The sequence below is a fragment of the Litoribrevibacter euphylliae genome, from assembly GCF_042646085.1.
Lineage (GTDB): Bacteria > Pseudomonadota > Gammaproteobacteria > Pseudomonadales > Litoribrevibacteraceae > Litoribrevibacter > Litoribrevibacter euphylliae.
The window spans coordinates 634,385-747,056 of the sequence record NZ_JBHRSZ010000004.1; the positions used below are offsets into that span (position 1 = coordinate 634,385).

The window sequence follows — 112,672 nt, forward strand, 5'->3', positions numbered from 1 at the left end:
TCTGACATCGTTACTTTAGGAGCAACGCCTTCTTTCAACTCTTGGCCGTTGGCTAACCGTTGAAGTTGAGACGTATTGATAGTGTTTGTCATAAAACCGTCCTTCCGTGAACATTAAATGCGCTGAATTAAATGTAATAAATGAATACTAACCATAACGGCCAGTATGTTTTTAACTTTAGCGTTTCTTATCACCTTTTTGACTGTTTAGTTAATTAGAATCCTGATAAGTTGGACGGATACTAGCCATGGTGCCCAATAACCGATCAGAAAGGGGGCGAAGTAATATTGAATCGTTGTTTTGTAGTAGGTAATTAGTATTAGGTTGTGGCAGATTCTCTGCTTCACATAACTAGAGGACAAGGAGGCTCAAATTGAGTGAGGTTCAACGTTCAGCGCTACCGGATAGCGCATTGTCTAAACACTACGAAGCAAAAGGTGCTTATACCGATTGTTTCTTTCTGGATGTACCTCAGAAGGTCTCGTTTGAAGAATATGTTGAAGCCTTCTACACCACGCCTTTGTTTAAGTTGGAGCGTAAGATTTTGGCTTTGGTGGTTCGAAAGCCTTCGACAGATGGGCAAGCCAAGGCGCTGGCCAAAGGAGAGCGGACCCAGTTCTCGTCGTGGAATGAGGAAGCTCGAGGAGAGAACCAAATTCTGATGAGCGACTTTATGAACAAGACGCGTTCCTGGTTAAAAACTGAGGACATCAGTGATGACCAGCAAACCAAGACCCGGTTGTATTTTGGTTCTGTGGTGGTACCGCCGCAAACAAAGAATGGACCTGGTGAGTTCGGCTTTCTCTTTCATGCAACCACAGGCCTACATGTTGTCTATAGTAAGGCGCTATTAAAGGGGGCTGGTAAGCGGTTAAGCAAAAACTAATATCGAGAAACAGAGACAGCCTTGGAAAAACGCCCGAATGGGCGTTTTTAGTAATGTGATCCTTGGCTCCTTAGGTACTTACTCCTTGAGATGGTGCTTTTTTAGTTTTGCATGCTTTATCTTTAATCCATCTCTGAGGTTCAAACTCATCAGAACCAGATTAGTAAAACCGGCGAAAAGTTCTAATCCTTGTACCAGATAAAAGCTGGTGTCGAAAGTGCCACTGACGGCCAGTGTCTTTAAGTAAATAGCGGCTGGAATTAATATCAGAATGCCATTGGCCGCAATGATAGGAATACGCTTTTTCTTGTTTCCAATTAGCCCTTTGGTGGCTTTCCCCGCTAACTTGTTGCCTGTGATACCCGCTATTGCCATGCAGGGAAGTAGTGGCCAAATTGCATAGAAAATAATTGATTTGACCTGGGTTATCAGTTCTTGATTACCCATGAGTTCAGAGATAGAAGTGCTGAGGAAAAAGCTCAGAATCAGTAGTAACGCCAAGGTAGAGGTGGTGGCATGTATTGTTACGATTTTCTGTCTTGTCATGATTTTCTGTCTTGTCATGATTTTATGCTTAGTCATTGTATTTTGCCCCTACCATAAAGAACGATATCGACGGTGACAGCCGTTGCAGGTGTCTTGAGCTTGCTCCAGACCTGATTCTGCGGCTGTTAACTTCTGCAATTTACTGGCGTGGTGCAGCGATTCAAAGCCAATCAACATCTCGTTTAAGGCGTTTTTGAATTCTTGGTGGTTTTCCCAGATTGATGCCTTGGCCCGGCTGTTTTCGTGACTGCCTGTGACGAAGAGCGTTTCTAGCTGTTGTGTATTTTTAATTAACGTTTCTGATGCGTTTTCAATGTCTTGCCAGTTGGGTGAGTCTTCTTCCAATTCGTCTTCTACCCAGTCGGATTTCTCTTCGATCTCGGAAAACAGGTTTTGTCGAGCTTCAATCTCCTGATTGAACTCCTGGGCATTGAGCTGTGACGATCCTAATACTAGGGCGATTATTAACAGCAATTTATTCATGATTTTTTATCTCCGAAAGTTGAGTTGAATGAAATTTACACTGCAATAGTTGCGTATGCAACTATTGCAGTGTAAATTATTTGTTAAGTTTTGAATCAAAGTTACTTATGGGGGAAGGTATGAAAGTTTGGGATTTACCAACACGGCTCTATCACTGGGTTCAGGCAGTCTTGTTCGTAGGATTACTGGCTAGCGGTTTTTCGAAGGAGGATATGCATAGTGTTCTGGGAATCAGTCTGTTTGTACTGATTGTATGGCGCATCAGTTGGGGATTTGTTGGGAGTGAAACCAGTCGCTTTAGGCAATTTGTAAAATCACCTAAAGCGGTTGTTACCTACCTCAAGGGAGAGGGTTCAACACATGCTGAACACAGCATAGGGCACAACCCTGCGGGTGGTTGGATGGTGGCGCTTATGATTACCGCCTTATTGCTTCAATGCTGTTTGGGGCTTTTGATTTCGGGGTTAATTGATTCCGCTTTGTTACCCGAGCTGTTGATCAGTGACACTACGTTAAGTTGGTTTGAAGATGCCCATTTCTATTTGGCCTACCTTTTGATCGGGTTGGTCTTAGTGCACCTGATGGCGATCGCTTTCTATAAACTCTGCAAGAAACCCTTGGTATGGGCCATGGTTGTTGGGTATCAGAAAGCAAATATCTTGTTTAAGCAAGGCAATGCAGCTAAAGAAGTGGTAATAGCATCCAATACCCGAGCACTTTTGATGCTAGTTGTTTCACTATTCGTTACTATGGCAATTATTGCGCCTTCAATAATGTGAGACTGAATTAAATGAGTGTTGAGTTTGATCGTCAAAGTAGCTTTGGTTGGTTGATTAATGTGATGGCCGGGCAGGCTTCAAAAATGTTTGATACTGAGTTAAAAAAGCATGGATTAACCATAGCGCTCTGGCCAACTCTGATGTGTTTGTGGGAAGAGGAAGGCGTGACTCAGCGGGATATCGCAATCAAATCCAAGGTTGAAAACTCAACCACTACACGAACGTTAGATAAGCTAGAGAAACTTGAATTGGTCGAGCGACGACCTGATCCGGCCAGTCGTAGATCTTTCCGAATCTACCTTACTGAAAAGGGCAAAGCATTGAAGGATACGCTGTTACCCATTCCGGTAGCCGTGAATCAAGAGCTGCTGAGTGTCTTGGATGAGCAAGAGCGAGAGCAATTGATTCATCTGCTGAAAAAAATGGTCAGCTCAGTTCAGCCTACAGGATATAGTAACCAGCACCGAGCAAATTCAACGCCATCGTGATGAAGTCCGTTACAAAGATGAACAACATTGGCATTTTGAATACCTGCCAGACACCACCGCCTTTTCGGTTTTCTAACGCCACCGGGACATTGAAGATGAACTGGGAACCATGGGCGATGCCGAAGATGAACAACAAGAAGGCTTTTTGAGCATCATTCGGAAAGAGATCCAGGTTCAATAACAGCATAATGTTACAAAGAGCAAAGGCGAAGTTCATCCCGCCCAGAAAGCGGCCGGATTCAGCCAATACATCAAATAAGTGATGGCTTCGTTGCTCTCTTGGGGTGACGACTTTTGCAAAGCTACGGTGCTTGATGGAAAAGGTGTGAAAAGCCATCGAAAACCAGATGGCATTGATTATAAGTAAGCCGGTAAACATCATGTTTCACCTCGTCGAGTGGTCTGTCAGTTGTTTTTATTAGCGTTTTTCTTTGTATTTTCTTCTTAGCGTTTCAACACAATGCGATAACGTGCATCCCCACTTTCAAGTCGTTTCATCGCATCATTGATCTGATCAAAACTAAATTCTTCAATGATGGGCTTGATGTCATGACGACCCGCAAAGTCCAGCATGGTGGCGATGGTTGAAGGGCTACCCACCGGGGAGCTTGAAACGGAACGTTGTGCGTCCATCAAACCAAACACACTGATGTCCAGAGGTTCCAGGGTGGCACCCACAAAATGAAGGCGACCTTTCGGGGCCAAGGTGTTGATGTACCGATTCCAGTCGAGCTTTACATCCACTGTTGAGATGATCAGGTCGAATTGTTTGGCCGCTGCTTTAATGGCGTTTTTGTCGGTTGAGTTGATGACGGCATGGGCACCCATTTCCAAGGCTTCTTTTTGTTTCTGCTCAGAAGAGGTAAAGGCGGTGACATGACATCCCCAGGCGTTTAAAAATTGCAGTGCCAAATGACCCAGCCCGCCGATGCCAATTACGGCTACACGATCCGTGGGTTTGATATTGAATTGCACTAGGGGGTTGAATACGGTAATTCCAGCACAGAACAGCGGCCCGGCAATGGCTTTGTCGATATGACTCGGTAAAGCTACGACACTGGTGGCGTCTGCTCGTACTTTGTCAGCAAAGCCTCCATGCCGGCCAACGATGGTACCTGCAGCTTCATCGCAAAGATTATGGTCGCCGGTGTTGCAGCTTCGGCAGTCGTGGCAATAGTCCGAGTGCCAGCCTAAGCCAACTAAATCGCCTTCAGAAAACTGGGTGACTTGATGGCCGACAGCGGAAATCGTGCCGATGACTTCATGCCCTGGAACGAACGGGTAGGAGGTCATTCCCCATTCATTGTTTAACATGCTCAGGTCACTGTGGCAGATGCCGCAGAACTCCACCTTGATCTCTACGTCGTTTGGTCCCAGCTCACCCGGATCGTATTCGAACGGCGTTAATTCACCTGATGGTTCAAAGGCTGCGTAGGCTTTAATCATGAGGGTTCTCCTTGCTTCTTCTGCATGCTCTTGAGCATGTTGGCTGTGATGGGGTTGCCACCAATGGCAAAGTTACCTTCCGGGGATTCATTAAGAATGACCCAGGCATTGGCTTTGATCTTGTTTCCAAGTACATCACCCACGGCATTGGTTAATGCCTGGATGAGTTGCTCTTTTTGCTCTTCTGTTAAGGCATTTTCTACACTGTTGTAGGTTATCACTGGCATGGGTTAATCCTCTTTCTTGGTTTTAGAAACATTGGTCTTTGAAGCGTTTGAGTTCGAAGCGATACCGTTAAGAATTCGGTTTACGGTTCGCCAGTAGAGCGCTCTTACTTCGTCTTCTGAGCGTGGAAGCAGTCCGCCAATATAGAGTGAAAAAAATCCGGTAAAGGAGGCGAGTAGTAGAACGGATACTTCGCCGGGATGATCCTCTTTAAACACGCCTTCTTTGATGCATTCGTGAATACGAGCGCTGTAAAAATCGAAGGAGATTTTCGAGTCTTTTCTTAAATCGTCGTGGTTGGCTAATTCATCTTTGGTGTCGGATTTTACAAAGATCAGCTCAAAGTATTTTGGGTGATCCAAAACAAAATTGAGTGCGTTTTCCAGTGTCTGATGGAATCGTTTTTCCGCCGTTTTTTCTTCTAGTGCTGGCATCAAATAACTTGTGTAGGTTCCAAATCCGGTCTTAATGATCTGATGGAACAAAGCTTCTTTATTGCTGTAGTGACGATAAATTGCAGTCGCTGAAATGCCCACTCTCTGCGCAATGTTTCGCATGGATAAGCCTTTGTAGCCCACCTCCATGTATTGCTCTAGAGCACGTTCCAAAATGATGTCTTTTGTACTGTTCGAAGTGCTGCTTGGGCTGTTATTTAAATTGCTAGCTAAACTGTTATTTGTCGATTCTGAAGTCATGGATAAGAGGCTAAATAATGATTAAGTTAACACATGTTAACTTTGTATTGATAAGAAAGTCAACTGACTGTTTTTTAGTCTCATAATCCTTATCAATCGGAGGGATTAAGGAATTCAATTGGTGAGTTCAGCCTTGCCTATCTATAACTATAAAGGCTTTCAAAAATTCAGATCATGTTGGGGAGAAGACGTTATGTCTGATAGCAATAAGTGCCCATTTTCAGGAGCACACAAGAGCCACACAGCTGGTGGTGGGACAGGTAATAAAGATTGGTGGCCGAATCAGTTGAATCTTAGCATTCTTCATCAGCATTCCAATTTATCGAATCCGATGAAGGGAGCTTTCAACTATGCTGAGGCGTTTAAGAGTCTCGATTTAGACGCTGTCAGACAGGATCTTTATGCGTTGATGACCGATTCTCAAGATTGGTGGCCAGCGGATTACGGCCATTACGGGCCTTTGTTTATTCGAATGGCATGGCACAGCGCCGGAACCTATCGAACGTCGGATGGCCGAGGTGGCGCTTCTACGGGTTCACAGCGATTTGCGCCACTGAACAGTTGGCCTGACAACGGGAACCTGGATAAAGCGCGTCGTCTGTTATGGCCAATCAAACAGAAATATGGCGAGAAACTGTCATGGGCTGATTTGATGATTCTGGCCGGTAACTGTGCATTGGAATCCATGGGCTTTAAGACCTTTGGATTTGGTGGTGGTCGTGAAGATATTTGGGAGCCGGAAGAAGACATCTACTGGGGAGCTGAAGGTGAATGGCTAGCAACCAGTGAGAAAGAGAACAGCCGTTACTCTGGGGATCGTGAACTGGATAATCCACTTGCAGCGGTTCAAATGGGCTTGATTTATGTGAACCCGGAAGGGCCGGATGGTAATCCTGATCCTCTGGCGTCAGCGCAAGACATTCGCGATACCTTTGGTCGAATGGCGATGGACGATTATGAAACCGTGGCGTTGACGGCGGGCGGTCACACCTTTGGTAAGGCGCACGGTGCTGGCGATGCTGCACATGTGGGACCTGAACCAGAAGCAGCGCCATTACAAGAAATGGGCTTGGGCTGGATCAGCAGTCATGCCAGCGGCAAAGGCAGCGATACCATTACCAGTGGCATCGAAGGCGCCTGGACGCCAAACCCTGTGAAGTGGGATACCGGTTACTTTGATGTGTTATTCGGTTACGAATGGGAGCTTTCGAAGAGCCCGGCAGGTGCCCATCAGTGGGTTCCAAAAGGGTTAACTGAAAGTGACATGGCACCAGATGCAGGCGATGCGAGTAAGCGGGTTGGCATTATGATGACCACCGCCGACATGGCGTTAAGAGAAGATCCTGAATTCCGCAAGATTTCTGAGCGCTTCCATAAAAACCCGGACGAGTTTGCGGATGCCTTTGCCCGTGCTTGGTTTAAGTTAACACACCGAGATATGGGGCCAATTGCTCGTTACCTGGGGCCATTGGTGCCAGGGGAAGAGTTGATTTGGCAAGATCCGATTCCTAAGGCAACACAATCTTCGATTGATGACAAAGATGTCGCGGATTTAAAAGCTAAACTGCTAACGTCTGGACTATCCGTGTCTGAGTTGGTGTCGACGGCTTGGGCGTCCGCGTCTACGTTCCGTGGCTCGGATAAACGTGGTGGTGCTAATGGCGCAAGAATCCGTTTGGCACCGCAAAAAGATTGGGAGGTGAATCAACCGCAACAGCTCGCCAAGGTGTTAGGTCAGTTAGAAGCAATTCAAGCTGAGTTCAACCAATCTGGTAGTAAGCAGGTTTCCTTAGCGGATCTGATTGTCTTGGGTGGTTGTGCCGGTATTGAACAAGCGGCGAAAGAAGCCGGTTTCTCAGTGACGGTTCCGTTCACTCCGGGTCGTGCTGACGCGACACAAGAACAAACGGATGTTGAGTCGTTTGACGTGCTTAAACCGATTGCTGATGGCTTTCGAAATTACGTGGCTGACGGCATCGCAATGAGATCAGAAGACTTGCTAGTGGATCGAGCTCAGCTTATGGGGCTATCGGCACCAGAAATGACCGTGCTAATGGGCGGCTTAAAAGCCATCAACATTAATGCGGATCAATCCAATCGTGGTGTGCTAACTAAGCAGCCAGGCGCGTTAAGCAATGACTTCTTCGTGAATGTGTTGGATATCGCGACTGCATGGAAACCTGTCTCTGACAAAGAAGATGTCTTTGAAGGCGTGGATCGTTCCAGCGGTTCAGTGAAGTGGACAGCCACTCGTGTGGATTTGATCTTTGGGTCGAACTCGCAATTAAGAGCATTGGCAGAAGTCTATGCTTCAGATGATGCCAAAGAACGCTTCGTTCAGGACTTTGTTGCCGCCTGGGACAAAGTGATGAATGCAGATCGTTTTGATGTTGCTTAATTTTTATCTGGCTTAGTTTATGTGATTGAGCTTTATATAGTTAAGTAAGCCGTAGCCCCAAAAAAAAGACCAGCCAAATTGGCTGGTCTTTTACGTTCTCAGCGAATGTTACTTAGAATCCACTCGGCCCATGAACTTACGTTCTTCGGTATTGATCTTGATGCGATCACCCGTTGAAATGTGCTCAGGTACTTGAACCGTCAAGCCAGTAGACAGGGTTGCAGGCTTTGTACGTGAGGTTGCAGAAGCACCTTTGATAGATGGGTCGGTTTGCTCGATCACTAAATCTACACTTGGTGGAAGTTCTAGGCCAACAGCAGCGCCATCAACCACAACGATGTAAATTCCTTGCGTCTCTTCAGTAATGAAAAGCACTTCGTCTTCGATGGACGCTTTGTTCAAGTTGTATGGCGTATAGTCTTCATTGTCCATGAATACATATTCTTCACCATCAATGTAAGAGAAACTTGCAGGACGCTTAATGAGATCTGCCAGGTTCAGCATTTCAGAATCTTTGAAGGTTTCGTCAACCTTGCCACCCGTTACAACGTCGTACATACGCATACGATAAATGCTGCCACCTGCGCGGCCTTGTGGTACAGAACGCTCGATGTCTTTAACAATAAGTACACGGCCGTTAAATTCGATGGCCTGATTCTTTTTAATTTCACTTGCCTTCGGCATGGCTACTTTTCCTATACAAGTCTCTTATAGATTGGGGCGTGTGACCCCAGTTAAAAAAGTGCCTAATTTATCATGAAAAGAGGGAGATGAAGAGGCTTGTTTAGAGCTTTCATCGCTATGGCGGAGTGTAGGAGGTATCCATAGCGATGAAAGTGGAGGGAACGGACTATTTGATGTACTTATTGACCAACTCTTGGAATTTTCCGCTGGCTTTTATTTCTTTCAAGCCTTGATTGAAATCCTGGATGATTTGTTGATGTTTAGGGTTTTTCTTGCCTACAGCAATGTGCATGGGTTTGGTCGATAGGGGATTGGTCACAAAGGTAATTTTGCCGAGCATTTCGGGGGCTTCTTTTGCTAGTAATGATTTAGCAACAAGTTCGTCTTCCAATGTGAGATCAATTCGTCCAGCGACTAGCTTTTTAACGTTGGATACTAAATCTTTGGTTTCATGGCGTTTAAAGTTGGTCGCATTTAAAAATTCATCTCCATAGCCATAACCCCTTACGACGCCAATGTTTTTACCTGTGAGGCTGTCCATTCCGTTGTACTGAAAAGAATCCTTGGATCTCATGATGAACTTTATTTCGTTTGATAGGTAATCATCGCTAAAGGCTAGGTATTCGCTTCGCTCTTGAGTAAACCAGGCGGAAGCTAGGACATCATACTGTGCATTCTTAACGCCGTTCAATGCGCGTGCCCAAGGAACGAAATTCATTTTGATCTGGTAGCCCTTTGGCTCCAAAGCTGCTCGAACAATTTCGATGGAAAGCCCTTGTCCAGCGGCATCTTCATCCACAAAGGGCGGCCAAGGATCTTGAGCAATGGTGAGTGTTTGGGCGTGACTGCTTACTGTGAATAGCAAGCAGAATAGGGTAGAAATCAAAGCTCTAATCATCGTAATTACTCCTGATTATTAGTAATGAGATTAGTAGCAATGGTTGGCTTCGCAAGTGTGGTACAGAGTGTTGCTTGAATGGGCAGGAGATAATCGAGTACGTGCCGTTAGGAGAAAGGGGAATAAGAGGAGAAGGGCATAGAAATAAGGGCCACTCAGATCGAGTGACCCTTATACAGTGTTAGAAACCTTCCAAAACAATTTTGCCGCGAGATGTACCCGATTCGAGTATTCTGTGGGCTTCCATCACGTTAGCGGCGTTGATGCTACCGAGGTGTTTAGCCAAGGTGGTTTTGATTTTGCCTTGATCAATCAAAGATGCCACTTGATTTAGCAATTGATGCTGTTTGATTTGATCGTCTGTTTGGAACATAGAGCGGGTGTACATAAACTCCCAATGCAAAGATATGCTTTTTAATTTGAGCTTTCTGACATCCAATTCTTTCGGGTCATCAATTAATGCCAAGCGGCCTTGCGGCTTCAGGCTAGTAATGATTTCATCCAAATGATCATCTGTATTGGTTAATGAAATTACCGTGTCCACTTGATCAATGCCAATGGCGTTTAGTTCTTCACTGAGTGGGTTCCTGTGATTGATGACTTGATCAGCCCCCAGCTCAAGCAGCCATTCTTTGCTTTCATCGCGAGAAGCCGTTGCAATGATGTTCAGTTGAGTCAGCTGTTTTGCTAGCTGAACAAGAATGGAGCCAACACCGCCGGCGGCGCCAACCACTAGAACCGTTTCCTGACTGTCGTCGGAATAGTTCAAACGATCAAACAGAAGTTCCCATGCAGTAATAGCGGTGAGAGGCAAAGCGGCTGCTTCGGCATTGTTGATACTTCTTGGTGCTAAGCCTGCGATACGTTCATCTACTAGATGAAATTCACTGTTGGTACCTGGGCGGGTTAGATCGCCTGCGTAAAACACTTTGTCGCCAGGCCTGAACAATGTGACTTTGTCGCCAATGGCTTCAACCGTCCCGACGGCATCCCAGCCTAAAATCTTGTAGTCGGAGCCTTGAGGCTCTGCGCCCATGCGAACTTTAGTGTCAACCGGGTTCACTGAGATAGCATCTATTTTCACTAATACGTCGTGGCCGGTAGCGCTTGGTTTGTCGACTTCGATATCCAGTAGTGATGTGTCAGTTAATTGTGGGGTAGGGGTTTGGTAGCCAATGGCTTTCATGTCTGAGCTCCTAAAATCGAACAACTAAATAAGATAGGGACAGATTAAATGTAAATTCTATTTTGAAAAATAAGGTATTATTTAACTTACTTTCAAAAAATATTTGATAATTATGAAGTCACTTCAGGATATACGCGTTTTCTTACGGGTTGTGGAGGCGGGAAGTATTTCTCAGGCCGCCAGAGATCTTGATCAAACGCCTGCCGCAGTGAGCGCTGCGGTTAAACGCTTAGAAGCTGAATTGGATTTTCAGCTCTTGGTGCGCTCAACGCGAAGTCTACGATTAACGAATGAAGGGGAGCGCTTTGTTGAATCGGCTCACCAGGCGTTGGATATATTGGAAGCTTCGGTGAATGAAATACATTCGTCGACACAAGAGTTAAGGGGCAAATTGCGAATCTCAATGCCATCGGATCTCGGGCGTAATATTGTACTGCCTTGGATCGATGAATTTATGGATGCCCATCCTCAAGTGCAAATACAGGTGTTTGCGTCTGACACCGTTAGTGATATTTACAGTGAGGCCATTGATCTTACTCTTAGATATGGCTATCTCCCGGATTCAAGTTTGGTTTCTACGGTCTTGCTGCCTGATATTCGGCGAGTATTGTGTGCTTCTCCAATATATATAGAAAAATATGGGGCGCCCAAAGAACCTAAGGAACTGGTTCATCATCAATGCATTAGTTTTATGCGATACGGTCGAGTCTATGATGAGTGGGAATTCCAAAGTCAAACTGAAACGCTTGAAGTGAAAGTGTCGTGTCATCGAGTAACTAATGACAGCGATGTGGTGCGTCGTTGGTTGTTGAATGGCTATGGCATTGCCTATCGTTCCGAGCTGGATTTGGCGAGAGATTTGGAATCCGGCGCGTTAGTCGAACTTTGTTCGGAATGGAATACGACAGTGATTCCGCTCAATATGATGTATGCCGATCGCCGACAGATTACTCCTCTCGTGATGACGTTTCGCGAATTCCTGAAAGAGCGATTAGCGTCAATCGTTTTATCCTAGTCAGTTTATTCTCAGCTATGAGTTATTTACGGCTAGGCGCGGGTCGAAATTTTGTTGCGACATTCAAGATCCGTAAAAACTTGGGGCACTCAAAGTGGCTGGGTGCTTTGCACGCGGCCGCATGTCGAAGGCCATCTCGCATCCGGGTCAGTTCTTTGATTTTTCCATCAAGCTCATCCGCTTTGTCTAACAGCAGTTGTCTATCAATTTCAGGGCCGTTAGGGGTGAACATACTGCCAATCTCATCGAGCGACAGGCCAGCAACTCGGCCAAGAGAGATCAAGGCAAGCTTCTGAATCACACTGGCCGGGAAGAGCCTTCGTAAGCCGTTCCGGCCATGGGATTTAATCAATCCTTTTTCTTCGTAATATCTTAACGCCGAAGCAGGCAAGCCCGTTGCTTTGGAGACCTCGCCAATATCCAACGATTCTTTTTGAACCACAGGTTTCTTTTTATTTAACGCTGTCTTTTGAGTATCGCTATTTAGTTCTGTTGAATTGGGCATAAGGTCTTGACCTAAAGTTGACTTTAAGTCGTATGCTAGGTTTGAACCTGCACAAAAGCAAGGTTCCTTAGTTTTAAATTTGGATGATCCACATAGTTTTATTAGGAGGAACTATGGACGCAAGTTTTTGGTATGAACGATGGGAAAGGAAAGAAATAGCTTTTCATGAAGACGAAGTGAACGACTTTCTGGTCACGCACTTTGCTAGTTTGAACGTGATGCCCGGGGCCAGAGTATTTATCCCCCTATGCGGAAAAACTCGTGACATTGCCTGGTTAATGTCACAAGGCTATCAAGTGGTGGGGGCGGAGCTCAGTGAACTTGCTGTTCAAGAGCTATTTGAAGAGCTAGAGGTCGATCCAGAGATTATCACTCTAGAGAATCACGCTCTCTATCGTGCTGCAGGGATTGATATTTTTGTCGGCGATGTCTTTGCCTTGACGCCTGACATGGTCGGAGAGGTTAATGCTATTTATGACAGGGCGGCACTGGTTGCTTTGCCGTTGGAAACGCGTAAGCGCTATACCCAACTATTGGTGACCTTAACCTCCTGTGCACCTCAGTTAGTGATCTCTTATCAATACGATCAATCGAAATTGGACGGCCCACCATTTTCTATTTCGCAAGAAGAGCTATTTCAACATTACCAAGCGCAGTTTGAAATCAGTCAGCAGGACTTGAAAGCAGTAGAGGGCTGCCTTAAGGGTCAGGTTGAAGCCGTTGAGAGCGTATGGTTGTTGCAGCCAACGTCTTGCTAAAGAGAAAGGGGAACGTTTTATTTAGAAGAGTATTGACAGGCTAGGACGGCTGTCCTATTTTTAGTTTAGGACGTATGTCCTAGCCTGTAAGAAGGCGCTCAATGTTAGTGTCGTTAGGAACTCAGATGAATCAATCTACCCGAGAATTAATTGTCGAACGTGCCGATGAACTCTTTTATCAGCAAGGGTTTGAACACACCTCGTTTGCGCACATCGCGAAAGAAGTAAATATTTCTCGTGGAAACTTTTATCACCACTTCAAAAGCAAGGATCAAATACTGGATGCAGTTATTGATTTGCGACTGGCCAATACCCAATCCATGTTGGATGAGTGGGAATTGGAAGGGGAGACGCCTGATGCTCGCATTCGATGTTTTATCCAAATTTTGATTCGTAACATGGCGAAGATCACTTTGTACGGCTGTCCTGTCGGAACGCTAACCACAGAGTTAGCCAAGCTGAATCATGTGGCTTTGGGTCGAGCCAATGAAGTGTTTACCTTGTTTCGGGGCTGGCTAACACAGCAATTTGAAGCTCAGGGATGTGGCGACCAGTCAGATGAATTGGCTATGCATCTTTTGGCGCGAAGCCAGGGAATCGCGACTTTAGCCAGCGCCTTTCAGGACGAATCGTTTATTCATGATGAAGTAAAGACGCTAAATCAATGGTTGGAACAGCAACTGTCGAATTCATAACCGCTTTATATACACAACTACTTCATATAGATGACCAAGGGAGAGAAAACATGTTTATCGTGATGCTGAAATTTTCAGAGAACAAAGCACAAGCCGGACAATTCATGGACGCTCATAAAGCATGGATCGAACAGGGCATTCAGGATGGCGTGTTTGCATTGGTTGGAAGTTTACCCGACGTGGGTGGCGGTATTCTTGTTCATAATCTTAGCCGTGATGCATTGGAGCAACGCATTAAGGATGACCCGTTTGTGGCGGAAAATGTCGTTACACCGGAAATCATTGAGTTCATTCCAAACAAGGGGGATGAACGTTTTTCGTTTCTAATTGATCAGGGATGAGAAGTCTAAATCACCGAGTTGTTTGAATAGCAGATGAGTTCTGGTTTTAAACATGAGTACCAACATTTTGCTCTTTTACTATCCTTAGATGGTTGCTGTTTGGCGATAAGCTGGTTGCTTATATGTAGTAATCTCTTATTATTGCCAACCACTGAATGGAAGCATCAAAATTAGGCCTCCGTTGAATCCATAATTGGCTTTTCAAGGGCGCTCAATGTTTAATCAAACCTTAACTAGGATGTCTGCTTTGTACTCGGGGTGTGCCCTATCTTTTTTATGCTCACGCATGCTTTTACTTGTCTTAATGTTGGTCTCGTTTGGGGCCAAAGCTGAACTGTCGATTGACCTTAATACACATGGTCAGCATAAGGTGGAAGACAACGCACTATGGTATAAAGTGCCGGAGTTCGCTGACTCACCTGACTATCAAAAATTAATTTCGGCTTATCAACAAAGCGCATTTGCAGAGAGCAATTTGTTAGGAAAACGTGGTGGTTACGTTGCTCGAATACCGCTCAGATCTTCCTTGTCTGAACGCGCATTATGGTATGTTGTCGTCAATGCTAATTTTATTGATAAAGGCATTGCTTATTGGGTACCTGACGACGCCAGTCAACGATCAGTTCTGGCCGAATTTTCTCAGACAAACGATGAAATAACTCCCAGATTGGCTCACTATCAGGCGTTGGCGTTAATAACTGAACCAAAGCAAAGTGGTGAGCTATGGGTTTATCTGGCTTCGGATCAATTTGTTTATTCTACGTCCATCGATATTTTGAATGAGGCTCAGTTTTATCGAAAACAATTGCTGCTGAATCTGATTACCGTTGCGACCGTTACCATGATGCTGGTATTAGCTGCGCTAGCACTGATTGTCTATTTCCGTACTGGCTATGCCGTTACATTGGCTTGTGCCGGGTACATAGGTTTGCACGGTATAGGTTGGGCTGCGGCGGCTGGATTAGTTGAGGATCTTTGGCGTAATCCGCTGGTGAATACGGCTTATGGTGGTATCTTGCTTTTTCCGTTTGCGATTGCGTCTGCCAGCTATTTTACCCGGTTACTATTTGCCTGCGATGACGAGGCTCCAAGGCTTTCTCGGGTATTGAAGGTTTTCTCTTATGCCAGTGTGATGTTAGGGCTTGCTATACCGTTTCTGGCCTTTTATCAGGCGTTTATTGTTTCACATCTTTTGGCGGCGACTTGGGTTCCCATCATGTTGTTTGTTGGGCTGTATATGCTTCGCCTAAGTGACTTTCGGGCTAAGTATTATGTGCTGGGAAGTGGCTTGTATGCCGCGTCATTGGTCTTCTATATCTATTCACATGTAACCGATCAAGCGACAGATTTGTATCCAGAGCTTGTAGTCTTGGTGGCCTTGGCTCTGGATTGTCTATGCATTTTGCTGTCGATGTCTGAGTGGATGAGACAGAAACAAGTTGAGTTTAATCGAAGCTATTACCAAGCGAGAGTTGACCCTCTCACACAAGTAGGTAATCGGTTCTCTTTTAATGAAGCGCTAAAAGCAGCGAAAGCCGAAGTGGTGGTAACCTTTATTGATCTGGATGGCATGAAAACCGTCAATGATCAGATGGGGCATGATACGGGTGATCGCTTGTTGAAAGAGAGTGCTTCCTTATTGAGTGATCATTTAGGAGAGAAAGGGCAGGCTTTTCGAACCGGTGGTGACGAGTTTATTTTGCTGGTTGATCCGGTCAACTTCGCGTCAACAGAAGCCTGTTGTATTTACCTTCAAACTTTGGTCGAAGATGTTGAAGGCTGGCTAAGAGAGAATGGTTGGGAGCAGGTTGGCTTGAGCTTTGGTATGGCCAGCTCTTTCGAAGCAACGTCCATTTCCACCTGTCTCTCGTTGGCTGACCAACGCATGTACGATCATAAACGCAGTAAATCCTGTCGGCGGTTGGGTGCCGTTTCGAAATAGCGTTTTGAAATAGCACTTCGAAAAAACGGCTATCACAGAACTGAGCTAATCGTTTATTTCATCTTATTTTTGGACAAACCTCTGCAATTGGGAATTTATCTGGTTAACGGATTGATTGATTCGTAACGCCAATTGCAGCAATTGTTCCGAGTTGTCGTTTGTTTTCTCGGTGACGTCTTTAATGCTGGCGATACCATCGTTGATCTCATGAGTGATGTCTGCCTGAGTTTCAGCGGCTTGAGAAAGCTGCATATTTTGCTCTTGAATGTTCTCGATGGCGTGACTGACGTTCTCAATCATTTCATTGGTTTCCATCGCTTTTGTTTTGCTCGTGCTTAGGCTTTGCTTGCCTCTGTCTATGGTACTTACTGCATTAATAGCGCCTTGTTGTAGTTGTTCGATCATCTTATTGATTTCTTCTGTCGACTCTTGAGTGCGGCTGGCGAGTGTTCGAACTTCATCAGCAACGACGGCAAAGCCTCGACCTTGTTCACCCGCTCGGGCGGCTTCGATGGCCGCATTCAATGCTAATAAGTTAGTTTGTTCTGCAATGCCACGAATAACATCTAACACACCACCGATGTTTTGGCTGTCGGCTTCCAGGGTTCCAACCACTTCTGCCACTTTTTCCATTTCTTGCGCAAAGTTTTCTACGGCTGATAGGTTTTCCTCTACGGTTCGGTTGCCTTGGCTGGTTTGTTTTTGGGTTTCCGTTGAACTGTTAGCCGTCTCGGCGGCAATGTCTCGCATCTCTTGAGTAGAGTTCGCCATTTCATTCATGGAATGGGCAACCCGCTCTGAAATTTGATGTTGATTCTTGGCATCGTTCTGGGTTTGTTGCGTAATACGTTCCATATCCTCTGTGCTTTTGGTGAGCTCTTCTACTTGTGCATTGATGTCTTTCATGGTCGTAGACAGGCGTTCCATAAAGTGATTAAAGGCGCTGGTGATGTCACCGATTTCATCTTGAGAAGCGCTTTCTAATCGTTGATCAAGATTGCCTTCACCCTCGGCAATGTCCATCAAGGCTACTTTAACTTTACGTAGACGTTCAGAGATGAGTTTTCTGAACATAAAGAACAGCAGTCCGACGGTGCCACCCAATACAATCAGAATAATGACGGCGATCTGGGTGTTGAGACTGGCGGCTTTCGCGAGTTCTTCTTCGATGGGCACCTGGACTTCCAAAATACCTCGAACGTCATTAAGCTTCCAACCGGTTTTTGGGGTGTCTGGGTGCGAGTTATGGCAGTTAACACAGCCTTGTGCCGCCATGGTATCGGCCAGTGCCACACGAACGACTTCTTTGCCCTTGATCATTTCAACCCTTGAAAAACTGAGTTTAGGATCTTGGTTGAGCGTGTCCCAGGCTTCTTTGCCAAAGGCATCCAGTGTTCTGCTCTTCCGGTTTGGAAAAGGATACGGACTATAAAGTTTAAGAGTAATGATGTTGTTATCAGAAAACTCTTTGCTTAAGTCGTGAATAAAGGTCGCAGGTAAAGGAACAATTCCGGCTTGATCCTTGTGTTCGTAATGCGGGCGAATGCCTTCGACAGGAAGTACTTTCTTGATGATGTTCTTGGTGTAGTAACCACGGATGGTCTTGTATTGCTTGACGGTACTTTCTGCGGAAGAAACGGCTGCTGCAATTGCGTGTTCTTTGGTGACTTGCGGAACATAGGTAAACAATACTATGAGTACTACCACCAGTATAAGAACGAGAGGAGAGAATAATCGCGTACTTAACTTACCAAAATAATTCTTGCTCATCCTGAACCACCTTAGTTTGACGAGCTACATCTACGGAAAGTGTAGTTCAACTCACTCGTTTTGCAGGTGATTTGATGTTCTTTATGTAAGACATTTCCTGAAATTTCTGTTGCCAAATTGAAAAAATCTGTGGTTGAGGCTTTAACGCTTGAGTGCTTTATTTAGTTATTAAGTATTGAGATTTAAATTAGATCAGCTAAACCTAGATGTATGAGATGCTTCTGAGGATGTTGTGATGAAGTTAAGATGGGTTTATTTGATTCCTTCCATACTTCTTCTTGTTTTTAGTGTCAGGCTGCATGCGGAATTAATCACTTTCGGTGTCACTGACGATGAGCCGCCGTTAAGTAGTATTTATGATGAAAAAGCGTATGGCTTGATTCCTGACATGATTCGCTTGGTGTTTGATTATTTGCCGGGCTATCGGGTCAAAGCGGAAGCCTACCCGTGGCCAAGAGCTCAGTATTTGGTTGAGCATGGTCAACTGGATGCGTTGTTGACTTATCCGTCCGAAAAACGTCAAAAGTATGCGACGTTCAGTAGTTTTCCTGTCTATCGAATCGATTTTGGTTATCTGATTTTTAGAAAAGATCATCCGAAGCGCGCTTTGATGGAAAGTGCAGAAGAGTTCAGCGATTTAGTATCTTTGACTGTGGTAACTCAAGTTGGGGCAGAGTGGGAGGCAGACAATATTCCAAAGGCGTTACCGCATAAAGAAGTAAAAGACCTCGAGAGCATGATTCATCTGGTTTTGGGTCGTGAAGAAGGTGATTACTTTATTATGCCTCCGGAACAGGCTGTCTATTTAGCTAAGAAATTTGGTTATCAGCATAGGGTGAGTTACGCCCCGGTGCGCTTCATTCCTGATTCATTGATTCCTTTTCATATCGGTATTCGGAAGGATCATCCACATGCCAGGTTATTAGTGAAAGAGATTAACAAGTTGGCGAACAACACTGAGTTTATCAAGAAGAAACAAGCACTGATTGACCGTTATCGAGAATAACAAAGAGAGCCTAAAGAGAAACGTCCAGATGATGAGTACTCACATCTGGACGCTATTATAGAGGCCTTTTCTAAGCCATTAATTCATGCAGCTCGCGCAGAAGTGTTTCTGTTTGATTCCAGCTGATGCAAGCGTCGGTGATAGACAAACCGTAAGTCAGTTGCCCATCTTTATTTGGCCCGTTCATGCCTTGATTTCCAGGTTCTATGAAGCTTTCCAGCATGATGCCTGCAATACCCTGGTTTGCTTGGTGGCCGTTAAGTCCTTTACGTTGTTCAACCACTTTTTGAGCAATCGGAATCTGGCGCTCGTGTTGCTTTTGTGAGTTATCGTGGCTGCAGTCCACAATCACTTTCGGATGCAGTTGATCGCTCTTTGCCGCTTTCTCTAATTGCTCTAACGTAGCCTTGATGCTGGTTTCATCGTAGTTAGTTAGGTTACGACCGCCACGAAGAACAATATGGGTATCCGGGTTTCCTGGGGTGTCCAGCATGGCAATTTGACCGTCCAGATCCATACCTAAGCAATGATGGCTTCGGCTTGAAGAAATCATGGCATTGATTGCGTTTTGGACGGAGCCGTCAGTGCCGTTTTTAATCCCCACAGGCATGCCTAAGTGACTGATCATTTCACGGTGGATTTGTGATTCCGAAGTACGCGCACCAATGGCAGTCCAACTGATCAGATCATCCAGGTACAGCATGGTCATCGGGCTAAGTGCTTCAATAGCAAGAGGTAGACCCATTTCTACCAGATTAAGAAGCAAAGCACGTGAACGGGTTAAACCAAGCTCAATGTTACCGCTGCCATCACGCTCAGGGTCGTAAGCCAGGCCTTTCCAGCCTGTGGTTGTTCTTGGTTTTTCAACGTAGGTGCGCATGACGATCATCAAGCGATCAGAGAGTTGGTCATTCAATGCTTTGAGGCGACGACCGTAGTCGAGGGCAGCTTTTTCATCATGAAGTGAACAAGGGCCGGTGATGACAAGTAACTTATTCGATTCGTTAGGTTTGTTTGAAAGGAGATCGGTGATCTGTTGACGGTGTTTATCAACTTGAAGGGCTAAATGGTCAGAAAGCGGCAGTCGGTGTTTTAACGCTCGGGGCGTTTCCAACGGTCGCACTGCCAGGCTCTTTTGCAGCGGTTGATCTGCGTCGTTGGCCGCATCACTTGAGGTTTCTCTCGCGTGATCGGTGCTTTGACAGGTATCGGTTAAAGCAGAGTCTTGTTTGTTGAGTCGAGTCGTCATTGTGGTTATTCCTTTAGATTTTCATTCTTCCCCAAAACTTTTTAGGCGCTTCTGGTGTTTCAAAAAGTACGTTTTGAATAACCATAAAAAAACCCCGACCAGCTGACTGCTAATCGGGGTTTCTTGGCAGTCGGCTGGAGTTTGCCGGGCTGCCTGTGATTTTTTCTAATCTTAGCGGGTGCCCAGCATTTGGCTAAAGTAATAGCCAAAGAAAAACTCTGAGGAGCACCAATACGCAACAACATTCTTAACGGTCTTTACAGAAGAAATACCTTTCAAAGACACAACAAAAATACCGCGTCCGTTGTTGGCGCGGGTAGCAAGTTTGTTTGAAGTCATTGCATTTAATCTGTTCATTCTTTGGATAATAACCATGTAATTCAGGATTGCAACCTTAGTCTTAAAAATTCATACATCTTTTATCACTTGGCGTAGTATAAAATCACTTATATGAGTGCCATGGTTACATGTAGGCTCTTTCAATCGCGTTTATGGAACCATCTTTTTTGCGCTTAGTAATGACCTGGTTTATACGCTTTAACAGGTCGTCGGAGTAGCAGGGTGACTGCTTGGCAAGAGACAGATGAACTTGGTTGATGCTAAGTGGTTTTTCCAATGCAACGATTTGCCCATCGTAGCCGTAGCGCTTGATTTTTCTTTGAGTGTTTAGGTAGGGGAGAATGATGTAATCCGTTCTTCGGTGGCTAAGCATGGCTAGAATTTGCTCGTGATCTTTGACTTCCTGAATATCCAGTTCGGATTTGTATTGATCAAATGCCTGCCCAAAACTGACACCACTTGGGATTAACCCGTGACGTTCTCTGAGATCAGTGATTTTTGTAAACTTGAACCTTCCTCTTTGATGAGTGTATATCCGCACTTCATCTTGCGAGAAGCTTCTAGTGATTGCCCATTTTTGAGCGCGCTCTTCATTCCAGTAGTTTCCTGCCAGAAGATCCGCTTGGCCACTGTCCATCTTTTGTTCGATACGACGCCAAGGTTGTCCAACCTGAAAATCAATCGAAAGGTGCAAGTCGCTTCCAATCAAACGAACAACATCGTAGGCAATACCAGTTGGATATTTTTCATCAATATGTTCTTGGTCTCCTTTGTTTAGGAAAGCAAAAGGAATCCATTGGTCTGAACCGACCACCGTCAATGTGTCACAGTTTGAGCTCCATGAGTAAGAGCTGAAAAGAGAGACGAATAGAAACGTCGAAAAAAATTTCGGGAATGAATAATCCATCATCCTTGTATCCTGACACTTCAATCAATGCCGCGTTCAAACGTGGACTTGTAAAGGGCGCTAAGAATAAATGGTTTCAATCAAAAAGTATTGAAATATTACAGTTTCAATATTTTACATTGTCCAGTGAATCTTTAGGCTAAACTCGTTTCCCTAGGTAATTTCAGAAATAACGCTATTCAGTTAGGGATAACTATGACCACATTAGTTCTTGGCGCCAATGGACAAACCGGACGATTGGTTGTTGAGGCGCTATTAGAAAGAGATGAAAGTGTTATAGCCGTCGTTCGATCCAAAGAATCTTTGCCTATGGATGTGCTGGATCATGCATTGCTTCATGTTGTTGAAGTCAGCATTACGGACATCACAGAGGCTGAAATCGGTTTTTTGGTTAAAGAAGCGTCGTCGATTGTGTGTTGTCTCGGGCATAACCTAAGCTGGCAAGGTCTTTATGGTGAACCAAGGCGATTGGTCAGAGACAGTGTTAAGCGTATTTGCAGCGAAGTGGAATCGAGAAATCTTAACGGTGTTAAAAAGTTCGTTTTAATGAATTCAACTGGGTGTCGAAACTCAGATTTAAAAGAGCAAGTATCGGTTGCTCAAAAAATCGTAATCGGCCTTCTGAAACTATTATTGCCACCTCACGCGGATAATGAACAAGCTGCGGAGTTTTTACGCAAACAAATAGGTCAGGATAATCAGCAAATCGAATGGGTGGTAGTACGGCCTGATGGTTTGATCGATGAGAATCAAGTGTCCGGATATGAGTTGCACCCATCACCCATTCGAAGTGCTATTTTCGACCCGGGTAAAACCAGCCGAATTAATGTTGCAGACTTTATGGCCGCGTTGATTACAGACGAAACTCTGTGGCAGTCCTGGAAAGGCCAGGCGCCTGTCATCTACAACGAAGGTTGTTGAACTTCGTTGTAGATATTCGTTGTAGAGCTTTGTTGTAGAACTTCGTTATAGGCTCTTACGCATGTGCTGATCTACAGGTGTTTTCGCCTTTAGCCATGTTTCACATTCATATCAATTTCAGCAGAAAAGACTTCGTCGCCATTGGTATCAATTACCGAGACAGGCACACGTATAGTCCCTTCCTGGCTCCAATCAATGTTTGAACCATCTGAGATGGCGGTTAAGTCCGTTTTTGCTTTCTTCTTATATTTCACTTCCATGCCGGCGGGAATCCAACGTGCGCCCTTGGGAATTGAAACGTCCGTCATCATACCGCCCGCCAACTCGGCCATATTGCACATGGCAATCGCGTGAACCGTATTTAAGTGATTGGTCACACGACGGCGTTTCTTAATTGCGATGACACATTTACCTGCACCTAGTTCTTTTACTTCCGGCTTGATGCTTGCGAAATAGGGCGCAGTGAAGCAGATGGCTTTGCTGAATAGGAACTTTCCAAAAGGAAGTTTTGTAAGTTGGTCATAGACTTTCTGTGTTTTCATAGCTTCCTCGGACGAGTATCTCTGGCCTCATTAGTGCCATTCGTGGTTAAGAATCTGGATTATTATATAAATTAGAATATTATTCTAGAATTTAATTCTAATTTATAACTTTGACCCTGTGATATGATTCGCCCAAATTAACTCTGGATGATCAGATGAGTAATCAACAAGTGAAGCAGCATTCCAAGACAGCCGCCAAGAAACGAGACATTTTGAAGAAGGCTTTGGGCTGCTTTAGTACGCATGGTGTGGCTGGTACTACGATTGAGATGATTTGCCAGGAAACCGGTACCAGCGTAGGAAGCCTTTATCATCACTTTGGAAATAAAGAAGCCATTGCCAGCGCTGTGTACATTGAGGGTTTGAATGATTTTGGTAGTTTAGCTGTTCGTTATTTAACAGAACTTGAGGCGAAGCAGTTATCGCTCGAAGAAAAAGCAGAGCAGGCCATTAAAGTTATGGTTTACGCCAATGTGGATTGGATTAGCGAAAACCAAGATTGGGCTCGCTTCATTTTTCAGCATCGACAGGTGGTTCGAGAAGGTAAAGGTGCCGGCGTGCTCAAGGATAACCTGTCCACGTTTTACAAAAAACTAATCGACTACAAACGCCCTATGGTGGACGCTGGTTTACTCAAAGACTGGCCGATTGAGATGTTCAGCGCCTTTATCTCTGGCCCAGTGCATGACTATGCACGTCATTATTTGGCGGGACGTTACTCTGATCTTCTTAGTGACTATCGAGAAGAGCTTGCTGAGGGCGCGTGGCGAGCGCTTAAAGGCTAATGAACAATGGCCACAGATTTAATCTGTGCCCAGGCGTTTGAACCTGGTTTTAGGTTGAGATGATGGAGTGATTTGTTGGTAACTCGGGCTATTAAATAGGAGTCGCCTGCTTTTAGCCGAACCAATGACATTGATGTGCTGGTGCACGCTTGTATGGCCTCGATGGATACCTGGATTCTGTTGAGGATACTCATATCATCATGAGAGCTCAGGGCCAAACTCACGTCTTTAGCCAGTATTCGGATACGAACATTTTGTTGAAGTGCTTCGCCACCATCACACACCCAAACGGTGCCACCATTAAAGGCGACTTTGTTCAGTTGCCATTGTTCATCGCGTTCTATGACTTGGCCTTCAATGACTACGCCTGTGTCATCACCTAATTCGATCGGTAAATCCACACGCGAAAATACTTCGGTTAGGTTTCCTTGGGCGATGACCTTGCCGTTCTCAAGCGTGACGGCATGATCCGCAAGACGTGCTACTTCGTTCATCGAATGACTGACGTACAAGATGGGTATATCAAAACTGGATTTGAGCCGTTCCAGGTAAGGTAGAATTTCCCGCTTACGAGCGAGATCGAGCGATGCCAACGGCTCATCCATCAATAGTATTCTAGGCTGAATTAGTAAGGCTCGGGCAATAGCCACGCGCTGTCTTTCTCCACCGGACAGTTGGGACGGATAGCGTTTTAAAATGGGCTTAATGCCCATAGTTGCAATAACTCGGTCGTACAGTTCTGTTGATGGCGTTTGATCAGCGCGTTTAATGGCGTAGTTGAGGTTACCTTGGGCGGTTAAGTGAGGAAAGAGACTGGCTTCCTGAAACACGTACCCTAACGGGCGTTTGTGTGTCGGCACAAATTGAGAGGCGTTCTGCCAAACGTCCCCATTCACACTAAGCTGGCCTTGATCTGCTCGTTCTAACCCTGCCACGCAACGTAAAAAACTGGTTTTTCCTGACCCAGAATGACCAAAAATCGCGGTAATGCCTGAACCAGGAAGCGTGACATCAACATCCAAACCAAAGCCATGATCTTCAGCCCTTTGGGCTTTTGAAGCACGTTTATTGGAGGTATAACTCAGCTTAAAGGCCGCTTGGATGCTGTTGTTATTCTTGGATTTAAGTGCCAAGGATTCACGTTTCAATGATTCAGGTTTTATTGATTCAAGAGTCAAAACGAGCCTCGCTTACCTAAACATTGAGAAGGTTTGTTTTCGTTGAAACCAATACAAACCCAGTAGGGTTACGAACGAAAAGGCCACCATCAAACCGGATAACGTGTGTGCCTGCGTGTATTCCAATGCTTCCACATGATCATAGATTTGTACCGAAACGACGCGGGTTTCTTCCGGGATATTACCGCCAATCATTAATACCACGCCAAATTCACCCACTGTATGAGCAAAGCCTAAGACGGCAGCGGTGAGAAAGCCCGGTTTTGCCAGTGGCAGGACGACGGTAAAGAAACGATCAATAGGGCCGGCTCGGAGCGTGGCTGCGACTTCGAACGGTCGGTTGCCTAAGGCTTCAATGGCGTTCTGAATGGGCTGAACAACGAAGGGTAAGGAATAAAAGACGGAGGCAACGACTAAGCCCCAAAACGTGAAGGGCAGAGTGCCTAATCCTAAGCTTTGAGTGAACTGACCAATAAAGCCACTCGGCCCCATAGCAATCAACAAATAGAAGCCTAATACGGTGGGAGGAAGCACCAGCGGAAGAGCAACGATGGCTGCTACCGGGCCTTTTAACCAAGATTGGGTTCGCGCTAACCACCAAGCGATAGGGGTTCCTACCACCAATAAAATAAGCGTGACCGTAGTTGCTAGACGCAGTGTTAACCAGAGGGCGGCTATGTCTGCATTAGAGAGTAGGTCAGAGTTAGAAAATAAATCAGCGCCTGAAAAGCTCATAGAGATTTATTGATCCACTTGAAATTGTTGATCCAAAAGTTGCGGTTCATCGACCATGGAATGAGAGGGAGTAGTGTAGCCATAGGATTCAATAATTCGTTTTCCTTCATTCGATTGAACAAAGCTTATCAAGGCTTTGGCGGCTTCGCTACGTTCACCACGTTTTAACAATATCGCGTCTTGTTTAATCGGTGAATAGAAGGATTGAGGCACAATCCAGCTAGAGCCAAGGCTTATCTGGCTTGGTTGTTCCTGTTGATCTTGTCTTAGCTGTGTTTGTTCTAACTGTGCTTGTTTTAGCTCTGCTTGTTTTAATTGGGAAAGCGCTATAAAGCCCAAGTCCGCATTACCGGTGCTCACAAATTGATAGGTTTGGGCAATGTTTTCACCTTGAACCCACTTACTGCGAGTCGACTTCACTAGTTTTAATTGTTCTAGCACCTGTACCGCTGCGGCACCGTAGGGCGCAAGCTTTGGGTTCGCAAAGGCTAATTTATTGAACTTATCGCTGGATAGCACACTGGCACCATCAGTGATCAAATCAGATTTCGAAGACCACAGTGCCAAGGCTCCAATGGCGTAAGTAAAGCGGCTGTTAGGAACACTGAACCCTGCTTTTTTATGAGCGGTTTCAAGAGCAATAGGCTTGGCTTGATCCGCCGAGAAGAATACTTGAAACGGCGCGCCATGCTGAATTTGAGCGAAGATTTTTCCTGATGATCCATAAGACGCAACGACTGAATGGCCAGTGTTCTGTTCAAAGGTTTCAATCAAGGCTTTCATGGCAAAGGTGAAGTTGGATGCGACCGCGATCTTCAGCGTTTCTGGTTCATTCTGTGGTTGTGCCTGGGCTATTTGTGCCTGAACAAGTGTCGTGGAAAGAGCGAAAACACTGGTGAGCAGAAGTCGGAATAAGGTCATTCAAGTTCCAAAAAGGTAGTAAAATCGGCTATCGAAAAGTCGCAATATGATGATCTATAACGGGTATTTGCTCAAGCGGGATGTTGTTCTATTACGGCACTGTTTGTGAGTGTAATAGATGTTGAAAGTCTTCTGGTTGAATCTAATCAGGAGAAGAAGATTGGCTATGGTATTTAATCGGTGAAATAAGTTAGCATTCAAAAGCTGTCTGACCAGACGATTTTGTAGGCAAGGGAGGCCAAAAGATGCAAAAGCTCAATGAATCACTTTGGGTGTTCGAGGGAAGTAACGTATCGTTTTTCACCATGCCGTTTTCGACGCGAATGGTGGTTGTCCAGCTAGCGGACGGTAAGCTTTGGGTACACAGCCCCATCAAATTAACGGATGCGCTTCTTCAGGAAATCCAACAGCTTGGCGAAGTGGGGTATTTGATTGCGCCGAATCATCTGCATCATTTATTCATCGATCAATGGCAAAAAGCCTTTCCAGATGCGCTGACTTACGGAACCGAAGAGGTTGCCAAGAAACGTTCGGATCTTAAGTTCGATGGTGTTCTTGATTCATCCCAAACTGAAAACCTACCTTGGCACAAAGAACTCGATCAGCTGCTATTTACTGGCTCCAGAGCCATGGAAGAGTGTGTTTTCTTTCATAAAGCCTCTAACACCCTGATCGTTACAGATTTAGTCGAAAACTTCCGACCGGATTTCTTTAAACCCTGGCAACGAGTCATTGCCAAAGGTGTCGGAATTCTGCATCCCAATGGCAAAATGCCCATTGATTGGCGGCTCTCATTTCTGTTCAGTAAGGCTGAAGCAAGGCAGCATATTCAGACTATTTTAAGTTGGAAACCAGAGACTTTGATCATGGCGCACGGTGTGATTGTTGAAGAGAATGCGTCTGAATTTCTGAAACGTTCATTTGCCTGGTTAACGCCAATTCTATAATAGTAGCTAGCTTTAGAGTTCATCTATCTAGTCAATTACATGGGAATTCGTAGTGCTAGAACCTCTACTAGCAATACCTCTTATTTATAGATTACTCATTATGCGAGTGTTATGCTTCGCGCCGCCTAATAAATATCAAAATTTGTTAAATGAATGGAAATCATTGTGAATAGCAGTATAAAAAAAATTTCGATTATTATTTTAGCTTTAATTATCACAGGCTGTTCGGTTAGACCTTACTCAAATATCGAAGCTATTAAAACCGATGCAAAATTAGCTGAAGGAATATCCTTACCTTATTCTATTTCAGCTGCTTATTATGCTCCCTCTGAAGAGCTGTCAAGAGTAGATAAAGCTTTAAGAGGTAATCAATATAATGTTCAAGTTGAACTTGTGGAATCAGGCAAAGCCTTTAATAGAGCTCTAGATCTTGTCTTGACTGGCTATTTCAGCAAAGTCGAAAAACTTGCTCCAAAGTCCAAGTTTGACGTGCTTTTTAAATTCAAAAGTAAACCTACTTGGGATCGCATTTGGGGACGCTGTAATGTTGAGCTTGAGACAACTGTTAATGCATGGGACGGTGAGGAATTATTTAGTATATCCACAAAAGGTGCTGTACAAGCAAATTATGAAGAAAACTGTGTAATGAATGCTTATGCAGAAGCGCTTGAGGAGGCAATAATTGAGTTTGTAAACAAAGCTCAGCACCTACGGATTGATAAAACAGAGAAGAAAGAAAGCTTTTTCCAGTCTGGTAACTTTGAAAAGTACTTTTCTGATTTAAAACCAACAAGTACAGGCACTGGCTTTTACGTATCCAAAAACGGAGACCTAATGACCGCTTCTCATGTAGTAAATGAATGTTTCATGCTCAAGGTGAAAGAAGGTGAAGAGGTCTTTCCCGCCACATTATCGAGTGAAAGTAAATTACTTGATGTTGCAATTCTAAAGACTGATAAGCCTAGGAAAGGATTTTTAAATGTTAGATCTTTAGGTAATGACCTTAATATTCTTGGAAATCCTGTAGAGGTTGTTGGGTATCCTCTTTCAGGAATACTATCTGATTCACCCTCGCTCACAGTAGGAAATGTTACTTCTTTGAATGGTTTAAAAGGTTCTAAAAGTATTTTTCAATATTCAGCACCAATCCAGCCTGGTAATAGTGGGGGGCCTGTATATACGCCAGAAGGTGATGTAATTGGAATGGTAACCTCTACTTTGAATCAGAGTATCCTGCTTCAAACTACCGGTAACGTAGCTCAGAATGTGAACTTTGGAATTCGAGGGGAATTCTTAAATAAATTTCTTTCAGTTAATGACAAGAAAATACCAGAAAAAGAAAAGGGGTCTAAGAGAGATGTGCTAACAAATACTGTGCAAGTACTTTGTTATAAATAGAAGGAATAGTCGTATGAAATTTATAAGAGTTTTACTTTTAGCTTTATTTCCAGTGGTTTGTTATTCAGAGGAGGCTAAGTTCCCTCCAGTGTTTTATCAAACAAATGTGCAAGATGAAGCATTTGAAGTCTTGCTTAAACAAGAAAGTAACTTTGAAATGATTGATTCAGAGTCGGTTGGAAGACCTATAGGATTACTGATTGTTGAAAAGAGTAGAAGAAAACAAACTGCAACGGCTTTTTCTTCGGGCCTTATCTCTGCTGTTGCTTTAGGGGTTCTACCTGTTCTGGATGATCGGGAATACGCCATAAGTTACAAGTTATATGCTCAAGGGCAGGAAATTGTTGAGTTTGAATATGGTGTTACTGCAACTGAATTTCGTAATTTTTGGACCATACATAAAACAATAAATAAAGCTGCTGATGCAGAAAATGCCTATAGAAATCAAACGATTAGTATGTTTTTTGATGACTTGACTAAGAGCAAAGAGGCAAACAAATTATTTGAAGAATATAGATATTACTTTAAATAATTCCCAAGATTATTCTTCAGGGTAGAGTTCTAAATATCAAGGAAGATACCAATGCGAACAACATTCTTATTTTTTGTAACTATTTTCACGCTATTTCCAATGGGTTCAATGGCTGCCATCGAAACCTTTGTTCGTGATTACACCTACAACGCGAGTGAGAACGATTCGAAAGTCAGTGCTCGTAAAGCGGCGTTGCAGCAGTTGCAAGTGACGGTGATTCAGGAAGTCGGGGTTCAGGTACGTTCTTCTTTTGAGGTGGAAGATCATGTTTCTAACGATGAGTTATCACGTGATGTTCAAGCGCATTATGGGACTTACGCTAAAGCGCTGACCAAGTCCGTGATACTTGAAGAGAAGTGGAACGGTGAGACCTTTTATATCAAAGCGGAAATCATTGTCGACACCGATCAGGTAGGGCAACAGATTCAACGTATGACCCAGCCGCCGGGTGTTGCAGTGAAAGACCCTTGCGAAGCGAAAGCAGAGCAAGCGTATGACTTGATCAAGAACATGCATCGTAAAGAGAAAGTCGAAGCCTTGGTTGAATTGGCGTTGGACAACCCAATTGATGAGGAATGTCATAGCTGGCAGTTGTCGGCAATGACTCAGTTCCGTCTGGCGGATATGGATGATCCGGAGTATCGCAAGTACATCTTCGAGCAAGCAGAAAAAGAGTCCACCTCTTTCCAAGGGGATTTACTGGTCAATGTGTTGAGATACGCATTACGCATCAAAGCGTTATCCGATGCAGAATGGGATCAAGTGTTGGATATTTTACCGAGCACTGACAAAAGAACCGCTTCAACCGTAACTACCTTATTGATCAATCATACCCGTGATGAAGAGGCCGAAGGCTTATCTCGTTACAGTGCAGAAGTAAACGATCGTAAACAAGATAAAAATGCTTTAGTCGATAAATTAGACCGATTGTTTACCATGGCGAAAAATTACCGTCTAGGGACCGAAGACAAACTGTTGGCCTCTGAATTCGCTCTTCGAGCGCTGTCTTCACTGCCCGCTCATCAACTGGAAGTGGCTTTTTACTATTACCCCAAGATGCAACCGGTGATGGATACGCAAGATCACCAAAAGCTAAGCCGTGTCTTTACCAGCACCTTTAATAAGCGTTTGGATGAGCGCAGTTTGGCCTTGTTGGTCAATTATTTTAAGGATGTGGAAGTCAATCAGCAGGTTTCTCGTTCAATGCATGGGGTGATTCAGCGTTTAGATCGTGAAGCCAAAAAGCCGGAAAATGTGTTCCAGCAGAAAGCCTTGATAGAACTTATGTCGGCAGACAAAGAAAAGATGTCGGCCACGCTTTCTCAAATGCGTACGAATCAGAAAGAAAAGAATTTATGGTTTGTTCGGTTTGATCTCCCTAATTCAGAAGCGTGCAGTGTTGAAGAATGTGCAGCGCAGTTATTCGATTCAAACAAACGCACGCAGCAAGATGCATCAGAATACCTTGCCGCCTATGGTGATCGTGCCAAGTCTGTTGAAGATAAAGTGATTAAGAAGTTAACCCGTGTTCGAGCGCTGACGAAATTTGAAGAGCCGAGATACATCACCTCGAATCTGATTCGAGTGCTGGGTAACATTGGTGCGTCGTCTGATGAGGCGTATCGTTTGATGGTCTGGGGGCTCGACGGAAAAACCAAGCATGTTCAGGAAGCGGCGATTGAGGTGATGACTCAGGTTGGTGCCAAAGCGCTTCCGATGATGAAAGAAGAGTATTCCAAAATCTCTCAAACTGGTCAGCGTCGAATTGTGAATGTAGTGGGGACGTTCAAGACCAAACAGTCGGATGCTCAACTTTTCTTAGCTTCAATTAAGCCTGCCAATGACTACATTCGATTTGCCATTGAAGACGCGCAGATCAGTCTTGTTCCTCAATAATATCCAGCATGTCTTTTAGGGAGTGGGCAAAATTGCCCCTCCCAAATGTCTAAAACCACACTCCGGACGCTCGTCCATTCCCTCTATTTTGTTCCCTCACATAATAATGACTATGAGAGGAACAAGCGTGACGCTAAATATCATTGATTTCGAAACCGCGAAGACGGCCAAAGGCCTGAGAATGACTGCCGTGAGAGGCATCCCCAGCCCTTGGACTGAAGCTGCGAAAGGCATTCTTTGCGTGAAAGGTATTGATTACCACGCCGTCTACCATGATCCGTTCAGCAAAGAAATGGCTGAGTGGGCAGGTTCTGCAAGTGTCCCCGCGATTGTCTATAACGATGAGACGCCCGTTTCTGATTGGCGGGACATTTTGGCGTTAGCTGAGCGGTTAAACCCTGATGTTCCTTTACTGCCTAACGATGAAGCGAGTAAAGGCTTGGTGTTGGAATACGCCAAGCTAATGTGTGGTAAACAAGGTTTGGGTTGGTATTCGAGATTACAGAAAGTCCATAAAGGCTTACTAGGAGAAGAGGGCGGTTATTCAAAGCCCATTGCTCAATACCTGGCTTCAAAATACGGTTATAACGCCGAAGATGCTGATAGCTATACGGACAAAGTCATTGATTTGCTCACTATCTTGTCGACACGTTTGAAGGAACAACAGGCGTCTGGCAAAAAGTTTTACGAGGGAGACACCTTAACCGCCGCGGATATCTACTCTACGACTTTCATAGGGTATTTTAATCCATTGCCTGAAGAGCAATGCCAAATGCTCGAACCTATTCGAAAGGTGTTTGAACAGCAGGATCAAGCGGTGCTTGATGCATTAGATCCTGTTCTTATTGAGCACCGAGACTTCATCTACTCTGAGTTTCTTGAGTTGCCAGTGAGTTTGTAGTCGGTGGTATAAAAGTAGTGAAGGGCTCTATTGCTGAGCCCACTGCTTTAAACCTTTTTGAGTGTCCTCAAGATCTTTCGTTAGGATCTCTTCAACAACAGATTCCCGTGTTGTTTCTTATTAAGCGTAATCGTATTTGCCACCTTTCTCTAACGCCTGTTGATAGGCTGGGCGACTCTGGAAGCGTTTCACGTAATTGACAATGTGTGGGTGTTGCTGGTTAGCAATCCCTCTGGCAACACAGGCTTCTAATGGAAAGCTCATTTGGAAATCCGCACCGGTTAATTGATCGCCTGCAAACCATTCATTCTGAGATAAATGTTGGTTAATAAATTTCAAATGATTATCCAGGTTTGGCCCAATAAAGGTGCTGGTTGCTTTGTCTGCAATGGCTTTGGCGATGGGTCTAACGAAGAACGGCATTGGGCTGGTTTTTACTTTTTCAAAGACCAGTTTCAACAGAAGATAGGGCATCAAGGAGCCTTCCGCGTAATGCATCCAATACAGGTAATTCTGATAGGCCTTCCCTGATTGTTCTGGCAAAAACTGATTGCCGTGTGTTTGTAGAAGATACTCAATGATCGCGCCAGATTCCGCCAGTGTGATCTCTCCATCAACCAAAACGGGTGCTTTACCTAATGGATGCACTTTCTTTAATGAATCAGGAGCAAACATGGTTTTGGGGTCGCGTTCGTATCGAATGATTTCATAAGGTAATCCGATCTCTTCAAGTGCCCAAAGTAGTCGTTGAGAACGAGAGTTATTCAAATGGTGAAGTTTAATCATTATTGGCTTCCTTTTGTTTTTCCGTCTAGGGCGGCTTGGCAGTGCTTATAACGTTTTCAGATTTTTTTATTGGTTTGGTCTTAACTGTTTGGTTCGTTAAGTGTTCATTAGGTTCGATTGAGCAGAACTTCATTAAAAAATCTTGTACGAAAAACTCGTGAGTTTAGATCACTTTCTTTTTTTGCAAACTATGCACGAAAATCCTTATGAAAAGACGACATGGAGCCCTATGGGTGTCGTTTAGTTAGTTTTTTCTCAGTGAATAGGTTGAGAGAATCAAGAGGTTCCTAAATTAATAACAATAAAAATAACCATGCTGTTCTTTTAGATGCACTTTTTAGCGACTGATGTTTCTGAACTAAGCTTTGTCCAGCCTAACGAATCCTTACTGTTATTAAAAAAATAATTAAAAATCGGAAAGGGGCTCAACATGTCAAACCTATACAAAAGAGGCGCACTGCTTCTTATCTTTCTCATTCTCAGTGGTTGTAAACTTTCGGTGAGTACACAAGGGGGAAGAGGGAATGTTACCTCTGAGTCCGGTCTCATTAACTGTGGTGTGCATGGTGGTGATTGTACGGTGGACTACTCTGAATATGCGGGCAGTAAACTCAGCTACACCGAGTATCTTTATGCAGAAGCCGAGCGAGGCTATCGTTTTGAACGTTGGGAAGGTGATTGTTCGGGCAGCGGTACCTGTAGTGTGAAGCTATCGAAAACTTCCGGTGATAAAGCAGTAACTGCAATCTTTGTGGAAGAGCCGCTGTCGGAAGAGAAAGAACTGTTGTCATTCAAATTCTTAAAAGCCGACAACCCGTCACTGCCGTCTGATGTGACTGCGGTGATTGATAACACGCTTCACAAGGCAACCTTGTCAGTACCAAACGGAACCGATCTGACGGCCTTAGTAGCGAACTTTGACATTTCCGGTGTCGATGTGAAAGTGGTCGGGGCCAGCCAAACAAGCTCTGAAACAGTCAATGATTTCTCGGATATCGTGGTTTATACGGTGGTGGCTGAAGACGATTCCACGCAACGTTATGCGATCTATGTTGAGCAAGTCGATTATCAAACCAAGGCCATTACTGATTTCATTCTATCGATGCAAGATAATGATGGCTTTGAGCAAGACGCCGTTGGCACTATCGATGAATCTAACCACCGAATTGAACTTTTGGTTGCTCAAAATACCGATCTTACGTCTTTGATTGCCCAATTCGAAACCACCGGACAAAGTGTCACTGTTAATGGTGTTTCTCAATACAGCGGTGTGACACCAAATAACTACACCTCTGATTTGACCTATCGAGTAACGGCGTACGACAACTCTGTTCAAGACTATGTGGTCAGCGTTAGTGAATCAAATTGCTTAGAGCAACCATGGCAGGGTAATTACACCATCACTTCACAGCAAGATATCACAGCGCTGGAAGGCTACACCTCAGTTACTGGCACCTTGAGAATTGGTAGTTACTCCACGCCGAGTACCGGGTTAACCGAACTTACCGGCTTGGAATGTTTGAATACGGTTGGTGCTTTGAATGTATTGTCCAACCCTGACCTTACTTCACTAAACGGTTTGAACGGCCTGAAAACCATTACGGGTAGTTTGATCATTGACAGCAACACAGCTCTGTCGAGCTTGTCTGATTTATCTCAATTGATTTCTGTATCGAGCATCAGCATCTCTCAAAACGATGTACTTGCTAACTTGTCTGGTTTGGAAAACGTGGCTGAAGTGTTGGAAATTGATTTGTATTCAATGCCTGCGCTTAGCGATGTATCTGCCATTGCTGGTACTAAAGTTCTTAACAAACTAAGACTGCGTTCGTTGTCAGCTTTGACCGCGCTGCCTGCCTTCACTCAGTTGAACAATAGTATGTGGTTGGAAGTCAGCGGAAACAGCAGCTTGCAGTCCTTGGCTGGGTTAGAGCAACTTAGCCAAGCCTCTGTGGTCAGTATTTCAAATAACGATGCCTTAACTGACTTATCCGGTTTGTCCTGTCTAACGTCTGCGACCAGCTTTGGCTTGGTGTCGAATGACAACTTAAGAAACCTAGTCGGTGTTGAACAGCTCAGTGCGGTGACCACATTGACCATTCAGGATCATCAGAATCTGACGTCGTTAGAAGGTTTGTCTGGTCTGAATAGCATCTTTAATGGAATGAGTCTTCTGGATAACAACGCGTTAGCGGATGTGTCTGCCTTATCGAATCTGACCAGTATGTCCGGTAACTTAACAGTACGAGGCAACTCGTCACTGATGAACCTATCCGGTATGGACAACCTGTCTACAGGGCTATCAACGGTAACGATTGATAACAACGACGGCTTGGATAGTCTAGAAGGGCTTTCAGCCGTGCCATCCGCAACTAAGGTGATCATCAAGAACAACCAAATGATGCGCAATCTTCAAGGCTTGAATGGCCTAACGTCTACAAGCCTGCTGCAAGTCGAGAACAATGCGTCGATGCTGAACTTATCTGGTCTGGATTCATTAACGCAAGTGAATGGTCGTGTGGCGTTACTTAATAACGATGCGATGTCTGATACCTCAGGTGCGCCTGTTTTGCAGAGAATTAGTGGCGATTTTGATATTGAACGTAATAATCAGTTGATGAGCATTAATGGCTTCAATCAATTGAACTCTGTAGGCGCGACCACTATTCGTCTCAATAACATATTGACCAACACCGATGGATTCCTAAATGTCACTGAAGTTAGGGGATCGTTAGACGTGAATGGCAATAACCAACTGTTGGATCTGGCTGGATTTACAAACGTTACCAACATCGGCACTAGCTCAAGCCATGATTTGAATATCCGAGGCGGTGCGTTGGATCATCTCGGTCTTCAATCTCTGGAATCTGTATCGGGGGATTTACTTGTCGATAACACGGCGCTGGTGGATCTGGATTTACCTCAGTTGTGTTCAGTGGGGCAAAACTTCCAGGTTACTCAAAATGGAGCCTTGTGTACGAACAAGGTCGAAGAGGTTCGTGATCAAGTGGTTGGCTGTAGCGGAATTGGTGGTACGGTCACTATTACCAGCAATATGACCTGCAATTAAGTGCCTGATTAAATTTTGAAACCCTAACTGCCCCGAAGGTTCGCGCCTTCGGGGCTTTTTTATGTGCTTTTGTTTTATATTCTCCTGTTTCTAAGCGCTGATCGTTGTACAATTGAAGTAATGATTTTTCGATTTGAATTGTGGTGAAGAACGCCAGGTAATTCATTCTCTAAGGGATGAAATGTGTTGCCTGAAAATGTGAGAGGAACTATGCAAGATTACAAAGATTCGATGCTGAATTTTGTGGCTCAATTCGGTAAACATCTGAAGGGTGACGACAAGGACAGTTTACTCCAGCCGGATCGTGAATATTCCATCGATGAACTTGCCAGAGCAACCGGAACCACCAGTCGAAACATTCGAGCTTACCAAGAAAAAGGTATCCTCCCGCCACCCAAGCTTCGTGGCCGTAAAGGCATCTATTCCAACATGCATTATTCCAGACTTCGTCTGATTTCAGATTTGCTGGAACGAGGCTACACCTTATCCACCATTGCGGATCTACTGAACGCGCTTGAAGAAGGGCTAGACCTTAGAGCGTTTGTGGGCGTTGAATCGGCATTAACCAGCCCGTGGACGGACGAGACTCCAGTCGTCATGTCGATCCAAGAACTCTATGCCATGTTCAATAACAAAGTCGAAATGAGTTCGATTAACAAAGTTCTTGAGCTGGATCTGGTTCGTTTCGAAGAAGACATGCAGCACGTTCAGGTTCGTAGTATGAGAACCATGAGAGCAGGTGCAGAATTGGTCTCTGCAGGCATCCCATTTGATGCCTTGCTCGATATTATCCAGATGCTGCGTGGCAACGTTGAGCGGGTAGCAGGGGAGTTAGTGAAGTTAGTCTCCAACCATGTGTTAAAAGATTACGAAAAAGATGTGATCCCGCCGAATGAAGATTTACCGGCACTGGCAGATTTGATCTGGCGACTGCGCCCATTGGCTGAGATGGCCGTACATGCTGAACTGGCTAGAGCGATGGAAAAAGCAGCTAACCACTTCCTAGGTGATCGTCTAGAGACGATCATTAAAGGCATGGAGAAAGAGAAGCAATCTGGTGGGGAAGAGTAATTTATTGCTCGCTAAGAAATTATGGTTTCAAGCAAAATTCTTATCGGTGATGCTGAAATTCAGTTGATGCATGAACCATGTGTTGATCCCGATTCGTATAGACACAAGAATATCTTTATTGAGTCTTCTAGTGCTGAAAACAACACTTTATCAACCATCATTTTTAACGACTATCTAACTATTTATGTGTTCTGGGAGCATTGTTCATCGGGTGTATCCCAGGAAATTTTATATGTTCCTGAAACAGGCGTTTTATTCATAGGATGTGGGAGCATTAGTGCTAGGGTATCAACCCGAGAACAAAAACTTATTGATGTTAATTCAGTCGCTCTTTTTTGGTCGTTTGATAGGCATGAAAATTATGTTTTAGAAACAGGTGAGATCGAGTGTTTTCTATATTCCTTGTCTGGAAATAAAATTGCTAAAGCAGTTGTCGACCCTCCTTATGAAACGTATTTCACTGAAAAAGGTATAAGGTTTGAATCTGATTTTTACGGTAGTACTTGGTTGTACTATTCTGATGAGAATATGTGATTAAACAGTTGTGATTTTATTAAAAAAGCCACCAGATCGGTGGCTTTTTACGTTGTACTCTAGACAGTGAGAATTACGTTTAAGCACTCGCAATCTTAAACGCTGAACATACAACTCTCTGATAGTTCACCGGCAAACAACGCTGCATTAAATCCAACGCTTTTGCATCTGGACCAATCAACACACGACGCTTGTTTTTCTGAACGCCACGAATAATGGTTTCAGCGGCTTTTTCTGAGCTGGTCATGAACAGAGATTCGAATTTGTCTCTCACATTTTCAGCCGACGCAGAACCGGTTAGTTTTTCCACGCTCTCTGCCATTTTGGCGTTCTTGGCGATGTTAGTTTGGATGCCGCCTGGGTGAACGCAGGTAGCTGAGATCAAACCGCCTTCTAAGTCCAGTTCTTGGCGTAGCGATTCAGTGAAGCCACGCACTGCAAACTTAGACATGTTGTATCCGCTCTGAGTTGGCTGAGCAAACAAGCCAAAGACGCTTGAGATGTTGATGATATGACCTTCTTCACCCGTTGTACGCATGTGCGGTAAAAAGGCTTTGGTGCCATAAAGTACGCCATTGACGTTCACGCCCATGATCCATTCGTAATCTTCATAGCTAGTATCTTCAACCGTACCACCCATGGCAACACCCGCGTTGTTGAACACAAGGTGAACTTTCTTGTGGTCTTTCATCACTTGATCGGCCCACTGATGCATGCTGTCTTTGTCGGCAACATCTACTTCTGCAATGGTGACTTTGACGCCGGTTGCTTTCACTTCTTTGGCGGTTTCTTTCAAGCCTGTAAGGTCTCTGTCACTCAGTGCTAAGTTACAACCACGTTGCGCCAGAGAGATGGCCAGTGCTCGGCCAATACCAGATGCTGCGCCTGTGATTGCGGCTACTTTTGAGTTGAAATCTTTCATATCTTTTCTCTTCGTTGTTGGGTCTAGAAACAGCTCCATTGAAGGTTATCTAGACAAGTATTCAGTTTAGTTCGCTATTTATTTTTTATATGGCCGTACTTAAGCCGTTGCGCCTGCCGTGGCTAAGTACTGTGAATGCCGGTTATGTTCTGTGAGACTTTTTGCTGTCGGTTCGTAGTGGCGGATAAAGCGGATGATGCGTTTTAAATCCCGGTTGGCTTCAGGCAGAAACGGCACCATGATCGGCCAGACATGGCAAACGCCTGATCGCGCAAACCATTCCACATCCACGCCCGCTGCAATGGCTCTGTCCTTGGCTTGAAGCGCATCGTGATACAGAATTTCATCTTTACTGGCCATGAACATAATCGGTGGCAGCCCTGTGTAATCACCAAATAATGGCGATGCGTAAGGATGACTCCGATCTTCTTTATTCGGCAGATAAAGGTCGATGATGCGTTTAACTAAGGTGGCCGATAACATGGCATCGGTTGGGCACTGAGCTAACAGCTTTTCTTCCTCAGGAAGCGCGGTTGTTGCAGGGGACAACAACACAGCACACCGTGGGTTAGGCAATTGATTGTCTTTGATCTGAAGTAAGCTTGTTAGTGCCAAGCTGCCACCTGCTGAATCGCCTGCAATCACAATGTTCTTTGGATCTTTATCGAGCCTTAGCAAATAGCGATAGGCTTCCAAACAACGCTCTGTAGCCGCAGGAAAGGGCGCTTCAGGTGCTAACGGATACGTAGCCAGAAAGACCTCGGCTTTAAGCTGTTTCGCCAACCGTGCCGCCAAATTATGGTAAGTCTTGGTAACCCCTCCGACAAAGGCTCCTCCATGAAAATAGAGAATGGTCATTCTCGGGTTATGAACCGAAACGCGTTCGCCTTTAAACTCTGGAAGATCAATTCTTCGTATTTTGACACCACGAGGAATCAAGGGCACCGCAGGGGTGTTATTGAACACAGTTCGCAGGTGTTTAAGCGTTTGATCTTTATTCAAACCATGTCGTTTGATGGTTTTGCGTGACACCGCCTGTACTAACTTAGAATGAATGCTCATAACGGCCACCTTACGGATTAATGAACACAAACGGTTCGGTACACTTCCTGACGTGTCGGGGTCAATGAGTCCACATCAATTTCAAATCCTTTGAAATGAGGTTGGGCTTCTTTTCGAATTTTATCTGGTGCATGAGCCAGAATGTCTAACGCAGAGATAGGGTGGTTCTTAACGGCGTATTCGATCACTTGAGAAGCCAGCTTACGCTTTAACCCTTCTAAGACCTCGGCGGCCACCTTATCTTCCATGTGAATCGCCGTTTCACCTATATAGTCCACGGATAACCCGGAAGCGACACCAACAATTTGTTTGGTGTTCAGATTGCAGGTGATTTTTGCGGCAATGGCCGGTTCCACATATCTGGGAATGATCTGATGAAGAATAAAGTTAGGCACATATTTCATCATCATCGCCAGAGACTCAAAAAGCTTCGCGTAGGCTTCGTCTTCTTGTTTGACGATGTCAGAAATAAAGCCCGCAATTTCTTGTTGATCTTGCTGAGGCAGTTTCGTGAACGCTTCTGGTAGTGAAAGTTGGTCGCTCGTGTTTGTAGTGTTAGATAAAGCGCTCTTAGAAAGCATCTCTAGAACATTATTTACGTTTTGATCGTTGTTATTCATTGCTTCAATCCCTCCTGGTTGCATTCGCAAGCTTGATTCGTGGTTCTTAAAATGACGTTCTTAAAACGACGATTCGTCGAATTTCACTTAAAAAACTTGCCAAACCTTCAAACACTATAATACATTGTTTTATGCAACATCAATTGATGGCGCATAAAAATATGTAACACAAGTGAAGTTAATTAAATAGAAAGCGAATTGAGTTTGATCAGGGGGCCTAAATGAACAGTCTTGTTACTCCAATTCAAAGAAACCTGAAGTTTAAATTGCCGATCAAAGCGGTAACCGATTGGAATAAGGCCGGTCGCCATGTGACCCAGTTCCTTAATGCGATGTCGATCTTTTTCCCTGAAGGGGAACGCTTCTTTATTCAAAGCGTTAGAAACTATCGCCATGAAGTGACTGATCCTGATCTACAACAGGCGGTAAAAGCCTTTATTGGTCAGGAAGCCATGCACGGTCGTGAGCACGATGAGTACAACCAAGCGCTGATGGACGCGGGTTTTCCTATCGACAAAATGGAAGCGCAAGTGACGTCGCTTTTGAATTTCATTAAGAACACCACACCACAATCTTTCCAGCTAGGGGTCACCATTGGCTTAGAGCACTTAACTGCGATTTTTGCCGATACCTTGTTGAAGCATCCTGAATTTTTGGAAGGTGCTGAACCTCACTTCGCTGCTCTGTGGCAATGGCATGCGCTGGAAGAAACAGAGCACAAAGCGGTGGCCTTTGATGTGTACAAAGAGGTGATGGGGAATTCGCCGAAAGCTTATGCACTAAGAACCACCACCTTGATTGCTGCAACCAGCATATTCTTTGGTCTTCTGTACCCGTATTACTTTCGAATGCTGAAGAAAAAGGGCGACCACACTAACCTGGGTGGTTTGTGGAAATCCTTCCGCTATCAGTGGTTGATGCCGGGCATGATCCGCAAAACCGTCCCTGCTTGGTTGGATTATTTCAAACCTGGCTTCCACCCTTGGGATCATGACAACCGCGAGTTTTTGGATCTTATTCCTGAGTTGGAGTCTCGTGTTGCTGACTTTTCTCAGTCAGACGCTGTGGTTGCCGGTTAAGAGTTCCTGACTGGTACTGATTAAATAATAAGAACGAAAATGAGTTGCCGTATCCTTTGTTCAACTGCAATTAACCTGGGTTGTATTAAAGGGGATGGCAACTCCCTATGGATGATTGAATGATGTCTAAAGCAAGTAATCCTGAAACGCAGTTCCATACATTAAAGCTAGCGGATGTGAACCCTTTAACTGACGACAGCGTGATGCTGACGTTCGATATTCCATCAAAACTGAAGCCTCATTATCAGTTTGTACCGGGGCAATACCTGACGCTTCGAGCACGCATTGACGGCAAGTTAGTCTCCCGTTGCTATTCTATTTGTAGCCCGCAGGGGGAAGACAAACTCAGTGTCGCGATTCGTAAAATCAGTGACGGTCAGTTCTCTGCTTACGCAGTAGAAAACCTGGCGGCGAACGATGAACTGGAAGTCATGCCGCCAATGGGCCGCTTTCAACTCGTGCCTCAAACACCAAAAGCAGAACAAGCGTCTTGCTATGTGGGTGTGGCCGGTGGCAGTGGCATTACACCGATTATGTCGATGGTGAATACGGTGTTGAAGAACGAACAAGACAGTCAGTTCGTGCTGTTCTACGCCAACCGCTCACCCGACACCATGATGTTCAGAGACAAGCTTGAAGTGCTTAAAACTCAGTATCCGGATCGTTTCTTCCTACTGCCGTTTTTCTCTGAAGACCCAAGCCAACAGCTCACCATTCACTTTGCGATTGCAGACAGTTTGGATGGCATGATTCACTCCATTGATGGTACGCGTTCTGCCAAACAGACTACTGAAATTCGCAACATGTTGTCGGATATTCCGGATCTAACCGAAGCCAGTCATTGGTACTTATGTGGCCCGCAAGGCATGACCGACATGGTTCAGAATATTCTTCTTGATAACGACGTGGATGAAAGTCGAATTCAGCGAGAGCTATTCACAGCGGCTGTTTCTGAATCAAGTGCAACGGCTGGTTTAAAGAGTGCCAGCAAATCGAAGTCTGAAGAAACAACACCAAGTGCTGCAGGCGCCTCGGCTGATGCATCGCAGATTAGCGTCATCCATAACGGACAATCGGTGGATTTTGATTGGGATGAAAGCAACGAAGTTATTCTCAATCAAGCACTGAAACAAAACGAAGATCTGCCGCACGCCTGCCAGTTTGGCGCCTGCGGCACCTGCAAAGCCAAAGTGATCGAAGGCTCCGCTGACATGAAGGAAAACATGTCCATAGAAGCAGACGAAGTAGAGCAGGGCTACATCCTTACCTGCCAAGCCGTACCGACCTCAGACCGAGTTGTTATCAGTTACGACGAATAATCCATTCCCAAACATCGACCACGCTCTTTTGCTTTAAATCGCCTTACCAGAAAATAAAGCGTAAAGGGCGTGGACTTTGGCCCCTTGTTTGACGCGCCTATCGTCCCCGAAGCGCGTCTTTTTTACTCATATTACTGAATACTCATTTCTGATTAGAGCTTATCAAATTGCTGAAATTAACCCGCAATGTTCTACAAAAGGTTTGAAGTCTTTATCTGTAAATAGCAGTGGCAACTTGTTCTCAATGCAAAACGTCGCAATGATTACATCAGCCGTTTTCCTAATCGTAATGCCTTGCTTCCTGAGCAGCCGATAATGATCCGCACACTGAACGACCATACCGCTTCCAAGCATTTCATATTGGTCGAGCTTAGTAAGAAGTTGCTTGGTTTTATTGTATTCCTTGTCGCTTTTTATGCCCTGTAATATCTCTAGCAAAATCAAATCGCCTAAAGCAACATTCCCTTCCATGAGTTGGTTATCCAGCTCGTCGGTAAACGAGTTAATAACACCATTAAAGTAATCTATCCAAACGCTTGTATCGGCAATAATCACTTATCGCCTCGCATTTCGTCTAAATCTCCTTCCCAATGAACTTTGCCTCTTAAACTACGCACAGCCCGTTGCTCGTTTAACTTAATGAGTAGTTTCAAGCCTTCCTCAACGGCATCTTTCTTTGTGGTTAAACCACTGACTTTCAGAGCGTTAGCCATCAGCTCATCATCAATTACAATATTGGTTCTCATAAAAAATACCTGTGTGTATACATTTGTAAATGTATACACATTAGCATGCTGGGAGAGCATGTCCATAGATGAAGTAGAGTGGGCCACATTTTTACTTGCAAGTCGTATCGACCTAAGAACGGATTGTTATCAGTTACGACGGATAATTCTATCCGAACTATTTTTGCTTCTTGGGGTTTTCTTGTAGGGTAAGTTGGTTAAGATAGCGCGGATACAGTGGATTTGTTCAGAAAGCTACGCTAGCTGGATAAAACGCTGCAAGCGTTAAGTTCTTACAATTTAAGGAGACAGCAATGTCACAGAGTTTTTTTAATGCACTTTTTATGGGAGCAAAGGAACCAGAAGGTGCAAGGAAAGTTGTTAAATTCGTTTCTTACTATGGATTTATTACAGTTGCATTGGGTATTGCATTGCTTTTCATTCCATTCGAACCGTTACAAGTAGCTATTGGCAAACATTTTGGTAGTAAGTGGGTATTTCTGGGGGCAGCAGCAGTCTCCTACGTTTGTTTCTTTTTTATGCTCAAAGAAAAAATATGGGCGCCTACAGTTTTATTAATCTTAGAAGTTTTAGACTTCATCGTTGGTTTTCAAGAAACTGGAGATTTCTTTGATTCTTTTAGTGCTTTACCTTTGTTGTTGTATGGATCAGCTCTTCACTCTATTCATTATCTGAAAAAGTTTGAAAAAGAGAGTAAGGAGATAGCTACTCCAGAGGTGGAATAATTATTAAGTAGATGGTCTGGCTGATGGCTGGTGGAACAGATCACAAAGGCATTCAAACTGTCTGAAACCCCAGAATTTCAAAATATTTATTGCCTCGACGTTAATAGGGCGTATTCAATAATAAGGATCAATATGAGTAAAGATAAATTGGATAGCCTATTAAAATCTTTGGTTAGAAAGGCATTGAAACTTGAACTCAAGGCAGATAAATCGGCTTTAGCTCCTTCCTGTGAAAGTAAGTTTGGTGGGCTTCCTTATGCTGAATCTGGTGATCATTGGCCGTCATGCCGAACCTGTAAGAAAGAGCTAACTTTCATTAATCAAATTCTAGATGAAGAAGAGCAACAGCTCTTTGTTTTTTACTATTGCAATGAATGCTTTCCGTGGGGGCTTGATGACGAAGAAAAGGGGCAATGGGTAGTAAAGCTATATAAGCAGCCTTCCAGTAAAAAACTAACAGATATTAAACGAAGCTCTGAAGATGAATTTGCGCCTGTACCATGCTCTGTAGAAACTACATCCGTTGAAGTCCTTCCTGACTGGGAAAGTTTAGATTCAGTCTCTGAAGAGGTAAGTGATTTATGCTGCAAGGTTAATGATGATTCTCCTTGGGAAGAGTATGAAGATGCGGTTGAGAGAACAGGTTGTTTAGATGACTATGCAACTCTTCTAGGAGGATACCCTCGTTTTGTTCAAGGTGAAGCAGAATTCGTCTGCCCTAAGTGTAGTGCTGAGATGGTGTTTTATGCGCAAGTCGATTCTGAGGATGAAGCCAATATTATGTGGGGCGATGTAGGGTTGGTGTATTTCTTTCGTTGCCCAGAACATAAAGATGAATTTCAATTGGAGCTACAGTGTCACTAATGGCTAATAAGTGTATGTTGTGCTTTCTATAGGTAGAATCGTAGCAATAAGCAACGGTGGGGCTTAGTTATTTTTCAGACTGCTCCTCTCCAAATCTGCCGGTTTTCTGATTGTTCTATTTCAAAGGGAGTTGTATGCCTAAAAAGTATAGAAATAAAGATGTCAGTCCTGTTAGCTGGTATGTGGCCTCTTATATAGAAAGATTCAAAGTCGTTGCTGAAGATGATTCCAACGAAAACAAGCGTTGTGTTGCATGGGAAAATACAATTCTTATTAAAGCCGCGACTCCTGATGAAGCGTATCTAAAAGCCATAGAAGAAGCGAAAAATGGCAATGAACCCTATGAGAACTCAGATGGGGTGCTGGTTCAGTTTGTCTTTGAAGGCTTAACTTCCTTGTTGCCTGTCTACGAGGAGTTAGAAGATGGATCAGAAATTATGTGGGCTGAACATGAAAATAAAGCAATAAAAACTGTTAAGTCTATGGTCAAGGAAAAGTCAGAATTAGAAGTGTTTTCCAAAGACTAATATCTAAATTCTCAATGACCGGAATTTTATGAATAAGATAAAGATATAAATAGTAGTCAAGTTTAAAGGTGTTTTAATTGGTATTAATCAAATTGACCCGGTTTTTGGTGGATTATATTTTATTATCATGAAACAAAAAATAACATTGTCACTACTCCTATTTTTCGTATCATTGGTTTTTCTAGCCGCATACTTATTTGAATTCAATAACCAGATTCGTTTCCAAGAAGATATTTGCTTCAAAGAATTAACTAAGAAAAATCCTGTAACGTGCAAGTTAAATGGTTACATACATCACAGTATCCGTTTAACAGCCAGGCAGGGGGGATTTCCTCATTCAAATTCATCTAAAATTAAGATCGATGTCAGTATAGAAGAAAATGCTAGTCAATCATATCTTCCTAAGCCTGCAAGTACTGACGGTGGTGGGCGTAATAAATTGACTTTAAACTATGGAATAATTCAATTACCAAAACAAGAAACAGTTTTGCTTCAGCTATCGACTTCAACAGCACTGGAAAATCTTCAGTTCTTTGAGATTAAACTAAAATCAAATCCCAATAACTTCTATATTTACTTACATTGCGCTTTCTTTTTAGTGTTCTTGTTTTTGACAATTTACTATCGGAAAAGTGTATTCAAAGGAAAATATACAAGTTTCTTACCTTATACACTTTTTTTACTTGTTGTATTATTGGTTGCAACATGGGATCTATAAAAACACCCTAAAAATTAATACGAAGCTTTCAGCTTGGGGCCAGTTGGCTTAGGTTTAGTTCAGAAAAATGAAAATACAAATTCTAAGTGATCTACATATCGAATTTGAAGATCTCTCGCTTGAGGAGAACGACGCTGATTTGGTAATTCTTGCTGGTGATATTCATATCAAAGAGAAAGGGATTCACTGGGCTAAGGAAAATATCAAAGATAAGCCCGTATTATATGTTCTCGGAAATCATGAGTTTTATGGTAAGGCATTTCCTAAACATATTAATTCAATGAAGGAAGAGGCAGAAGGATCTAATGTCCAAGTTCTGGAACAGGACGTAGTAAATATTGGTGGTGTTAACTTTCTTGGTACGACGCTCTGGACGAATTTTGAGTTGCATGGAGATCCTCGTATAGCTGGCTATGAATGTCAGCAAGTGATGACTGATTATAAAAAGATAAAAGTTTCGCCTAAATACTCAAAACTTAGATCTATTGATGTCGCCGATATCCACCGCAGATCAAGAATATGGCTGGAAGCAGAACTTGAAAAACTTCGGGATGAGACTGTTGTCGTAATTACCCATCATGGTCCCTGTGTTCGATCTCTGCCTGATTATCAAAGAAGTGAAATAATTAGCGCAGCATATGTCTCTGATCTAGAAAATCTAATTAAAGATTATTCACCTAACTACTGGGTTCATGGTCACCTTCATAATTCGTCAGATTACGAAATAGAGGGTTGTCGAGTGATTTGCAATCCCCGTGGTTACCCTGAAGAGTTTAATGATGATTTTGAACAAGGGACATTTATAGAGATAGAAAGCGTATAACCTCTTTAGGGGGGAAGACTCTAATAAACTATTTTTCCTTTCTTCCATTGGAACCAATGCAGCAGATCTTTTAGATTCCAAAAGTGTGAATTAAATGAATGTATATCAGCATTTAGTAAACTTGAGTGCGTCTCGAAACAACATAATATCAATTAAACTTTATTTGCTGGATTGCTGTGCTAAGTACCAAGGTTTTCGCTCAAGCAGCAAGCTATCGGATGGGTTGATAGTTGCGAAAAAGTACTTGAGAAACGCAGCAAAGAGGATGGACGTTCATGATGTTGAGTGGATTCTTGAGGCAGAAGCATTCGCGGCTGAATTTTACTCCCATAAAGATTTTTCTATCAGATATAAAAATCATGAAAATATAAGGAAGGATCTTGCTCGTGTTAGGCTAACAAAGCGCTTGGGCAACGTTGAAGCGAGAACGTATTTAACGAGAATGGCATATTTTATTGATAGTGTTTTTTCGTATGTTGAATACACATCTAACGGGATACCAAATCAAGAATACGAAGAGTTCTTTTGTCCAGTATTGTTCAATAAATACTTCGGCTTGAAACTAAGAAATGGATGTGAAAAAGCTTAATTCACTTTGTTAGGATGTACTCAAGAACTTGGAATTGTGATGTTCAGACGTTTTAAACTGAAAGCTTTCGATGTATATCGCGATGGAGGTTCTTTAAGTGTTTCATATCACGATAGCAAAGGCGTACTTAATGTTCTGATGTTTCCTATTAGACGTCTTCCATATGATGAAGGTTCTACTCGATTGTATATGGAGCCAAACTTAACAAAGTACATTAAAAAGACTGTGATTAGTCCATTAACTGGGAAACCAAGAATTGAAACTGATTTAGATGAATCTCAAATTTCTTGGAATCAAGCAAAGAGGCTTTTATCCAAGCTGAGGCCTCAGGTTAGAAAAATCGATTCCAACTATAAATGGGTATTTGACGAAATGTGTATTATCGCGAGCAGTGATAATCATGAAATTTAGAGTTCAAGAAAGCTCTTAAGTAAACAAAAAAGCCCGTCGATGACGGGCTAAAACGGTGGGTGGACACCAAAGGGTTTCAATTAGCTGACAGGCTAATTCAATACGAACCTAGATTTTTACACTGCGCTAGGTTCCGTCGCAGGTTTCTTGCTTGTACGTTTTCTACGAGTTGGCTTTTTAGTCGCACTATCAGCCGTTTCAGCATTCCTTGCATTTTCAGCTTGAGCATCCGCTGAGTAATCAATTCCCATTTGATCTTGTGCCAAGCGGGTGAAGTTGTAGTCATTCTTTTTGACGTTTAGCGTTTCTAACCAGTAGCGCCATGTGGATTTAGGCCACAGCGTGGTGTTTCTGCCGTCGGCTTGTTGATACCAGCTTTGACAGCCAGAGCTCCAAACCGTGTCTTTCAGCAGTTCTTGTAACTTGGCGTTGAAGCTTTCCTGAGCTTGTGACTTCACTTCCATGTAATCAGATTCACGTTCTTCGATGGCCTTCATACAGTTAAGGATGTATTGAACCTGAGCTTCGATCATGAAAATGATGGAGTTATGGCCAAGCCCGGTGTTCGGGCCGATCAACATCCAAAGGTTAGGATAACCTGTGATGGAGGTACCATAGTAGGCTTCTGTATGGTCTTTCCAGTCGTCCATTAGCTGACGGCCACCGGCGCCAACCAGTTCAAAATCTTGCATGTATTGACGAGGGTCGACGACGAATCCGGTGCCGAGAATGATGCAATCCACTGGGCGTTCCTGGCCGTCTTGCGTCACGATGCTGTTTTCTTTGACTTCCCTAATGCCATCCGTCACCAGTTCTACATTGTCACGATTAAACATCGGGTAGTACTTGTTGGAAATCAGAATGCGCTTACAGCCGATGGTGTAGTCTGGCGTCAGTTGCTTGGCAATGGTTTTGTCTTTCACTTGGAAACGAATCCAGGTTTTTGCGATTTGGCTTAATGATTTTGCCACTGAGGGGTGGAACATTGGCCATACGCGAGATTCGTTGGTCCAGTACAGGCGGAATCTGTGTAGCTTTCTCCAACCTGGGATCAGTTTGAACGCGGTCTTTTCAATACCCAGATATTTACGATCGTCACGAGGCAATACCCAAGCTGGTGTTCGTTGGAAGACATGTAGTTTCTTCACTTTCGGTGCGATTTCCGGGCAATACTGGATGGCACTTCCGCCCGTACCGATGGATACCACGTTCTTACCTTCAAGGTCGTAATCGTGATCCCAACGGGCGGAGTGGAATACATGACCTTTGAAGTTTTCCAAACCTTTGATGTTTGGAATCTGAGGCACATGCAGCGGGCCGGACGCCAGAATGAAGTGGCGGCAAAGGTAGGTATCACCTGCGGTTGTTTTTACTGTCCAACGACCTGCTGTTTCATCAAAAACAGCGGACGTTACTTCCTGATTAAAACGGCAGAACGGGCGAATGTTGTATTTTTCAGCGGTGTCTAAAATGTACTTCTGAATTTCGTTCCATGGCGCGTAGCGTTTTGACCAGTCGTTCTTTGGAGCAAAGGAGTAGGAATACATGTGCGATTGAACATCACAGGCGCACCCTGGGTAACTGTTGTCTCTCCAGGTTCCGCCAATGTCATGGCTTTTCTCTAGAAGCACGAAGTTATCGTTGTCTTCTTCTCGCATCTGGATGGCCATGCACAAACCACCAAAGCCTGCACCAGTAATGACGACATCAATTTCTTTGATCGGCGTAGATTGATTATTCATAAATTACCTCGTCTAACGTCAGCTTGTTAGTTAACTAAGGAGAAAGCGCACGCTAGGCGGTGGCTTGTTTGTATTCGTTTTTGACAGATTGAGAGAACTCGTCGATCTGATCCAAGAGTTTGCTGTTGTCGTGCTGCCAAGGGTGGAAGCCAGGGCGGAAGTAATCGAGCATATCAGGGAAGATACGGCGTAGCGCACCCGGTTTGCCCCATAGGTAATTCATACAGCTTGCCCAGCCTTTAGCATTGCTGAGTTTTTTGGATTTACGAACTAATCCAATGTGGAACGGAATCACCAAAGACCAGAACACCACTTGCGCCAGAATATGCACACCAGAACGAACTGAGTAGCTGTATAGACCTTTGCCCATCACGTCATTCCAGACATCGTAGGCAACGCCTTTGTGTTCGATCTCTTCCATCGAGTGCCAATACCAAATGTTGGAGAAGTTTTTCTCTGCGTCTTCCATTAGCTTTGGATCGGTCAGCACCGTGTTACCCAAGCTTGCGGTTAGGTGCTCAAGAGAAATGGTGACAGCAAGTTGAACGTCATTCGGGAAGACTTTTTGAACGCGTTTTAGAAGCTTCTCAACGCGATCCATGTATTTATCGACGGGGAAACCTGCGTCAATCAACGCCTGGTTGTAAACCAAGTGCTCACGAGTGTGTAGTGCTTCCTGGCCCATGAATTCTTTGATGTCTTTTTGAAGTTGAGGATCTGTAATTTGATCACGATAGTTTTGAATACTGTCCATGAAAAACTTCTCACCCGCAGGGAAGAAGATGGAAAGGGTGTTCATGAACTGAGTAAAAGGCACACCAGCGGGATTCCAGTTATCTGCATCTTCCTTAGATAACTTAAACTTAAGGTTACGATGCAATGGAGCCACTTTGTTTTTAAATTCTACCGTACTCATAAAAATTACCTCTAACTTATCCAACCATAAAAATGGTTCATTTATTAATGTTACATTAATTGATGTAACATAGGGTAATGTATTTGCTTGAAATGGAATTGGCAAGTAAAAAAACACAAAAAATGTAGGGTTAGTTCACAAGTTGAAGGGCTTCTGAGTGGCTTATGGACCGAATATAAAGGGGGACAGGTGACTCAAGCTCTGGAAAAGGAAAGTCTGATAACTTGTGTCTGAACGGATTTTCGCAGACAAAAAAGAGCCGGATTTGGTGAATCCGGCTCAAAAATGAGATGTATAAGGAAGAGAGAACTCAGGAAAAGAAGAGATTACGCTTGATGAGTCAAAGCTAACTCATCGTTTGGAATAATCAGTTTGACGGATTCCATAATGCGCTTTTCAGCGGCTTCAGCGTGGTCTTTCCAGAGTTTGAATTTGTCTCCTGGCCCGACTTTGTAGCCAAAATCCAATGCTAGGTAAAACTTATCGCTTAAAGGCATACAGTAAATATGATTCTTGGATGACAACTTTTTAGATTTTTTTTCGATATAGAAAACCCAAGGGCGTCCGTTAATCGTTTTAATCTGGTGTGGCTCTAAAGAATCATAACCTGAACCTGCTAATCTGATATTGGTTTCGCGTTCTATTTGTTCCTGTGTCCAAGGGGTGCTTCTACTAGCACCAAATTCAATAACATCTCTCCGGATTCTGGTGTTCTTACCTTTGAAATTGTCTTCCTCATCGTCGCTTATAGGAGCATTGTGGTAGTTTTCATATTCATCAAGCAGATACTTGCCTAGTTCATCAAGATCAAAAGCGCTGATGTTCTTGTCATCAGGGGTACGTTTGATTCTTGTGGACAGCCATAATGAACCTAACTCACCATTTGGAAGCGATACAACCGCTGGTACGTAATACCAAGCTTGTGTATCGATATTGACGTAATGGTAGTGCTTTAAACTTTTAGCGTTTTCTTCAAACCAACGATCCTTTAAAAAAGGGAAGTGGATAGGGCGTGGGGGTTCTTCCGTAATGATATTGGAATAGGGGAGTTCCACACTAAGTTGAATATTTTCAAGTGAAGCGTTTAGGTGATTAACTTCCGTGAAGTCTGGCCCGCCTCGAAAGCCTCGCCAGAGGTTTTTGATCATTCCCATGAGACAAGTCCTTTTGTCTTTGTTGAGTTCCGTTTCTAAGCTTGATGGGGTAAGGCTAAATCATCGTTTGGAATAATCAGTTTGATGGATTCCATAATGCGCTTTTCAGCGGCTTCGGCGTGGTCTTTCCAGAGTTTGAATTTTTCGTTGATATCTACACGGTACCGAAAGCGCATACAAAGATAGTATTCATCGCTTAGGGGTAAACAGTACATTCGGTCTTTTGAATGCCGTTTTTGTAATTGCTGCTCTATGCAGAATACCCAGGAACGACCATTTATGGTTTTGATTTGGTGAGGTGCCATGGGGGCATAGCCAAAGGAGGATAGCTCAAGTCTAATTTGTTCTTCTAATTCCACTTCTGAAAAAGGTGAAGACATTTGTTCTGATTGGTTTCTTACTCTTTGTCGAAGTTGAGTATTCCAACCCTTAAATGAATCTTCGTCTCCTTCAATAGGAGTGGCGTTGTAGTAATTCTCATACTCTTCAATGATACACTCGCCAAGTATATTTAAATCAAATGCACTAACTTCAGAGCTCTTCAGTAATTTTTTGATCCGAGTACTAAGCGACAACACGCCAAGTTCACCATTGGGTAAATAGATCGGTGCAGGCACGTAGTACCATAGTTGAGTGTCTAGAACGACATATTGATCATGTCCTAGGCGATATGAATTTTCTTCAAACCAACCTTCCTTTAAAAAAGGAAAGTGAATAGGGCGTGGGGGTTCTTCGGTAATGATATTGGAATAGGGGAGTTCTACACTGAATTGAATATTTTCCAGTGAGGCATTTAGGTGATTAACTTCAGTGAAGTCTGGCCCGCCTCGAAATCCGCGCCAGAGGTTTTTAATCATTCCCATGAGACAAGTCCTTTTGTCTTTGTTGAGTTCCGTTTCTAAGCTTGATGGGTTAAGGCTAACTCATCGTTTGGAATGATCAATTTGACGGATTCCATAATGCGCTTTTCAGCCGCTTCGGCGTGGTCTTTCCAGAGTTTGAATTTGTCTCCTGGCCCGACTTTGTAACCAAAATCCAATGCTAGATAAAACTTATCGCTCAAAGGCATGCAGTAAATTCGATTTTTAGAAGGAAACTCTGGATTCTGTTGTTCAACGTAAAATACCCAAGGACGGCCGTTGATGGTTTTGATTTGATGAGGCTTCAAAGGCGCATAGCCTCGGGAGTATATGTCGTAAGATACTTGTCTATCGATTTCTTCCTCGCTCCAAGGTTCAATTCTGTTGTTTGATTGCTCAATTACAGACTGTCTTATCCTTGTATTCTTCCCTTTGAAATTATCCTCTTCATCGTCGCTAATAGGAGCATTGTGGTAGTTTTCATATTCATCAATCAGATACTTGCCTAGTTCATCAAGATCAAAAGCGCTGATGTTCTTGTCATCAGGGATACGTTTGATTCTTGTGGACAGCCATAATGAACCTAACTCACCATTTGGAAGCGATACAACCGCTGGTACGTAATACCAAGCCTGTGTATCAACATTGACGTAATGGTAGTGCTTTAAACTTTTAGCGTTTTCTTCAAACCAACGATCCTTTAAAAAAGGGAAGTGGATAGGGCGTGGGGGTTCTTCCGTAATGATATTGGAATAGGGGAGTTCCACACTAAGTTGAATATTTTCAAGTGAAGCGTTTAGGTGATTAACTTCCGTGAAGTCTGGCCCGCCTCGAAAGCCTCGCCAGAGGTTTTTGATCATTCCCATGAGACAAGTCCTTTTGTCTTTGTTGAGTTCCGTTTCTAAGCTTGATGGGTTAAGGCTAACTCATCGTTTGGAATGATCAGTTTGACGGATTCCATAATGCGCTTTTCAGCCGCTTCGGCGTGGTCTTTCCAGAGTTTGAATTTTTCGTTGATATCTACACGGTACCGAAAGCGCATACAAAGATAGTATTCATCGCTTAGGGGTAAACAGTACATTCGGTCTTTTGAATGCCGTTTTTGTAATTGCTGCTCTATGCAGAATACCCAGGAACGACCATTTATGGTTTTGATTTGGTGAGGTGCCATGGGGGCATAGCCTCGAGATTCCATTTCTAATCTGATCTGTTCTTCTAGTTTCTCACCTGAAAATGGTGTCGACATTCGCTCTGATTGTTCAATTACGCTTTTTCTAATCTCTGTATTGATTCCGAGCCCTTCGCCACCGATACCACCAATCGTAGGGGAGTTGTAATGTTCCTCATACTCTAATGCAATAAATTTTCCTAAATCATCTAACTCAAAGGCACTCGATGTCATATTTTTAGGAATACGTTTTATTAGGGTGGTAAGGGACAGGCACCCTAATTCTCCTCCTTGGCTATAGGCAATACTTGGAATGTAGTACCACATTTGAGTGTCGACATGTACATAGTGGTGCTGTCTATTTTGTGTCGCATGCTTCTCAAACCAGCCTTCACTCAAATAAGGAAAGTGAATGGGTCTAGGAGGCTCCTTTGTTTCAATATTAGAGTAGGGAAGTGCAGCACTGAATTGAGTATTCTCGAAAGAAGCATTCAAATGATTCACTTCATTAAAGTCTGGTCCACCACGAAAACCTTGTAAGAGGTTTTTAATCATTCTCATGGGCTAGTCCTTGTTATTTCCATATCTGTTAATTTAAGCCCTTGTAGTTCTTTCTATATATTGCTGAACTTTGGCAGCCTTTTTGTCATAGCCTAACATTTGCAGCTGATTTCTATAGGTTTCAATACCTAGATAAGGCAATGTGTGTGGACTAGCTAATGAATCGTCGCCAAGTATAAGCCCAAAGAAGCGTAGACTTCTCTTTAAGCTGCTGCCGGATAAATCATTAGCTCCCGCAATATTAGGGACTGCATCAAAGGGATTGTTCCTTTCTTTGTGTACTTTCATACCTAATGAGTATGCGATAGATTTAATACGAGGCATGTTCGAACCAGAACCATGGATAGCTACTTCTTGCTTAGTTAGTTTTCCAGAGTAATGCTTATCATAGTGCTCTAAAGCGGCGCAAAAAATGATAGCGCCTTGGCTATGCACCAACCACTTTGTTGGTTTTCCTTCCATTTGACGTTGGTTCAGAACAGCAGCTAAGTGCTGAGCGTTATGAGATTTCGTACCTCTTCGTTTATCAAATCCGCATTCTATTAAGTCCAAAAATGCTTTGTCACTTGGGTTATGAAAAAGGGTATAGTTTTGTACGTTGTCTTCAGGGTAGGCAACTTGGGAATGAACTCCCATCAACCATGCTGCCTTTGCTGCATCATTTTGCATTCCATTAACTGCAGCATGCTCCGTTTTAACTTGATGAACAGGAGTACCAAGGGTCCATTCGGATTGTAAAACCTCAAGTTCGTTTCGGTCTTTAGGGCCATCGTATTTATTGCTTCCTAGCTGATAAACATCATACATAAGAGTGCGTTCTCGAGAGCTCTTTTCCTTAGCACCCGTTAAATTTCGATCAAATAAAATATCATCAATCACAACTTGATTGTGGGAGTTCATCTTGTATTGAATCAAGTAATGGTAATTATTGAAGGGATAGCGAGTGCGATACAGGCGCTTAAGTAAGCTTGGGTTTGAGTTTGGCTTACATGCGGTATTTGGATGTTCTACTACATAGTGGATTTCTTTAAGCACTTGTTGTTGATCGTAGAAGTTCAAGCTGGCGAGCATTAAGAGTGCTTGGTGGGTGATCTGGATATTTTGGTTTTGAATATAAGCGGTGTTGATTCCGTGTTCTTCGGCAAGGTCGCGAGTAAGAGGTTCGTAATTAAAACCCTGCATTTTGCCTGCGTGCATCCATGTCATTTTTCTGTCTCTCCATAACAGTGTTGAAATGTTGAAACAGGGTACTAAAAGGTGGGGCAGGCTTGTGTCTATTATCTGCGTTTAGTTCTCAAATTTGAGAAGTCGAGCAGATTCGCTAGGATAATTTACTTAGTTATCAATACCATATTCTCAGATGTTAATTCGTTGAGCCGAGTTTGCTGGTCTTTAATACTTCGGTTGTCTGATTGAAGGTCATTTGATAGGTGTTTGATTTGCGCGTTAAAGGTCGCAATTTGCTCCATCAATGCGTTAATTTTTGTGAGTGCTTCACCAGCTTGCGTGGTTTGCTCCACACTAGTGTTGACTCTTTCTTGTCCGCCTTTCATGACGCTTACGGCACTTTGTGTGCCTGAACGTAGGACTTCAATAATTTCACTGATTTGTTCTGTGGATTCTTGCGTGCGTTTGGCCAGTTTCCGAACTTCATCAGCCACTACTGCAAAGCCTCGGCCTTGGTCTCCCGCTCGTGCCGCTTCAATGGCTGCATTCAGTGCCAGTAGGTTCGTTTGTTCGGCAATGCTGACAATGACATCCAAGAATTCACCGACTTTCTGACTTTGCTCTTCTAATTCAAGAATCACTTTTGACGCAGAGTTGATGTCACCTGCAAGTTCATTAATGCCTTTCACCGCTTGTGTAATGACGAGCTCGCCTTGTTGAACTTCTTGTGAGGCGGTTTGGGTGTGTTCCAGCGTTTGTGAGGCTTGATGCTCTACATCACTGGTGTGTTGAGTCAGGTTCTCAAGGTATGTTTGGCTTTGTTCAGAGAGGCGTTCTTGTTGTTGAACGTTGTTTTGAAGATCAGATAACAAGGATTGCAGTTGAGACTGTTGATCCGACACTTGCTGTTTGAGAGCAGCGAGTTCTTCCATCTCTTCAAGCGTCGGTTCTGAAGACGATTGTTCTTTTAAAGAAGTAACGAGAGCACGATGAATGCTTAGATTCATGCCTTTCACTACAGGAACGGCGAAGATGATTCCCAACCCTAATAAACCGACAATAATCCAAAGGGCTGTGAGATCCGGCTTAACTTTTTTGATGGTGGCTTTAGCTGCCTGTAGGTTTGCACTTTCTCTGATCTGGGTTTCTTGTAATCTCAGAAGGGCTTGATAAGCCTCGATGGATTTCATTTGTTGATCCACAAAGGTATCCAGAGCACGTTCAGCGCGTTCTATGGATTGATTCAGCTTTACGGTATCAATGGTTTCCGAGCGGCTGCTTAATTGAGGGGAGGGAATGCCATCCACTTTTAATATTTCCCACTCTGGTAATGCTCTCAGCTTGGGTTGCTCTATGGGAGGAAGAGGTTCAAGCGTTAAATTTATCTCAGGTGATTGGGATGAGATAGCATTGCTGTCAAAACGCTTATAGGCGTCATAGCGTTGCTTGGCCACTTCCTGAAGTACGTTAATGTCTTTTATTAATTCAGCGCGTTTGGTGAAACCAACGGAATCTATTTTTTCTAAGTAATCCGTGGTTGCTCGGTAGTTAAGCACCACATTATTGAAGGTCTTCAGACGGTTTCCGATCAGAAGGTCGTTAAGATACAGGCTTCCTGTTGCGAGAAGATATTTGCTCTGAGTGATGCGATAGGCAACCAAGTTATGCCCACCATCCAATGCTCTTTTTCGCCATTGTGAAAGGCCTTTTTGAATCTCTGTGTAGTGACGTAAAAAGCGCTGGGCGTGTTTATCTTCAAACTGTGCTGGTTTGATTTTATTCAAGCTTGCTTGAATGGCTTCATAGTTCGCGTCGAGTTTGGCCTGGGCTTGGCTCCAAGCTTGATTTATTGGCGCCATAGCTTCATTTAGCGCTTCAGAGGCGGCAACAATTACCGCTTCACGTTGAATGGTTGCCTTGGCATTAATGTCACCTTGTACCTCAAAGAGGTGTTGTTCGATGTCACTTTGATAATTCAGTAGTGCTTCATTCAATTCTTCATGGGTAAGAATCTTTGACGATTTAATGGCTTGGGTTTCGGTGTTAATTTGCGAGAGCGATTGTCTTAGGTTGTTGACATCAGCGAGAGACAAGTCGGGTATTTCAAGGGCGGGAAGCCTGAATTCGTCTTTCTGTGAGACAGAACTTTGAGTACTTTCAATCAAAAAATAGATTGCGATGACAGTGGTGATGAGAAACCAAAACACCAGAAAACCGACACCTTTGTATAAGTGTGATTTGATGGATATGTCTTGTGACTGAGAGGTCATAAGTCTCAATGCTCCATGTTCTTTTTATGACGTTCATTCGTAAATATAGGGGTACAGCAAGAAATGGGCCTGCTTATATTTTGGCCAGCTTATTTTTAGTTATAGCAGTTGGTGCAAATCTGACTATAAATCGGTGCTATTCGTCTGATAGTCATAATCCATGAGTTTTGATCTTGCTGTTAAAATTGTTACTAGTAAAATACCCACACTTTTTAAATTGGAATCGCTTTTAGGTTATCAATGTCCACTACTAAGGTCACTTGTCCAAGTTGTAATGCCACCAATCGTTTGCCAACAGATCGCTTAGGAGATAAGCCTAAGTGCGGTAAATGTAAGAAGCCTATCTTTGCTGGAAAAGCGATGGAGCTAACCGCTGCAAACGTGGTTGCTACGCTGAATCACAACGAGATTCCTGTTTTGGTGGATTGCTGGGCGCCTTGGTGCGGGCCTTGTAAAAGTTTTGCTCCAATCTTTGAAAAAGCCGCCAATGAATTAGAGCCAAAACTTCGATTTGCGAAGTTAAACACGGAGGCTCATCAGCAGGTCGCTGCTCGTTGGCAAATTCGATCTATCCCTACATTGATTCTGTTTAAACAAGGTAAAGAAATTGCAAGGGTTTCTGGTGCCTTGCCATTGCCTCAGTTGAAGCAATGGTTAAAACAGCAAGGCGTGGGTTAGATCCCCTCAACTCGGGTCACACTCAATGGACTGAACATTAAAAGCAATGTGTCGTATCGGACTCTTTGTTTTTAAATAGAAATAATTATTATTACTGTTTGTAAAATAGCCTCTTATCAACCCTTCTCACACTTAGCAAATATATATGTCCATAAAATCATTAAGTATTAGCACTAAACTTTGGCTGATTGCCTGCGTTGCAATTTTAGCCAGCTTCGTTCTTCTTGCCGTAAATGGGTGGGAAAACAGACAAAACCTCGTTGAAGGTCGAGCCAGTGAGTTGAAACATATCACTGAACTTGCGATGTCGATTATCCAAAATTATGAAGATCAGGTTCCTGGAATCTCTAAGGAAGAAGCTCAGAATAGGGCGAAATACGCCATTTCTAAGCTGAGATACGATGAGGGAACCGGATATCTTTGGATCAATGATTTTTCTGCAAACATTGTAATGCATCCGATCAAACCCCAGTTGGATGGAAAGGATCTCTCCAACTTCAAAGACCCAAATGGTAAGCGTATTTTTGCTGAATTTGCCCGAATTGGAAGAACAAAAGGCGAGGGTGTTGTTAGTTACTACTGGGCAAAGCCAGGGCATTCTGATCCGGTTGAAAAGAGTTCTTATGTAAAAGCGTTTGCGCCTTGGGGGTGGGTTGTCGGTTCAGGCGTTTACGTTGATGACATTGATGCGTTGTTCTACAGCAATATGCTTGAAAGCTTTGGTTTCTTTATTGCCGTTATTATCCTGATTTTTGGCGTGATTCTGTGGATTCGCCATGATTTAAATTCTGCTATTAAAAGTATGGTGTCGTCGATGGGGCGCATTGCTGACGGACAGCTGGCAGAGCGTTTGGGTTCCACCGACAGAAAAGATGAGTTAGGGCAGTTAAGTCTGGCTATCAACGATGCGGTTTCTTCATTTCATGATACCTTCAAGCAAATTCAAGGCATCATGACTCAACTGTTGCAAGAGGCGAATACGGCAGACGCGTGTGGTAAACAAATTCATAACGGCGTTCAGAACCAGTTTATCGAAACGGATTCACTGTCAACGGCAATGGATGAGTTGGCGGCATCGGTGACTCAAATTGCGGGTAATACGCGTCAGTCGTCAGAAGCAGCGCAGACGGTGAATGATTTTGTTAAAGAAAGTCAGCAGCAGATGCAATTGACCTTGGCGAAGGTGAGCTCGTTGACGGAACAGATTTTGAGTTCTGAAACGGTGATGGTGCAACTGGAAAGTCACACCGGTCAAATTTCAAGCGTGTTGAGTGTGATTCGCGGAATCTCTGAACAAACTAATCTATTGGCTCTTAACGCAGCCATTGAAGCGGCGCGTGCCGGTGAAACCGGTCGTGGTTTCGCAGTGGTTGCGGATGAAGTTCGCTCATTGGCTCAGAAGACCCACGAATGTACGGAAGAAATCCAACGCATGACGGAGCAACTTCAGGAAGGCGCGTCGAGTGCTGTTGATGTAATGAAAACGTCTGCGGATCTTTCCGGTGAATGTTTAACGCTGACTCAGGAAACGGATTCCAATCTGTCTAACATTTTGAGTCAAGTGGTAGACATCAGTGATATGAACATCCAGGTGGCCTCTGCAACGCATCAGCAATCCTGTGTTACGGAAGAGATGAGCTATAACTTATCTGAGTTGCGTAAGCTATCGAACGGTCTGAAAACGGAAGCGGAAGATGCAGTGACGGTCAGTGAGCATCTCAATGATTTGGCTGATGACTTGAAGCAGTCCGTCAATAAGTTCTCTGGATGATCGTTTTTAAGATCTTCTAAGCACAGAACTTGATAAGCGGCTTCCCGAAACCGGTAATGAGTACTCTAATCATTCGCGGTTCTTCGAGAAGCCGTTTGCTTTTCTATCGCGCAATTAATTACGTTCTTACTTCCTTAGTTAATTGCTATTTAGGTAATGGCTCAAATAGCTAATTGCCTAGTGAATCCTGTTCGCCATAGGGTGTACTGGAAAACTCGTCCAACGCATAAGCATCGGTTTGATAACCGGGTTGTTCTACCGGTGCACGTTGCATCGGCATGGTTACTTTTGCTAAGGACAGCTGCTGAAGCACGTAAGGGCCGCTTTCTTGCGAATCTCGAATCATCAAACCAGAGAATTCTAACGGTATCCAATGCTTACCGGATGACAGTTGTTGTGTCAGTTGCGTGATGCCTACAGGCACATTGGTGCTGCTATAGAGAGACGCTTGCACATAAAACTTATTGGTGTTTGTTACCTCAACCTCTGCTTCGATCAGTAAGGCTCCTGTAGACGTCAGACTGTCTCTAAAATCACCGGTCAATTGGATGTCCGGTTTTGAAAGTGTGAAGGTGAGGGCGTCCAGAATATCGTGTTCTTCATCGCGAATGAGTACTTTATAAATACCGGGTTGAGACAAACCCAGTGAAGAGCTCGATAAATCGAGTGTAGCCTGATACACCTGATCACCGGTTTGAGTATCCAAATCAATTGAACTCAGTGTTTTCTGGCCCATCAATAATTGCGCGTTAAGTTTGGCCGAAACTTTCTTACCTTCTGCATTCGTGACATAGGCATTGATGATGGCCTGATCCGTCTGCAGATAATACTTCTTGTCACTCCAGATAGTTAAGCCGTAGCTTTTGTCTTCATTGAGTGTTGTGCGTTCATCGACGGCGTATCGTTGCGTGATCGGGTCTTGATGATGACTCTCAAAGCGACGGTTCTCCGGAGGGTATCGCTCATAGTTTTGGTGATCTTCCAGCAAGGCCAAATGAAGTTCCGATTTGTTGCTCATTTGTTTAATGCGCTCGATGGGTGAGAGCTTCCCATCTGAGGTTTTCGCAACGGTTTTAATCAGCGTTGGCTTCTCATCTTCAAAGACACTTTCATCCCATGAACGTGGTTCAGATGCGTTTGCTTCTACGATGGATTGATCGACATCGGTAGGCATCACAACAGTGGATTCATTGGATACGGCAAACCATGCCATAAGCAACATTAGGATAGGCAGAAGTAGGTATTTTGGTTTCATGATGACACTTTCTAAAATTACAACATTAGAAACACAGAACCCGAAGTTGAAACTCCGGGTTCTTTTGGCGAGTTAACTTATTCAATAATTATTGAGTACAAGCAGCTACTCGGCCAGCCATGTTTTTGCCGTTACCACAGCTCATACCGTTTTCGATGTTAGTGTAGCTAGGGGAGTTGATACCACCGTTACGCTCTGCATCGTGGTCTGTATAAACACTTGCCATGTTGTAAGTACGAGGAGTGCCTTTGTTGCTGTTGTTACAACGGAACTTAGGGCTACCGTATGCAATACCGAAGAAGGTTTTGTATTGGTTAAGGTCATCCCAAAGATTACGCTTAGGTGAGCCTGCGCAACCCATTTGTGATGCAAGGTTGATGTAACCGTCGTCTTCACCTGTTAGGAAACCTGCAGATGCACCTTCGATACCAGGGAAACTCTTGTAACCACCCATTGCATAAACCGGTGCCGCCAGGTTAGAACCAATGTAGTTACGAGCTAGATAAGAATCGTTTGTCTGTAACCATTCAACGCTTGGGTTACAGTCTTTGCCTAGGAACGCCATGTTGATAAGGGCATCTAACCAATTACCGTTACATACACGGTCAGCACCTTCAGTACCGCCCATTGCGCCACCCATAGTGAAGATACCAAGGATACCGTCAAATGCATCGCTGTATGGAACAGACTTCGCAGAACCGCTCGCTGTGAATGCGGTGTTGTAATACGGTGCACCAGACACTGCGTTACCTGCCATAAAGATCATTTGCTGAGCGCCCTGACTGTGGCTTACTACCCAGAAATCATCCGATGCAGAACATTGTGTGTTGGCTTCATCATGAACAAGACCGTCGCCATTCCCTTGCTTAATTGACACCATCTGGCGAGCAATTTCACCCGCGGTTTCATCGCGCCAGTATGGGTAGCCACTTTCGTCCGTTGAGTCGTAACCTACGATTGCGTAGTTATCTGTTGGGCCTAACAAGTGAGACATGAAATCACTGCCGTTGTATTGGCTGAAGTGTGAGGTTCTCCAAGAGTCACGTGCTTCTGCTTTGTTAGTGCCTTGAGTACCATGACCGTGAACCATGATGTAGCAGTTGTCTGCGGCCATCGCTGTGTTACTCATTAATGTACTGCTAAGAACCAAGGTGCTCGCAACGGCAGCTGTGCCTTTAGCGATCGACGCAAGATATGAGCGAAGTTGCTTATTCATAATGTAAGACCTTCTCGAATGTTATTTTTATTGTGAGCGTCCTGCTTACGTTATCTTCCGTGACCACAATCAAATTCAGAGTGTGAAATAGTTCGCTTTTCAATATAAGTTGGACAAGAAGAATCTGCCATGACACTTGGGGCCATTTAGTCAAACATTTGCGGCCAAGTGGGTCATCTCAAGCCAATGTAGGTCAGTTTGTACTTGAGATGATCGAAAAAAGAAGGGACGGGAGAGGTAAGAAAAGGGCGAGGTAAGTAAAGGCGGGTGGTTGTTAGAATACCGCCATTACTTTTCCTGACAGATAGTGCTCTGGGACAAAGCCCCAAAAACGACTGTCGTTGGAGTTGTCTCTATTATCGCCCATCACAAAATAGGCATTTTCAGGAACAGTCCAAGAACCTTCCGCTTGGTCTCGTGGTAAGGAATTAGCCACATTGATCAGATAGACAGCCTCACCGTTCTGTTCACGCCATGTTGTAATTCGAATGTCCTCATTAATTTTCTGAAGTGGTAAGGGTTGGCCATTCACGCTTACTTTCTTATCGCTGATTGTAATGGTGTCACCAGGAAGACCAATGATACGTTTTAAGAAGGTAATTTCAGGCTTTACTGGGTATTTGAACGTAACAATGTCCCCACGCTTGGGCTTGTTGCTGTCAGAAAGACTGCTGCCTGTATGAGCTTCATCTGTAAATAGATTGGGAATAAAGTCTGTTTTTGTGGTGAGGATGATGTCTTTGACATTAATCGTTGGTGCCATAGAGGCTGCCGGTACCACAAAAAAATCCATAACAAACATTCTCATGCCGAACCATGGTGCCCAAATACATAAAAGGATTAATGCTAATCCCCATATCCGGTTAGTCCAGCTCTGTACTCTGCTTGTACTTTTCTTTGCTAACCAGGCGGCGTGGATTGCTCCAATCAGCATCACTGAAAAGATGGCAATAGAACTGTCGTGTTTTGAGGAAAGCACCCCTGCTATAAGTGCTGCCACAAAATAAGGAATCGCAAGCCAACGTTTTGAAACGTAGAACATAGCAATGTAGGGAGTAAGGAATCCAAGTAGCCCGGCTACCCAAGTGTTTGGCTTCCAGTCCGGTGATGAAGCGTGTGTCTCCGAAGTCATAAAAATAACGTCCAATGTTGAATTATTCGAGAGTCTTTGCGTAGGAACCATACCTGAAACCCTAGATAAAGACTATCTCAGGTAGAGTAAGTATCATGGACTAATCTGCTTCTCTGTAAGACAAGTTCGGAGTATCTTCGGAAAGTAGCCTAGAATAGTGAATAGTCGTATAACTGGTTAAAGGGATTGTACTTCACAGATGAAAGAGAAAGTCATTGTCGGCGCACTTGAATGTTGCGATATACCTGAGTTAGATCTTCACCAAGTTCAAATGAGAGTTGATACCGGAGCGGCAACATCGTCTTTGCATGTCGACAATATTAATGAATTTATGAAAGACGGTAAGCGTTGGGTGAATTTTGATATTCACCCTGATGTTCATAATGTCGATACCGTGGTGAATAAAACCTTGTTGTTGAAAGGCCATAAGGTGGTGAAAAGTTCATCGGCAGACAAAGAAAAACGCTTTGTGATTAAGACGGCCATTCGTTTAGGGGATCAGGAATGGGTTATTAAGCTGACACTGACGGATCGTTCGTCCATGAAAAACCTCATGCTGCTGGGAAGAGAAGCAATGCAGGATCGTTTGTTGGTAGACCCTAGTCAGGAGTTCTTAGTCTCCAGTAATGATTGAACGACTACACTGAAAGGTAATAAACAGTTTGATAAGGAAGCGGAGTCGACGTTGGTGTCGGTTCTACTGACTGTAAAAGGAAATTGAGGAGACAACACCAATGAAACTAGCAATCTTGTCCTGTGGCCCGAAGTCCTACAGTACACAGCGCTTGAAAGAGGCTGCGCTGCAACGAGGGCACGATGTAAAAGTCTTAAATACATTGAAGTTTGCCATCGACTTGCAAAGGGGAGTGCCAGATCTTTTCTTTAAGCAAAAAGTTTTGAGTAGCTACGATGCGGTACTTCCTCGAATTGGTGCATCCATTACTTACTATGGAACGGCGGTTGTCCGTCAGTTCCAAGAGATGGATGTCTTTTGTGCCAACACAGCTCATGGCATTAGTAATTCCAGAGATAAACTTCGCAGTCTTCAATTGTTAAGTCGTCATCATATTGGTATTCCCCGTACCGCGTTTGTCCGGGATAAAAAAGATGTGTTGCCTGCCATTGAACGAGTGGGGGGCGCCCCTGTCATTATCAAACTGATTGAAGGAACACAGGGTATTGGGGTGTTATTGGCAGAATCTGTAAACACCGCTGAGTCGATCATCGAGCTTCTTCAAAGTCAGAAACAAAACGTACTTATTCAGAAGTTTGTGGCTGAAAGTAAAGGTAAAGACATTCGAGCCATTGTGGTGGGTGATCGCGTGGTCGCTGCCATGCGTCGTGTTGCCCAAGGTCAGGAATTCCGCAGTAATGTTCATCGTGGTGGTATCGCAGAACAAGTGGAGTTATCTGATGAATATAAGGAAACCGCTGTTCGAGCTGCACAAATTATGGGCTTACAGGTGGCGGGGGTCGACATGCTTGAAAGTAAGACGGGCCCGCAGATCATGGAGGTAAATTCTTCACCTGGCTTAGAAGGGATCGAGACCTGCACCGGGTTGGACGTTGCTGGCGCCATCATTGAATACATAGCGGCTCAGGTGGACTTCCCAGAGATTGATGTTCGTCAGCGTTTGACGGTCAGTAAAGGCTATGGCGTTGGGGAAATTTATATTCCTGAAGGTTCTAAATTCGTTGGTAAAACCATTTTGGAAACGCAATTACACGAGCAAGACATTAACGTCCTGACTTTATATCGTGGTGCCAAAGTTATTCCGAACCCTCGAAAAGACCGGGTATTAGAGCCTGATGATAAGTTGTTGTGCTTCGGAAAAATGGAGGCAATGCGTGGCATGATCCCGGCAAAAGCGCGTAAACGTCGTAGTCCGGCGATTGTGGACTTGCCTGAGAGTTTACCTGAAGCAAAAGAAGCCGACGATTAAGTTTAGGGGAAACCTAATTGAAACCGATGCCTCGGGAATGCTATCCGGCGAGCATTCCCGAAAGCGCGGTAGCTATTCCTAAGAACGACATGAAACCTGCTATGTCGGTGATGGTTGTTAGAATAATCGACGATGACAGAGCCGGGTCTTGCCCTAACTTCTTCAACACAATTGGGACTAAGGCACCAGAAATTGCAGCAATGGTCATGGAAGAAATCAACGCCAACGCAATGATCAGTGCCAGCCCTAAACTGCTGCTCCAAATATAGACGCCTGTACCACACGTAACCGCGATGGCGATACCGTTGATCAAAGCCGCGCCCGCTTCTTTCTTCAATACACCCGGCCAATGGCGGATGGTGATCTCTCTCAGTGTCAGCCCTCGCATGGTGACGGCTAGAGATTGTGCGCCGGTGTTGCCGGATTGCCCCGCCGCGATAGGAAGCAAGATGGCTAATGCGGTGTATTTGGCAATGGTTTCTTCAAACATGCCGACAACGGCGGCGGCAAGAAAGGCGGTGACGAGATTGATTTGAAGCCAAGGCAAGCGTTTCTTTACTGCGAACCAGCTGGTGGACAGTGCCTTTTCCTCTTTACTGGCACCCACCATGGTGAGCATTTCGGTAGCGAGTGTGTTCTTGATTTCATCCAGAATGTTGCGCCCTCGAATCACGCCAACGAACTGATCGTTGCCATCGACGACGGGGATGGTGTCCAGCTTAAGCTTTTCTATTTTTTCCATGACTTCACTCTTAGGGTCTAGTGCCGTCACGTATGAAACTAAGGGGATGGCTAATGTCGATAGTTTCTCGTTCCCTTCAGCCAAGGCCAATCGTTGAACGGGGACACGGCCACTTAGGTACATATCATCGGTTAAGAGATACAAGTGATTCAGATCTTTAATCTTTTGATTTCTTAGTAGTGTCAGGGTGTCTGCAACCGTGGTGTTTTCGTTAAAAGCCGTGATGTTGGTTTCCATCATGGCTCCTGCACTGTCTGCAGGGTATTCCATCAGTTCTTTCAGTTCACTGACAATGTTCTGATCCAGTAAAGCAAAAAATTGTTCTCTTTGGGGTTCTTCAAATCGGCTCAACAGCGCGGCGCACAGGCCTGAATCCATCGTGGTTAAAATGTCTTTGATGGCTGTATCTGGCAGATGTTGAAGTAAGTTGTCAGCCACTCCAGGAGGCAGGTTTTTCCAGACTGGCTGAAGGACATAGGTGGGTTGAGTGCTTAATAGTTCAGCGGCTTCTGCGGGTTGCATGGTTTCAACTTTACGTGCCGCATCCTTCGGATGATTGAGTAAGAATGCCTTGATCAGTGCATCTTCGATGTTTCCTTTGGGGCTTAATATTGATTCAGTCATGATTGATCCTTAAGCCTCTTTGGTATTTACGGCATCACCAACGGTATTGAGCAGCGCTAACAGACTCTTCCCATAGACATCCCAAACTGCACCAATGGGATTGTCATCCACCGGGTCTCTTATGGTCGTCGATAATTCTTTTAGTCCATGACGTAAATCGAGGTGACGTAAGAGTCCGATCATTTGTCGTTTCTCATTGATTACCGCGGCGTACTCTGAACGGCTCCATATCGGGCTATTTATAATGGAGGCGAGTGATGCACGGCCCGAGACCACATCGGTTTGAGCTTGCATCACCGCTTTTATGGCTGTTTTTGATGGAAGTCGTAACAGCTGGCTTACACTGACGATGCCTTGCAGTTTTCTGTCCCGATCCACAATGAATATGGCGTTTGTGTTCACAGTACTTTCATCTAAAGACAGACGATGCAGGGCTTCTTGGACGTCACAGTCTCCGGCAAGAGAGAGAAAGTCTGTGCTCATCCAAGCACCCACTGAGGTTTCCGGGTAATTCAATAACAGGCGACACCGTAATTTCATTCGTTCAGGTAAATGATCCAGCAGCTTTCGGCTTAGTGGCTTGTGGGTGTGCCTCATGATGGCTGAGACCAGATGCGCATCCATTTGAGACAAGAAGGCGGCTGAAGTGGCGGGCTCTAAATACGAGCACAGTCTGGCCGTGTGTTGGGGCAGCATTTTTTTGAGAACGATGGCTGCCTGTGTGTAGGGGACTTCTGCGATGAACTCTGCTACTTCTTCAATGGGTTGTTGTTCTAATATTCTTGCTGCAGAGATCGGTTGATACTGCAAAAATGCTAAGGCCATGTCAGAGGGGTGCTCAATCATTTGGCGTCTCCTTGATGTGGCGTGCTTTTGTCTCGATCAAGGGGGGCGCCACTGGCTGATGTGAATTGACAGGCATTTTCCTGAAATTTTTTGGCTGGAATTACGATTCTTCCGGAATCCGTTTCGAGAACGATGGCGGTTTGAGTGACTTCCACAACACTGCCTTCGATATCGCCCATTTGCATGTGTTCACCGATGCGACAATGTTTACGAAAATACTGTGCGCCAATGATATTGGCGACTAAGGTTCTTGCGCCAAAGCTAAAGGCCAAGGTGGCTCCGGCAAGCAATACTCCAAGAATAACAATGAGTGCATTGGTCAGGAAATCTACGTTAATGCCAATTTGCTCGATGCCGATGAGTAATGCGGTCAGCAAAATAGTGACTTGAGCGACTCGCGCTAACATCTCGCCCTGGTTGATGCCGGTATTGTAAGCCGTATTGATGATGCCGGTTCGGGTGATGTTACTGATTAGGAAACCCGCCAGGATAATCAGTAAGCCTGTAATTAAATTAGGTAAGTAGGTGATGAGACTGTTTAGCCAGTTCGACAACATCTTCCAGCCGAGCATGTTGGTCGTTGCCGTGATGAAGAAGATCATCACAATCCAGAACATGATCTTGCTGATGATCTCTGCGTAGGATCGCCTGATCGTTTCTTGTCTTGCTTCGCCGTTTTTTGCCAGATAAACAAACACAAAGTCCAAACCTCGAATCAGTTTTCTGGTGGCGATGCGAACAATGATGGCGAGTACCCAGCCAGCCAGGAGCAGTGCTAATGCGCCGAGTAATTTGGGCGCAAAGGCGATGATTTGAACCGTAAACTCTTGATAGGTAAATGCTAAGGATTCTTGCCAATTCAGAAACTCATTATTTTTCATATCTGACCCTGTATTTCTAACCCGATATCTCTGACCCTTTATGCATGACTCATATGTTTGGAGCATTAGAGTGGCGCGGGTCGCTGTATGAAAAAGTTACTCGAGGGCGTTTTGTATTTTCATGCAGGAACAATTAGTCAGTATAGACAAGCATTTGGGGAGTATATGTCAGAAGACATCTCAAGCCGTTCTTCATTGGGAGACGATGTTTCGAAGAAAGGCTTGAGATGAAGGGTGTTGCTATAAGGGTATTACTATATAGAGCGGTAAAACTTACTGAGTACAGCTCGCTACGCGACCAGCCATATTTTTACCATTACCACAGGTCAAACCGCCTTCGATGGTTTGATAGTCGGGTGAAGCAATACCACCATTACGCTCAGCATCGTGATCTGTGTAAACGCTTGCCATGCTGTAAGTACGTGGTGTGCCTTTGTTGCTGTTGTTACAACGGAAGATAGGACTCCCATAGGCAATGCCCCAGAAGGTTTTGTATTCGTTCAGGTCATCCCAAAGATTACGCTTTGGAGAACCGGCACAACCCATTTGAGACGCAAGATTGATGTAGCCATCATCTTCACCCGTTAGGAAACCAGCAGATGCGCCTTGAGCTCCAGGGAAGCTCTTATACCCACCCATAGCATAGATAGGTGCACCCAAGTTGGTTCCTATCATGTTACGAGCTAAGTAAGAGTCGTTGGTCTGAAGCCATTCAACACTTGGGTTACAGTCTTTACCCAGAAATGCCATGTTGACCATGTTATCTAGCCAAGTACCGTTACAAACTCGGTCTGACCCTTCGGTGCCGCCCATAGCGCCGCCCATGGTGAAGATGCTGATGACACCGTCAAAGGCTTCGTTATAAGGTACGGAAACGGTTGAACCGTCGGCGTTGAATGCGGTGTTGTAATAGGGTGATCCCGAGATTGCATTGCCAGACATGAAGACCATCTGTTGTGCGCCTTGGCTGTGGCTGACCACGTAGAAATCATCTGAAGCCGCACATTGCGTGTTGGCTTCGTCATGAGTCAGGCCATCACCATTGCCTTGCTTGATGGACACCATTTGGCGTGCAATTTCACCGGCTGTTTCATTACGCCAGTAAGGGTAGCCGCTTTCATCTGTTGAATCGTAACCGACGATGGCATATATCAGGCATAGCGGGGGCTAGCCACCGTCGGACACGGTGTCGGCGCATAGTACGACAGCGTACCCCTACTGTCGACACTGGGTACAGACGTACTAGCAGGACGTCCCCCAGGATGTCCCAGCATAGCGGTTAGGGACATCTGGTCATAACATCCAAAAAAGTGCTTGACACCAGCACACGGCATCTACAACAATGCACGGCATCGGGTCGTGCCACCCAGAACAACACTTGACAGAGAGCCTTCTCTGATACTCCACAGAGGCGATATCCGCCACCATCCAGACGACTGCTAGCCGCTCACCTGAAGCAACCACAGCATCGAACCTGCACCATCCCGAAAGCTAAAAACCGATTCTATCCCGATCTCTATCCACCCCTTTGGGTTTTGATTTTGATTTGGACAGAAACCATTTCTGGCGACACTGGTTTGTTACAAAAGTACACAAAATTCACTCTTGCTGGGAACCTAAGCCTAAAAGCGTAGTCGTAAGAGGGGTGAATAGCGGCCTCAATAATTACAGCGATGTACTTCGTCATGTTATAATGAAGGTTGCTAAGTTATTGAATATAAAGGAAAAATATGAAATTTAAGACAATCAAGACAACACTGGCCGTGGCCACTCTCAGCTTCTTTGGCTTGGGTGCAGTGCAAGCCAAAGAAGAAACTGACCAGAAAGGGCCAAGCGCTGAACAAGAGCAGATGCTGTTCGAGAAAGCTCACCTCCATGGCTATTACGAAACATTATTGAGCAGCGTTTGTGTTGATCACTTCGTCCCCAACGTAAACCTAATGGAAGCCACCTATGGCTACCTACTCAGAAACCTTGATACGTACGGTACTACCTTGAAAGGCCGCCTTAATGGGAAACAGGTCGCTCTAATAAAGTCACGAGACGCCCAATCCAGAGGAGAATTCTGCGCAGAGGAAGATCTAAGTGCTGAGGCTATCGTGAACAAAATGATGGCTGGCCGCGCTAAGAACAGAGAGAGAGTTGGGCAAGAGAAGACAAAAAGCTAACAGGGCAACGGCCCACAAGAATCACAAATGAAAGGTAACAAAATGAACTCTGAATACATCACCAAGTTAATCAAAGACAACAACATTGAGCTTCTTCGCGGAATCGGGCTGAACATCAGCACAGTCACTGAAAACGTCAGAGGCGAGATAACCGAAGTGGCGAACTTCGAACAAAACGAGTCGTGGAAGTACTTCTTCCAGCAGTAGACGACAATAGTGTCGACACGACACACAGACAACTAACAGCACTGAAAAGGCCACCAAAAGGATGGCCTTTTTTAATGGAGAAAGAAAAATGGCCACGCTTACACAAGCGTTTATTAAATCGTTGGGACCGCGTAAAAATAAATACACTGTTTCGGACACAGGGACAGGCTCTGTTTCTGGCTTGCGTATCGTAGTTCAACCCTCGGGCTGGAAAAGCTGGGCAGTTTACTACGATACGGGCAAGACGATGCTTAACGGGCGCAAACAGAAGAAGACGGTTACTCTCGGCTACGTCGACACAATCTCTTTGGATTCTGCCAGACAGCAGGCAAGAGAAATCATCGAACAGACCAGCGGCGCAACAGCCCATAAAAAGCGCGAAAACGTTCGGAAGTTCGAAGAAGAACGATCCGAAGTCGATTTCATCAAACCAAATATAAAAGAGCTGTTCGAAGAGTACCTCAAAGACCGTGAAGCAGAGGGCACGAAGGTTATCCATAACATTCGTGGCTATCTTATTAACCGAATGTCGGACAACCTTCTGTCGATGGAAGCCCGTGAGGTCAGGATGTCGGACATAGAAGAAGCTCTCGACGCCAGTTTCAAAAGTGATAGTTCATGGAATATGGCTCTGTCTTACGTTAAAGCCGCCTTTGGTTATGTGCGCGGCACAGCCAAAGTGCGTAACCACTTCGGTCTTCCTGATTACAACCCAATAGCCGACATACGCAAAAAGCGGATTCAAATTAAAACTGGCTACATACCGACTTTAGAAGACTTGGCCGCTCTTTGGGTTGAGTGCGAAAACTATATGTCGCGGCATAGTGCCAACCTGACAAGGGCGATTATCGCAGGGGTGGGAAGCCGACCTTCTGAAATTCAGCAAAGAAAGTGGGATGACTTGCAGTCCATAACGCACGACGGTAAACACGTTCGTCTGCTGGTTATGCCGGAAACCAAAATGAACAAGCCGCACAGCATCGTGTGTAACGACCTTATGTGGGAATGCATAAAAGAGGCTGATCATCTAAAAGAACATGCCAGCAAGTGCCAGAAAGAGTTCATTTTCCCGTCATATAGCCTATATGTGGGCGACTATGCCAGCGTAAGTGGCATAGGAAACAGTATCAGGCGGGCACGGGCAGCGGGTGCGATAGCCAACCCTGTCACCATAAAGCACGTGCGCCATGCGTTCTCAACGATCATGGGCGATAACGGCGTGAAGGCTGACGTCATAGCTAGGTGCCAGAACCACTCTTTGGGTTCTGCTGTCAATGAGCGTCACTATGGTCGTTCGGTTTTCATCGCTGAGAAGCTAGAGGGCAGCCTTAAATGGAACGAGCTTCTGACTAAGGCTATCGATGACTACAGAACCCAAAAAAGAGCAGATCAGTCGGCAGAGGCGGCGGCTTAGTCTTGGCTTGTTGTTAGTGAATCCTTACGCTGTATCGCCTGTCAGTAAAGGCTCTCGGCCAGAACACCTATAGACGAGATACCAATAGGTATGGTATAATGGGTGTATCTGGTGACGTCGACGGACGCCACCGGCCACCAAAAGACGGTTAAAAGTTTAAGCCCTTCACGTGTTTTCTGGCAGTTGGTTCGCTCCCGACTCGATCATTTGCCGTGTGAAGGGCTTTTTATGAGGACTAAACATGAAACACGTACCGATAGAGGTCTATTGCATAGAGGGATGCACAGCAAGTATTGGCCGCTTCTTCGCCTTAAAGAATGGAAGCGAAACGATAGAAACAGCTATGGTTCCGGAATCTGAAATCGTTCTTTACTCTCGTTTGTTCATCACTAGCGACAACGGAGAAAACAAACGTTTAGCGTCGCGGGTGACGCTAAAGAGCGTACCAGATATAGTAGCCGAAGGTTGCCCCGTTTCCGTGAAACGCTCACATATGTGGTTCAACGTTGAGAACGTCGAGCAGCTAAAAGGTGTGTTCGGTGAAGACGCAGTGAACGAAAAACTTGCGAAGCTCTCATAGTCACAGCAGAATGGCATAACTACCGCCTCGAACGGGTAGAGGCAAAGAATAAGCACCAACACTACCCGTAATCAGATCGCGCCACCATCGACAAGCCAGAGAATCCTTGGTTTGGCGGCGTCACTCAGGATTCATCATCAATAGGGAATCACGCCCTGAGCAAATAACGTGACAGAGCATACCGTCATGACTCTAATCAAACAACACGACTTAGACATCGCCGCAATCCCTGCGCTTGTAGGACGCCAGCAGTTTATTTCTCTGGTCGGAATCTCTGAGAAAACATTTGAAAGACAAGAAGCCAAGGGTGAGATTCCGCTTCATTTCAAGAAGATTGGCGCTCGCCGCTATTGGCGACGTCGCGACGTCCTAGACTTCATCGGCGAGGTGTAGGGTGCGAATCACTAAGCAATTCATTGATGAGATCGATGATGCAGCCGACTTAAAGTGGAAAATTTACCTAGCGGCAAAATACTACGCTGAACAAGGTTTTACGATGATTCCGCTTGCTAAGAACGGCAAAAAACCACTTCTCGACAGTTGGCAGACCTCGGGGATGTCTTCACCGGCAACCGTCGAGAAGAATTTTCATCCGTACAAAGGAAAGTACAGTGGATACAACCTTGGCTTGCTGATGGGCAAAGTCGGCGGTCTGTGCTGTGTCGACCAAGACTTGCCGAAGCCACACAGAAACATCCATGAAGATGGACGTGAAACGTGGGCTAAGTTGATGCAGGAAAACGGCGCTGTCGTGACGGCTGAGCAGAAGACGCCTAGCGGTGGTGTTCATACCCTGTTTCGTAGAACAGATAACGTACCGAACACTAAAATAGGCAAGTCTATTGATCTGAAGTCAGGCACAGACAACGATTTCAGTTCTTATGTCGTAGTCTATCCGTCTGTTGTCGATGACACACAATACCGCTGGATCAAGCCAAGTAGAATCGCGGACGCTCCTGAATGGTTGGCATCGGCTTCTAATAAGGCGACTACAGTCGAAACAGTGCCGGACTATATCGATCTGAGCAAATCTCGCGGATCATCACTTGTCGGAACGGACGACGAGTACGGCGAAAACGACAAATACGGCGCTGAACAGGCTGAGCAAATTCTGGCGTTGATCAGCCCAGAGAATGCGGAAGACAGCGAGTGGATAAACATTGCCATGTCGCTAAAGTCCAACCCGAACATCGACGAAGCGGACGCATATAGATTGTTCGATGAATGGAGTGCTAAAGATAACTCGCTATGTAAGGAGGGCAAGCCGCGCTATAAGCCTGATGAACTAGCTAAGCGTTGGGCGAGCATAGACGCCGAAGGCAACATCAACGAGTTTTGGCTTGTTAGTTACGCAAAGAATGAAGTTGAGGCTGCAGGAGAGAAGTTTCCTTGGGGCATTATTAAAGGAAACACATTGGTTACTGGCGATGAAGTCATTGACCGATATAACGGCAGTTTCTGCGTTGTGCGTCAAGGCTCAGATACGTTGGTTGCCCAGTATACAGAAAAGCCAGCAATGGGTCGTGACAAGATAGAGCTTTTCAACTTAACACAGTTCAAGCAGTTGTGCGCAACCGATAGCTACGAAATCAGAGGCAGGACGTTCCATAATAGCGAGGTCTGGTTCCACGACCAGAGGCGCAGAGAGGCAAATGGCGGTCTGGTTTTCAAGCCAGAGATACACGAAGTCTTCTTCTCTCGCGACGGCTACGACTACGTAAACCTTTGGGAAGGCTATCCAGTTGAGCCAAAGCAGGGCGATTGGTCGATCTTTAAAGAGCACGTGGAAAACATCTTCGGCGAAATTTCGGAGTGGGCACTGGACTGGTTTGCCGACATATTCCAGAACCCTGCCGATCTGAAAGGCACATCGCTTGTCGTTAAATCGCGAGAGGGTGTAGGTAAAGGTTCGATAGTGAAAGTGTTCCAGAAGCTATTCGGACGCCACTATAAACACATGCATAGCTATGAGCAGTTGACCGAGAAGCATAACGACTGGCGAAAGAACGCAATGCTTGTTGTAGGTGACGAAGTTACGTTCGGCGGAAACAAAAAGACAGCAGGCATCCTGAAAGGCATGGTATCAGACCCAAGCTTCATGCTTCGAGAAATGAACCGTGGCGCGGTTCCTTGGGATAACTACATGCGTCTGTTCCTGTTCTCAAATGAGGACTGGGTGATTCCGGCGGGGACGGACAGCCGACGTTGGGCGGTAGTTGAGCCTGATATCAAGCCAGAAATGGACAGAACGTACTACAACCGCTATCACGCCTTCATCAATACAGAAGACGGTATAGCAGCGATCTTGCATGGACTCCTTAATCGGAAGATTACGCACGATCTGCGAACCGTGCCAGTGACTGAAGCTCTACAGGAGGAGCGATCAAAGTACAAGAACGACAGAAACACGATAGTTGACTTCCTGTCGGTAGCTATCGCTAACGGCAACCTAGACGAGCTAGTGCCAGTGGACGAAATTCGAGTCACGGAAAGTGGCGATACATTCATTCGCCGTGGAGGCATGTTCAAAGCGTTCGAGGAGTATTGCGAGGAAAAAGGCGGTGCTCCATTCGGCTGGCGAAAGTTTGATAAGGAAATAGGAGTGCAGGGTGCGTCTAAATTAGGATTGCCAATAAAGAACAAGGTCAAGTCTCACTGCGGCGACGAAACTAAGCGTCAGTGGGTGAAGCTAGCGCCGAGAGCCGAAATGATGAAATGGCTACAGGACGCTAGTGGCCGAGGCGAACATTTGCGGGGCTGCATTGCTGAGGGCGATAACGCGCCTTGGCTTGTGGACGCGATGTTCTTTAACGGACTGCCTGATGAGGTTAAGGAGAAGATCGATGAATCTGTCCTTGTTGCAGGATGAACTTAAAGGGCTAATACGCCCGAAACCAAAAAAGTTCAAAGACCTCACCAAGCCAGAGATTTTGGCTTGGCTTGAGTTCATAAAGACTTACAAGTCGCCACAAGAACCACTGAAATTGAAACACATAGAGAACCCACGCCTTATGGAGCAGAGAGGCGAGGTACTTAAATTAGACATGAGCTACAGAAGCAATATGCGGACGTTGCTCGAACATGAATTAAGACTAAGAGAAAAAGAGGAAGTTTAATATGGCCGAACTAGGCAAAGTTTTAGAAGAGACAATGATCGCCTTCATCGATGAAGAGTTATCGAACCCTACTAAAGGCATTTTTATCCCAGGTGCTGACAAAAGATCGGGCCGAGTTTCTAAAGAACGCCTTCGAACTGTGATGGACAATCAAGGCGTCCCTAGAAAGATCATCGACTCGCTGGCGTCATATGGCGTTGATATCCAGAACAGCGCCGCATGGGAGAACCGAAGTAAAGAATAGACGACTTCCAGGCCAAGACCAGACCGAACCCAAAGAAAAACACAGACGCATAGCGTCTTTTTTTATGCCCAAATTTGGAGAAAACAGACAATGTTATACCAGAAATTAAATAAACAGCGCCAGTTAAACGATATGCGAGTGCGTCAGCAAGAAATTCAAAACATGCTACAGACAGACAATATACATCCTGAACTCAAGAAAGGGCTGATGGAAGAATCAGCCGAAATTAGTCGCTTAATCCCACTGGTGGCGCACCACGTTAGCGACGTTGACGCACCAGCTGAGCACCAAGCCAAAGAGATCGAGCAGGCAGAAGCTAAGGTCGCAGCAAACCAAGAGCGTACTAGCAAACTGCTTCGAACTTTGCTGGTCAAGTCCCAGAAGCTGAACGCCGACAAGACCGAAGCTGAGCACGAAAAGCAACGTCTTGAAAAAGAGATTAACAGCCTAGCTGGCGACCCTGAAGCTCAAGCAGAAGCCAAAGCAAAGATGGCTAAGCATGAAGCCCATATGGCTCGTCTGGATCAGGTAGACAAAGCCATCAAAGACAATCAAAAGGACGCTATCAAAATCGCCGCTGGTGAAGTTGAACTCAAGATCGTTGACCCTAAGGCGATGGCCGAAATCGCGGCCAAAAAGCGGGCGGTAGACAGCGTTGAAATGGAAGGCTCCATTGCTCATGACTTAGCTGTCGAAGCTCTCAGGAATGAGCAAGCCAAAGCAGAGCGCGAGTTCTTCGCGGAGGTTGAAAGCTACAGCGACGCCGAATAATGAAGGTGTACGGAGCACTAAGCCGCCCCCGCGCCCCAAAGTCCGGATCAAACGACCTGCTAGAGATTTTGGCTTCTCAGCAGAAAGCCAAGGAAGACGCTAAGCGTCGCCGGACTCAGTACGACAAGTTCAAGAAGACCACGGTCAATCATAGTGTCGAGTCGACACCCCTGTCTGAGCGTGAACTTATTGAAGCGACCAAGGACGTTTAGGCGTCCTCTTTATTAACCAAAACCCAAAGAGAAGGAGAGGCATATGCCCACTTTAACAAACAACTTTGTAGCACCTGATGACGTCATTCAAAACCCACAGGTTCGCTACGATCTTTCACAAGTATGGACAGGCACCACAGGCAACCCTGTTCGTCGAGTCGTCGACTCGGTAGGCATTGTTAAAGCGTCGTCCACGGACCCGTCGACAGGCAACATTGATGAGTCGTTGTTCTTATCTGCGCCTATGACGGACGCCGAGTTTATCGCAGCCGTGGAAGCAGCGATTCCAATCGTCTACGGCACACCTTAATCAAAAGGGGCGGCTTCGGTCGCCCCCGCATGGAACTATAGGATAAAGCTATGAGTTCAACAATGGACTTACGTTATGAAGCGCTGCAAAGGCTTGGCTTCGAGGGCACTACCAGTGACATGTTACTGCAATATTGGAGAAGCCAAGGCGGAGTCGGAGAGCACATCAACGACGTCTGGTTCTCGGCTCTGGGTGTCTTAGGGCGAACAGAAGCGACATTGACTGACCGATGGTACGCATATTTAGCCTCTTTGGGTTATGAGGGGCATGTTTGGGACGCGGAATTTTTATACTGGAGCAACCTATAAGGAAACATGATGATTGAATGTAAAGTTACCGATTTGCCCTTAGTGGTATCTTCTCAAATTCAGCTAGCTCAGTGCTCTGATACGGTCGAGCACTGCTCGCCATATTTCAGACAGATGCTGCAAGAAATGGATGAGATAATCAGCCAACATAAGGTTGTGTGCGCCTTTATTGAAGGAGAGATTTCCAAAGTACGTGATTTTCTCCAAGCCAAGGGCAGACCCAGACACGCGTTAAAGTTAGAAGGCCTAGTTTTAACGGATGATGTCGCTTGGGAGTTTGTAGCAGATAAACAAGATTGGCTTGAGAGCATGGAAGGGGACTTAAAGGCATGCCAACGTGTCGCTGAAATGCTAAGAGAAGCTGGGTTTTAAGAATCGCAAAGTAGCAACGGTTCAGCCCACAATTGTTGTGGGCGTTCTTTGATTTGATTGCCCCATAAGTTGTTAAAACTGGATACCATTACTGACATCGCGAATTTGTAGAAGCCCTTGCATTCTTTGCTCCACCTCTATTTCCTTTGCTTTATCGGAGGCCGCCCATCGGTCAACAGCATCTGCAACATCATTGCAGAAAATATCAACTTGTAACAAGAGTGATTGACCGCTTTGTATTTTATGAAAACAACTTCCATTGGGCGGTGGCATAATGAAATGAAAATCATCTAAAGCTTCTCTAGCTCTTTGCTCTTCGATATTTTCGCCGCCTTCATGCAGCAGGCTACAGCGTAATGCATAGCAATCATTTCCAGACAAAAATGTGTGTCTTTGACCGCCGACTTCCATTGTATAAACAGGTTCAACCCACTCAGAAAACCACCTTGCATATCTCTTGTTCGATCCTTCTGTAGGGGTTTCCATTCTGCCGCATATATCAGGCAGGGTGAGAGCTGTTGTTAAAGCACCATACCAATCATTCGCCCTCAATGCAGTCCTTATAGAGCCTGTAAATCTTTCCATGATTTCTCCTAGCAACTAACAGCTTAGTGTTTATACGATATGTCATTAGAAACATACACTCAATACCGAGAAGTTAAAAACATATTAGATCTGGGCACTACTAGGACTCACAGACAATCATGCCATCGGCTTCCCTTCTTTCCATCCTTCGGGGACGCCAGCTTCCTTGGCGAATTCCAAAAATTCTTCTTTCTTGCCAGCCTCAAACCAGTGCACATAGCAGCGACTAGCGCTTGCCATCGCTTCTAAAGAATGACCAAGAGTCTCTAGGGTAGGGGTTTCAGTTATTATCCTAATAGCATTCTCGTTAAAGTACTCAGGCGGCAGATGAGGCCATTCTTTCTTCCGTCTTTTCAGAGTATGCAAAAGTTCGAAATGCTCGTTGCACCCATTCAAGCAGGACATATGCAGGTGTTGGCGCACATAAGGTATTGCGACCTTGCCTTTCTTTACCTGATCGATAGTGTCTCCGAGCAAGTCTTCGACTATTTCGCCGCGCTTACCGCTGATGTCGCCCTCGACCAACTCGCTGCTGATCTCAACGACTTCGAAGTACCTACCGTCTACAGGGCGGGCGTCCATGTTGTCGTTTACTTGATACCAGACGCCATCGGCTATCGTAAGGCTGTTTTTCAGTAGTTGGGCGTTCATTTTGTCTCCAACATACTGGTTTGGGTGCTTTACGGCTATGAGGGTCGGTAGGAATGGGTTATTACTCATTGATCACCTCTTCGAATTCAGCGTCCACCAAGCCAGAGGCGTCCTGATCGCTCCTTGGCTTGAATCGGTCTAGGAAGTTACCGTCACCGCTATTGCCTATGTTCACGGTTCCGGTGCTCACGATGTTTATCTGAGGTCGATTGTTGTCGTCTATTAGATGCTGTTCGGCTTTTTCTATGTCGTTCAAAAGTTGTCTGGCAACTGGTAGGTTGGTTTCTTTTACCTCGTCGCTGATGCCGTTTCTGTCTACTACGTGTGATTCTTTTTCACCTTTAGCCATCGCGTATAAGTCCATGCGCTCTGCTCGGATCGCCTTCTTGTCTAGTATGACGTCTTCGGTGATTTCTGATCGATAGTGACGGACTGCAGCAGCCACCGACGACAAGCCAAGGATTCTAGACAGGGTGGTCGTCGTAATTCCGAACTTCTTGGCGACCTGGCTTTTCACAGGGTTATGTGACCATTCGATTGCTATCTCTTGGGCCAGTGGGTCTAGCATTGGAAAGTTACTTGCGGCTTGCTCTGCCATATATTCCTCGGCAGTCAAGCCAGCTCCTTGAGCGGTGCTTATGATTAGAGCATGGTTGCTCTGGACTTGTTGAAATGTACTCATCGTTAGACCTCCGAACCCGAAGAGTGGCTATAGGTGTGTCGATTCGACACTTTTTCGCAGCGGAGGAATTTGATAGGAGTTCTTTCTATATTCTTCATATCTCGACCTTAATCTCGACCCTTATGAACAGAAAACCCGCACTATCGGATCGAGTCGACAGGCGGGTTAACAAGAGGAAACTAACAGAACCAACTGACAGTCTCAGGCGGTAGCTAACCGCCAGTTTTTATGAAAACACGGCGATATATATCGGCACAATGGATGTTCTGGAGACGAAAGTTTGTTGTAGTTGGCCAGTTCGGCCATCGGGCAGAGAAGACGCATATTCCAACGCCCCAAGCCAAGAAAAAAGCAAGACGGGGGAAAAGAAAAAACTCCCCATTGGCCTGCGAAACCGATGGGGAGAAAATCAAACATACAGAAGTAACCCTGTGCACGACTGTGCATCACACCGCGCTGACAACGTTCGAATCCAGCGTCGTCGTGGAAAGCGGTTGTGAGCTACGTTCGCCTGCAGGCAACATACCGCCGGAGCAATTAAGTAAAGGCAAATGCATTACTTAACATGCGACGGGACCGCCCCGTCACTCCGAGTTTTCATTAAAACATGCTGGATAGTATGGCCACAATTGGTGTTCTGGATACGAAAGTTCCTCGCTGCCAAGCCAAATCCAAAAAACAGACCCGTCTCCTGATAAATTGCATGTGCTATCAGAATCACGTATCCGCCCTATGATATGCAATGATGTCCGGAAAACGAATTGGATATTGAGAGAACCGCACCCACATGATGCTCAATGGTGTCCGAAGCGCTCTTGGATATTGAGAGAACCGCACCCGCTCTATGTTGGAATGGTGTCCGAAGCGCCTCTTGGATATTGAGAGAATCGCGGGAGGCCGAGAACATCGCGGGTCCCATTCGCGTTTCGCGGGTGTGTGGGTAGTATTCTATGTATATTTCAGGTCGTTTCTCCCAGTACGGAAACAGTCCACTTCATGACGCCAGAAGAGGTCTTCTGGGGGAAGTCTGCAGAATATAGGGAGGATGTTTTGAGGTTGTTGTTATAGTCGCGAGTTATAGAAGAATTATTCGGCCATAGCCGAGAGTTATGGCAGTAGCTGTTCTGTGTGTCTTTGGGTTCTGGCTTGCACCATAATTCGTAGTTATGACCAGTTTGCCAGCCATTCGTCCGAGTTATGGTGGAGCGTCATGCTGTCCCTGATGATGACAGCGTGGTGTCCGTGGGGCGGGGTCTCTGGCGGTCTGATGTTTTCTGGGGACATCGGGAGGGACATCGGGCGGTGTCTGGTGGCGTGGGAAGGCCGTGTCTGTTGCACTGGAATAATTGTGTGAATATTATTGGCTGTGTTTTAATTTTTCTATCGGTTGTTTTGTAGTGATAGCTTTAGGCTATTGCTGGTGGTGACCAGAACCCAAAGATAGAGAGAGAGACAAAACATGCAAGATATGACACATGAGATAACAAGAGGCATCAAGGCTGGCTTACAGGTAAGAATCGTTAAGGATGGCCCTTGGATTGTTGTAGCGGACGTTGACGGAATAGAGCATAAGGTGCGCAAGAAACAGCTTACCGAATTACCGCCCCAAGCCAAAGACTCTGGTGTGACGGACGAAGAGATTCATATGCCCACGGCGGCGTCTACCGTACGCGACGTCGATACAGAGACCGACCCGCTGGTGTACCAGCACCCCGACCCATCGGACGTCGCCTCTGGATCACGAGACACCACGACGGCGATGTCGGGCATCGATCACGATCCCGCCGACGACTCGGACGTCGAGCGAGAGCTAGAGGAAGCAGACGAACAACCCATGAGCATGTCGAACGCGTTCCAAGAGAGACGCGAACTATACAAAGCCACCGACGGATGTGGCGACGAACTGCAACTGGCGCTCAAAGGCTCGACGCCTGCCGAGGTCGCACAGCTGGCCGCTATTCTGCTGGGACTGCCTCAGCTTGAGCTAGTCAAAAAGTACGCCCACCTGAACGCGGGACAAGTCAGAATGAACAGCGGGAACCGCATCAGAAGACTGGTGAAGAAGGGAAGCATAACAGTGGAAGACGTCGCCAGAACCCAAAGAGAGAGCGAGTTCTACGACGAGGACGAAATAGAGGCGCTGTTCAACGAGGGGCTTTAGCCTCCCATCAGCCACCTTGCCGCCAGATACGGCACCGCGTCCACAAACAATGCGAACGCAAAGAACGCCAGCCCCAACACCACGCCTGCCGCCACCTGCAGGCGTTCTATTATCTTTTCTTTAATATTTCGAATGCTCATTATAGTTCTCCTTTGCTTGATAGGAGAATTGGACCACGCAGAGACATTGCCCAACAATGCTGAACACCTGTGGAATGGTGCGGCCAAGCCAGAGAGGGCGTGCTCGATCTGTGGTGTTTTGTCCACTTCATGGCGCTACAACAGTCTCTCGTTCGGATCGTAAGTCCACCTATGGGATATGTCGAGGAATGCCGCCCGAACGCACCAAGCCAACTCCCTGGCATGTCGTGCAATATCGCCGAGACGTCTCGGTCCGCTCCGACGCGTCCGACGGTATCGGTCGAGTCGGTCTCCCTTCAACACCCCCTCCCCAAAAAGTTCTCTCCCCGAACAAAAAAACCGAGACGTCTGGGACGCCCCGTACGTCGATGTGCCGGATGACGGGGGCTGTGGCCATGCCTGTGGAGTTCTCTCGGCGCGCCCGTGTCGTCTCCGAGACGTCTCGGCGGTGTCGCTGAACTTTTGGTGGGGTTTCTGGGTGTCTCTGGTAGCAATCGTGCGGGACGTCTCGGTGTGGCGTGTCGGCGCGTCCGGTGCCTTACGGGGAGGTGTTCCCAGACGGGCTTATTCTTGGCTTGGTGGCGTTGGAATATTGTTCTCGGCCAGCTCTTCTCTTTGGGTTCGGTCTGGAGGACTCTGCTGTTCTGGCCTACCTTTACAACTTCCTCTGCAAAGGCGCTTGTAGCAGCATATCGTGGCGTGGTCTGATGGAGACATCGACAGCAGCTACACACAGCAGACATCGACAGGAGACAGGAGAAAGCATGAAAGCAATCATGAGAATGGCGCACTACTTAAGAAAGTTTCTGGTAGGGCATTACCACGCCGTTATGAGCATGGCTTTAAAAGAAGCGCACAAGCGAGCGAAGATTGAAGCAGAAGCAATTGAAGGTGAAGTTATCGAAGCCAGCCAGCCCCTCTTTGGGTTCGGTATGAAGGACTCTGCCAAGTCCTGTTCTGGAGCTGAGCGAGGCAGCAGAAGAAGACGTGATGAAAGCAATGGACGTTTTATCGACTTCGACCTCGCATCGAGAACGCTCATCGAGCGATGGAATAACGGCCAGCCACTCGCAGCGCACGGACTGGCTGGCCGCAAAGCACCACCCAGATAAAGGAGGATGCGCAAAGACTTTCGTGAGAATGAGAGAAGCGTACGAGCTGGCAGAGAGCAGGTGTTGAGGAATTCCGAGAGGCGCAGGCACCGCACGAACCCAAGAAAAGGCGCGCATGTCCCGCCAGTCCCGTGTCACGGTGGCCACGACTCTGGCGCGGATGACGCCAAGGGTACATAGGGTATGTGTCGACGGTCGACACTAAGGTATCTGATGCTCTCTACTCTCTCTTTTCAGGGAGAGGGACAAGAAGGACAGAGGGACACGGCGCGGTACGACGGGGGCTGGCAGGAAGAGCGCATAGGGACAGGAGCGGGACAGGAGCAAGTCTAGCGGGACACCGAGACGCCGTGGAGCAGTCGCACCTAGCAGCCTCTCTCTCTCTGGCTTGGGCGCAGTCGCTGGTCAGTGTTCACAGAACACCTCAGAACACATGCAACAATTATCACGATGTACCTAAAAATGTCCCTGACGTTATGATGAGGTGTCGACGCCCGTGATGACGGACACTATGCTGTCATAACCGACGATGGCGTAGTTATCATTTGGCCCAAGAAGTTGGGTAATGAAGTCACTGCCTTCGTATTCGCTGAAGTAAGAATCTCTCCAGGAATCGCGCGCTTCCGATTTGATGTTGCCTTGCGTGCCATGACCATGAACCATGATGTAGCAGTTGTCTGCCGAAGCGTTACCACTCAGCAAAGCACCACTGACCACCAATCCGCCCAATAGCGTATGCGTAGCTGCCCTAGATTTGCTCATTAGTTTTTTCATACTTTGAGTCCTGCATGAGTTTATTGTTTTTATTGTGCGTCCCAGCAGAGGTGGTCATCCCTTATACCTTTTTTGAAGTGAATCAATAAGATACTCGACCGTCAGGGTATCTTAGGGATGCCGGTAAAGTGCGCCATAACTGAAGCGGCCAGCAAAAAGTCATTTGCGGCCAATGTGCCGATTATCTCGCTATTTCGATAAGCATGACGTTATTTGGGATCGTCATTGGCTTTCTTTTTGTAATGATTTGGTGCCATACCAAACCAACGTTTAAAGGCTCGACTGAAGCTGGCGGCGTTCTGATAACCCAGTTCTTCTGCTAATGACTCAACAGAGATGTCTTTTTTCTGGACTCGTTTCAAGGCAATGCGTTTTCGTTCATTCTCGAACAAGGCTTTAAATGATACGCCATGGTTACTGAGGTGACGTCTTAAGCTACGCGTGCTCATGAAGAGTTGCTTGCTTAGATTCTCCATGGAAATTTCAGTGAATGGCATGTTTCGAATGGCGACACGGACTTTTTGAAGAACCCATTCGTCTTTGGTTTCATGCTTCTTGTATTGGCGACAGAGGTTTTCGTTAGTGATCGCAGAGGCTTCGTTCTGAAAGATAATGGGTTGAGATAAGGTTTCAATAGGAATTAACACGCGATTACTTTCGCAGTTAAACCGTACTGGATTGTTAAAGAAGAGTTCAAACTCATTGGACTTACCGGGGTTACCATGGCGGAACTCGATCTCCATCGGGTAATGATTCTGACCTAAGCAAAACTTTCCTAACGAATACAAAACGGACATGTTGTATTCAATGATGTGCGGAAGAGCATCGCCTAAGGGCGCTTTTTGCTCAATGGTGAAAATGCCATGTTCATCATTAGTTTCTAGGTTGAATTCTAACAACGGAGTCAGTAGATGCTGATACTGGACGAGCAGTTGCATGGCCGCCAGAGCGTTCCTGCTGCTCATCGTACGGCACGCCAAAATACCATCGTGGTTGATGAAAGATTGCTTGCCAAGTGTTAGCGCATAAGTCGCATGTTTGCTGATATTGCGAGCATTCGTTGCCAGTTGAATATAGGCATCCAGGCTAATGTGTTCGTCATGACGAGTAAGTAGTTCGAGTGAAATTCCCGTGTTGTAGAGAATGTCATCCAGCGAATAGCCTTCCGTGACCAGATACTTAACTAAGGGTTTTATTTGCGCCACAGGTAATTTGTGGGCTTTCTTAGAGTCTTCACTGCCATTGAGGGCAGGACTCTGTCTCTCCTCGGGAGTGTTTAAATCACTCTTATAAGGAGCAAGCGCAGAGGGTCTCATACGTTTTGCCTTCTTATTACTTTTTATAATTATTATTGGGTTACTACAAATAGTTAGGCAGGCGTCAAAGATAGCGCAATTGTGTCGTCAAAAGACACTCTTTTAAGTAGATCCTGTATGAACGGTTATAAAGATGACCCATAAAGGGGCATCATTACCTTAGGCTTATGGGTATGGTTCTATTGGCTATTATCTAGGGAACCTCTGAGTAAACGAGGGGGAATCTGGTTGGTAGGGATGCGATCTGTACCAACCAGATAAGGTTGTTGAACCTTGGGATCTAATTACCGCGGAGCTGTATTAAAACTCATAGAACAGTTTGCTTTGGAAGCCTGAGATGTCTTCAGCACTTGGGCTTCTTACATAGAGTAGGGTTAAGCCCAACGCGTCATCCCGAGTTGAAGCAAACGCAGGCTTAATGGAAACCCCAAATTCACTGATCTGATCGGCGTACACTTCATCTCCTTTATAACGTGAATCGGTAATGATGTACTCGACGTTAAGAGGTAACTCCTCAAATATGTTGACTATGGTGTCTACAAAAATACCGTGTTTATAGACGGTATTTTCTTGATCCGGGTCGACTTCGTAATCATCGATTTCTAATTCCATTGTTTCGTACTGACCAAACATGTTGCCAATACTGATGGAAATTTCTTCATCGATAAATTTGAACGAATTAAAGGTAAATAGACTGGTGATTGAACCAGATATAATCTGGCCACCATCGTACAGTTCTTCCGATGCGACAACGCCGTACTCTAATACCGGTGTTAAGATCCAGTGGTCATTCACCGGATGTTGGTAGGATGCACCTAGCCGCGCTTTGTAGGTTTCAGAGCCTTCCTGATCTATATAGCTTATGGGGGCTTTGATGGTTAAGCTTCGTCCTTCGCTAAGGTTAAAGGAGTAGCTAAGAGGGACATTCCAGACATCCGTGTCCTGACCTGCCTGATCGTATTTTGCGTAGTCGATGCCAATACCTATTTTATTTTCTTCGGTCATATCATCTGAGGCCATGGCTATAGCTGCGATATTGGCGGAGGGTTTCTTGTGTCCCGTACCGGAATGAAAGGCATTGTCTACCATCGAATTCATTAAGCTGGCAGGGTTCCCTGCAACCGGGCTATTAGGGGAAATTTTTATCAGCTCGCGGTTAATTAAGTTGGCAGTTTCTCCGCCTTGTCCTTTCAAATACTCTTCTAACTGGTCAAGAGCAGTATCGCGATCACCTTGGCCGTCAAAGGTTTCATTGATGTTTAATGAAGGGATCGTGAATTGAAGCACCGTGCTGTTGGTCTGAAACACCAGCTGCATCGGCAGACCTCGATAATCCACCGTAGAATTAACAAAGGTGACATTATCGACGTATGCCGGAAACACATCTTGCAGCGATGCTCCTTCATATTGAGTAATCATGTCTTCTACAGTGGAAAAACCGAACATTCCTGTACTGTTTCCGACTTGCATATCGATTTGTAATAGTTCATCTGCATGAGCAGAGAGAGGGAAGAGTGTAGAGAGTAATACTATATAGGCGTTTCTTAGTTTCATGAGCGTCACCTTTAGAGTCGTTGAGGTAACTATAGAAAATACAAGGCATGAGCGTGGTTAGGATTTCGGAACACTTAGTTGCTTATTTATTGATCTATTTTTAGTGTTTTCGGCACAAAACCTCACAGTGGGTTAACTATCTTCGCCTACACTGATCGTAAGCCTTTTGTGAGGGATGCAATGGAGATTTTCTGATGAAGTTAGTGATTGCTCTTACTCTTTCGTTACTAAGCGCATTATCTCAGGCACAGACAAACGTCAAAGTTTTTGGCGATGATGCTTACCCGCCGTATTCGTTTAAGGATAAGAAGGGGCAAATGACGGGTATTTATTCTGTCGTGCTACGGGAGATTTTTGAAAAAATGCCAGAGTATCGAGTGTCTTTGGAGGGGTATCCATGGAAGCGAGGTTTGAACGAGATAGAGCGCGGGAAAATCTTTGCCCTGTATCCACCCTACAAACGTGAAAAACAGCGCCCTTATATGGAATACGAGATGCCGATTCTTGATGAGCAATTGGTGGTGTTTTGCCATGAAAAGGCGTTGTTACAGCCAAGAGAACATTGGCCCAAGGACTATTATGGCCTGACAGTTGGGAATAATGCGGGTTTCTCTGCTGGTGGTGATGAATTCTGGGCGGCGGTAAAACGCGGGGACATTAAAGTCGAAGAGACGAAAGGCACATCGAAAAACCTGTTGAAGTTAATTGCTGGTCGAATTGACTGCTATATGAATGACGGATTGTCGATTCAATGGGAACTCAAATCGCTTCAGAAAAAAGGCAAATATAATGGCATTTCTATTAAAAAAGGAGCTGTGATTAGCTCAGAACAAGGCTACCTTGGCTTTGTAACCAATGGCCGTCAGTTTCCTTATAAAAGTGCCTTTAAAGAAAAATATCATTTGATTTTACAAGAGATGAAAAGCTCTGGCCGCATTGATCAGATCATTAAAGATTTTATAAATCAGTAGATTTTTTCAACGCATCTGTAGTCATTTTCTCGCTTACATGCGTTATTTATATTCCTCTCTGTCTCTCAGCCCCATGGATTTGAAATTCCTCAAGTATGGGGCTTGATTTCCTTTACCTCGACGCATAGTGTTGTCTCAGTTTTTTACAGGCACTTTTATCCTGGGCACTCGTTGTAGTTTCCTAGGATCAGTAGGCAATTGGAATTATGCGTTGGAATCCATTTAATACCTCCATCGGTTTGGCCCTAGGTGGCGGCGCCGCAAAAGGAATGGCGCACATTGGTGTTTTGAAAGCTTTTGAAGAAGAAGGCCTTACCATTTCTTATCTTTCTGGTACCAGTATTGGTTCTTTAGTGGCGGCTTATTATGCTTTTGGAAAGTCATTAGAGGAGATTACTGAGGTTGGCGAGCAACTAACATTTAAATCTCTAACCAGCTTCAGTTGGCGAAAGACGGGTGGATTTTTCACCACCAGTGCTATTCGCGAAATGATTATTCGTGATCTGGGAGATGTACAGATTGAGGATGCAAAAATACCTCTGGCAATTTGCACAACGGATATTATCTCAGGTGAACAGGTAGCAATTGAAAAGGGGCCATTAGCTGATGCCGTGTGTGCTTCGGTAGCGGTTCCAGGTGTATTTGCTCCGGTTGAGTTTAACGGTCGGAAGTTGGTGGATGGTGGCATAGTTGAGAATGTGCCTATTTCGTTACTAGACGATTTAGGGGCTGGTATCAGTGTGGCGGTAAATCTCAACGGGATTAAACGCTACCCTGAACCGGACGGAATGTTTGATGTGGTCAGTAACGCCATTGATATCTGTATGGATCTAAAAACGCGTGATCAGCTCAAAAATGCGGATGTGGTGATTTCTTTGGATTTATCGACTTTCAATCGCACGGATAATAAAGACCGTGTTCATGAGTTGATCGAAGAAGGGTATCGTCCGACTAAAGAACAAATTTCAAAGGTGTTGTGGTTCAAACGCACCAACTATCTGCATTACTTGATCGATTTGATTAAGCGCGTTATTCCGCTGAAAATTCCTGAGCTGATTAAATTACCCTTCAAACCTAAGCTGCCAACGATCAAGATTAAGTAATGGCTTAAAAAAGGTACCTACATGAAGAACTGGATATTCCTATGTGTTGCCATTGTCTCTGAAGTGATCGCAACGTCTGCGCTCAAGCAAAGTGATGGCTTTACTAAATTAGCTCCGTCTATTGTCGTGGTGGTTGGTTATGGCATTGCGTTTTACTTATTAGCATTGACCTTGCGAACGATTCCGATGGGTGTCTCTTATGCTATTTGGTCTGGCTTGGGTGTAGCATTGATTACGTTGGTGGGGTGGCTTCAATACGATCAAAAACTGGATGCCGCCGCGATTATCGGCATAGCCATGATCATTTCTGGCGTGATTGTGATGAATGTGTTTTCTAAAACCTTGGGGCATTAGGGGATAGCTATAAATACCTAGGGAGCCTCTGAACAAAGCATTTTTACTTAGAGCCCTGTAATAAATATGGAGTAAGATCAATCAGTCGATTGATCTTTTCTGAAGCAATAAAAAACCCGGCGCATGGCCGGGTTTTTTATGAAAGAAAGCTAAATAATTTCGTTAAAAATTACTTCGCTTCTTTACGAGCTTTCGCTTCAGCGATTACTTCGTCAGCAACGTTTTGTGGACATGCTGAGTAGTGTGAGAACTCCATAGAGAACTGACCACGACCAGAAGTAATTGTACGAAGGTGACCGATGTAGCCGAACATCTCAGAAAGAGGAACGTCAGCTTTAATACGAACACCAGTAGTACCAGCTTCTTGGTCTTTGATCATGCCGCGACGACGGTTCAAGTCACCGATTACGTCACCAACATTGTCTTCTGGAGTGAACACGTCAACTTTCATCACAGGCTCAAGAAGCTGAGGGCCAGCTTTTGGCATAGACTGACGGAATGCACCACGAGCAGCGATTTCGAATGCTACTGCAGACGAGTCAACTGGGTGATAGTTACCGTCGAATAGCTCAACTTCAACGTCAAGAACAGGGTAGCCCGCTAGAGGACCTTCTTCCATCATACGTTTGAAGCCAGCTTCAACTGCAGGCCAGAATTCCTTAGGAACGTTACCACCAACAACTGTTGAAGAGAACGTGAAGCCAGAGTTAGCTTCGCCAGGCTTGATGCGGTAGTCGATCTTACCGAACTGACCAGAACCACCAGACTGCTTCTTGTGCGTGTAAGAGTCTTCAAGTGGAGTAGTGATGGTTTCACGGTATGCAACCTGTGGTTTACCAACTTCTAGCTCAACACCGTAAGTACGCTTCAAGATGTCTACTTTAATGTCTAGGTGAAGTTCACCCATCCCTTTAAGGATAGTTTCACCAGAATCTTCGTCAGTCTCAACAACGAATGATGGATCTTCTGCAACCATCTTACCGATAGCAACACCCATCTTCTCAGTAGAGCCTTTGTCCTTAGGAGTAACAGCAATAGAGATTACTGGCTCAGGGAAGATCATAGGCTCAAGAGTACATTCGTGCTTAGGATCACATAGAGTGTGACCAGTTTGAACGTTCTTCATACCAACAACTGCGATGATGTCACCCGCTTGTGCTGAAGAAAGTTCGTTACGCTCGTCCGCCTGCATCTCAACCATACGGCCGATACGCTCAGTTTTACCAGTGTAAGAGTTAAGGATAGTGTCACCCTTGTTCATTACACCAGAGTAGATACGGATAAAGGTCAGGGCACCGAAACGGTCGTCCATGATTTTAAACGCTAGTGCGCGTAGTGGCTCTTCTGCAGAAACCGTTGCAACTTCACCAGTAGGCTCACCAGTTTCTTTGTCAGTAAGCGGCTGAGGATCAACTTCAGTAGGTGCTGGTAGGTAATCAACAACAGCGTCAAGAACAAGCTGCATACCTTTGTTCTTAAATGCAGAACCACAGTAAGTTGGGAAGAATGCAAGGTCACGAGTACCTTTACGGATACACGCTTTGATTTGTTCCATTGATGGCTCAACACCTTCTTCAAGGTATTCCATCATTAGGTCTTCGTCTTGCTCAAGTGCAGTTTCGATTAGTTTCTCACGGTATTCTTCTACCTGATCAACCATGTCTGCAGGGATGTCTTGGATTTCGTAGTTTTCTGGAAGACCAGTGTCGTCCCAAACGTATGCTTGTTTAGAAAGAATATCTACAACGCCAGAGAAGGTGTCTTCGCGACCGATTGGAAGCGTCATAACTAGTGGGTTAGCACCCAATACGTTTTCAACCTGGTCAACAACGCGTAGGAAGTCTGCACCGATACGGTCTAGTTTGTTAACGAAAATGATACGAGCAACTTCAGATTCGTTCGCATAACGCCAGTTAGTTTCTGACTGAGGCTCAACACCACCAGAACCACAGAATACACCGATACCACCGTCAAGAACTTTAAGAGAACGATATACTTCAACAGTGAAGTCAACGTGTCCAGGAGTATCAATAACGTTTAGACGGTGATCGTTCCAGAAACAGCTTACAGCAGCTGACTGAATAGTAATACCACGCTCAGCTTCCTGTTCCATGAAGTCGGTTGTAGATTCGCCATCATGTACTTCACCAGTTTTATGGATTTTACCGGTAAGCTTCAGGATACGCTCTGTTGTCGTGGTTTTACCCGCATCTACGTGCGCGAAAATACCGATATTTCTGTATTTAGATAAATCAGTCATTTTATTACTCTATTAAGTTATAGGGTCTTCTACGAATGTTCTGTTCGAAAAAATTTGCGCGACAGTATACAGGAAGTTTCTAGGGTTTTAGAAGAGGATTCCTGAAATTATCAAAGGAATATTGTAGTTCTTTTCCATCACGGATATTGCTTGGTTACTTTAAAACCGATAAAGCGACTTTAGATATTCCTTTTGTACCGCGTAATTACTTCAATATTTGTTAATTTTCAGGCAATTAGTCTCTGAAATTGTTGAATTGCAGAGGCATGCCGACATTTGCTTCTCGAAGGATAGCCATGGTTTGTTGCAAATCATCACGCTTCTTGCCTGTGACTCGTACTTTATCGCCTTGAATGACTGCCTGCACTTTAATTTTGCTTTCTTTGATCAGCTTTACAATTTTACGTGTGTGATCTGCTTCAAGCCCTTGGCGAACAATGATGGTTTGTCTAAGTTGTTTGCCGGCACCTTCAGGATCTTTTAGCTCCAATGAGCCTGTATCAACGCCACGTTTTACCATCTTACTTCTTAAAATGTCTTCCATTTGACTCAGCTGAAATTCTGCATCCGCGTGTGTGTTGATCACTCCATCTTTTAATTCAAAACTGGCATCAACCCCTCTGAAGTCAAAACGAGTCGCCAGTTCTCGGTTTGCTTGGTCCACTGCATTGGTTAATTCATGCATATCAATTTCTGACACGACATCGTATGAGGGCATTGTTATCTCCATGTACTGAATGTTTTACAGATGCTCGCACTAGCGAAAATCTGTACGTTGTTAAATTGTGTTTGAAGTGTACTACAAAGCGAATAAAAGACAGAGCAGATCACGTGCAGATTTGACTCAATTAACTAACCTTTAATTCTAATAGGATATAAGTCAATTTCTGTAGAGAGGTGTAAAGGGAGACGGGGTGCTTGCCGATAAGCTCTTAAATACTATGTGTTTTGTTCATGAAAAGTGTGCATAAGCTTTTCTTTTAAGGATCGAATGCGTGAGTAATGAAAATTAAGAACTAGCACGAACGCTAGTCAATAAAGAGGTGGAATGTGGGTTCATTAAAAGCTATGTCGCTTAAGAAGAAGTTGCTGGCGACCATCATACTGTTACTTGTTTCAATTATTTTAATTTTATCGGTGAACCTTGGACGGGTCTTGGTCAGCCTAAAAGAGGAGGTTGTGAGCCAAACCGGCGAAGCCATGGAGCATCAAATTCAGGCACGCTTAAAGTCAGAGGCGGGTTCGTTCGCATATAAAATCAGTAATTTCATCAATCGTTCCTACCAGCTGCCTCAAACGGTTGCACGTGTTTTAAAAGACAGTATGTCTCCTGATCGTATTGCCTTTGATCGTGAACAAGTAAATCAGCTGGTTTCTTCTGTATTGGAAGAAAATAAGCAGGTGAGCTCTATCTATGCTCAGTTCGAGAAAAATGGCTATGACCAGATGGATTCGATGTTTGTTAATTCAGGCGCAATTCATAGCGTAGAAAACACAGGGACTTTGGAGATTTATTGGGTTCGTAATCCTGACGGTTCTCTAGAGCAGCAGAAAGTTGAGGATTCCAGTGAAAAGTACGCCGACACTCGAGATGAATTTGGTATTCGTGAAGCCGAATGGTATCTGTGTGCTAAGGATTCATTAAAGCCATGTGCTATGGAACCCTATTTATATGAAATTTCAGATGATTATTCGGAAATGATGACCAGTTTAACGGCGCCGGTTGTCTTCAGTGGTGCATTCAAAGGTTTGGTTGGGGTGGATGTAAATCTGCCTATTTTCCAAAAGATGACTGATGAACTGAGTGCGAAATTGTTTAATGGCCAAGGTCGGGTCACCGTATTAAGTTCTATGGGATTTGTGGTGAGTTCAAGCCATTACAAAGACAAACTGAGTCGCCCATTAAAAGAGTCGCATCCTAACTATTCGGATGAGTTATTGACGGTCTATCAAAGTCAGGAGACTGTAGTAAAAGATGGTATGTTCCTGGTGGGGTATCCGATCAACATTGAAGCATCTAATTCGACTTGGTCTGTTTTATTGGAAGTTCCTGTAGATGTGGCGATGGCCTCGAAACATGAGCTAACGGATTTCATCGCCGATCAGGTAGCTTCGATTATTACTCAACAAATGATGATCTCACTGATAGTAGGTGTCGTAGGTTTGATTGTGATGGTGTTGTTGATTGCGTCTATTACTAAACCCATCGGACAACTTAATAGAGCAATGCGCAATCTGGCGAGTGCCGATGGCGATCTGACACAAACAATTAATCTGGATACTCATGCTGAACTGATTGAATTAAGCGGTAACGTTAATCTCTTCATTGAGAAGCTACGAACCATGATTAATAAACTGAAGACCGCAGGAACGAATGCACGTTCTTTGTCTGCGGACAGTAAAGAAATCAGCGAGCAAACAGATCAGGAAACCAGCCAGCAGTTAGGGGAAATCAGCAGTGTTGTAACTGCGACCAATGAAATGTCGGCGACGGCTCATGAAGTATCTCGTTTTGCGACCGAAGCGTCAGAGAATGCATCGAATGCCTCGGATGAAATTCAAAACTCTGCGAAGACGTTGTCCAGCTCGGTTGAGATGGTTAAGGCTCTGACGGATGACATGCAGCAGGCCAGTAACTCAATTTCTCAAGTTGCGGCACGTAGCGAAGACATTCATCGTATTTTGGATGTGATTCGTTCCATTGCTGAACAAACCAACTTACTCGCGTTGAATGCAGCCATTGAAGCGGCGCGTGCAGGTGAACAAGGGCGTGGTTTTGCCGTGGTAGCAGATGAAGTTCGATCTTTGGCATCCAAAACTCAATCTTCTACTGAAGAAATTAATGACATGATTCAAAGCCTTCAGGGCGAAGTAAATTCAGCGGTGAGTATCATCGAGAGTGGTACGTCAAAAGCGCAAGAAGCCATGGAGAGAACACAGACATCCTATGAATCACTTCATGGGGTTTCTAAAGACATCATCGTTATTTCTGATCATATTACCCAAGTGGCTACGGCTGCAGAGGAACAAAGTTCGGTCAGTGAAGAGATTAATAAAAATCTGACCATTCTTGGTGAAGCGTCCAGTGCATTGTCAGAATTGGGTAAACGCAGTTCAGATATTAGTGATCAACTTCAGTCGCATATGGATGAAGTTGAGCATCAGCTATCTCAACTTAAAACTTGATAGGTACTAAAATAGTCAATGCACTTTCTTGTCCTGTTTGGTGACTCTACCAGAAAGTGTCTACACTAAATAAACAACTTACTTTTGGTGCCGACTTTTTTGTCGGCACTGCTTTATTAGGCACTCAGCTTTGTTGTCAGAGGTGTTAGTGAAGTCATTACTGAGCTTTGTGATTTTGCTTGTTTCTGTATATACGTATTCTCATGAGGCTGTTATTGATCGTGGTGAATCTGGTGTGGTTCGCGTATGCCAGACTGAAAAGGCGAAATATGCCTTCAGAATTGAATTGGCTAATTTAATTCTGAAAAAAACAGCCACCGTCTATGGTGAATCGGAAGTTGTCACTTTCAGGCGTGAGGATCTGAGTATCAGTCAAGACCGCTGTATTGAATTATTAAAAGGTAAACGTCTTGATTTACTCTACCTGCCACCAAAAGAGTCATTACTAACGAACTTCAGTTATATCCCGTTTGATATTCACGCAGGTATGCTGGGGTATCGCGTATTTCTTATTCGTAAGCATCAAGCTCCAGATTTTCAACGGATACAAACCCTGGACGACTTGCGTTCATTTACCGGAGGTTTTGGGAAACAGTGGGGGGACTTTAAAGTCTTCGCATTAAATGGGCTACCCGTTGAAGGTGCGGCAAACAGCAGTGTGTTAATGAAGATGCTTCGCCACAATCGATTTGACTATTTTCATCGTGGATTACACGAAGCTTGGGCAGAGCTTGAGGCTTCGCCAGAGTTTGCAAATGACCTTATGGTGGAAGAGACAATCGCGCTGAGATACCCATTTCAGGTGTTTTATTGGTTCCATAAAGACAACGAATATCTCAAACAGCGCTTCGAGAGAGGCTTGTTGTTAGTATTGCAAGATGGCAGCTATCGGGCTCTGTTTAAAAAACACTTTAACGAGCTGGTAGAAAAGGCAAAGCTTCATCAAAGAACCATCATTGATATTAAGTATCCTATGTCAGATGAAGTTAGGCAGTGGTTAGAGGATAAGCCCATAGAACCTTTTTGGTTAGAACAGGCCCCGTTGATCTCAGCCCCACTGTCTATTGTGCCTTCTGAAACCTCTCCGAAAGGCAATTGACGTTTCGAGGGCATTAACTACATATTTCTACGATATTCCCCGCCGACATCGAATAACGCCTGACAAATCTCTCCTAAGCTTGCGTGTTTTACTGTCTCCAAAAGTGCGTCGAAACTGTTTTCTTTGGCTTTGGTGATGGCTTGCAGCGTTTCAATAGCTGCTTGTTTATCAGTGCTGTGCCTTTGCTGAAAGGCGTTCAATTGACTGATTTGTTGATTCTTCTCGTCATCGGTTGATCGCATCAGTTCAATGGCGGAAAGGTCTTCCTGATCCTGTTCTGATATGAAGGTGTTGACACCAACCAAAGGCAATGAACCGTCATGTTTTTTGTGTTCGTAGAGCATGGATTCGTCTTGGATTTTAGACCGTTGATACATGGTGTCCATAGCGCCTAACACGCCACCACGTTCGGTTAGTGCGTCGAATTCTTGGTAGACGGCTTCTTCGACAAGATCTGTTAATTGATTGATGAGAAACGAGCCTTGAAGAGCGTTTTCACAGAAGTTTAATCCTAACTCTTTATTGATAATCAACTGAATAGCCACGGCACGACGAACCGATTCTTCCGTAGGAGTGGTAATGGCTTCATCGTACGCGTTGGTGTGTAGACTGTTGCAGTTATCGAGTAACGCATAGAGCGCCTGCAGTGTGGTACGAATGTCATTGAATTGAATTTCTTGCGCGTGTAGTGATCGGCCGGAAGTTTGAATGTGGTACTTCAGTTTTTGGGATCGCTCTGATGCGCCGTAGCGTTCTTTCATGGCTCTTGCCCAGATTCGGCGAGCAACTCGACCAATCACCGAATATTCCGGGTCCATGCCATTGCTAAAGAAGAAACTCAGGTTGGGGGCGAAGTCATCAATGGACATACCACGAGCAAGATAGTACTCCACTATGGTAAAGCCGTTGGCCAAGGTAAACGCCAACTGACTGATTGGGTTGGCTCCGGCTTCGGCGATGTGGTAACCCGAAATGGAGACACTGTAGAAATTTCTTACCTGATGATCGATAAAATATTGCTGAATGTCGCCCATCATTTGCATGGCGAATTCGGTAGAGAATATGCAGGTGTTTTGGGCTTGATCTTCTTTAAGAATGTCGGCCTGAACTGTGCCTCGAATCTTGGTCAGTGTGTCTGCTTTGATCTTTTGGTAAATGTCGGTATCAATGACCTGATCGCCGGTAACACCCAGTAGCGCTAAACCCAAACCGTCATTATTCGATGGTAAAGCACCTTGGTACTCGGGGCGGGTTTGGTTCTTAAAAATATCCTGAAGCTTTTGGTCGACATCTGTCCAAAGGTTATTTTCTGTAATGTATTTTTCTACCTGCTGATCGATGGCGGCATTAACAAAAAAGGCTAGAATAATCGGAGCCGGGCCATTGATGGTCATGGATACTGAGGTTGTTGGCGAACACAAATCAAACCCGGAGTAGAGTTTCTTCATGTCATCGAGGTTGGCAATAGAAACGCCTGAATTACCCACCTTGCCGTAAATGTCTGGGCGAGGTGCTGGGTCATTACCGTAGAGTGTCACTGAATCAAACGCGGTCGAAAGTCGAGTGGCTTCTTGACCTTGGGCAATGTAGTGGAAGCGACGATTAGTCCGTTCAGGCGTGCCTTCTCCAGCGAACATGCGGATAGGGTCTTCACCGGTTCTGCGATAGGGGAAAACGCCGGCTGTAAAGGGGTAGTGCCCAGGAAGGTGTTCTCGATTCAAAAAGCGTAATCGTTCTCCCCAATCCTTGAATTCCGGCGGTGCGACTTTAGGAATGAGATTTCCTGATAAAGACTTCAAATAGTTCTCACCGATGATGGTGTTATTTCTAACTTGGTACTGGTATTCCTCGTTGGTTATTCCCTCAATCAAACTGTCCCATTGCTGTAAACCTTGAATATCCTCGGGCGTTAGTTGTGCAAGGGCTTCTTGATAAGCCTGCCGGATTTTTGAAAGGCTGGCGTCGTCCGTATGTAGTTCTTCTGAACTGAACGTCTCTAACGGCTTTGGTCTGTTACTGTCGTTAAGTAACTCTAGGCAGGAATAATATTCCTGAGCTTTTCTAGCACAGTTGGCCTTATGCTCGATGGCATCATTTATCGAACGCCCTTGAGACGCGATCTCAGACAAATATCGAACGCGTTCTCCTGGAATTAATGAATGGCCTTTCGGTAATTGGTTGATGTTCTGTTGTTGGTGATCCCAATGACTTTGAGATTGAGCTAACGCGTCACACAACTTTGCGAATAAGCGATTTACACCAGGGTCGTTAAATTGACTGGCGATGGTTGGGAAAACCGGTAAGTCTTCGTCGGCTTTAGTGAACTCGTTTTGATTGCGTCGGAATTGTTTTCGCACATCCCGCAAGGCGTCTTCAGAGCCTTTTTTTTCAAACTTGTTGATGACGATGAAGTCGGCAAAATCCAGCATGTCGATTTTTTCGAGTTGGCTGGCGGCGCCGAATTCGCTGGTCATGACGTACAGTGCGTGATCTACCAAATCCACAATTTCTGAGTCGCTTTGTCCAATACCTGCCGTTTCAATCATGATCAGATCAAAACCAGAGTATTTAAGAATATCAATGGCATCGGAGAGTAGGGCGCTGGTCGCCAGATTTTGACGGCGTGTTGCCATTGAACGCATGTAAATGTTGTCAGCTTTTAGGCTGTTCATACGAATGCGATCACCAAGCAATGCGCCGCCGGATCGACGACGTGTTGGGTCGATGGCAAGCACTGCAATCTTTTTCTCAGGCAAATCTTGGCAGAAACGGTTGAGTAATTCATCGGTCAGCGATGATTTTCCCGCGCCACCGGTTCCGGTAATTCCGATGATGGGAGCAGGGTCTATATGTTGTGTTTGGCAGGATTTAATTAACGCTTGTTTTAGCGTTGTAAGAGCTTCATGGTCAAGATGATGACTTTCGATGGCGGATAGGGTTTGACTGATAGCCAGCTTTTGCGCCTTGGTCAGTGTTGCTTTTTGATCGGGGTCGGTACTATTTGAGTTCTCCGAAAGTAGAGCGTTTACGGCAATGGTTTGCTGTGATTTTCGTTCAGTCTTTGCTTTTTGAGCTCGCTCAATGACATCTGTAATCATCTGCTCCAGCCCCATAGAAAGGCCATCTTGTGGATGATAAATGCGTTCGATGCCGTAGGCTTCCAATTCTTCGATTTCTTTCGGTGTGATCGTACCGCCGCCGCCACCAAAGATGCGAATATGTGAGGCATTCAGGGCAGCCAGTTGATCATAGAGGTATTTGAAGAACTCCATATGTCCGCCCTGATAGGAACTGATCGCAATAGCATCGGCGTCTTCTTCAATGGCGGCCATAAGTATTTCATCGACACTGCGATTGTGCCCGAGATGAATGACTTCCACGCCTCTAGCTTGAATCAATCTGCGCATCATGTTGATGGCAGCATCGTGACCATCAAACAACGATGCGGCCGTTACAAAGCGCATTGGTAAGTCGGTTGTAGCTTGGGCGTCGTTCACAGTCATCGTTCTAAGTCGGCTTTTAGCTTTAAGTTTAGTTGAAGCTGTTTCGCTCACATTCGATGAGTTGTGTTCTTTTGTGACCGTTGCTTGGGATGATGGCGTTGCATTCTGAGACATGGAGAGTCCTTGCACTGATAACTATTCTTCTTATTTTTCATTGAGTATGGTTAGCGCTTCCGGGGTTTGCCATGTGAATTGAGGCCGCAGGATAAATTGGTTCATCTCGGCCAAGAATCGTGATGCAAATGGGCCATTCGTTCTGTTAATTGATATAACTCACTACTACACTCGGGTATTCATGACATTATACGGCTGACACTCAGTAAGACGTTTCTAGGTGGTAGCACTATGGCATCCGGCAGTTCATCAAAGGAAAAAATTCCACACCCGTTGTTTCGATTGGGGTTTCGGCCTTTGTTTTTATTCGGCGCACTTTCCGCTGTTATGTTGGTTGGCTGGTGGACTTACTATTGGACGGCATTAACGATGGGCGAAGCTCTCCAGTGGGCGCCCATTGGTGGCGCGGTTTGGTGGCACGGCCATGAAATGGTGTTTGGTTTCACCACCGCAATTATTGGTGGTTTTCTATTGACGGCGGTGAGGAACTGGACCGGTATTGCGACCATTACAGGCAAACCTTTGATGTTATTGGCAATGCTTTGGGTTACTGCCAGGCTTGCACTGGCTTTTGGGCCGCTTTTGTCGCTTGATCCTGCTTTTGTATTGCTGATTGATGAGTTGTATTTCTTGGGGCTGATTCTGGCTGTAGGCCATCCGATCATAAAAGCCAAAATGTGGCGGAACTTGATGTTTGTTCCAATTCTCCTGGCTTTTGCGGTGCTGAATGGGTTGTCTTATGGCAGTGCGTTAGGCGTTTCTGGGTTGGAAGGTTTTTCGATTTCAGCCATCCATGGCGGGGTGTTTTTAATTGTACTGATTATTGCCATCATCGGTGGTCGTGTTCTTCCGTTTTTTACTGCAAATGGCTTGGGCATTCCTAAGGTAGATGGTATCCCTGCGCTGGATTTGGTCTCGATTTTAAGTCTGGTGATTCTAGTAGGTTGCGCACTTTACGGCCTGAATGATATGCCGTCAGGTCTATTGGCCGGGCTCGCGTTTGTAGCTGGGATTAGTAATTTAATTCGCTTGGTACGCCTGAAATTCTGGTTATGTCATAAGGTTTCTCTGTTGTGGTCGTTGCACCTGTTTTATAGCTTTATTCCATTTGGGTTAATTGCTTTGGGGTTCTATGCACTAGGTGTGATTGACAGTTTCAGCCCTGTACTGCATCTAATGACGGTGGGTGCTATAGGCGGCATGATTCTTTCTATGATTACTCGTGTTAGTCTCGGTCATACAGGTCGACCACTGAAGGCTTCCAAGCCGTTGGCGATTGCCTTCGTGCTGTTGTTTCTGTCGGTGATGGCGCGCTCTGTATTACCACTTGCTATGCCGGGTGCTATTGCGTCAGCCATTTTGTGGGCAGGAGTTCTGTGGGTAATTGCCTTCGGCGTGTTTGTTGTGATTCATGGGCCGTACTTGTGGTCAGCACGGCCGGACGGAAAACCTATCTGAATCAAAAATACAGCGCCACACAAAACGCGATAAATAGTACTAATGAGAGAACCTGCCAAAACACCACCGGGTTCTTCTCGATTAAGGCCGCCTTGTTTTGCTTTTTGTAGTTCGGGTTTGGGTGTTGGACTTCGTACAGCAATTCAGAGACATCTTGGTGGCGATCCATCGGGTCGAGGGACATGGCTTTTTGAATTGCCCCGTCAATCCAGAACGGTACCAGAGGATTAAGTTCATAGGTCGGTGTATACCTGAGTTTTGAATAGGACTGCTTCGTTCGACAGTGGTTGAGCTTGCCATTATAAGGCTCAGTTCCGGACAACATTTCATACAGAATCACGCCGAGTGAAAAGACTTCCGAACGAATGCTGCTTTTAAATTCCAACACGGTTTCTGGTGAGGAATAACCAGCCGTTCCTAGGATGCCATCCTGTTCGATGGGCGACGTAATTTCGGCAATGCCTTTGGCATGACATGAACCAAAGTCGATGATTTTTGCTTCGCCATTCCTGTCGAGCATGATGTTCCCAGGCTTCAGGTCCTGATGCAGCGTTTCTCTGCGATGAAATGCGCGTACCCCTTTAATCACCTGTTCGAAGATATAGAGCACTTCTTCAATGTGTGGTTTCGGGTGTTCATTAATCCAGCGTTCCAGCGTTATGCCTTCCACATATTCAGTAAGGTAATAGAGACAGGACTTTCGACGCGTAGACTCAACCACTTTGACTACATGTGGGTTTTGAATACGACTGCCTATCCAGCTTTCCATCACGAAACGTTCTATATAGGCTGGGTCATCTTCATAATTTACTGAAGGTGTTTTCATGGTCAGTACTTTATCGGTTTCAGTGTCTATGACACGATAAAGTTGGCTGCGATTGCTGGCGTGCAATTCTTTTTCAATTCTATAGCCGTCAAGGATCATGCCCTCTTCGAGATAGGGGGGGAAAGGCAGCTCGGTGAGTTTTTGTGTGACGTCATTTACGTCTTGCTGGGGCAGTGCATCAACTCGAACCAATTGACAACTCAGGTTGTCGTTACTGTTATTTTCAAGCGCAAACTCGATAAGCTGTTGGCAATAGTCTTCGAGGCTGTTGTGTTCAGGATCTTTTGATTGATGAGCTTGAGCGGCTTCCATGACTGCACGAAGATCTTTTGATTTCACAAAATCATGAATGCCATCCGTCGAAAGCAGAAAGAGGTCTCCGGCTTCCACATCCAACACTCGACAATCCACATCCAGATTTACGTCCAGCCCCATGGCTCGAGCCAAGTAGGATTGGTTGTCGCTGATGTATGTGGTGTGATCCCGAGTCAGTTGTTCAAATTCATTGCCGCGTAAACGATAAATCCGACTGTCACCAACATGAAAGATGGTTGCGGTTTGGGATTTGAAAATAATGCAGCTTAAGGTGCTGACGTAGCCTTTACCGGCATCGATAAAATGTCGGCCTTGTCCATACAGCCAGCGGTTTAAGGCCGTTAATACCTTGGTCGTTGATTTCTTAACGCCCCAGGTTTCAGGGGTAGAGTAGTAGTCGTAGAGGAAGTTTCTGACGCAAGTTTCGCTGGCTTCTTTACCTGCTTCTGCAGCACTTACGCCATCAGCAATAATAGCCACTGCGCCTTTATTACTGAGTAAGGGGCCTTCAGGAATACGAATCCCAATCGCATCTTCGTTCTCTGGTTTTACGCCGGCTTCTGATCTTTGTCCGACCGTAAATTTTGCATCAGCGTGAAGATGCCATTCGCTCATGGTTCGTCCTTGTGTCAGTAATAGGTGTTTTCTTTGGAATGTAACGCAGGATCAACTGGTTACCTTTCCATGGATTAATTATTAATTCAATAAGAAAGCGACACTGCAAGCCAGTTTATACGGTGCTTGACAGGATTGATGGTAAAACATTTAAAGCGGTTGGTTGAATAATGAGCAGGTTTGTTTATTATCAGTATTAGTTACTAGACGATCGGTCTAAAATAAAAATAAGGATATCCGAGATGAGTACAAACCTACCAGGCCCAAAAGGAAGCTTCCTTTTAGGCAGCCTCAAACCATTCGCTGTGGATTTATTAAACTTTCTAACGACCACTCGACGTGAATACGGTGATTTTGTTCATTTCAAACTGGCAACGGTGGATAGCTACTTAGTTTCAAGACCACACTTAATTCGTCAGGTTTTGGTAACAGATCAAGACAAGTTCATAAAAAATCAGAATTTTTGGAAGCATTTCAAATCGCTTTTTGGGTTAGGGCTAATCACAAATGAGCATCAGTCCTGGCGAGTGCATCGCAAGTTATCAGCGCCTGCCTTTCAACCAAAGCGCATCGCTAATTACGCCGACTTTATGGTTGGTTATACCAAAGAGATGCTTGGTCATTGGGAAAATAATGCCGAAGTTGATCTTCATGATGAAATGATGGAAGTCACCGCCAAGATCGTTGCTAAAGCGTTGTTTGATGCTGAACTGGGTGAGCACAACGAACAGTTATTGGATGCTATGCATACCATTGAAGGGATGATTCCAACCCGGATGATGCGGCCGTTTGCATGGCAAGATGCTTTGCCTCTACCTTCGAACATCAAATACTCGAAGGCCTTACGGAAACTCAATCAGTTGGTGGAAGGCTTTATTCAACATCACAAAGCGCAAGAAGCACAAGGGAATGAAAGTAATTCTCTGTTATCTGTCTTGATGCAGGCGCGTTATGAGGATGGATCACGCCTACCGAATAAGCAATTGCGAGATGAGGTGATTACTTTATTTCTTGCCGGGCATGACACCACAGCTATCACCTTGTCCTGGACTTTCTATTTGTTGTCTCAACACCCAGAGAAGTTAACGCTTGTGGAAGAGGAGTTGGAGCGAGTGTTAGCCGGGCGAGATCCCGGTTGGGATGATTTAAAAACGCTTAGCTATACTCGCTCGGTCATTAAAGAAACTTTACGCCTGTATCCGGCAGCACATTTAATCGGACGCGAAACCACGGAAGATGTTGAGCTGGACGGTGTGAAGATTAAGAAAGGCGCTACGGTGCTTATGAGCCCATGGGTAATGGGCAGAGATGCAGAGTATTTTGACGACCCTCTGAGTTTTAAGCCGGAACGCTGGACACCGGAGTTTGAGAAAAGTCTCCCGAAAGGGGTGTACTTTCCGTTCAGTGCCGGGCCCAGAGTGTGTATCGGTGAAGGCTTTGCCATGATGGAAGCCGTTCTGTTGTTGGCTGTGATTGCTAAAGAATACCGTTTGGAGTGTGTCGATCGTGATGAAGTTGAGCCGTTTGCATCCATCACTTTAGTACCGAAGCGTGGTGTTAAAATGAGGGCGATTAGACGCAGTGAACACAATGCTCAACCTGATTATCAGTTTAAAGAGCAACTTGCTTGAGTCCTAATCATGCTCTTTGTAAGGAACCACCATCGGTTCGTGCTTTTCATTAAGGATAAAACCGATGGTTTGTCATAAGAAAAAGTGACCTTGGATGAAAAAAACACTAAACTGCCCGGTAATTTAAATGTAACAAAATGTAAATTAATCTGTTCTACAGGGTAATTTAGATAGAACTTGGGAAGTAATATGCAGCAACTGGCACGACGTTTGTTTAACAGTAATATCAAGAAAACCCTTCAGCATAGTATTCAAAAACCTTCAGAAGTTATCTCTCTTTATAAGCAAACCAAAGAAAACGCCAAGCAGCGATTTTTTTATGCCGATACCTTGGTTCAGGCCGAGAAAACGCCGTTCGAAGTGATTCATCAGCAAGACATTGTTACCGTCAGATATTACCCGCCATTAGAATGTGACAGCATCCAGGTCGAAGACGGCAAAGGCGGTGAATTCACGGTTGACGTCAACAAAGAGGCTTTTGAAACGCCGTTGGTGCTGGTGTCTCCGTTAGCTGTGAACATGTACATCTACGATTTATTTCCCCAGCGCAGTTTAGTGAAGTATTTAAGAGCACGTGGTTTTGAACTGTATTTGATCGACTGGGGTCGTCCTGGCTGGCGTCAAAATCATTTTGCCATCGAAACCTACATTACCGATCTCATGCCGGAAATGATTGCAAAGGTTCGTGAACACAGTGGTAAGCAGCAGTTGTCGCTGCATGGCTGGAGTTTTGGCGGTATGTTCAGTGCGGCATACTCAGCCCTGGATAAAGACATCAAAAACGTTGCTTTGATTGGTGCGCCGTGTGATTACCATGCAAACGGGGAATTAGGTGTTCAGTATCAACGTATTTCCCGTAACCTACGCTGGCTTGAAAAGCGCACCGGCTGGCGAGTGCACAACACCAAACAACGTTGGTGGCGTTCACCTGGCTGGGCGAATTCCATGGCGTTTAAACTGACTAACCCGGTGGGAAGTATCCAAGGCTATATGGATTTGCTAAAGAATCTGCACGATGAGGAGTACATTATTTCTCATGCAACTAATGGTGCTTTCCTTGATGATATGGTGGCGTATCCAGGGGCGGTAATTCAGGATGTGATTCAGTTCTTGTGGACGGACAACATCATGGCTAAAGGGGAGCTGCCTCTTCGCAACTTGAGAGTAAATTATTCCGATGTGACGGCCAATCTGTGTTTGATTACAGGTAAGCAAGACCCCATCGTTACTACAGATTGCGGTTTAAAGTTATTTGACTTGGTGTCGAGTGTTGAGAAGCATCACCAGGAAGTGAAGGGCGGCCACATGGGCATTCTTTCTGGCAGTAAATCGACCGTGGATATCTGGCCTCAAGTGGCAGACTGGTTAGCGGCACGATCTTAATTGTCGAGCCTCATGTTCGAAGCTTGAGTTTCGTTGAGATACATTTCCAGTGTGGAAATTAGCTCATCCGGCTTGAAGGGTTTGGGCAGGTGACTGTCCATCCCCACTTCCTTATACAACTTCACATCTTCACTCATGACATTGGCCGTTAAGGCAACAATAGGGGTGCGTTGATTCATACCTTTAGTGCGAATTAACTTGGTGGCTTCAACACCGTCCATTTCTGGCATTTGAATATCCATCAGGATGAGGTCAAAATGATCTATCTCGGCCTTATCGGCGGCTATTTCACCGTTGTCTGCGGTTGTTACTCTGAGACCAAACAAATCCAACATTTCTTGAGCAATCATTTGATTGATAGGGCTGTCTTCAACCAGTAGCACATGCTTGCCATTGAAATCTTGCTTTTCAATGTGTGCTGAGGCTTCTGAATGGTGGCTTGTTTCTGTGGCTATGCATTCGGTAATTCGAATGCTGTTAAAGGGAGACTCAATGCCGTAGAAACTTAGTGGAGTGATGGCAGACAATTCAAGCAGTTGGTCGGGGTATCCTAAAACATACGCAGTTTTATCTGGATGTTGTTCTAACAGCATTACAATGTAGTCCAGATCTTCCTTGCTATGAAGAGGAGGAAATTCAATCAACAGTTGTTGTGCAGTATTAAGTGTTTCAAAGGTGATTCCTGTTCTTTGTAGAGTCGCTTGTGCTTCCTGATTAGCTGTTTTACTCATATCAATGATGTGTACTGCTTTGGTCGTCAGATCCAGATTAGAGCATTTGATATCAAGTACTCGAGATGCACTCGCTTCGATGGGAAGCTTGATTGTAAAACAGGTTCCTACGTCCAGGCTGCTGGAGACATCGACAGTGCCGTCCATCAATTCTGTCAGGCTTTTAACGATGGAGAGGCCAAGCCCGGTTCCTCCGTATTTTCGGGTGGTGGAGAGATCTCCTTGGTTAAATTCGGTGAAAAGCTTGTCCATGGCTTTTTCATCAATTCCGACGCCGGTATCTGTGATTGTTATGTTCAGTTGTTGACTGGCTTGGTGAAAGGATACCTTGAGTTGAATAAAGCCTTCGTGAGTGAATTTAATCGCGTTCGAGACAAGGTTCGTGATGATTTGCTGTAATCGGGCTGGATCGCCTTGAAAATAAGCAGGTACTTCCGGCTCCACCAAAAAGTAAACATTAAGTGCTTTGTTTCTGGCGTTCGCACTCATGGTGGCTGAAATGCGCTCTAAGACATCAGCAATATCGACTTGAGTAATTTCAAGTTCAAGCTTTCCTGATTCAATCTTGCTAACGTCGAGAATATCGTTAATGACGTGCAATAAGGTATCGCTGGAAAGAATTACTTTATCTAGATAGTTAATGACTTCTGGTTTGATGGCTTTTTGGCGAGCCAGATTGGTTAAGCCTATGATGCCATTAAGTGGGGTTCTGATTTCGTGAGACATGTTGGAGAGAAATCGGCTTTTGGCCCGTGTGGATTCTTCTGCGGCGTTCCTTGCATCGATAAGCGCAATGGTTTGTTCTTTTAATGTTTGACTCATTCTGCGTTGAACAGAAAGTTGCCGAGAAATGATAATCAGGCCGGTTAGGGATATCCCGCCGATGATGGCAAGCAAGTAGATTTGAATCTTTAACGAGTGGTTCCAGGAATCGTGCATGTCTTTACTTTGCTTTTGAGCCGAGTGGATGACTTGTTGGCTGTATTGATTCCACAGTCGTCGGGCTTGAGCCAAGAGTGTATTGAATTGCTTGATATTGGATTTGTCATCAATGCTCATTGGGAGCACATAGCCCAGCTGATCTAGGTATTCTTGTAATTCAATCAGCTTGCCGGTTTCTCCATGGACTTGGTGGAAATTACCTGTTACATCACTCTTTAAGTCATTATTGATGCTTCCACGAATGATTTTGTATTGCATTTTCAAACGATGGAGATTTGAGGTCGTAGGCAGGTCTGAGAAATGTTGCGCTGTTAACTGCAAAGACATTAATTTAGTTTTTATGCCTAAGTTGTTATTGATGATGGCTAGAAACGGGCGACTGGTAAGTTGATTCAGGCTCTGGAGTTGAACGACCGAATAAAAAAGACAGCCGAGAAGAATTGCAGCTAACACAATAATATTGATGGTTAGGAAAGGGCGCTTGGTATCGATCAAAATACTATTGCACCTCTATGGTTCTTATTTGCCAAACAGATTTGTTGTAGTACAGATCGTTTCTTATATCTGGGTGATCTGAAAACGGAAATACCACAAATAGAGGCCCTCGGGTATCGAGTGTTAATTGTTGTCCGTTTTCATGAGTAGCTAAAATAACGTCGTATTTTTTTAAATCGGACATCTCAATCTCTGCCATATAATCATCCCAGGCAATGACGAGCACGGAGCTGCCTTTTGCGCCTACTTTTCGTAAGAGGTCTCTGAATAGGGGCCCCCGATAAGTAATTGGGATACTCGTGATATGATTTGTGGTCGTGATTTGATGTTGAGGAAGTGCGTTGATCGTTTTTCTGTCGATAAGTGCTAGATTATCCTGAGTCGTGACTGATATCTTACCTTTGATTTCAATCAGAACCTCTTTTTCAGATATAGCCGTCTCTGCAAGCAAATAAGACGGAAATAGCATCAAAAGAATTAGGACATTACGTATTGTTAAGCAATTAAACATATAAAAATACTCTTGTTTTTCTTTAGATGGAGTATAGACCTAAACTTAAGACTAGGAGTCCTGAGTACTTTTTTGCAGGGAAAAACTTTTCGATGATGTGCCTTATAGGTATCGAAACTAAGGCGATATTGAACAGATCAACAGTGAGTGAGTTTTGACGAAAGATGTAGACCCTTCGATTTGTCCTCTGTGTGGCAAAGGTAATTTTTGTGTGATGACCCAAGATTTGACTGACGGTGAATCTGGTCGTTCTATGAAGGCTTGCTGGTGTATGTCGGCCTCCTTTCCTGAGAACTATCAATCCTACTTGGCTCAGCAAGACCTGGATAAACGTTGTATTTGTGAGTCTTGTCTCGATCAAATGAATGCAGGCAAAGCTTAAATCTTCCTCTGTCTGTTTCTGATTATTCCTTGATATCTCTAAAAACCGCTGTGATAATCGCGCCTCGCTTTGGGTAGGTGGTATTTTAGATTCGAATCAACGCATCTGTAATGCTGCTTTTAAACGGGAAGTTGTGTGCTTGTTTGATGCCCTAATCAGACAAAATTCCAACGCTGCCCCCGCAACGGTGATGGAGCTAAGTTCAGTACTAAGCCACTGTGTTTGTCTATCAATGCTATGCCAATGATAGCAAAAGGACATGGGAAGGCGCTGAATGAAATCATGCTTAATGGTTTACTCCTAAGCCCGGAGACCGGCCTCTAGTGGTTCACTCATTCACTGAAACGTGCGGCGGGCACGTTAGGCGCAGGATCATGCTATTAAAATCTAAATTTTCTCCATCACACATTTCACTTTTCGCAGCCAGCTTACTATGCGGCTCTTACGCTCAAGCAGAGCTTCCTACAACGACAGAAACCACAGTTATTACGGCCAATCGAACGGCTATGTCAGTTGATGAAACTCTGGCTTCGGTAACCGTTATTACGCGTGAAGACCTTGAACGATCTCAGGTTCGTTCAACTCAGGAACTACTACGTCGATACGCGAATGTCACCATTAAAAACACTGGTGGGCGTGGTAAGCAGACCTCGATGTTCCTTCGCGGTACGGAGTCGACTCACACACTTTTCCTTATTGATGGGGTAAAAGTGGGGTCAGCAACCAGTGGGTTAACAGCCTTTCAAAACATCCCAGTCGATCAAATAGATCGTGTTGAAATTGTTAAAGGGCCGAGATCGAGCCTTTATGGGTCAGAAGCCGCTGGTGGTGTGGTACAGATTTTTACTCGTAAAGAACATCAGCAAGGCTTTACGCCATTTGTTCGAGTAGGTGCCGGTTCTGATGATACGAAAGAAATGGCTGTAGGTTTTGGGGCTCGAAACGATTATGCCTCTTTAAATGCTACATACAGCTATGAGGAAACCGATGGCATTGATACCTATAAAGGTTATGAGTCAGACGACGATGGTTTTGAAAACTCATCCTTAAGCGTCAACTCGGCAATGAATTTCTCTAAAGACACGGTGCTGACGTTCACTTATTTACAGTCTCACGGTCAGAATGAATTTGATGACACATTTTCCTTTTATCCAAACCAGGAAAGCAAAGACACTTTGCGTACCATTGGAGTGGGTCTGAACAGTCAAATCACCTCGGCATGGTCAACCGATGTTCAATTAGGGCGCAGTTGGGATAAGTCTCATACTTATGCGAATTATGTAAAGACATCGACTTATGAAACCCGTCGTGATTCTCTATCTTGGCTGAACCATGTGGCATTGTCTGATGTGTCGATGTTGACCCTTGGTTATGACTATCAGGAAGATCATTCTGTAACGACAGATAATTTTATTCAGAACGAGCGTTATAATCACGGTGTCTTCACACAGTTACAAACTGAGATCGAAGGTCACGACTTAGAAGCCAGTCTTCGATACGACGACAATGAACAGTTTGGATCTGAGCGAACAGGGAATCTGGCTTGGGGTTACAGCTTCGACAATGCCACTCGTGTTCGGGCTTCTTATGGAACGGCTTTCGTAGCGCCATCATTTAACTTTCTATATCACCCAGGATACGGCTTCTGCTGTTCAGGAAATCCGGACTTGAAGCCAGAGCAAACAGATACCTTTGAAATGGGTGTTGACGGCTCCATCGAATCGGTTGAGTGGTCTGCGACTTGGTTCAGAACTCGCGTTGAAGATCTAATCATTTCAGAAGCACCGGTTTATGTGCCAGAGAACGTAAGCAAAGCGCGAATTCAAGGCTTTGAGTTTGGATTCAATACCTACTTCTTTGATTGGGCCATTCGTTCAGAATTAACCTTGATCAGTGCGAAAAGCCGAAGTGGTGATACCTCTGGGAAACGTTTAATCAATCGACCAAAACAGACGTTGTCCGTCATGATGGATCGTGATTTTAATCGCTTTTCTTTAGGTGCGACGGTAATCGCTGAAAGCGAATCCTATGTCGATCAACAAAATACCGTGGCGCTTCCAGGTTATGCGACGTTAGATCTGCGTGCAGGGTATTTGATTACGGATGAGCTAAAGCTACAAGCCAAAGTCGAAAATATTCTTGAGCAGGAATACGAGTTAAGACGAGGCTATAACCAACCTGAGCTAACGTATTTAGTTTCTGTGACTTATCAGCCGTAGAGATCTATTTTTAACGTTATCGATCGTTAGTTTGAAAAAGCCGCTTGGTCATTGAGCGGCTTTTTCGTATCCGGTTCGTATCTGGCTTCTTATCTTGTAAGTCATTCCTTATAATGCTCGCCTTCTTTTATCGGTAATTCAGGACTGTTTATGAACCTTATGACGGTTGCCCTTGGGGTGGTGTGTTGGCTAATCGCCATTGTTTTTGGATATCGCAGCGTGAAGCACAAAGAAACGGATGGGCGTTTGAAAGTGATGAGAGCGACCTTAGGTGAAAAACGGGGTGTGATATTCTTTCGATTCACCTATGTTGCTATGCCGATCTTTATTGGTTCTATTATTATTGTGGCCGGGTTCCAGGGGTTAACCATTGCTGAATTCTTCATGGGAGAGCAATAACCTAGGCAGCTCTTCTAATCTTGAAGCGACTTCGACTCAGAGTAAGGTTTTAGGATAACGCAGGATGCTGAATACACTATCGACCTTGTTTCTTTTGCCGATTCTCTTACCGCAAGGGATCTATGTGCGCTTAACGACACCAAGACTGCCAGAAGCCAGTGGTGAGCGTGCAGGCGTGATTGGTGAAGGCAAGCTGCTCAAGGTTTTGATTTTGGGCGATTCAGCCGCGGCGGGTGTTGGGGCAGAGTGTCAGTCGCAGGCGTTATCCGGGCAATTGGTTGATCGGCTTAAGGAAAGCTATACCGTCGATTGGCGATTGGAAGCCTCTACCGGCGATAAAACATTGGATGTGATTGAGCGTCTTGAAGCTTTGGACGCGTTTGATGTGGACTTAGTGATCACATCAATTGGTGTAAATGACGTGACCAGTAGTGTGTCTCCGGCGGATTGGTATCAACAGCAACAACAGATGGTCGATCTGTTGCGCCAGAAGTTTTCGGTTCGTACTGTGTTAATGACACCCGTTCCACCCATGCATTTGTTCCCGGCGTTACCACAGCCATTACGCTGGTGTTTGGGGAATCGTGCGAATGAGTTGAACCATCGTATGAACGCTTTAATTCAAACTAATGTATTCTGTCATTTGATTGAACCAGGCTTTGAACTGGATCAATCCTTGATGGCAAGTGATGGCTTTCACCCAGGGCCA

Annotated in this window: 113 protein-coding genes, 1 pseudogene and 1 riboswitch (2 of these 115 cut by a window edge); of the genes and pseudogenes, 61 read left to right on the forward strand and 53 right to left on the reverse strand. The window is 44.9% G+C overall.

Going from position 1 to position 112,672, the window contains the following annotated elements; all coding sequences use genetic code 11:
* A protein-coding gene (locus ACFOEK_RS10340) for a hypothetical protein (protein WP_386720154.1) crosses the window boundary here: on the reverse strand, positions 1–92 show its start. Its footprint begins 1,558 nt before the window's first position; the window shows 92 of its 1,650 coding nt (coding positions 1–92); its start codon is at positions 90–92; its stop codon lies off the left edge, out of view.
* Positions 93–373: 281 nt separating this feature from the next.
* Between ACFOEK_RS10340 and ACFOEK_RS10345 the strand changes: the two genes are divergently transcribed.
* Complete coding sequence (locus ACFOEK_RS10345) at positions 374–886, forward strand: hypothetical protein (protein WP_386720156.1); 513 nt, start codon at positions 374–376, stop codon at positions 884–886.
* A 78-nt stretch (positions 887–964) separates the two neighbouring features.
* Here the strand turns inward: ACFOEK_RS10345 and ACFOEK_RS10350 are convergent, their stop codons facing one another.
* A complete protein-coding gene (locus tag ACFOEK_RS10350; protein WP_386720159.1) occupies positions 965–1,468 on the reverse strand; it encodes a hypothetical protein in 504 nt (167 codons plus the stop codon).
* A 12-nt stretch (positions 1,469–1,480) separates the two neighbouring features.
* On the reverse strand, positions 1,481–1,915 hold the full coding sequence (locus ACFOEK_RS10355; protein WP_386720162.1) for a cytochrome c: 435 nt from the start codon (positions 1,913–1,915) through the stop codon (positions 1,481–1,483).
* 119 nt (positions 1,916–2,034) lie between these two features.
* On the opposite strand from ACFOEK_RS10355, the gene ACFOEK_RS10360 reads away from it, so the two are divergent.
* A complete protein-coding gene (locus ACFOEK_RS10360) occupies positions 2,035–2,694 on the forward strand; it encodes a cytochrome b/b6 domain-containing protein (protein ID WP_386720165.1) in 660 nt (219 codons plus the stop codon).
* 11 nt (positions 2,695–2,705) lie between these two features.
* Positions 2,706–3,182 carry a MarR family winged helix-turn-helix transcriptional regulator gene (locus tag ACFOEK_RS10365; RefSeq protein ID WP_386720168.1) on the forward strand — a complete coding sequence of 159 codons (477 nt, stop codon included), beginning with the start codon at positions 2,706–2,708 and terminating at the stop codon, positions 3,180–3,182.
* On the opposite strand, the gene ACFOEK_RS10370 is transcribed toward ACFOEK_RS10365, so the two are convergent.
* The 4 genes from ACFOEK_RS10370 to ACFOEK_RS10385 form a co-directional block, all read right to left on the reverse strand.
* The gene (locus ACFOEK_RS10370; RefSeq protein WP_386720171.1) at positions 3,136–3,564 is read right to left on the reverse strand and encodes a hypothetical protein; all 429 of its coding nucleotides are present in this window, start codon (positions 3,562–3,564) and stop codon (positions 3,136–3,138) included. The two genes, ACFOEK_RS10365 and ACFOEK_RS10370, sit on opposite strands and share 47 nt — an antisense overlap.
* Positions 3,565–3,626: 62 nt before the next feature.
* The gene (ahr, locus tag ACFOEK_RS10375) at positions 3,627–4,628 is read right to left on the reverse strand and encodes an NADPH-dependent aldehyde reductase Ahr (protein WP_386720174.1); all 1,002 of its coding nucleotides are present in this window, start codon (positions 4,626–4,628) and stop codon (positions 3,627–3,629) included.
* Positions 4,625–4,855 carry a tautomerase family protein gene (locus ACFOEK_RS10380; protein ID WP_386720176.1) on the reverse strand — a complete coding sequence of 77 codons (231 nt, stop codon included), beginning with the start codon at positions 4,853–4,855 and terminating at the stop codon, positions 4,625–4,627. The genes ahr and ACFOEK_RS10380 overlap by 4 nt, the downstream gene beginning before the upstream one ends.
* A gap of 3 nt (positions 4,856–4,858) precedes the next feature.
* Positions 4,859–5,548: a TetR/AcrR family transcriptional regulator gene (locus tag ACFOEK_RS10385; protein WP_386720179.1), complete on the reverse strand. Its 690-nt coding sequence runs from the start codon at positions 5,546–5,548 to the stop codon at positions 4,859–4,861.
* A 193-nt stretch (positions 5,549–5,741) separates the two neighbouring features.
* Between ACFOEK_RS10385 and katG the strand changes: the two genes are divergently transcribed.
* The gene (gene katG / locus ACFOEK_RS10390) at positions 5,742–7,946 is read left to right on the forward strand and encodes a catalase/peroxidase HPI (protein WP_386720182.1); all 2,205 of its coding nucleotides are present in this window, start codon (positions 5,742–5,744) and stop codon (positions 7,944–7,946) included.
* A gap of 108 nt (positions 7,947–8,054) precedes the next feature.
* Here katG and efpL read toward each other — a convergent pair whose 3' ends face one another.
* The 3 genes from efpL to ACFOEK_RS10405 form a co-directional block, all read right to left on the reverse strand.
* The gene (gene efpL, locus ACFOEK_RS10395; RefSeq protein ID WP_386720185.1) at positions 8,055–8,630 is read right to left on the reverse strand and encodes an elongation factor P-like protein EfpL; all 576 of its coding nucleotides are present in this window, start codon (positions 8,628–8,630) and stop codon (positions 8,055–8,057) included.
* 166 nt (positions 8,631–8,796) lie between these two features.
* Positions 8,797–9,528, reverse strand: coding sequence for a transporter substrate-binding domain-containing protein (locus ACFOEK_RS10400; RefSeq protein WP_386720188.1), 732 nt, complete (start codon positions 9,526–9,528; stop codon positions 8,797–8,799).
* A gap of 181 nt (positions 9,529–9,709) precedes the next feature.
* Positions 9,710–10,714, reverse strand: coding sequence for a zinc-binding alcohol dehydrogenase family protein (locus ACFOEK_RS10405; RefSeq protein WP_386720191.1), 1,005 nt, complete (start codon positions 10,712–10,714; stop codon positions 9,710–9,712).
* Between the two features lie 112 nt (positions 10,715–10,826).
* Here ACFOEK_RS10405 and ACFOEK_RS10410 point away from each other — a divergent pair, with 112 nt between their 5' ends.
* Positions 10,827–11,729 carry a LysR family transcriptional regulator gene (locus tag ACFOEK_RS10410; RefSeq protein ID WP_386720194.1) on the forward strand — a complete coding sequence of 301 codons (903 nt, stop codon included), beginning with the start codon at positions 10,827–10,829 and terminating at the stop codon, positions 11,727–11,729.
* A gap of 22 nt (positions 11,730–11,751) precedes the next feature.
* On the opposite strand, the gene ACFOEK_RS10415 is transcribed toward ACFOEK_RS10410, so the two are convergent.
* Positions 11,752–12,234 (reverse strand): helix-turn-helix domain-containing protein, encoded by a 483-nt coding sequence (locus ACFOEK_RS10415; RefSeq protein ID WP_386720197.1) that lies wholly within the window; start codon positions 12,232–12,234, stop codon positions 11,752–11,754.
* A gap of 113 nt (positions 12,235–12,347) precedes the next feature.
* Between ACFOEK_RS10415 and tmpT the strand changes: the two genes are divergently transcribed.
* From tmpT to ACFOEK_RS10435, 4 genes are all read left to right on the forward strand, one after another.
* A complete protein-coding gene (tmpT, locus tag ACFOEK_RS10420) occupies positions 12,348–12,992 on the forward strand; it encodes a thiopurine S-methyltransferase (RefSeq protein ID WP_386720200.1) in 645 nt (214 codons plus the stop codon).
* 125 nt (positions 12,993–13,117) lie between these two features.
* The gene (locus ACFOEK_RS10425; protein WP_386720202.1) at positions 13,118–13,687 is read left to right on the forward strand and encodes a TetR/AcrR family transcriptional regulator; all 570 of its coding nucleotides are present in this window, start codon (positions 13,118–13,120) and stop codon (positions 13,685–13,687) included.
* A gap of 50 nt (positions 13,688–13,737) precedes the next feature.
* Positions 13,738–14,028 (forward strand): YciI family protein, encoded by a 291-nt coding sequence (locus tag ACFOEK_RS10430; RefSeq protein ID WP_386720205.1) that lies wholly within the window; start codon positions 13,738–13,740, stop codon positions 14,026–14,028.
* A 286-nt stretch (positions 14,029–14,314) separates the two neighbouring features.
* Positions 14,315–15,970 (forward strand): sensor domain-containing diguanylate cyclase, encoded by a 1,656-nt coding sequence (locus tag ACFOEK_RS10435; protein ID WP_386720208.1) that lies wholly within the window; start codon positions 14,315–14,317, stop codon positions 15,968–15,970.
* Between the two features lie 63 nt (positions 15,971–16,033).
* Here ACFOEK_RS10435 and ACFOEK_RS10440 read toward each other — a convergent pair whose 3' ends face one another.
* Positions 16,034–17,740 carry a methyl-accepting chemotaxis protein gene (locus ACFOEK_RS10440; RefSeq protein WP_386720211.1) on the reverse strand — a complete coding sequence of 569 codons (1,707 nt, stop codon included), beginning with the start codon at positions 17,738–17,740 and terminating at the stop codon, positions 16,034–16,036.
* A 235-nt stretch (positions 17,741–17,975) separates the two neighbouring features.
* On the opposite strand from ACFOEK_RS10440, the gene ACFOEK_RS10445 reads away from it, so the two are divergent.
* A complete protein-coding gene (locus tag ACFOEK_RS10445) occupies positions 17,976–18,746 on the forward strand; it encodes a substrate-binding periplasmic protein (protein WP_386720214.1) in 771 nt (256 codons plus the stop codon).
* 70 nt (positions 18,747–18,816) lie between these two features.
* Here ACFOEK_RS10445 and ACFOEK_RS10450 read toward each other — a convergent pair whose 3' ends face one another.
* The 3 genes from ACFOEK_RS10450 to ACFOEK_RS10460 all read right to left on the reverse strand — a co-directional run bounded on the left by ACFOEK_RS10450 (position 18,817) and on the right by ACFOEK_RS10460 (position 21,244).
* The gene (locus ACFOEK_RS10450) at positions 18,817–19,995 is read right to left on the reverse strand and encodes a 3-deoxy-7-phosphoheptulonate synthase (protein WP_386720217.1); all 1,179 of its coding nucleotides are present in this window, start codon (positions 19,993–19,995) and stop codon (positions 18,817–18,819) included.
* A gap of 171 nt (positions 19,996–20,166) precedes the next feature.
* Entirely contained in the window at positions 20,167–20,334 is a 168-nt protein-coding gene (locus ACFOEK_RS10455; protein ID WP_386720220.1) for a hypothetical protein, read from the reverse strand.
* Positions 20,335–20,458: 124 nt separating this feature from the next.
* Positions 20,459–21,244 carry a substrate-binding periplasmic protein gene (locus ACFOEK_RS10460; protein WP_386720223.1) on the reverse strand — a complete coding sequence of 262 codons (786 nt, stop codon included), beginning with the start codon at positions 21,242–21,244 and terminating at the stop codon, positions 20,459–20,461.
* A gap of 192 nt (positions 21,245–21,436) precedes the next feature.
* Between ACFOEK_RS10460 and ACFOEK_RS10465 the strand changes: the two genes are divergently transcribed.
* Positions 21,437–22,162 (forward strand): NAD(P)-dependent oxidoreductase, encoded by a 726-nt coding sequence (locus ACFOEK_RS10465; RefSeq protein WP_386720226.1) that lies wholly within the window; start codon positions 21,437–21,439, stop codon positions 22,160–22,162.
* 89 nt (positions 22,163–22,251) lie between these two features.
* Here the strand turns inward: ACFOEK_RS10465 and ACFOEK_RS10470 are convergent, their stop codons facing one another.
* Positions 22,252–22,704 (reverse strand): hotdog fold domain-containing protein, encoded by a 453-nt coding sequence (locus tag ACFOEK_RS10470; RefSeq protein ID WP_386720229.1) that lies wholly within the window; start codon positions 22,702–22,704, stop codon positions 22,252–22,254.
* Positions 22,705–22,859: 155 nt separating this feature from the next.
* On the opposite strand from ACFOEK_RS10470, the gene ACFOEK_RS10475 reads away from it, so the two are divergent.
* Positions 22,860–23,489: a TetR/AcrR family transcriptional regulator gene (locus ACFOEK_RS10475; protein ID WP_386720232.1), complete on the forward strand. Its 630-nt coding sequence runs from the start codon at positions 22,860–22,862 to the stop codon at positions 23,487–23,489.
* On the opposite strand, the gene modC is transcribed toward ACFOEK_RS10475, so the two are convergent.
* The 3 genes from modC to modA are packed head-to-tail and all read right to left on the reverse strand — an operon-like array spanning position 23,486 to position 26,323.
* Positions 23,486–24,667 (reverse strand): molybdenum ABC transporter ATP-binding protein, encoded by a 1,182-nt coding sequence (modC, locus tag ACFOEK_RS10480; RefSeq protein WP_386720235.1) that lies wholly within the window; start codon positions 24,665–24,667, stop codon positions 23,486–23,488. The two genes, ACFOEK_RS10475 and modC, sit on opposite strands and share 4 nt — an antisense overlap.
* A gap of 12 nt (positions 24,668–24,679) precedes the next feature.
* On the reverse strand, positions 24,680–25,402 hold the full coding sequence (gene modB / locus ACFOEK_RS10485) for a molybdate ABC transporter permease subunit (protein WP_386720238.1): 723 nt from the start codon (positions 25,400–25,402) through the stop codon (positions 24,680–24,682).
* A gap of 6 nt (positions 25,403–25,408) precedes the next feature.
* Positions 25,409–26,323: a molybdate ABC transporter substrate-binding protein gene (gene modA, locus ACFOEK_RS10490; RefSeq protein ID WP_386720241.1), complete on the reverse strand. Its 915-nt coding sequence runs from the start codon at positions 26,321–26,323 to the stop codon at positions 25,409–25,411.
* A gap of 245 nt (positions 26,324–26,568) precedes the next feature.
* On the opposite strand from modA, the gene ACFOEK_RS10495 reads away from it, so the two are divergent.
* From ACFOEK_RS10495 to ACFOEK_RS10515, 5 genes are all read left to right on the forward strand, one after another.
* The gene (locus ACFOEK_RS10495; protein WP_386720244.1) at positions 26,569–27,270 is read left to right on the forward strand and encodes a DUF4336 domain-containing protein; all 702 of its coding nucleotides are present in this window, start codon (positions 26,569–26,571) and stop codon (positions 27,268–27,270) included.
* A 165-nt stretch (positions 27,271–27,435) separates the two neighbouring features.
* Positions 27,436–28,668, forward strand: coding sequence for a S1 family peptidase (locus tag ACFOEK_RS10500; RefSeq protein WP_386720247.1), 1,233 nt, complete (start codon positions 27,436–27,438; stop codon positions 28,666–28,668).
* Positions 28,669–28,681: 13 nt separating this feature from the next.
* Positions 28,682–29,200 (forward strand): hypothetical protein, encoded by a 519-nt coding sequence (locus ACFOEK_RS10505; RefSeq protein ID WP_386720250.1) that lies wholly within the window; start codon positions 28,682–28,684, stop codon positions 29,198–29,200.
* Positions 29,201–29,251: 51 nt separating this feature from the next.
* Positions 29,252–31,096 (forward strand): hypothetical protein, encoded by a 1,845-nt coding sequence (locus ACFOEK_RS10510; RefSeq protein ID WP_386720253.1) that lies wholly within the window; start codon positions 29,252–29,254, stop codon positions 31,094–31,096.
* A 127-nt stretch (positions 31,097–31,223) separates the two neighbouring features.
* Positions 31,224–31,997 (forward strand): hypothetical protein, encoded by a 774-nt coding sequence (locus ACFOEK_RS10515; protein ID WP_386720256.1) that lies wholly within the window; start codon positions 31,224–31,226, stop codon positions 31,995–31,997.
* 120 nt (positions 31,998–32,117) lie between these two features.
* On the opposite strand, the gene ACFOEK_RS10520 is transcribed toward ACFOEK_RS10515, so the two are convergent.
* Entirely contained in the window at positions 32,118–32,783 is a 666-nt protein-coding gene (locus tag ACFOEK_RS10520) for a glutathione S-transferase family protein (RefSeq protein ID WP_386720259.1), read from the reverse strand.
* 430 nt (positions 32,784–33,213) lie between these two features.
* On the opposite strand from ACFOEK_RS10520, the gene ACFOEK_RS10525 reads away from it, so the two are divergent.
* The 3 genes from ACFOEK_RS10525 to ACFOEK_RS10535 all read left to right on the forward strand — a co-directional run bounded on the left by ACFOEK_RS10525 (position 33,214) and on the right by ACFOEK_RS10535 (position 37,458).
* Positions 33,214–35,853, forward strand: coding sequence for an InlB B-repeat-containing protein (locus ACFOEK_RS10525; RefSeq protein ID WP_386720262.1), 2,640 nt, complete (start codon positions 33,214–33,216; stop codon positions 35,851–35,853).
* A gap of 210 nt (positions 35,854–36,063) precedes the next feature.
* Positions 36,064–36,924 carry a MerR family transcriptional regulator gene (locus ACFOEK_RS10530; protein WP_386720265.1) on the forward strand — a complete coding sequence of 287 codons (861 nt, stop codon included), beginning with the start codon at positions 36,064–36,066 and terminating at the stop codon, positions 36,922–36,924.
* A gap of 21 nt (positions 36,925–36,945) precedes the next feature.
* Entirely contained in the window at positions 36,946–37,458 is a 513-nt protein-coding gene (locus tag ACFOEK_RS10535; protein ID WP_386720268.1) for a hypothetical protein, read from the forward strand.
* 79 nt (positions 37,459–37,537) lie between these two features.
* Here ACFOEK_RS10535 and ACFOEK_RS10540 read toward each other — a convergent pair whose 3' ends face one another.
* The 3 genes from ACFOEK_RS10540 to ACFOEK_RS10550 form a co-directional block, all read right to left on the reverse strand.
* Complete coding sequence (locus tag ACFOEK_RS10540; RefSeq protein WP_386720271.1) at positions 37,538–38,380, reverse strand: SDR family NAD(P)-dependent oxidoreductase; 843 nt, start codon at positions 38,378–38,380, stop codon at positions 37,538–37,540.
* 99 nt (positions 38,381–38,479) lie between these two features.
* Positions 38,480–39,442: an alpha/beta hydrolase gene (locus ACFOEK_RS10545; RefSeq protein ID WP_386720274.1), complete on the reverse strand. Its 963-nt coding sequence runs from the start codon at positions 39,440–39,442 to the stop codon at positions 38,480–38,482.
* 17 nt (positions 39,443–39,459) lie between these two features.
* Positions 39,460–40,062 (reverse strand): hypothetical protein, encoded by a 603-nt coding sequence (locus ACFOEK_RS10550; RefSeq protein WP_386720277.1) that lies wholly within the window; start codon positions 40,060–40,062, stop codon positions 39,460–39,462.
* A 221-nt stretch (positions 40,063–40,283) separates the two neighbouring features.
* Here ACFOEK_RS10550 and ACFOEK_RS10555 point away from each other — a divergent pair, with 221 nt between their 5' ends.
* The gene (locus ACFOEK_RS10555) at positions 40,284–41,141 is read left to right on the forward strand and encodes a metal-dependent hydrolase (protein WP_386720280.1); all 858 of its coding nucleotides are present in this window, start codon (positions 40,284–40,286) and stop codon (positions 41,139–41,141) included.
* Between the two features lie 119 nt (positions 41,142–41,260).
* Complete coding sequence (locus ACFOEK_RS10560; protein ID WP_386720283.1) at positions 41,261–42,460, forward strand: 2Fe-2S iron-sulfur cluster-binding protein; 1,200 nt, start codon at positions 41,261–41,263, stop codon at positions 42,458–42,460.
* Between the two features lie 162 nt (positions 42,461–42,622).
* Here ACFOEK_RS10560 and vapC read toward each other — a convergent pair whose 3' ends face one another.
* Both vapC and ACFOEK_RS10570 read right to left on the reverse strand, forming a co-directional pair.
* On the reverse strand, positions 42,623–43,015 hold the full coding sequence (vapC, locus tag ACFOEK_RS10565) for a type II toxin-antitoxin system VapC family toxin (protein ID WP_386720286.1): 393 nt from the start codon (positions 43,013–43,015) through the stop codon (positions 42,623–42,625).
* A complete protein-coding gene (locus tag ACFOEK_RS10570) occupies positions 43,012–43,206 on the reverse strand; it encodes a type II toxin-antitoxin system VapB family antitoxin (RefSeq protein ID WP_386720289.1) in 195 nt (64 codons plus the stop codon). Before ACFOEK_RS10570 ends, vapC begins: the two co-directional genes overlap by 4 nt.
* A 293-nt stretch (positions 43,207–43,499) precedes the next feature.
* On the opposite strand from ACFOEK_RS10570, the gene ACFOEK_RS10575 reads away from it, so the two are divergent.
* From ACFOEK_RS10575 to ACFOEK_RS10605, 7 genes are all read left to right on the forward strand, one after another.
* A complete protein-coding gene (locus ACFOEK_RS10575) occupies positions 43,500–43,931 on the forward strand; it encodes a hypothetical protein (protein ID WP_386720292.1) in 432 nt (143 codons plus the stop codon).
* Positions 43,932–44,063: 132 nt separating this feature from the next.
* Complete coding sequence (locus tag ACFOEK_RS10580) at positions 44,064–44,795, forward strand: DUF1963 domain-containing protein (protein WP_386720295.1); 732 nt, start codon at positions 44,064–44,066, stop codon at positions 44,793–44,795.
* Positions 44,796–44,929: 134 nt separating this feature from the next.
* Positions 44,930–45,322 (forward strand): DUF4288 domain-containing protein, encoded by a 393-nt coding sequence (locus ACFOEK_RS10585; protein WP_386720298.1) that lies wholly within the window; start codon positions 44,930–44,932, stop codon positions 45,320–45,322.
* Between the two features lie 127 nt (positions 45,323–45,449).
* Positions 45,450–46,040 (forward strand): hypothetical protein, encoded by a 591-nt coding sequence (locus ACFOEK_RS10590; RefSeq protein ID WP_386720301.1) that lies wholly within the window; start codon positions 45,450–45,452, stop codon positions 46,038–46,040.
* Between the two features lie 67 nt (positions 46,041–46,107).
* Complete coding sequence (locus ACFOEK_RS10595) at positions 46,108–46,863, forward strand: metallophosphoesterase (protein ID WP_386720304.1); 756 nt, start codon at positions 46,108–46,110, stop codon at positions 46,861–46,863.
* Between the two features lie 94 nt (positions 46,864–46,957).
* Positions 46,958–47,452 (forward strand): hypothetical protein, encoded by a 495-nt coding sequence (locus ACFOEK_RS10600; RefSeq protein ID WP_386720307.1) that lies wholly within the window; start codon positions 46,958–46,960, stop codon positions 47,450–47,452.
* A gap of 39 nt (positions 47,453–47,491) precedes the next feature.
* The gene (locus tag ACFOEK_RS10605) at positions 47,492–47,863 is read left to right on the forward strand and encodes a hypothetical protein (RefSeq protein WP_386720310.1); all 372 of its coding nucleotides are present in this window, start codon (positions 47,492–47,494) and stop codon (positions 47,861–47,863) included.
* 116 nt (positions 47,864–47,979) lie between these two features.
* On the opposite strand, the gene ACFOEK_RS10610 is transcribed toward ACFOEK_RS10605, so the two are convergent.
* The 8 genes from ACFOEK_RS10610 to ACFOEK_RS10645 form a co-directional block, all read right to left on the reverse strand.
* Positions 47,980–49,605, reverse strand: a complete 1,626-nt coding sequence (locus tag ACFOEK_RS10610) for a flavin-containing monooxygenase (protein WP_386720313.1) — start codon at positions 49,603–49,605, stop codon at positions 47,980–47,982.
* Positions 49,606–49,657: 52 nt separating this feature from the next.
* Positions 49,658–50,521, reverse strand: a complete 864-nt coding sequence (locus ACFOEK_RS10615) for a metal-dependent hydrolase (RefSeq protein WP_386720316.1) — start codon at positions 50,519–50,521, stop codon at positions 49,658–49,660.
* 326 nt (positions 50,522–50,847) lie between these two features.
* Positions 50,848–51,675 carry a hypothetical protein gene (locus tag ACFOEK_RS10620; RefSeq protein ID WP_386720318.1) on the reverse strand — a complete coding sequence of 276 codons (828 nt, stop codon included), beginning with the start codon at positions 51,673–51,675 and terminating at the stop codon, positions 50,848–50,850.
* A 35-nt stretch (positions 51,676–51,710) separates the two neighbouring features.
* Entirely contained in the window at positions 51,711–52,538 is an 828-nt protein-coding gene (locus tag ACFOEK_RS10625; protein WP_386720321.1) for a hypothetical protein, read from the reverse strand.
* Between the two features lie 35 nt (positions 52,539–52,573).
* On the reverse strand, positions 52,574–53,401 hold the full coding sequence (locus tag ACFOEK_RS10630; protein ID WP_386720324.1) for a hypothetical protein: 828 nt from the start codon (positions 53,399–53,401) through the stop codon (positions 52,574–52,576).
* 35 nt (positions 53,402–53,436) lie between these two features.
* A complete protein-coding gene (locus ACFOEK_RS10635) occupies positions 53,437–54,264 on the reverse strand; it encodes a hypothetical protein (protein WP_386720327.1) in 828 nt (275 codons plus the stop codon).
* 33 nt (positions 54,265–54,297) lie between these two features.
* A complete protein-coding gene (locus ACFOEK_RS10640) occupies positions 54,298–55,470 on the reverse strand; it encodes a hypothetical protein (RefSeq protein WP_386720330.1) in 1,173 nt (390 codons plus the stop codon).
* A gap of 125 nt (positions 55,471–55,595) precedes the next feature.
* Complete coding sequence (locus tag ACFOEK_RS10645; protein ID WP_386720333.1) at positions 55,596–57,701, reverse strand: methyl-accepting chemotaxis protein; 2,106 nt, start codon at positions 57,699–57,701, stop codon at positions 55,596–55,598.
* Positions 57,702–57,941: 240 nt separating this feature from the next.
* Between ACFOEK_RS10645 and trxC the strand changes: the two genes are divergently transcribed.
* Both trxC and ACFOEK_RS10655 read left to right on the forward strand, forming a co-directional pair.
* Entirely contained in the window at positions 57,942–58,379 is a 438-nt protein-coding gene (trxC, locus tag ACFOEK_RS10650) for a thioredoxin TrxC (protein ID WP_386720335.1), read from the forward strand.
* A gap of 145 nt (positions 58,380–58,524) precedes the next feature.
* On the forward strand, positions 58,525–60,150 hold the full coding sequence (locus ACFOEK_RS10655) for a methyl-accepting chemotaxis protein (protein WP_386720338.1): 1,626 nt from the start codon (positions 58,525–58,527) through the stop codon (positions 60,148–60,150).
* A gap of 169 nt (positions 60,151–60,319) precedes the next feature.
* Here ACFOEK_RS10655 and ACFOEK_RS10660 read toward each other — a convergent pair whose 3' ends face one another.
* The 3 genes from ACFOEK_RS10660 to lepB all read right to left on the reverse strand — a co-directional run bounded on the left by ACFOEK_RS10660 (position 60,320) and on the right by lepB (position 63,753).
* A complete protein-coding gene (locus ACFOEK_RS10660) occupies positions 60,320–61,405 on the reverse strand; it encodes a DUF4785 family immunoglobulin-like domain-containing protein (RefSeq protein ID WP_386720341.1) in 1,086 nt (361 codons plus the stop codon).
* Between the two features lie 88 nt (positions 61,406–61,493).
* Positions 61,494–62,621: a hypothetical protein gene (locus tag ACFOEK_RS10665; RefSeq protein WP_386720344.1), complete on the reverse strand. Its 1,128-nt coding sequence runs from the start codon at positions 62,619–62,621 to the stop codon at positions 61,494–61,496.
* 274 nt (positions 62,622–62,895) lie between these two features.
* Complete coding sequence (gene lepB, locus ACFOEK_RS10670) at positions 62,896–63,753, reverse strand: signal peptidase I (protein ID WP_386720347.1); 858 nt, start codon at positions 63,751–63,753, stop codon at positions 62,896–62,898.
* 199 nt (positions 63,754–63,952) lie between these two features.
* On the opposite strand from lepB, the gene ACFOEK_RS10675 reads away from it, so the two are divergent.
* From ACFOEK_RS10675 to ACFOEK_RS10685, 3 genes and pseudogenes are all read left to right on the forward strand, one after another.
* On the forward strand, positions 63,953–64,387 hold the full coding sequence (locus tag ACFOEK_RS10675) for an ATP-dependent zinc protease family protein (protein ID WP_386720350.1): 435 nt from the start codon (positions 63,953–63,955) through the stop codon (positions 64,385–64,387).
* 100 nt (positions 64,388–64,487) lie between these two features.
* A pseudogene (locus ACFOEK_RS10680) lies at positions 64,488–65,411 on the forward strand (ATP-grasp domain-containing protein); the annotation flags it as partial.
* The gene (locus ACFOEK_RS10685; protein ID WP_386721543.1) at positions 65,388–65,696 is read left to right on the forward strand and encodes a cation:proton antiporter regulatory subunit; all 309 of its coding nucleotides are present in this window, start codon (positions 65,388–65,390) and stop codon (positions 65,694–65,696) included. The pseudogene ACFOEK_RS10680 and the gene ACFOEK_RS10685, both read left to right, overlap by 24 nt.
* A gap of 40 nt (positions 65,697–65,736) precedes the next feature.
* Here the strand turns inward: ACFOEK_RS10685 and mgtE are convergent, their stop codons facing one another.
* The 4 genes from mgtE to ACFOEK_RS10705 all read right to left on the reverse strand — a co-directional run bounded on the left by mgtE (position 65,737) and on the right by ACFOEK_RS10705 (position 69,854).
* Positions 65,737–67,062 (reverse strand): magnesium transporter, encoded by a 1,326-nt coding sequence (mgtE, locus tag ACFOEK_RS10690; RefSeq protein WP_386720353.1) that lies wholly within the window; start codon positions 67,060–67,062, stop codon positions 65,737–65,739.
* Between the two features lie 9 nt (positions 67,063–67,071).
* On the reverse strand, positions 67,072–67,908 hold the full coding sequence (locus tag ACFOEK_RS10695; RefSeq protein WP_386720356.1) for a magnesium transporter MgtE N-terminal domain-containing protein: 837 nt from the start codon (positions 67,906–67,908) through the stop codon (positions 67,072–67,074).
* Positions 67,905–68,789, reverse strand: a complete 885-nt coding sequence (locus tag ACFOEK_RS10700; protein ID WP_386720359.1) for a mechanosensitive ion channel family protein — start codon at positions 68,787–68,789, stop codon at positions 67,905–67,907. The genes ACFOEK_RS10695 and ACFOEK_RS10700 overlap by 4 nt, the downstream gene beginning before the upstream one ends.
* A gap of 273 nt (positions 68,790–69,062) precedes the next feature.
* Positions 69,063–69,854, reverse strand: a complete 792-nt coding sequence (locus tag ACFOEK_RS10705; RefSeq protein WP_386720362.1) for a hypothetical protein — start codon at positions 69,852–69,854, stop codon at positions 69,063–69,065.
* A gap of 665 nt (positions 69,855–70,519) precedes the next feature.
* Here ACFOEK_RS10705 and ACFOEK_RS10710 point away from each other — a divergent pair.
* From ACFOEK_RS10710 to ACFOEK_RS10770, 13 genes are all read left to right on the forward strand, one after another.
* Positions 70,520–70,957, forward strand: a complete 438-nt coding sequence (locus ACFOEK_RS10710; RefSeq protein ID WP_386720365.1) for a hypothetical protein — start codon at positions 70,520–70,522, stop codon at positions 70,955–70,957.
* Positions 70,958–70,984: 27 nt separating this feature from the next.
* Complete coding sequence (locus ACFOEK_RS10715; RefSeq protein ID WP_386720368.1) at positions 70,985–71,164, forward strand: hypothetical protein; 180 nt, start codon at positions 70,985–70,987, stop codon at positions 71,162–71,164.
* A gap of 88 nt (positions 71,165–71,252) precedes the next feature.
* Positions 71,253–72,578, forward strand: coding sequence for a tyrosine-type recombinase/integrase (locus ACFOEK_RS10720; protein ID WP_386720371.1), 1,326 nt, complete (start codon positions 71,253–71,255; stop codon positions 72,576–72,578).
* Positions 72,579–72,819: 241 nt separating this feature from the next.
* Positions 72,820–73,158 (forward strand): hypothetical protein, encoded by a 339-nt coding sequence (locus tag ACFOEK_RS10725; protein ID WP_386720374.1) that lies wholly within the window; start codon positions 72,820–72,822, stop codon positions 73,156–73,158.
* A 186-nt stretch (positions 73,159–73,344) separates the two neighbouring features.
* On the forward strand, positions 73,345–73,551 hold the full coding sequence (locus ACFOEK_RS10730) for a helix-turn-helix transcriptional regulator (protein ID WP_386720377.1): 207 nt from the start codon (positions 73,345–73,347) through the stop codon (positions 73,549–73,551).
* A gap of 1 nt (position 73,552) precedes the next feature.
* Complete coding sequence (locus ACFOEK_RS10735; RefSeq protein ID WP_386720380.1) at positions 73,553–76,027, forward strand: bifunctional DNA primase/polymerase; 2,475 nt, start codon at positions 73,553–73,555, stop codon at positions 76,025–76,027.
* Positions 76,002–76,274, forward strand: a complete 273-nt coding sequence (locus ACFOEK_RS10740) for a hypothetical protein (protein ID WP_386720383.1) — start codon at positions 76,002–76,004, stop codon at positions 76,272–76,274. Before ACFOEK_RS10735 ends, ACFOEK_RS10740 begins: the two co-directional genes overlap by 26 nt.
* 1 nt (position 76,275) lies before the next feature.
* Positions 76,276–76,518, forward strand: a complete 243-nt coding sequence (locus ACFOEK_RS10745; RefSeq protein ID WP_386720385.1) for a hypothetical protein — start codon at positions 76,276–76,278, stop codon at positions 76,516–76,518.
* Between the two features lie 90 nt (positions 76,519–76,608).
* A complete protein-coding gene (locus ACFOEK_RS10750) occupies positions 76,609–77,289 on the forward strand; it encodes a hypothetical protein (RefSeq protein ID WP_386720388.1) in 681 nt (226 codons plus the stop codon).
* Between the two features lie 68 nt (positions 77,290–77,357).
* Positions 77,358–77,501 carry a hypothetical protein gene (locus ACFOEK_RS10755; RefSeq protein WP_386720391.1) on the forward strand — a complete coding sequence of 48 codons (144 nt, stop codon included), beginning with the start codon at positions 77,358–77,360 and terminating at the stop codon, positions 77,499–77,501.
* Between the two features lie 43 nt (positions 77,502–77,544).
* Positions 77,545–77,811: a hypothetical protein gene (locus tag ACFOEK_RS10760; RefSeq protein ID WP_386720394.1), complete on the forward strand. Its 267-nt coding sequence runs from the start codon at positions 77,545–77,547 to the stop codon at positions 77,809–77,811.
* Between the two features lie 50 nt (positions 77,812–77,861).
* Complete coding sequence (locus tag ACFOEK_RS10765; RefSeq protein ID WP_386720397.1) at positions 77,862–78,119, forward strand: hypothetical protein; 258 nt, start codon at positions 77,862–77,864, stop codon at positions 78,117–78,119.
* A gap of 9 nt (positions 78,120–78,128) precedes the next feature.
* Positions 78,129–78,491: a hypothetical protein gene (locus ACFOEK_RS10770; RefSeq protein WP_386720400.1), complete on the forward strand. Its 363-nt coding sequence runs from the start codon at positions 78,129–78,131 to the stop codon at positions 78,489–78,491.
* A gap of 72 nt (positions 78,492–78,563) precedes the next feature.
* Here the strand turns inward: ACFOEK_RS10770 and ACFOEK_RS10775 are convergent, their stop codons facing one another.
* The 3 genes from ACFOEK_RS10775 to ACFOEK_RS10785 all read right to left on the reverse strand — a co-directional run bounded on the left by ACFOEK_RS10775 (position 78,564) and on the right by ACFOEK_RS10785 (position 80,409).
* Positions 78,564–79,076, reverse strand: coding sequence for a hypothetical protein (locus ACFOEK_RS10775; protein ID WP_386720403.1), 513 nt, complete (start codon positions 79,074–79,076; stop codon positions 78,564–78,566).
* A gap of 117 nt (positions 79,077–79,193) precedes the next feature.
* Positions 79,194–79,727, reverse strand: a complete 534-nt coding sequence (locus tag ACFOEK_RS10780; protein ID WP_386720406.1) for a hypothetical protein — start codon at positions 79,725–79,727, stop codon at positions 79,194–79,196.
* A gap of 61 nt (positions 79,728–79,788) precedes the next feature.
* Positions 79,789–80,409, reverse strand: a complete 621-nt coding sequence (locus ACFOEK_RS10785; protein ID WP_386720409.1) for a hypothetical protein — start codon at positions 80,407–80,409, stop codon at positions 79,789–79,791.
* 1,459 nt (positions 80,410–81,868) lie between these two features.
* On the opposite strand from ACFOEK_RS10785, the gene ACFOEK_RS10790 reads away from it, so the two are divergent.
* Entirely contained in the window at positions 81,869–82,570 is a 702-nt protein-coding gene (locus ACFOEK_RS10790; protein ID WP_386720412.1) for a hypothetical protein, read from the forward strand.
* On the opposite strand, the gene ACFOEK_RS10795 is transcribed toward ACFOEK_RS10790, so the two are convergent.
* A complete protein-coding gene (locus tag ACFOEK_RS10795) occupies positions 82,567–82,710 on the reverse strand; it encodes a hypothetical protein (RefSeq protein ID WP_386720415.1) in 144 nt (47 codons plus the stop codon). The genes ACFOEK_RS10790 and ACFOEK_RS10795 overlap by 4 nt on opposite strands.
* Positions 82,711–83,417: 707 nt before the next feature.
* Here ACFOEK_RS10795 and ACFOEK_RS10800 point away from each other — a divergent pair.
* Positions 83,418–83,822, forward strand: coding sequence for a hypothetical protein (locus ACFOEK_RS10800; protein WP_386720418.1), 405 nt, complete (start codon positions 83,418–83,420; stop codon positions 83,820–83,822).
* A gap of 474 nt (positions 83,823–84,296) precedes the next feature.
* Here ACFOEK_RS10800 and ACFOEK_RS10805 read toward each other — a convergent pair whose 3' ends face one another.
* The 3 genes from ACFOEK_RS10805 to ACFOEK_RS10815 form a co-directional block, all read right to left on the reverse strand.
* On the reverse strand, positions 84,297–84,584 hold the full coding sequence (locus tag ACFOEK_RS10805) for a hypothetical protein (RefSeq protein WP_386720421.1): 288 nt from the start codon (positions 84,582–84,584) through the stop codon (positions 84,297–84,299).
* 221 nt (positions 84,585–84,805) lie between these two features.
* Positions 84,806–85,912: a helix-turn-helix domain-containing protein gene (locus ACFOEK_RS10810; RefSeq protein ID WP_386720424.1), complete on the reverse strand. Its 1,107-nt coding sequence runs from the start codon at positions 85,910–85,912 to the stop codon at positions 84,806–84,808.
* Between the two features lie 300 nt (positions 85,913–86,212).
* Entirely contained in the window at positions 86,213–87,466 is a 1,254-nt protein-coding gene (locus ACFOEK_RS10815; RefSeq protein WP_386720427.1) for a hypothetical protein, read from the reverse strand.
* Between the two features lie 194 nt (positions 87,467–87,660).
* Here ACFOEK_RS10815 and ACFOEK_RS10820 point away from each other — a divergent pair, with 194 nt between their 5' ends.
* The 3 genes from ACFOEK_RS10820 to ACFOEK_RS10830 all read left to right on the forward strand — a co-directional run bounded on the left by ACFOEK_RS10820 (position 87,661) and on the right by ACFOEK_RS10830 (position 89,894).
* Entirely contained in the window at positions 87,661–88,437 is a 777-nt protein-coding gene (locus tag ACFOEK_RS10820; protein ID WP_386720430.1) for a substrate-binding periplasmic protein, read from the forward strand.
* 206 nt (positions 88,438–88,643) lie between these two features.
* Complete coding sequence (locus ACFOEK_RS10825; protein ID WP_386720433.1) at positions 88,644–89,540, forward strand: patatin-like phospholipase family protein; 897 nt, start codon at positions 88,644–88,646, stop codon at positions 89,538–89,540.
* A gap of 21 nt (positions 89,541–89,561) precedes the next feature.
* Complete coding sequence (locus ACFOEK_RS10830) at positions 89,562–89,894, forward strand: DMT family transporter (protein WP_386720436.1); 333 nt, start codon at positions 89,562–89,564, stop codon at positions 89,892–89,894.
* A 169-nt stretch (positions 89,895–90,063) separates the two neighbouring features.
* On the opposite strand, the gene fusA is transcribed toward ACFOEK_RS10830, so the two are convergent.
* Positions 90,064–92,154 (reverse strand): elongation factor G, encoded by a 2,091-nt coding sequence (fusA, locus tag ACFOEK_RS10835; protein WP_386720439.1) that lies wholly within the window; start codon positions 92,152–92,154, stop codon positions 90,064–90,066.
* A 235-nt stretch (positions 92,155–92,389) separates the two neighbouring features.
* Positions 92,390–92,872 (reverse strand): YajQ family cyclic di-GMP-binding protein, encoded by a 483-nt coding sequence (locus ACFOEK_RS10840; protein WP_386720442.1) that lies wholly within the window; start codon positions 92,870–92,872, stop codon positions 92,390–92,392.
* 332 nt (positions 92,873–93,204) lie between these two features.
* On the opposite strand from ACFOEK_RS10840, the gene ACFOEK_RS10845 reads away from it, so the two are divergent.
* On the forward strand, positions 93,205–95,340 hold the full coding sequence (locus ACFOEK_RS10845; protein ID WP_386720445.1) for a methyl-accepting chemotaxis protein: 2,136 nt from the start codon (positions 93,205–93,207) through the stop codon (positions 95,338–95,340).
* Positions 95,341–95,488: 148 nt separating this feature from the next.
* A complete protein-coding gene (locus ACFOEK_RS10850) occupies positions 95,489–96,439 on the forward strand; it encodes a hypothetical protein (protein ID WP_386720448.1) in 951 nt (316 codons plus the stop codon).
* A gap of 17 nt (positions 96,440–96,456) precedes the next feature.
* Here the strand turns inward: ACFOEK_RS10850 and ACFOEK_RS10855 are convergent, their stop codons facing one another.
* Positions 96,457–100,056 (reverse strand): methylmalonyl-CoA mutase family protein, encoded by a 3,600-nt coding sequence (locus ACFOEK_RS10855; protein WP_386720451.1) that lies wholly within the window; start codon positions 100,054–100,056, stop codon positions 96,457–96,459.
* Positions 100,057–100,287: 231 nt separating this feature from the next.
* Here ACFOEK_RS10855 and ACFOEK_RS10860 point away from each other — a divergent pair, with 231 nt between their 5' ends.
* Entirely contained in the window at positions 100,288–101,514 is a 1,227-nt protein-coding gene (locus ACFOEK_RS10860; protein WP_386720455.1) for an NnrS family protein, read from the forward strand.
* Between the two features lies 1 nt (position 101,515).
* Here ACFOEK_RS10860 and ACFOEK_RS10865 read toward each other — a convergent pair whose 3' ends face one another.
* Positions 101,516–103,270, reverse strand: a complete 1,755-nt coding sequence (locus tag ACFOEK_RS10865) for a protein kinase domain-containing protein (RefSeq protein WP_386720458.1) — start codon at positions 103,268–103,270, stop codon at positions 101,516–101,518.
* 242 nt (positions 103,271–103,512) lie between these two features.
* Between ACFOEK_RS10865 and ACFOEK_RS10870 the strand changes: the two genes are divergently transcribed.
* Together ACFOEK_RS10870 and ACFOEK_RS10875 are read left to right on the forward strand one after the other, a co-directional pair.
* Positions 103,513–104,901, forward strand: coding sequence for a cytochrome P450 (locus ACFOEK_RS10870; protein WP_386720461.1), 1,389 nt, complete (start codon positions 103,513–103,515; stop codon positions 104,899–104,901).
* Positions 104,902–105,090: 189 nt separating this feature from the next.
* Positions 105,091–106,284 carry an alpha/beta fold hydrolase gene (locus tag ACFOEK_RS10875; protein ID WP_386720464.1) on the forward strand — a complete coding sequence of 398 codons (1,194 nt, stop codon included), beginning with the start codon at positions 105,091–105,093 and terminating at the stop codon, positions 106,282–106,284.
* On the opposite strand, the gene ACFOEK_RS10880 is transcribed toward ACFOEK_RS10875, so the two are convergent.
* A complete protein-coding gene (locus tag ACFOEK_RS10880; protein ID WP_386720467.1) occupies positions 106,281–108,452 on the reverse strand; it encodes an ATP-binding protein in 2,172 nt (723 codons plus the stop codon). The two genes, ACFOEK_RS10875 and ACFOEK_RS10880, sit on opposite strands and share 4 nt — an antisense overlap.
* A 4-nt stretch (positions 108,453–108,456) precedes the next feature.
* A complete protein-coding gene (locus ACFOEK_RS10885; RefSeq protein WP_386720470.1) occupies positions 108,457–108,963 on the reverse strand; it encodes a molybdopterin-dependent oxidoreductase in 507 nt (168 codons plus the stop codon).
* Between the two features lie 154 nt (positions 108,964–109,117).
* Here ACFOEK_RS10885 and ACFOEK_RS10890 point away from each other — a divergent pair, with 154 nt between their 5' ends.
* From ACFOEK_RS10890 to ACFOEK_RS10905, 4 genes are all read left to right on the forward strand, one after another.
* Positions 109,118–109,345 carry a cysteine-rich CWC family protein gene (locus ACFOEK_RS10890; RefSeq protein WP_386720473.1) on the forward strand — a complete coding sequence of 76 codons (228 nt, stop codon included), beginning with the start codon at positions 109,118–109,120 and terminating at the stop codon, positions 109,343–109,345.
* 54 nt (positions 109,346–109,399) lie between these two features.
* Positions 109,400–109,681: riboswitch (cobalamin riboswitch) on the forward strand.
* Positions 109,682–109,719: 38 nt separating this feature from the next.
* Complete coding sequence (locus ACFOEK_RS10895; RefSeq protein ID WP_386720475.1) at positions 109,720–111,564, forward strand: TonB-dependent receptor domain-containing protein; 1,845 nt, start codon at positions 109,720–109,722, stop codon at positions 111,562–111,564.
* 150 nt (positions 111,565–111,714) lie between these two features.
* Complete coding sequence (locus tag ACFOEK_RS10900; protein ID WP_386720478.1) at positions 111,715–111,963, forward strand: hypothetical protein; 249 nt, start codon at positions 111,715–111,717, stop codon at positions 111,961–111,963.
* Between the two features lie 64 nt (positions 111,964–112,027).
* Positions 112,028–112,672, forward strand: partial view of an SGNH/GDSL hydrolase family protein gene (locus ACFOEK_RS10905; RefSeq protein WP_386720481.1) — the 5' portion only. It continues 60 nt past the right edge of the window; the window shows 645 of its 705 coding nt (coding positions 1–645); its start codon is at positions 112,028–112,030; the stop codon falls past the right edge of the window.

Bases quoted from the DNA above. Each gene is read 5' to 3' on its own strand.
- ACFOEK_RS10545 (WP_386720274.1), bottom strand. From the start codon at position 39,442: ATGAGCATTCATTCTAAGTTAGTACAGGCGGTGTCACGCAAAACCATC.
- ACFOEK_RS10885 (WP_386720470.1), bottom strand. From the start codon at position 108,963: ATGTTTAATTGCTTAACAATACGTAATGTCCTAATTCTTTTGATGCTA.
- lepB (WP_386720347.1), bottom strand. From the start codon at position 63,753: ATGACTTCGGAGACACACGCTTCATCACCGGACTGGAAGCCAAACACT.
- ahr (WP_386720174.1), bottom strand. From the start codon at position 4,628: ATGATTAAAGCCTACGCAGCCTTTGAACCATCAGGTGAATTAACGCCG.
- ACFOEK_RS10720 (WP_386720371.1), top strand. From the start codon at position 71,253: ATGGCCACGCTTACACAAGCGTTTATTAAATCGTTGGGACCGCGTAAA.
- ACFOEK_RS10605 (WP_386720310.1), top strand. From the start codon at position 47,492: ATGTTCAGACGTTTTAAACTGAAAGCTTTCGATGTATATCGCGATGGA.
- ACFOEK_RS10740 (WP_386720383.1), top strand. From the start codon at position 76,002: ATGAATCTGTCCTTGTTGCAGGATGAACTTAAAGGGCTAATACGCCCG.
- trxC (WP_386720335.1), top strand. From the start codon at position 57,942: ATGTCCACTACTAAGGTCACTTGTCCAAGTTGTAATGCCACCAATCGT.
- ACFOEK_RS10510 (WP_386720253.1), top strand. From the start codon at position 29,252: ATGCGAACAACATTCTTATTTTTTGTAACTATTTTCACGCTATTTCCA.
- ACFOEK_RS10495 (WP_386720244.1), top strand. From the start codon at position 26,569: ATGCAAAAGCTCAATGAATCACTTTGGGTGTTCGAGGGAAGTAACGTA.
- ACFOEK_RS10595 (WP_386720304.1), top strand. From the start codon at position 46,108: ATGAAAATACAAATTCTAAGTGATCTACATATCGAATTTGAAGATCTC.
- ACFOEK_RS10730 (WP_386720377.1), top strand. From the start codon at position 73,345: ATGACTCTAATCAAACAACACGACTTAGACATCGCCGCAATCCCTGCG.
- ACFOEK_RS10815 (WP_386720427.1), bottom strand. From the start codon at position 87,466: ATGAAACTAAGAAACGCCTATATAGTATTACTCTCTACACTCTTCCCT.
- ACFOEK_RS10560 (WP_386720283.1), top strand. From the start codon at position 41,261: ATGATGTCTAAAGCAAGTAATCCTGAAACGCAGTTCCATACATTAAAG.
- ACFOEK_RS10860 (WP_386720455.1), top strand. From the start codon at position 100,288: ATGGCATCCGGCAGTTCATCAAAGGAAAAAATTCCACACCCGTTGTTT.
- ACFOEK_RS10365 (WP_386720168.1), top strand. From the start codon at position 2,706: ATGAGTGTTGAGTTTGATCGTCAAAGTAGCTTTGGTTGGTTGATTAAT.
- ACFOEK_RS10770 (WP_386720400.1), top strand. From the start codon at position 78,129: ATGATTGAATGTAAAGTTACCGATTTGCCCTTAGTGGTATCTTCTCAA.
- ACFOEK_RS10505 (WP_386720250.1), top strand. From the start codon at position 28,682: ATGAAATTTATAAGAGTTTTACTTTTAGCTTTATTTCCAGTGGTTTGT.
- ACFOEK_RS10535 (WP_386720268.1), top strand. From the start codon at position 36,946: ATGGTTTCAAGCAAAATTCTTATCGGTGATGCTGAAATTCAGTTGATG.
- ACFOEK_RS10725 (WP_386720374.1), top strand. From the start codon at position 72,820: ATGAAACACGTACCGATAGAGGTCTATTGCATAGAGGGATGCACAGCA.
- ACFOEK_RS10705 (WP_386720362.1), bottom strand. From the start codon at position 69,854: ATGGTGTCCATCAAGCAAGGCAATGGTGATGGCCTGACTCATGACGAA.
- tmpT (WP_386720200.1), top strand. From the start codon at position 12,348: ATGGACGCAAGTTTTTGGTATGAACGATGGGAAAGGAAAGAAATAGCT.
- fusA (WP_386720439.1), bottom strand. From the start codon at position 92,154: ATGACTGATTTATCTAAATACAGAAATATCGGTATTTTCGCGCACGTA.
- ACFOEK_RS10525 (WP_386720262.1), top strand. From the start codon at position 33,214: ATGTCAAACCTATACAAAAGAGGCGCACTGCTTCTTATCTTTCTCATT.
- mgtE (WP_386720353.1), bottom strand. From the start codon at position 67,062: ATGACTGAATCAATATTAAGCCCCAAAGGAAACATCGAAGATGCACTG.
- ACFOEK_RS10445 (WP_386720214.1), top strand. From the start codon at position 17,976: ATGAAGTTAAGATGGGTTTATTTGATTCCTTCCATACTTCTTCTTGTT.
- ACFOEK_RS10825 (WP_386720433.1), top strand. From the start codon at position 88,644: ATGCGTTGGAATCCATTTAATACCTCCATCGGTTTGGCCCTAGGTGGC.
- ACFOEK_RS10425 (WP_386720202.1), top strand. From the start codon at position 13,118: ATGAATCAATCTACCCGAGAATTAATTGTCGAACGTGCCGATGAACTC.
- ACFOEK_RS10805 (WP_386720421.1), bottom strand. From the start codon at position 84,584: ATGAGCAAATCTAGGGCAGCTACGCATACGCTATTGGGCGGATTGGTG.
- ACFOEK_RS10590 (WP_386720301.1), top strand. From the start codon at position 45,450: ATGAAACAAAAAATAACATTGTCACTACTCCTATTTTTCGTATCATTG.
- ACFOEK_RS10765 (WP_386720397.1), top strand. From the start codon at position 77,862: ATGAGTTCAACAATGGACTTACGTTATGAAGCGCTGCAAAGGCTTGGC.
- ACFOEK_RS10875 (WP_386720464.1), top strand. From the start codon at position 105,091: ATGCAGCAACTGGCACGACGTTTGTTTAACAGTAATATCAAGAAAACC.
- ACFOEK_RS10570 (WP_386720289.1), bottom strand. From the start codon at position 43,206: ATGAGAACCAATATTGTAATTGATGATGAGCTGATGGCTAACGCTCTG.
- ACFOEK_RS10370 (WP_386720171.1), bottom strand. From the start codon at position 3,564: ATGATGTTTACCGGCTTACTTATAATCAATGCCATCTGGTTTTCGATG.
- ACFOEK_RS10715 (WP_386720368.1), top strand. From the start codon at position 70,985: ATGAAAGGTAACAAAATGAACTCTGAATACATCACCAAGTTAATCAAA.
- ACFOEK_RS10470 (WP_386720229.1), bottom strand. From the start codon at position 22,704: ATGAAAACACAGAAAGTCTATGACCAACTTACAAAACTTCCTTTTGGA.
- ACFOEK_RS10520 (WP_386720259.1), bottom strand. From the start codon at position 32,783: ATGATTAAACTTCACCATTTGAATAACTCTCGTTCTCAACGACTACTT.
- ACFOEK_RS10645 (WP_386720333.1), bottom strand. From the start codon at position 57,701: ATGACCTCTCAGTCACAAGACATATCCATCAAATCACACTTATACAAA.
- ACFOEK_RS10780 (WP_386720406.1), bottom strand. From the start codon at position 79,727: ATGAACGCCCAACTACTGAAAAACAGCCTTACGATAGCCGATGGCGTC.
- ACFOEK_RS10655 (WP_386720338.1), top strand. From the start codon at position 58,525: ATGTCCATAAAATCATTAAGTATTAGCACTAAACTTTGGCTGATTGCC.
- katG (WP_386720182.1), top strand. From the start codon at position 5,742: ATGTCTGATAGCAATAAGTGCCCATTTTCAGGAGCACACAAGAGCCAC.
- ACFOEK_RS10600 (WP_386720307.1), top strand. From the start codon at position 46,958: ATGAATGTATATCAGCATTTAGTAAACTTGAGTGCGTCTCGAAACAAC.
- ACFOEK_RS10360 (WP_386720165.1), top strand. From the start codon at position 2,035: ATGAAAGTTTGGGATTTACCAACACGGCTCTATCACTGGGTTCAGGCA.
- ACFOEK_RS10675 (WP_386720350.1), top strand. From the start codon at position 63,953: ATGAAAGAGAAAGTCATTGTCGGCGCACTTGAATGTTGCGATATACCT.
- ACFOEK_RS10415 (WP_386720197.1), bottom strand. From the start codon at position 12,234: ATGCCCAATTCAACAGAACTAAATAGCGATACTCAAAAGACAGCGTTA.
- ACFOEK_RS10870 (WP_386720461.1), top strand. From the start codon at position 103,513: ATGAGTACAAACCTACCAGGCCCAAAAGGAAGCTTCCTTTTAGGCAGC.
- ACFOEK_RS10795 (WP_386720415.1), bottom strand. From the start codon at position 82,710: ATGAGCATTCGAAATATTAAAGAAAAGATAATAGAACGCCTGCAGGTG.
- ACFOEK_RS10900 (WP_386720478.1), top strand. From the start codon at position 111,715: ATGAACCTTATGACGGTTGCCCTTGGGGTGGTGTGTTGGCTAATCGCC.
- ACFOEK_RS10695 (WP_386720356.1), bottom strand. From the start codon at position 67,908: ATGATTGAGCACCCCTCTGACATGGCCTTAGCATTTTTGCAGTATCAA.
- ACFOEK_RS10820 (WP_386720430.1), top strand. From the start codon at position 87,661: ATGAAGTTAGTGATTGCTCTTACTCTTTCGTTACTAAGCGCATTATCT.
- ACFOEK_RS10810 (WP_386720424.1), bottom strand. From the start codon at position 85,912: ATGAGACCCTCTGCGCTTGCTCCTTATAAGAGTGATTTAAACACTCCC.
- ACFOEK_RS10610 (WP_386720313.1), bottom strand. From the start codon at position 49,605: ATGAATAATCAATCTACGCCGATCAAAGAAATTGATGTCGTCATTACT.
- ACFOEK_RS10800 (WP_386720418.1), top strand. From the start codon at position 83,418: ATGGAGACATCGACAGCAGCTACACACAGCAGACATCGACAGGAGACA.
- ACFOEK_RS10575 (WP_386720292.1), top strand. From the start codon at position 43,500: ATGTCACAGAGTTTTTTTAATGCACTTTTTATGGGAGCAAAGGAACCA.
- ACFOEK_RS10895 (WP_386720475.1), top strand. From the start codon at position 109,720: ATGCTATTAAAATCTAAATTTTCTCCATCACACATTTCACTTTTCGCA.
- ACFOEK_RS10555 (WP_386720280.1), top strand. From the start codon at position 40,284: ATGAACAGTCTTGTTACTCCAATTCAAAGAAACCTGAAGTTTAAATTG.
- ACFOEK_RS10435 (WP_386720208.1), top strand. From the start codon at position 14,315: ATGCTTTTACTTGTCTTAATGTTGGTCTCGTTTGGGGCCAAAGCTGAA.
- ACFOEK_RS10430 (WP_386720205.1), top strand. From the start codon at position 13,738: ATGTTTATCGTGATGCTGAAATTTTCAGAGAACAAAGCACAAGCCGGA.
- modA (WP_386720241.1), bottom strand. From the start codon at position 26,323: ATGACCTTATTCCGACTTCTGCTCACCAGTGTTTTCGCTCTTTCCACG.
- ACFOEK_RS10785 (WP_386720409.1), bottom strand. From the start codon at position 80,409: ATGAGTACATTTCAACAAGTCCAGAGCAACCATGCTCTAATCATAAGC.
- modB (WP_386720238.1), bottom strand. From the start codon at position 25,402: ATGAGCTTTTCAGGCGCTGATTTATTTTCTAACTCTGACCTACTCTCT.
- ACFOEK_RS10410 (WP_386720194.1), top strand. From the start codon at position 10,827: ATGAAGTCACTTCAGGATATACGCGTTTTCTTACGGGTTGTGGAGGCG.
- ACFOEK_RS10635 (WP_386720327.1), bottom strand. From the start codon at position 54,264: ATGAGAATGATTAAAAACCTCTTACAAGGTTTTCGTGGTGGACCAGAC.
- ACFOEK_RS10405 (WP_386720191.1), bottom strand. From the start codon at position 10,714: ATGAAAGCCATTGGCTACCAAACCCCTACCCCACAATTAACTGACACA.
- ACFOEK_RS10630 (WP_386720324.1), bottom strand. From the start codon at position 53,401: ATGGGAATGATCAAAAACCTCTGGCGAGGCTTTCGAGGCGGGCCAGAC.
- ACFOEK_RS10585 (WP_386720298.1), top strand. From the start codon at position 44,930: ATGCCTAAAAAGTATAGAAATAAAGATGTCAGTCCTGTTAGCTGGTAT.
- efpL (WP_386720185.1), bottom strand. From the start codon at position 8,630: ATGCCGAAGGCAAGTGAAATTAAAAAGAATCAGGCCATCGAATTTAAC.
- ACFOEK_RS10665 (WP_386720344.1), bottom strand. From the start codon at position 62,621: ATGAATAAGCAACTTCGCTCATATCTTGCGTCGATCGCTAAAGGCACA.
- ACFOEK_RS10830 (WP_386720436.1), top strand. From the start codon at position 89,562: ATGAAGAACTGGATATTCCTATGTGTTGCCATTGTCTCTGAAGTGATC.
- ACFOEK_RS10350 (WP_386720159.1), bottom strand. From the start codon at position 1,468: ATGACTAAGCATAAAATCATGACAAGACAGAAAATCATGACAAGACAG.
- ACFOEK_RS10580 (WP_386720295.1), top strand. From the start codon at position 44,064: ATGAGTAAAGATAAATTGGATAGCCTATTAAAATCTTTGGTTAGAAAG.
- ACFOEK_RS10750 (WP_386720388.1), top strand. From the start codon at position 76,609: ATGTTATACCAGAAATTAAATAAACAGCGCCAGTTAAACGATATGCGA.
- ACFOEK_RS10760 (WP_386720394.1), top strand. From the start codon at position 77,545: ATGCCCACTTTAACAAACAACTTTGTAGCACCTGATGACGTCATTCAA.
- ACFOEK_RS10455 (WP_386720220.1), bottom strand. From the start codon at position 20,334: ATGACTTCAAACAAACTTGCTACCCGCGCCAACAACGGACGCGGTATT.
- ACFOEK_RS10450 (WP_386720217.1), bottom strand. From the start codon at position 19,995: ATGACGACTCGACTCAACAAACAAGACTCTGCTTTAACCGATACCTGT.
- ACFOEK_RS10855 (WP_386720451.1), bottom strand. From the start codon at position 100,056: ATGTCTCAGAATGCAACGCCATCATCCCAAGCAACGGTCACAAAAGAA.
- ACFOEK_RS10865 (WP_386720458.1), bottom strand. From the start codon at position 103,270: ATGAGCGAATGGCATCTTCACGCTGATGCAAAATTTACGGTCGGACAA.
- ACFOEK_RS10620 (WP_386720318.1), bottom strand. From the start codon at position 51,675: ATGGGAATGATCAAAAACCTCTGGCGAGGCTTTCGAGGCGGGCCAGAC.
- ACFOEK_RS10550 (WP_386720277.1), bottom strand. From the start codon at position 40,062: ATGAATAACAACGATCAAAACGTAAATAATGTTCTAGAGATGCTTTCT.
- ACFOEK_RS10440 (WP_386720211.1), bottom strand. From the start codon at position 17,740: ATGAGCAAGAATTATTTTGGTAAGTTAAGTACGCGATTATTCTCTCCT.
- ACFOEK_RS10380 (WP_386720176.1), bottom strand. From the start codon at position 4,855: ATGCCAGTGATAACCTACAACAGTGTAGAAAATGCCTTAACAGAAGAG.
- ACFOEK_RS10790 (WP_386720412.1), top strand. From the start codon at position 81,869: ATGCAAGATATGACACATGAGATAACAAGAGGCATCAAGGCTGGCTTA.
- ACFOEK_RS10465 (WP_386720226.1), top strand. From the start codon at position 21,437: ATGACCACATTAGTTCTTGGCGCCAATGGACAAACCGGACGATTGGTT.
- ACFOEK_RS10385 (WP_386720179.1), bottom strand. From the start codon at position 5,548: ATGACTTCAGAATCGACAAATAACAGTTTAGCTAGCAATTTAAATAAC.
- ACFOEK_RS10475 (WP_386720232.1), top strand. From the start codon at position 22,860: ATGAGTAATCAACAAGTGAAGCAGCATTCCAAGACAGCCGCCAAGAAA.
- ACFOEK_RS10615 (WP_386720316.1), bottom strand. From the start codon at position 50,521: ATGAGTACGGTAGAATTTAAAAACAAAGTGGCTCCATTGCATCGTAAC.
- ACFOEK_RS10710 (WP_386720365.1), top strand. From the start codon at position 70,520: ATGAAATTTAAGACAATCAAGACAACACTGGCCGTGGCCACTCTCAGC.
- ACFOEK_RS10540 (WP_386720271.1), bottom strand. From the start codon at position 38,380: ATGAAAGATTTCAACTCAAAAGTAGCCGCAATCACAGGCGCAGCATCT.
- ACFOEK_RS10700 (WP_386720359.1), bottom strand. From the start codon at position 68,789: ATGAAAAATAATGAGTTTCTGAATTGGCAAGAATCCTTAGCATTTACC.
- ACFOEK_RS10460 (WP_386720223.1), bottom strand. From the start codon at position 21,244: ATGATGGATTATTCATTCCCGAAATTTTTTTCGACGTTTCTATTCGTC.
- ACFOEK_RS10660 (WP_386720341.1), bottom strand. From the start codon at position 61,405: ATGAAACCAAAATACCTACTTCTGCCTATCCTAATGTTGCTTATGGCA.
- ACFOEK_RS10840 (WP_386720442.1), bottom strand. From the start codon at position 92,872: ATGCCCTCATACGATGTCGTGTCAGAAATTGATATGCATGAATTAACC.
- ACFOEK_RS10640 (WP_386720330.1), bottom strand. From the start codon at position 55,470: ATGACATGGATGCACGCAGGCAAAATGCAGGGTTTTAATTACGAACCT.
- ACFOEK_RS10625 (WP_386720321.1), bottom strand. From the start codon at position 52,538: ATGGGAATGATTAAAAACCTCTGGCGCGGATTTCGAGGCGGGCCAGAC.
- ACFOEK_RS10530 (WP_386720265.1), top strand. From the start codon at position 36,064: ATGCAAGATTACAAAGATTCGATGCTGAATTTTGTGGCTCAATTCGGT.
- ACFOEK_RS10775 (WP_386720403.1), bottom strand. From the start codon at position 79,076: ATGGAAAGATTTACAGGCTCTATAAGGACTGCATTGAGGGCGAATGAT.
- ACFOEK_RS10745 (WP_386720385.1), top strand. From the start codon at position 76,276: ATGGCCGAACTAGGCAAAGTTTTAGAAGAGACAATGATCGCCTTCATC.
- ACFOEK_RS10355 (WP_386720162.1), bottom strand. From the start codon at position 1,915: ATGAATAAATTGCTGTTAATAATCGCCCTAGTATTAGGATCGTCACAG.
- ACFOEK_RS10400 (WP_386720188.1), bottom strand. From the start codon at position 9,528: ATGATTAGAGCTTTGATTTCTACCCTATTCTGCTTGCTATTCACAGTA.